The organism is Variovorax sp. GW821-FHT09B01, from assembly GCF_059418345.1.
This window is the reverse complement of the sequence record NZ_JBWKPQ010000007.1, coordinates 224,319-333,307: the sequence shown is the minus strand read 5'-3', so window position 1 is coordinate 333,307 and position 108,989 is coordinate 224,319. Positions and strand designations below refer to the sequence as shown.

The following is a 108,989-nucleotide window of genomic DNA, read 5'->3' as shown; positions in this document are numbered from 1 at the left end:
GCCGCAGCTGTCTGAGCGCAACGAAGTGGAGCGAGTTCTGCGGACCCCCGCTTTCTCCGAGCACCGCAGGTTGCCCGCAGCGAAGCGGAGGGACACAGACAGCGGGGTCGCCTTCTTTTGCTTACTTTTCTTGGCGAGACAAGAAAAGTAAGTCGCCCGCCGGGGCGAGACCCGGCCAACGCCCTCCGCAGGAAGAGCAAAGCCAAGAACAACCCAAACCCAGGAAGTCAACATAGAGCCAGCATCTCCAAACAAGCCCTCCGATGCGCCTCCCCTTGCGAAGGCTTCAACACCCGCCCGCCAACACGAACCCCATAGTCCACCCCCAACCGATCCGCCATCAACACCCAAGCACACAACCGAGAAACCCGTCCCTCACCATCGGCCAACCCCGTAGCCTGCGCATCCAGCCAAAGCTCCTCGCGCTGCGTCTGCTGAGCATCCCGACTAACGAACTCCTCGGACCCCGCAGCCAACGCCTGCGCCGCCTTCTTCCAAACCACCAGCTTCAACGGATCCCCCCGCCGATAAGCCCGCACCCCGTCGTACTCCCCGGCCCCCAGCGATCGCACCACAGAAGAAACAGCAGCAGCCCCAGACAACGGTTCACCGGCAGGCAAGGGCGGCGGATGCACCTCAGGCGCCGGATACACCAGCATCCGAGAAGCCGGCCGCCACACCGTCCACACACGAAAAGTGCCCAGCGGAAACCGCGTCTCCGCCGTCAACGCCGGCACCGGATGCAACCCCCTTCGCTCCGGCAGAAAAGCGATCTCCACCGTCGAACTGCCCTGCGCCGGCACATCGGTCCACGCCCATTGCCCGCTGCCCCGCACCGCCATCCCGATCCCGTAGCGCACCCCGCGCCGCGCGTTGTGCAGCACCACCCGGAACACCGCCGCGCTCCCCGCGTAATGCGCATCGGGCGGCATCAGGTGCATCGCCAGCCCGCGCAAGGTGCCGTGGCACACGTGCATGCCCACCGCCACGCTGCCCGCGAGCAGGAAGGTCAGCAGGTAGCCGAGGTTGAGCTGGTAGTTGATCGACGCCACCAGCAGCACCAGCAGCGTGAGCGCCAGGGTCCAGCCAGCGCGCGTGGGCACGATGTAGACGTTGCGCTGCGTGAGCTCGAGCGTGTCCGACGGCGGCCGGCGCGAGAGGAACCAGCCGTCGATGCGCGAGCGGATGGCGCCGACGGCGTTCACGGCAGCGGCACCGCCGCGATCATCGCCCGCACCTGCTCGACCGCGCCGCGGCCGGCATCGCCGACCGGCGTGAGGCGGTGCGCCACCGTCTGCGGCAGCACGGCCTGCACGTCGTCGGGCGCGACGTAGTGGCGGTTGGCGAGCAGGGCCTGGGCCTTGGCGGCGCGCAGCACGGCGATGCCGGCGCGCGGCGACAGGCCCTGCAGGAACCAGCGGCCCGAGCGGGTGGCGGCGATCAGGTCCTGTACGTAGTTCAAAAGCGGCTCGGCCGCGTGCACCTGCTGCACGCGCTGCTGCAGCGCGGTCAGCTCGCCGGGCGTGAGCAGCGCGGGCAGGGTGGCCAGCATCTCGCGGCGGTCGATGCCGGACAGCAGCTGGCGCTCGGCGGCGCGATCGGGGTAGCCGAGCGAGATGCGCATCAGGAAGCGGTCGAGCTGCGACTCGGGCAGCGCGAAGGTGCCGAGCTGGTCCTGCGGGTTCTGCGTGGCGATCACGAAGAAGGGGGTGGGCAGGGGGCGGGTCTCGCCCTCGATCGTGACCTGCTTCTCCTCCATCGCTTCGAGCAGCGCGCTCTGGGTCTTGGGGCTGGCGCGGTTGATCTCGTCGGCCAGCAGCACCTGCGAGAAGATCGGGCCCGGATGGAACACGAAGGCCTGCTGGCCGCGGTCGTAGATCGCCACGCCCGAGAGGTCGCCCGGCATCAGGTCGGCCGTGAACTGCACGCGCGAGAACTGCAGCCCGAAGGTGTGCGAGAGCGCATGGGCCAGGGTGGTCTTGCCGACCCCGGGCACGTCCTCGATCAACAGGTGGCCGCCGGCCAGCAGGCAGGCCACGCAGTCGCGCACCTGGGCCTCCTTGCCCACGATCACCGTGTTAAGCTGGCTCAGCAAAGTGGCAAGCTTCGCGGCAACGTCCATATTTGTATCCATATGCAAACGATACCGTAAGACCCGGCAGCCCCGCGCCGCGTGAGGTCTAGACGCGACACCGAGACATGGGCAAGACCGGTTACTTCACTCATCGCGACTGCTGGAAGCACGACATGGGCCGGGGTCATCCCGAATGCCCCGAGCGCCTCGATGCCATCGAGGACCGGCTGCTCGCCACCGGCGTCGGCGACGCGCTCGAGCGGCGCGACGTCCCGCTGGCCACGCTGCCGCAGATCACCCGGGCGCACAGCACCGAACACGTCGAATACCTCGAGGCGCTGCACCAGCGGCTGGTGGCCGACGAGCCGGTCGGCGGCCCCGACCATGCGCACATCGACCCCGACACCGCGCTCAACCGCTTCACGCTGCTGGCGGCCCGGCGCGCCGCCGGGGCGGCCATCGCCGCCACCGACGCGGTGATCGCCGGCGAAGTCGAGAACGCCTTCTGCGCCGTGCGGCCGCCCGGCCACCATGCCTGCCGCGAGCAGGCGATGGGCTTCTGCTTCCTCAACAACGTCGCGATCGCGGCGCGCCATGCGCTCGAGGTGCACGGCTTCGACCGCGTGGCCGTGGTCGACTTCGACGTGCACCACGGCAACGGCACCGAGAACATCCTGTCGGACGATCCGCGCGTGCTGATGGTCGGCTTCTTCCAGCACCCGTTCTATCCCTACAGCGGCACCGAGCATCCGGCGTCGAACATGCTCAACCTGCCGATCCCGGCCTACACCAAGGGAATGGACGTGCGCGAGATGATCGAGGCGATCTGGATGCCCCGGCTCGAGGCGTTCCGGCCGCAGATGGTGTTCGTGAGCGCGGGTTTCGATGCGCACCGGGAAGACGATCTCGGGCAGCTCGGTCTCAACGAGAACGACTTCGCCTGGATCACCGACCGCATCCGCGACGTGGCGCGCCGCCATGCGCGCGGACGCATCGTCTCGATGCTCGAGGGCGGCTACAACCTCGACGCGCTCGCGCGTAGCGTGGAAGCGCACATCCGGGTGCTGGCCGACCTCTGATCCGAAGGGCGCGGGCGCACCCCGGTGGTGCGCCGAGCGCGCCGTGTGTGGGCCCGGCCCCTTTTGCTGCAAGAGATGAACTTCAACGACTTCACCCAACGACTCGCGCAGGTCGATGCGCGCGGCATCGCCATCGAGCTGGCCGCGCTCGCCGCCTGCATCGCCCTGGCCTGGGGCATCTGCCGCTGGTTCGGGCGCGACCAGCCCAAGGACTCGATCTGGTTCGGCGAGCGCACCTTCGACGGCGTGCTGTTCCCGCTCATGGCGCTGGTGTTCGCCGAGCTCGCGCGGCGGCTGGTGGCCGAGTACCAGACCATCCTGGTGCTGCGCATCGGCGTCTCGGTGTTCCTGTCGCTGGCCGTCATCCGGCTGTTCGCGCGCGTGCTGCGCGCCGTGTTCCCGGCCTCCAACCTCGTGCGGCTGCTCGAGCGCACCATCTCGTGGCTGGCCTGGCTCGCGGCCGTGCTCTGGATCATCGGCCTGCTGCCGCCGGTGCTGGCCGAGCTCGACGACATCACGCTGGCCTTCGGCAAGACAAAGGTGAGCCTGCAGACCATCATCCAGGGCGCGCTGTCGGCCGGCCTGGTGCTGGTGATCGCGCTGTGGATCGCCTCGACGATCGAGAAGCGCATCCTGCGCGAGGCCGTCACCGACCTGTCGATGCGCAAGGTGGCGTCGAACGCGGTGCGCGCGCTGCTGCTGCTCGTGGGCCTGCTGTTCGCGTTGTCGGCGGTGGGCGTGGACCTCACGGCGCTGTCGGTGCTCGGCGGCGCGCTCGGCGTCGGCCTGGGCTTCGGCCTGCAGAAGCTGGCGGCCAACTACGTCAGCGGCTTCGTGATCCTGCTCGAGCGCTCGATCCGCATCGGCGACAACGTCAAGGTCGACACCTTCGAGGGCCGCATCACCGACATCAAGACCCGCTACACGCTGATCCGCGCCGGCAACGGCCGCGAGGCGATCGTGCCGAACGAGTCGCTGATCACCTCGCGCGTGGAGAACCTCTCGATCGCGGACCGCAAGTTCAACATCACGACCAGCATCGTGGTCGGCTACGAGAGCGACGTGGCGCAGGTGCAGGCGATCCTCTGCGATGCCGCCAAGGCCCAGTCGCGCGTGATGACCGACCCGGCGCCGGTGGCCTTCCTGATGAACTTCGCGCCCGACGGGCTGGAGTTCACGCTGAACTTCTGGGTCGCCGATCCCGACAAGGGCAAGGACAACCTGCGCTCGGCGATCAACGTCGCGATCCTCGACGGCCTGCGCGCCGCGAAGATCGACATTCCCTATCCGCAGCGCGTGCTGCGCGTCGAGTCGCTGCCGCCCGGGATTTCGCCGCCGGCGGACGCTGCTCTATAATCGAGGAAAAGCACGACCGTTCTTTTTTCGCCCCGCGGCGTGAATCGGAATCAGATCAGAGACGGCAAAGGTCGCGTCCTAGAATGACCGGTTGCTCTCGAAGCCCCCTTTTTGCAATCCCAATGGAGTCAAGTCAATGAAGGTTCTTGTGCCTGTCAAACGGGTCGTCGACTACAACGTGAAGGTGCGCGTCAAGAGCGACGGCACGGGCGTGGACATCGCCAACGTCAAGATGAGCATGAACCCCTTCGACGAGATCGCCGTCGAAGAGGCCGTGCGCCTGAAGGAGAAGGGCGTGGTGACCGAGGTCATCGCCGTCTCGTGCGGCGACGCCAAGTCGCAGGAAACCCTGCGCACCGCGATGGCCATCGGCGCCGACCGCGGCATCCTGGTCGAGACCTCGGAAGAACTGCAGCCGCTGGCCGTGGCCAAGCTGCTCAAGGCACTGGTCGACAAGGAACAGCCGCAGCTGATCATCCTCGGCAAGCAGGCCATCGACGACGATGCCAACCAGACCGGCCAGATGCTGGCCGCGCTGGCCGACCTGCCGCAAGCCACCTTCGCCTCGAAGGTCGAAGTCGCCGGTGACAAGGCCAACGTCACGCGTGAAGTCGACGGCGGCCTCGAGACCGTCTCGCTCACGCTGCCGGCCGTCATCACGACCGACCTGCGCCTGAACGAGCCGCGCTACGTGACGCTGCCCAACATCATGAAGGCCAAGAAGAAGCAGCTCGACACCTTCAAGCCCGAGGACCTCGGCGTGGACGTCAAGCCGCGGCTGAAGACGCTGAAGGTCTCGGAACCGCCGAAGCGCGGCGCCGGCATCAAGGTGCCCGACGTGGCGACCCTGGTGGACAAGCTGAAGAACGAAGCCAAAGTGATCTGAGGAAGACAACGAACATGACCGCACTCGTCATTGCCGAACACGACCACGCCAGCATCAAGCCGGCCACCCTCAACACCGTGACCGCCGCGCTCGCCTGCGGTGGCGACGTCCACGTGCTCGTGGCCGGTGCCAATGCGGCCGAAGCCGCCAAGGCCGCTGCCCAGATCGCTGGCGTCACCAAGGTCATCGCGGCCGACAGCCCGAGCCTCGCCGAGAACCTCGCTGAGAACGTCGCCGCCCAGGTGCTGGCCATCGCCGGCAACTACAGCCACATCCTGTTCCCCTCGACGGCCAACGGCAAGAACGTCGCGCCGCGCGTGGCCGCCAAGCTCGACGTCGCGCAGATCAGCGACATCACCAAGGTCGATAGCCCCGACACCTTCGAACGTCCGATCTACGCGGGCAATGCCATCGCCACCGTGCAGAGCAGCGATGCGACCAAGGTCATCACCGTTCGCACCACCGGCTTCGACGCAGCCGCCGCCACCGGTGGCAGCGCAACGGTCGAAACCGCCGAAGGCGTGGCCGACAGCGGCAAGAGCAGCTTCGTGGGCCGCGAGGTCACGAAGAGCGAGCGCCCCGAACTGACGGCCGCCAAGATCATCGTCTCGGGTGGCCGTGCGCTGGGCAGCGCCGAGAAGTTCACCGAAGTGATGGCCCCGCTGGCCGACAAGCTCAACGCGGGCCTGGGCGCCAGCCGCGCCGCCGTCGACGCGGGCTATGCGCCCAACGACTGGCAGGTGGGCCAGACCGGCAAGATCGTCGCGCCGCAGCTGTACATCGCCGCGGGCATCTCGGGCGCCATCCAGCATCTGGCCGGCATGAAGGACTCCAAGGTGATCGTGGCGATCAACAAGGACGAGGAAGCGCCGATCTTCTCGGTGGCCGACTACGGCCTCGTGGCCGACCTGTTCACGGCCGTGCCGGAACTGGTCAAGGCGCTCTGATCGCGCCATTGCATTGAGCCAGAGGGCATCGTTCGCGATGCCCTTTTCACATCCGCAGTATCGGGAGACATGAGATGAGCTACACCGCCCCCCTCAAGGACATGCTGTTCGACATCGAGCACCTGGCCAACATCGGCGAGATCGCCAGGCTGCCCGGCTTCGAGGACGCCGGCCTCGAGACCGCACAGGCCGTGCTCGAGGAATGCGCGCGCTTCAACCAGGACGTGATCGCGCCGCTCAACGTCGCGGGCGACCGCAATCCCTCGTCGTTCAAGGACGGCGAGGTCACGACCACGGCCGGCTTCAAGGAAGCCTTCGCGCAGTACGTGTCGGGCGGCTGGCAGGGCCTGCAGCATCCGGCCGACTTCGGCGGCCAGGGCCTGCCCAAGACCATCGGCGCGGCCTGCGGCGAGATGCTCAATTCGGCCAACATGAGCTTCGCGCTGTGCCCGCTGCTGAGCGACGGCGCCATCGAGGCGCTGCTGACCGCGGGCTCCGACGAACTCAAGGCCACCTACCTCGAGAAACTTGTGAGCGGCCAGTGGACCGGCACGATGAACCTCACCGAGCCGCAGGCCGGCAGCGACCTCGCGCTGGTGCGCAGCCGCGCCGAGCCGCAGCCCGACGGCAGCTACAAGGTCTTCGGCACCAAGATCTTCATCACCTACGGCGAGCACGACATGGCCGAGAACATCGTGCACCTCGTGCTGGCGCGCGTGAGCGGCGCGCCCGAGGGCGTGAAGGGCATCAGCCTGTTCGTGGTGCCGAAGTTCCTGCTGAACGCCGACGGTTCGCCGGGTGCGCGCAACGACGTGCACTGCGTGAGCATCGAGCACAAGATGGGCATCAAGGCCTCGCCGACCGCGGTGCTGCAGTACGGCGACCACGGCGGTGCCGTCGGCTATCTCGTGGGCCAGGAGAACCGCGGCCTCGAGTACATGTTCATCATGATGAACTCGGCCCGCTACGCGGTGGGCATGCAGGGCATCGCGATCGCCGAGCGCGCCTACCAGCATGCCGTGGCCTACGCCAGGGAGCGCGTGCAGAGCCGCCCGGTCGATGGCTCGATCAACGCCAGCGCGGCGATCATCCATCACCCCGACGTGAAGCGCATGCTGATGACCATGCGTGCCTACACCGAAGGCTGCCGCGCGATGGCCAGCGTGGCCGCCGCGGCCTACGACGCCGCGCACCACCATCCCGATGCCGACGCGCGCAAGCAGAACCAGGCCTTCTACGAATTCATGGTGCCGCTGGTCAAGGGCTACAGCACCGAGATGAGCCTCGAGGTGACCTCGCTGGGCGTGCAGGTGCACGGCGGCATGGGCTTCATCGAGGAGACCGGCGCGGCGCAGTACTACCGCGACGCGAAGATCCTCACGATCTACGAAGGCACGACCGCGATCCAGGCCAACGACCTCGTGGGCCGCAAGACCGCGCGCGACGGCGGCCAGACCGCCAAGGCCATCGCCGCGCAGATCGAGAAGACCGAGGCCGAGCTCGCGAAGAACGACAGCGCCGCCGCCAAGGCCGTGCTCAAGCGCCTGAAGGCCGCGCGCGAGGCCTTCGTCGAGGTGGTGGATTTCGTCGCGGGCCAGACCAAGGCCTCGCCCAACGCGGTGTTCGCGGGCAGCGTGCCCTACCTGATGCTCGCGGGCAACCTGGTGGCCGGCTGGCAGCTCGCGCGTTCGCTGATCGTGGCGCAGGACCAGGCCTCGCACAACGTCGACGTCGACTTCATGCAGGCCAAGATCACGACCGCGCGCTTCTATGCCGAGCACATCCTCGCGAAGGCGCCGGGCCTGCGCGACAGCATCGTCGACGGCGCCGAGAGCGTGAACGCATTGGCGCTCGAAGCTTTCTGAAATACGGGCAGCCGAACGCAGAAGTCGCGAAGGTTACGCAGAAGTCGCGCAAGCAAAACCAAAATTTGTCTTCGGCTTCTTCTGCGACTTCCGCGCAGTTTTTGTCTTCCTTCCGCGTTCGGCTGTCCGCTCCCGCATTCCACAACTTCCAGAGACAAGCAACATGTCCAAGCTCCCTCCCGTGCTCGCGAACCTACCGCTGCCGATCATCGGTTCGCCGCTGTTCATCATCAGCAACCCCAAGCTCGTGATCGCGCAATGCAAGGCCGGCGTGGTCGGCTCGATGCCGGCGCTCAACGCGCGGCCCGCGGCGCAGCTCGAGGAGTGGCTGATCGAGATCACCGAGGAGCTCGCGGCCTACAACAAGGCCAACCCCGACAAACCCGCCGCGCCCTTCGCCATCAACCAGATCGTGCACAAGAGCAACGACCGCCTCGAGCACGACATGGAGATGGTCGTGAAGTACAAGGTGCCGATCGTCATCACCTCGCTGGGCGCGCGCACCGACGTCAACGACGCGGTCCACAGCTACGGCGGCGTGACCTTGCACGACGTGATCAACAACAAGTTCGCGCAGAAGGCGATCGAGAAGGGCGCCGACGGCATCGTCGCGGTGGCGGCCGGTGCCGGCGGCCATGCGGGCATCAAGAGCCCGTTCGCGCTGATCCAGGAAATCCGCCAGTGGTTCGACGGCCCGATCGCGCTGTCGGGCGCTATCGCCACCGGCGGCGCGGTGCTCGCGGCGCAGGCCATGGGCGCCGACTTCGCCTACATCGGCACCGCCTTCATCGCCACCGAGGAAGCGCGCGCGAGCGATGCCTACAAGCAGGCCATCGTCGAAGGCACTTCGGACGACATCGTCTACTCGAGCCTGTTCACCGGCGTGCACGGCAACTACCTCGCGCCCAGCATCGTCAACGCCGGCATGGACCCGACGAACCTGCCCGAGGGCGACGTGAAGACCATGAGCTTCTCGGGCGGCGATGGCAGCAAGGCCAAGGCCTGGAAGGACATCTGGGGCTCGGGCCAGGGCATCGGCGCGATCAGCGAGGTGTCGAGCGCCGGCGTCTTCATCGAGAAGCTCAAGCGCGAATACCAGGAGGCTCGCCAGCGGCTCGCGCTTTGAGAACACGTTCCTAGCGTGAACGACCTGCCGGCCCCGGCGGCGAGTGCCGCGCCTGCTCCCGCCGCGCGGCGGGAGCGCATGCCGCTGCTCGACGCGGCCAAGGGGCTCGCCTGCGCGGTGATCGTCGGGCATCACCTGTCGCGCTACGGACCGATGCCCGCGGGCGCGTTGTCGCTCGCGCCCGATTTCCTCGGCTGGCTGGCCAGCGACGGGCGGCTCGCGGTGCAGATCTTCCTGGTGATCGCCGGCTTCCTGGCCGCGGCCAGCCTCGCGCCCGACGGGCTGCTGCGCATCGACCGCCCGCTGGTGCGCATCGTGCAGCGCTACGGCCGGCTGGTGATGCCCTACCTCGCCGCGCTCACCGTCTGCGTGCTGGTGGCGGCCGCGGTGCGGCCCTGGCTCGATGCCGACCTCGTGCCGGCCTCGCCGAGCATCGGCCAGTTGCTCGCGCACGGGCTGCTGCTGCAGGACCTGCTGGGCTACGAGGCTCTGTCCACCGGCGTCTGGTACGTGGCGATCGACTTCCAGCTGTTCGCGCTGGCGCTCACGCTGATCGGCCTGCCGGCGCTGCTTGCGCCCTCGGCCGACCAGGCACGCCGGCCCGGCGAAGCCGCGCGCCGGCGCTGGCTCGCGGTGCTGCTGGTGCTCGGCGTGGCCGTCGCGTCGCTGGCGCTGTTCAACCGCGATGCCGAACTCGACGACACCGCCTTCTATTTCTTCGGCGCCTACGGCCTCGGCATGCTGGTGTTCTGGATCGGCCGCGCCACGCGCGCGAGCACCTGGCAGAGCGCGGTCGCCTTGCTGCTGCTGGTGGGCACGGGCGCGCTGGCGCTCGAATGGCGCAGCCGCATCGCGACCGCGCTGGTCACGGCGCTGCTGATCGCGGTGGCACAGCGGCGGCAGTGGCTGTCGCCGCCGCGCTGGCCGCTGGCGGCGGTCGCGCTGCAGCGGCTGGGGCGCATGTCCTATTCGCTGTTCCTGATCCACTTCCCGGTGCTGCTCGCGGTGAATGCCGCGGTGGTGCGGCTCGGGCCGCATGCGCCCTGGGTCGACGGGCTCGGCATGCTCGCGACCTTCGGCCTGTCGATCGCCGCGGCCGCGCTCTTGTACCGCTGGGTCGAGACCCGGCCGGCCTCGTGGCGCGCCGTCGCCGCGCTGTTCGCGGGGCTGCTGATCAGCGGCATCGTCGTCTCGCACTGAGATCCCGCCGGCCATTGCGGCCGCACGCGTTCCTTCGTTGACTTGCGCCCGCCCGGCGAAGCGGGCAGGCTTCGCCGTGCTCGCTGTCCGGTCAGGTTTTCGGTATCATTGTGGAAATTTCAGTAAATACTGAAAATTCACGAAATCAAAAACAGATGAACCCTTCCGCCCACCGTCGACCCCTGCGTGCCCTGGCCCGGCCGGAGATCGGCGGCGTGGTGCAGGGCGCGGCGGCCTTGTTGTGGCTGCCTCAGGCGGCCTTGCTGGCCTGGGCGGTGCAGGCGCTGGCCGATGGCGGCGGGCTGGCCGCGGTGCTGTGGCCGGCGCTCGGCATCCTCCTGTTCGGCTGGCTGCGTGCCGCCTGCGAAGCCTGGGGCGCGCGGCGCACCTTCGGTCGGGCACGCGCTCGGCTCTCGGACTTGCGCGCCCAGGCCGCGGAAGCACTGGCCGGTGCCTCGCCACTCGACCGCGGCCGTGTGCCCTCGGGCCTGGCCGCGAGCGCGCTGGCCGAGCAGGCCGAGGCGCTGGTGCCGTACCTCGTGCGCTACCAGCCCGCGCGCTGGCGCGCCACCGTGGTACCGCTCGCAATCCTCGCGGCGGTCGCGAGCCAGACCTGGGTGGCGGCGCTGGTGCTGCTGTTCGCGGCGCCGCTGATCCCGCTGTTCATGGCCATCGTCGGCTGGCGCGCCAAGGCGGCCAGCGAGGCGCAGATGGTGCAGATGGGCGGCATGAACGCCTTCCTGCTCGATCGCCTGCGCGGCCTCGCGACCCTGCGCGCGCTCGGCGCGGTCGATGCCACGGCGGCGCGGCTCGCCGACTCGGCGCAGTCGCTGCGCGAACGCACCATGGCCGTGCTGCGCATCGCCTTCCTGTCCTCGGCCGTGCTCGAGCTGTTCTCGGCGCTGGGCGTGGCGATGGTGGCGGTCTACGTCGGCTTCCACCTGCTGGGCACGCTGGGCTTCGGCACCTGGAACGGGCCGCTGAGCCTGGGCCAGGGCCTGTTCGTGCTGCTGCTCGCTCCGGCCTTCTTCGAACCGCTGCGTGAGCTCTCGGCCGTGTGGCACGACCGCGCGGCGGGCGAGGCCGCGCTCGAGGCGCTCGAGGGCCTGCGGCGCGAGGCGCTGCCGCTGCCGGGCGCCCACGCGCCGGACGTGCACGTGGTCTCGATGCAGCCTTCGAACGCCGCGCCCTCGGTGGTCGTGCACGACCTGCACTTCGCCTGGCCCGGCGAATCGCGCCACGTGTTCGAAGGCTGCGAGCTGCGCGTCGCCGCGGGCGAGCACATCGCGCTGGCCGGCGCCAGCGGTGCCGGCAAGACCGCGCTGCTGTCGCTGCTCGCGGGCCTGGTGCCGGCGCAGCAGGGCGAGATCCTGATCGGCGGCGTGCCGATGAACGACCGCACCGCCGCCGCGCTGCGCGCGCGCATCGGCTGGATGGGCCAGAGGCCGCACGTGTTCGCGGGCCCTGTCGCCGCCAATGTCGCACTGGGCCGCGCGCTCGACGCGGGCAGCGTCGAGGCCGCGATGCGCTTCGCGCAGCTCGAGCATGTCGCGCAGGCGCATCCGGGCGCGGCGCTGGGCGAGGGCGGCCTGGGCCTGTCGGGCGGCGAGGCCGTGCGCCTCGCGCTGGCGCGCATCGCGGTCCATCCGCAGGCCGACCTGCTGCTGGTCGACGAGCCCACCGCCCACCTCGACACCGAGACCGCGCGGCGCGTGGCCGATGCGCTGCTCGCGCTCGCGCAGGGCCGCACCATGATCGTCGCCACGCACGATCCCGCGCTGGCCGCGCGCCTGGACCGCGTCGTGCAGCTCGGCGCCGATGCCGCGGAGAAAGCCGCATGAAGCCGAACACGCACCGTCACGCCGGCGAATTGCGCCTGGTGCTGCGCCCCTTCTTCGCGGCCCAGTCGCGCGCCTTGCGCTGGGGCGCGCTGCTGGCCGCCGTGACCGTGCTCACGGGCATGGCGTTGCTCGGGCTCTCGGGCTGGTTCATCACCGCCACCGCGCTCGCGGGCCTGCATGCGGCCACGGCCTTCACCTTCGACGTGTTCGCGCCCTCGGCCGGCATCCGGCTGCTGGCGCTGGGCCGCACCGCCTCGCGCTACGGCGAGCGGCTGGTCACGCACGACGCCACCTTCGGCGCGCTGGCCGCGCTGCGCGTGCGGCTGTTCCGCGGCTGGGCGCGGGCCGAGGCGGCGCGCGCGCTGGCGCTGCGTCCGGCGCGCCTCTTGTTCCGGCTCACGAGCGACATCGATGCGCTCGAATCGCTCTATCTGCGCCTGCTGGTGCCCGCCGCCGCCGCACTCGGCGCCGCGTTGCTGGCCGGCGTGGTGCTCGGCACGATGCAGGCCGCGATGGGCGCGGCGCTCGCGGCCTGGCTCGTGGCCGTGGGCTGGGGCCTGGCCTTCGCGGTGTCGCGTCGCGCGCGGCGTCCGGCCTTGCGGCGCGCGCGCGCCATCGAGACGCTGCGCGAGCGCGCGGCCGACCTGGTGGCCGGCCAGACCGAACTCGCGATGGCGGGCCGACTCGACGCGCAGCGCGAGGCACTGGCCGCGGCCGACCACCGGCTGGCGCGCGCCGACCTCGCGCTCAACCGCCTCGAGAGCACGGCCGGCCTGGCCTATGGCGGCGCGGGCACGCTCACGCTGGTGGCCGTGCTGCTCGCGGTGGCGGCGCTGGTGGGCGAGGGCGCGATCGGCGCACCCGCTGCCGCGCTCGCGCTGCTCGTGGCGCTCACCGCGCTCGAACCCTTCGCGGCCCTGCGCCGCGGCGCGCTCGACGCGGGCCGCACCTGGCTCGCGGTGCGTCGCCTGGCACCCCGCATGGCGCAGGACGATGCGCCCACCACGCCACGGCTTCCGGAAGACGCATCGCTCGCGCTGCGCCTCACGGCCATCGACGCCTTCCATCGCGCCAGTACCGTGCCCGCCCTCGAAGACTTGTCGTTGACCATCGCCGAAGGCGAGCGCGTCGCCATCGTCGGCCCGAGCGGCAGCGGCAAGTCCACGCTGCTCTCGGTGATCGCGGGCGAACTCGCGCCGCGCCGAGGCGAGGTGGCCGCGCTGCCCTGCTGCCTGCTGACCCAGCGCACCGAACTGTTCGAGGACACGCTGCGCGACAACCTGCGGCTGGCCGATCCCGCCGCCGCCGACGACCAGCTGTGGGCCGTGCTGCAGGCCGCGGGCCTGGCCGACGACGTGCGCGACCTGTCGGCCGGCCTGTCCACGCGCCTCGGCGAAGGCGGCCTCGGCCTCTCGGGCGGCCAGTCGCGCCGCCTCGCGCTCGCGCGCTTCTTCCTGCGCCCGGTGCCGCTGTGGCTGCTCGACGAGCCCACCGAGGCGCTCGATGCCGCGGTCGCGCACGACGTGCTGCAGCGCCTCGCGCGCCATGCCGAGGGCCGCACGCTCGTGATCGCCACCCACCTGCGCCGCGAGGCCGCGCTCGCCGACCGGCTGCTGCGCATCGAGGACGGCCGCATCGCCGCCGACCTGCGGCGCGGCAGCGAGGCCTTCGAGCACGCGCTGCGGCAACTGCGCGCCGATTGAACGACACCGAAGCAACGCCAACCACTCCACCACGAAGAACACAGGGAACACAAAGGAAGCCATCATGGATCTCGACATCGTCGCCTTGTCGCGACTTCAATTCGCCGTCACGGCGCTCTACCACTTCCTCTTCGTCCCGTTGACGCTGGGCCTCTCGGTCGTCATCGCGATCATGGAGACCGTCTACGTCATGACTGGCCGCGTGATCTGGCGCGACATGACGAAATTCTGGGGCGTGCTGTTCGGCATCAACTTCGCGATGGGCGTCGCCACCGGCGTGGTGATGGAGTTCCAGTTCGGCATGAACTGGAGCTACTACAGCCACTACGTCGGAGACATCTTCGGCGCGCCGCTGGCCATCGAGGGCCTGATGGCCTTCTTCATGGAGGCGACCTTCGTCGGCCTGTTCTTCTTCGGCTGGGACCGGCTCTCCAAGGTCGGCCACCTCGCCACCACCTGGGCCGTGGCCATCGGTTCCAACTTCTCGGCGCTGTGGATCCTGATCGCCAACGGCTGGATGCAGAACCCGGTGGGCGCGGCCTTCAATCCGCAGACCATGCGCATGGAGGTCACCGATTTCGCCGCCGTGCTGACCAACCCGGTGGCGCAGGCCAAGTTCGTGCACACGGTGTCGGCCGGCTATGTCTGCGCGGCGGTGTTCGTGCTCGGCATCTCGGCCTGGTACCTGCTCAAGGGCCGCCACATCGAACTCGCCAAGCGCTCGATGACGGTGGCCGCCTCCTTCGGCCTCGCGGCCTCGCTGTCGGTGGTGGTGCTGGGCGACGAGAGCGGCTACCTCTCGACCGAGCATCAGAAGATGAAGCTCGCGGCCATCGAGGCCATGTGGGAGACCCAGCCCGCGCCCGCGGCCTTCACCGCCTTCGGCTTCCCCGACCAGGCCGCGCGCGAGACCCACTACGCGATCCACATCCCGGGCGTGATGGGGCTGATCGGCACGCGCTCGCTCACCACCGTGATCCCGGGCATCGACGAGCTCGTGAAGCGCGCCGAGGCGCGCATCCGCGAGGGCATCAAGGCCTACGACGCGCTGCAGAAGATTCGCGAGGCCGGCGGCAAGCCGGTCACGCAGGGCGTGCGCGACGCCTTCGAGAACAACGGCGTCGACATGGGCTATGCGCTGCTGCTCAAGCGCTACGTGGACGATCCGCGCCGGGCCACCGACGAGCAGATCGCCAAGGCGGCCTGGGACACGGTGCCGCAGGTGGCGCCGCTGTTCTGGCTGTTCCGCATCATGGTGGGCATCGGCATGCTGCTGATCCTTCTGACCGGCACCTTCTTCGTGCTGTCCGCGCGCCGCACGCTGGACCGCCACCGCTGGCTGCTCAAGGCCGCGGTGATCGCGATCCCGCTGCCATGGATCGCCGCCGAGGCCGGCTGGCTGGTGGCCGAGTTCGGCCGCCAGCCCTGGGTGATCGAGGGCGTGCTGCCGACCGCGGTGGCGGTCTCGAACATCGGCATCAAGTCGGTGCTGTTCACGCTCGCGGGCTTCGTCGCCATCTACACCGTGCTGCTGGTCATCGAGCTCAAGCTGATGGTCAAGGCGATCCGCAAGGGGCCGGTCGCCGAGCACTCGCCCGACGAGGGCGATGCGCGTTCGCACGTTCCGCCCGCCCACGCCGTTTCGACCACCGGGAGCGCCGCATGATCCTCCACACACTCCTCGACTACGACACCCTGCGCTTCATCTGGTGGGCGCTGATCGGCGTGCTGCTGGTCGGCTTCGCCGTCACCGACGGCTTCGACCTCGGCAGCGGCATGCTGCTGCCGTTCGCGGCGCGCAACGACGTCGAGCGCCGGCTCGTCATCAACAGCGTGGGCCCGGTCTGGGAAGGCAACCAGGTCTGGCTGATCCTCGGCGGCGGCGCCGTGTTCGCGGCCTGGCCGCAGCTCTACGCCGTCTCGTTCTCGGGCTTCTACCTCGCGATGTTCGTCGTGCTCTCGGCGCTGATCCTGCGGCCCGTGGCCTTCAAGTTCCGCAGCAAGCGCGAGTCGCCGCAATGGCGCGCGCGCTGGGACGGCGTGCTGTTCTTCAGCGGCCTGGTGCCCGCGCTGATCTTCGGCGTGGCGGTGGGCAACGTGCTGCAGGGGGTGCCGTTCCGCTTCGCGACCGACATGCACATCCACTACGACGGCAGCTTCCTCGGCCTGCTGAACCCCTTCGCGCTGCTGTGCGGGCTGGTGTCGGTGGCGATGATGGCGATGCACGGCGCGGCCTGGCTGCAGCTGAAGACCGCCGGCCCCGTGGCCGAGCGCTCGCGCCGCTACGGCATGGTCGCGGCCGCCGCCACCATCGTGCTCTATGCGGCGGCGGGCTTCTGGATGGCCTCGGCCGTCGGTGGCTACCGTATCACCAGCGTGGTCGATACCGTGGGGCCGTCGAATCCGCTGCTCAAGTCGGTCGAGCTGCAGGCCGGTGCCTGGTTCGCGAACTACGCGGCCCACCCCTGGACCCTGGCCGCGCCGGTGGCCGGCTTCGCGGGCGCGCTGCTGGCGCTGGGCGGGCTCGCGCTGCGGCGCGAACTGCTCGCGCTGCTGGCCGGCGCGCTCGGCATCGCCGGCATCATCCTGAGCGTGGGCGCCTCGATGTTCCCGTTCATCCTGCCGTCCTCGATCGATCCGCGCGCCAGCCTCACCGTGTGGGACTCGTCCTCGAGCCACCTCACGCTGTTCATCATGCTGGTGGTCACGGCCATCTTCATCCCGCTGATCGTGGCCTACACGACCTGGGTCTACCACGTGCTGTGGGGCAAGGTCGACGAGAAGGCGATCCGCGAGGAACGCGGTCACGCGTACTGATTGCAAGGAAGGAAAAGAACGATGTGGTACTTCGCCTGGATCCTCGGCCTGCCGCTGGCGGCCGCCTTCGCGGTGCTCAATGCGATGTGGTTCGAGCTGATGGCCGACGACGCCGTCCGCAAGGAGAAATTCGAGATGCCTGAAACGCCGGAGGGGCAGGAGCGTCTGTGAGGGGGTGAGGCCGTCCGCATGCGACGGCCTTCGCTCAGGCGTCCGGCTTCTTTCGCTTCGCCGCCCCGCCCGTGATGCGGTCCTTGAGCGTCAGCACCCGCGTCACCGTCGCGCCCATGCCCATGAGCTGCATCGCGGTCTCGGGCGACAACCGCTGCACGTCGTCGAACCACTTCATCAGCCGGTCGATCAGGTCGTGCATCTCGCGCATGCGCTCCTGCGCATGGCGCTCGGCCTCGCTGTGGGGCGATTCGAGCAGGGCGTTGCGCAGCATCGAGAGCGTGGGCTCGATCTCGCGGCGGCGGCGCTCCTCGGCCAGCACGCGGAAGATCTCCCACACGTCCGACGGGGCCTCGAAGTATTCGCGCCGGTCGCCGGGCTGGTGGCGCAGGCGCACCAGGCGCCAGGCCTGCAGCTCCTTGAGGCCCATGCTCACGTTGGAGCGCGAGAACTCCAGCAGCTCGGCGATCTCGTCGGCATTGAGCGGGCGCTCCGAGAGAAAGATCAGCGCGTAGATCTGGCCGACGGTGCGGTTGATGCCCCACTTGCTGCCCATCTCGCCGAAATGGGCGACGAACTGGCGGTTGAGCGGGGGCAGGTCGGAGGTGGGAGGCATGGGGCGATTGTCGCCCGGGCCTTGCGGTGGTTCCGGAACCTTCTGAAAACTCAGGGCGCCGGCAGGGAATCGCCACCGCCCGCCGCGGCCACGCGGCGCCGGTACGAACCCGGCGCGCCGCCGGTCCAGGTCTTGAAGGCGCGCTGGAAGGCCGCGCTGTCGGCAAAGCCCAGCTCCGCGGCCAGCGCCGCCAGCGGCACCGCGCTGGTGGCCAGCCGCACGATCGCCACGTCGCGCCGCAGCTGGTCCTTGAGCGCCTGGAACGAGGTGCTCTCGGTCGCCAGGTGGCGCTGCAGGGTGCTGACCGACATGTGCAGGCAGGCGGCCACGGTCGCGAGGTCGGCCCAGGCCGGGCGCTTCTGCTGCAGGATCTCGCGCACCTTGGCGCTGATGGGCTGCTCGGCCAGCCGCGGCAGGATCACGTTGCCGGGCGAGGCCGCGAGGAAGTCGCGGATCGCATGCGCGTCGCGGTGCATCGGCGTGCGCAGCGCCTCGGCGTCGAACCACACGGCCGAGCAGGGCTGGCCGAAGCGCAAGGTGCCCGGGAACACCTTGGCATAGCCGGCTGCGTACGGCGGCAGCGCGAAGCCGAAGTCGAAGCGCCGCGCCGCCAGCCGCCCGCCGTGCAGCCAGGCCAGCAAGCGCCAGTACACGCGCAGCATCAGCTCGTGCAGGAAGTTCTGGTGGCCGATCGCGGGGTTCTCGATCGCGATGCCGAAGCCCGCGAGCTCGCCCTCGCGCAGCAGCACCAGCCGCAGGTCGTCCTGCAGCAGGCTGAAGGTGTGGGCCACGCGGCGCAGCGCATGGCCGAAATCGGGGGCGCCGAGCGTGGAGCGCGCGATCAGCGCCAGGCTGCCACGGCGCATCCGGCGTGTGAGGAAGCACAGCGACTCGTCGTCGAGCCGGTCCATCAGCAGCGCGAACAGCGCCACGTACTGCTCGGCCGTGACGCGCGCGCCCGGCTCGGCCAGCAGCGGCGGCGGCACGCCGGCGTCTTCCAGCGCCCGGTCGATGTCGATGGGGGCGGCGGCGCCGCGGGCACGGATGCCGGAGAGCATGCCTTCGACGAAGGCGATCGGGATGGTGACGGGCGGTTGCAGCATGGGAGAGGGCGATTCGACCGTACACGGGACGCGGCAGGCCGTCGATTGACGTTTTCTGCAATGCGAACGACGCGAAGCGCAATCGCCGGCCCGGGCCCGGATTTCTACCATGCGCTCACGCCAGAAACAGACCTACAAAGGCGTGACGACAAGACCAACGATTAGGAGACGAGCCACCATGTACCTGACCCAGGCGCTGCACCGCGCGATGCAGCAGAAACCGGACAAGACCGCGGTGCGCTTCGGCAGCCGCAGCAAGAGCTTCCGCGAATTCGGCGAACGCGTGGCCCGGCTGGCCGGCGCGCTGCAGAAGCTCGGCATGAAGAACGGCGACCGGGTCGCGATGCTGTCGCTCAATTCCGACCGCTACCTCGAATACCAGATGGCCGTGCCCTGGGGCGGCGGCGTGCTCAATCCCTGCAACATCCGCTGGTCGCCGGCCGAGATCCTCTATTCGCTCGAGGACTCGGGCTCGCAGATCCTGCTGGTCGACGACGCCTTCCGCGCCGCCGCCGAGCAACTGCGCGGCCAGTCCACCACCTTGCGCGAGCTGGTCTACTGCGGCGACGGCGCGGTGCCCGCCGGCATGCTCGGCTATGAGGCGCTGCTCGACAGCGCGGCGCCCGTGCCCGACGCCTACCGCCATGGCGACGACCTCGCCGGCATCTTCTACACCGGCGGCACCACGGGTTTTCCCAAGGGCGTGATGCTGAGCCACGCCAACCTCTGCGCCTCGGCGCTGGCCGCCCAGGCCGAGGGCATGGCGCCGGTCCAGGGCTGCTACCTGCATGCGGCGCCGATGTTCCACCTGGCCGACATGGGCATCTCGGGGCCGCACTGGTTCCAGGGCAACACGCACGTGGTGATCCCGATGTTCAACCCCGAGGCCGTGCTCGATGCGATCGAGCGCGAGCGCGTGACCCACACGCTGCTGGTGCCCACCATGATCCAGATGCTGGTCGACCATCCCGCCATGCGCGACAGGCCGCGCGAGCTCGGCAGCCTGCGCGGCATCGCCTACGGCGCCTCGCCGATCTCCGAGGCCGTGCTCAACCGCGCGATGGCGGCGCTGCCGGGCGTGGACTTCGTGCAGGCCTACGGCATGACCGAGCTGTCGCCGGTCGCCACCATCAACCCCGCCTGGTACCACACGGTCGAGGGCCGCAAGGCCGGCAAGCTGCGCTCGGCCGGCCGCGCGAGCTTCTGCATGGAAGTGCGCATCGTCGATGCCGAGGGCGCCGAGGTGCCGCGCGGCACGGTGGGCGAGGTGGCGGTGCGCGGGCCGAACGTGATGCTCGGCTACTGGAACAAGCCCGAGCAGACGGCCGCCGCGGTGCGCGAGGGCTGGATGCACACCGGCGACGGCGCCTACATGGACGACGACGGCTTCATCTTCGTGGTCGACCGCATGAAGGACATGATCATCAGCGGCGGCGAGAACATCTACTCGGCCGAGGTCGAGAATGCCATCGCCCAGCATCCGGCGGTCGCGGCCTGCGCGGTCATCGGCATCCCGAGCGAGGAGTGGGGCGAGGCCGTGCATGCGGTGCTGGTCGCCAAGCCGGGGCAGCCGGTCACGGCCGACGAGCTGATCGCGCACTGCAAGACCCTGATCGCGGGCTACAAGTGCCCGCGCAGCGTGGCGCTGGTCGAGGCGCTGCCGCTCTCGGGCGCCGGCAAGGTGCTCAAGACCAAGCTGCGCGAGCCGTTCTGGAAGGACCGCCAGCGCGCGATCGCCTGATCTTTTCGTTTCGCTTCCATTCATTACACAGAGAGGAATTCCCATGACCCAGGATGTGCATGTCGTCGGTGTCGGCATGATCCCCTTCACCAAGCCCGGCGCGAACCTGCCCTATCCGCAGATGGCGGCGCAGGCCCTCAACGCGGCGTTGGCCGATGCCGGCATCGGCTACGAGCAGGTGCAGCAGGCCTACGTGGGCTATGTCTACGGCGACTCCACGGCCGGCCAGCGCGCGCTCTACGAGGTCGGCATGACCGGCATCCCGGTGGTCAACGTCAACAACAACTGCTCGACCGGCTCGACCGCGCTGTTCCTCGCGCGCCAGGCCGTGGCCAGCGGCGCGGCCGATTGCGTGCTCGCGCTCGGCTTCGAGCACATGAGCCCGGGCGCGCTGGGCGCGGTGTTCAACGACCGGCCCAGCCCCTTCGACCGCTTCGAGGCCATCACCGACGAGCTGGTCGGCAACGAGCAGGTGCCGCTCGCGCTGCGCTACTTCGGCGGCGCGGGCCTGGCCCACATGCAGCAGTACGGCACGCAGCTGTCGACCTTCGCGAAGATCCGCGCCAAGGCCAGCCGCCATGCATCGAACAACCCGGTGGCGCTGTTCCGCAGCGTCGTGACCGAGGACGAGGTGCTGGCCACGCCCGTGATGTGGCCCGGCGTGATGACGCGGCTCATGGCCTGTCCGCCGACCTGCGGCGCGGCCGCCGCCATCGTCTGCTCGGCCGAGTTCGCGCAGCGCCACGGCCTGGACCGCAGCGTGCGCATCAAGGCCCAGGCCATGACCACCGACCGCCCGGTGAGCTTCGAGGCGCGCGACATGCGCGAAGTGGTCGGCTTCAGCATGGCGCGCGAGGCGGCACAGAAGGTCTACGAGGCCGCGGGCGTCGGCCCGCAGGACATCGACGTGGTCGAGCTGCACGACTGCTTCGCGCACAACGAACTCATCAGCTACGAGGCGCTGGGCCTGTGCCCGGTGGGCGGGGCCGAGAAGTTCGTGGTCGACGGCGACAACACCTATGGCGGCAAGGTCGTGACCAATCCGTCGGGCGGGCTGCTGTCCAAGGGCCACCCGCTGGGCGCCACCGGGCTCGCGCAATGCACCGAGCTGGTCCAGCAGTTGCGCGGCACGGCCGACAAGCGCCAGGTCGAGGGCGCGCGGCTCGCGCTGCAGCACAACCTGGGCCTGGGCGGCGCCTGCGTGGTCACGCTCTACGAACGAGTCTGAAGAAAGGCCCGGCGATGATCGACAGGAAATGGATCGGCCACGAGCTGCCCGCCTCGGTGCTGCCGCTGGAGCGCACGCGGCTGCAGTTCTTCGCCAAGGCGATCGGCGAGACCGATCCGGTCTACACCGACCCCGCCGCCGCGCGCGATGCCGGCTATGCCGACCTGCCGGCGCCGCCCACCTTTCTGTTCGCGGCCGAGCTCGACTCGGGCGCGTCCAACCAGCTGCTGGCCGACCTGGGCATACCGCTGGCCAAGCTGCTGCACGGCGAGCAGGGCTTCAGCTACCACCGCGCGGCCTGCGCGGGCGACACCGTGACGGTGCGCTCGACCATCACCGACATCTACGACAAGAAGAACGGCGCGCTCGAGTTCGTGGTGAAGAGCTCGCGTGCCACCAACCAGCGCGACGAACTGGTGGCCGAGCTGCGCACCGTGATCGTCTGCCGGCATTGAGCCCGAGGAACCCCATGACCGCACCGAACCACGACACCGTGCAGGTCGGCGACGAACTGCCGCCGCTGCAACTGCCGCCGGTCGACCGCACCACGCTCGCGCTGTTCGCGGGCGCCTCGGGCGACCACAACCCGATCCACATCGACATCGACTTCGCGCGCCGCGCCGGCATGCCCGACGTGTTCGCGCAGGGGATGCTGGGCATGGCCTGGCTCGGCCGGCTGCTCACGCAGTGGGCACCGCAGTCGCAACTGCGCCGCTTCGACGTGCGCTTCCAGGGCCTGACCCACCTGGGCCATGCGGTGCGCTGCACGGGCCGCGTGGTCGAGAAGCTCGAGCGCGATGGCGAGCGCTGCGTGCGCGTCGAAGTCAGCAGCACCAACCAGCACGGCCAGGTGCGCATCGCAGGCGAGGCGCTCGTGGCGCTCGCCTGAAGACCCAACGAAGAAAGACATCCAGACATGACATCCAGACTCGAAGGCAAGGTCGCTCTCATCACCGGCTCGGGCCGCGGCATCGGCCGCTCGATCGCGCTCAAGCTCGCCTCGGAAGGCGCGCGGGTGGTGGTCAACGACCTCGACGCCGGCCCCGCGGACGAGACCGTGCAGGCGATCCGCTCCGCCGGCGGCCAGGCCGTGGCCTGCAACGGCAGCGTGGCCGCGCCCGACTTCGCCGAGCGCTTCGTCGGCACCGCGGTCAGCGAGTTCCAGGGCCTCGACATCATCGTCAACAACGCCGGCTACACCTGGGACAGCGTGGTGCAGAAGATGACCGACGAGCAGTGGTACGCCATGCTCGACGTGCACCTGACCGCGCCGTTCCGCATCCTGCGCGCGGCGCAGCCCGTGATCCGCCAGCTCTCGAAGACCGAGACCGAGGCTGGCCGGCGCAACGTGCGCAAGGTGGTCAACATCTCCTCGGTGGCCGGGCTGTTCGGCAACGCGGGCCAGGCCAACTACGCGACCGCCAAGGCCGGCATCGTCGGCATGACGCAGACGCTGGCCAAGGAATGGGGGCGCATGAACGTCACCGTCAACTGCGTGGCCTTCGGCTTCATCCAGACCCGGCTGACCGCGAGCGCGGCCGATGCCACTACCGCCAACATCGACGGCCGCGAGATCAAGGTCGGCATCAACCCCGGCCTGCTGTCGATGATGGAGCAGACCATTCCGCTGGGCCGCGGCGGCACGCCCGAGGAAGCGGCCGGCGCGGTCTACCTGCTGTGCATTCCCGAGTCGGACTACGTCAGCGGCCAGACGCTGATGTGCACCGGCGGCCTCACGGGCATCTGAGATGCCGCTCGAGCACGGCATCGCCTGGTCGGTGGAGGAGGGCATCGGTCGCATCGTGCTGCGCCGGCCCGAGCGCGCCAACGCGATCGGCGCCGCGAGCAGCCGCGCGCTGGTGCGCGCGATCGACGAGGTGCTGGCGGCCGCGCCGCTCGTGGTGCTGCTGACCGGCGAAGGTCGGGTGTTCTGCGCCGGCGGCGACATCGAGGAGTTCGTCGCGGCCGGGGAAGACCTGCCCGCGCTGGTCGATGAGATCCTCGATGCCTTGCATCCGGCGCTGCTGCGGCTGGTGAACGGCCCGGCGCCGCTCGTGACGGTGCTCAACGGCGCGGTCGGCGGGGCAGGCGTGGGGCTCGCGCTGGCCGGCGACTTCGTGCTCGCGGCCGAGTCGATGAAGCTGCGCACCGGCTACGCGGCCATCGGCCTGTCGCCCGATGCGGGCAGCTCGTGGTTCCTCGCGCGCCGCATCGGGGCGTTGCGCGCGCAGCAGTGGCTGATGCTCAGCGACCCCATCGACAGCCAGCGCTGCCTGGCGGCCGGCGCGGTCGATGCGCTGCATCCCGACGCCGAACTGGCCGCGGCCGGCGAGGCGCTGGCGCGGCGGCTGGCCGAAGGCGCGCCCGGGTCCTTCGCCGCGATCAAGGCGCTGTGCGCCGATGCGCCGGGCCGCACGCTCGAGGCGCACCTGGCGCTCGAGCACCGCCTGCTGCGCGAGCGCGCGGGCAGCGCCGATGCGCGCGAGGGCGTCGCGGCCTTCCTGCAGAAGCGCGCGCCGCGTTTCGGCGCGTCCTGAGGTCTGCCGTCGTCTAACGAACCTTGAAGGCTTCGGGCAGGCCGCGATGGGCCGCCTGCGTGAGCCTGCGCACATGACGAACAGCCGCAAGGCGAGGTGTCACATCGCGAGAACATGCGCGCACGCGCGATAGCGAGCGTGTCGAAATCCGCGAACCGCGCGGATTTCCTGGCGACGTCTGCGACGGAGGCTTTCGCGTGAGCGGCAGTAAGACCGCTGCGAGAGAGTTCACGGCTTCAGATGTGACGCTCGGTTACATTGGCGCCGGGAGGATCAAAAAATGGCGATGAGTGCCGACGCGGCGCAGTTTCAGGCAGCGCACTTTGATGCAACGACCTGCAAGGTTGTCGGGGCGACGAACCGGATCAGCGGGCTACTTGGATTTCCGCTGAATGCCCTGCAAATCATCCAGCTTTGCGGTGCTCCCAGCGGATCAACCATCACGCTGACTGAAAAGCTGGCTTGGACTCATGCGGAGTTGCCCGATGGCGAGCAAGTGCCTCTTGGCCTCTTGATCACCGTATCGAATGACGCCTACCTCGAGGAACCGAACGAGTTCGTGATCTACCTCGATGGCCACATCCACGCAGCGAGCATTTATCTCAAGCTCATCATGTTCAATGATTCTCACAAGGGGATCGCTGGGCATATGGTTTCCCTGATCGCTGCTGCCGCGAACGCGACCTTGCCGGGAGGCGGTACCAGGCTGCGACTGTTCGCAGCAGGAGGGCGAAACTGGGCCGATATGCCTCCTTCCGCGAAGGCTTCAGGTACCGTGCGTCGCTGGGGCGGCTATGTCGCGTGGCCCAAATACGGCTTCGATATGGCTCTTCTCCCCGCGACAGGGGTTATGGCACGCGATTTTCCGTACTATCCGGCCGGCGTGGCCGGTTGCCCCAATGTTTCGGATGTGATAGACCTCAAAGGAGGCCCGGAGTACTGGCGATGTGTCGGGGACGGTGACTACATGAACTTTGATCTCAAGGCGGGGTCCCAGTCTCGGGTCAGGTTGGATGCCTTGATGGCGAATTGGAGGCCGAAATGAGCTTGAAAGATTTGCTTGGACTCGTGGTATCGCGATATGCGCATGCGCACAACGTGTCGAGCGGGTCGACGACTCGAGAGCCGGAAAAGATTCCGCGTGCGCCGGTCTTCGTTGAAAAGGCCGAAGATCGCGAGGAAGCAAACAAGCGGATGCGCGACGCGAACCGTTCGCACGCGAATGTCCACCTGGATATGGATTAGCCATTGCCTGAGCTTTGGAAGCCATGAAACCGCTCACTTCCAGGCTGTGTAAATAGTCTGCGAGTCGCTTGGACTGAAATGCCCCGCACGAGCGGGGCATTTTCATTGGATCAGGCGCATGAGCGGGGGCGCAGCCCGCAGCGGCTGCTGCATCCAGTCCCTCCCCTTCATATTGAGCGCCCGCTTGAGGTGGTGGGCCTGGGATGCTGCTGGTTTCAACGACACCTCGTGAAGACGTGTGCGGATTGCTGGGTCACGGCTCTGCGGCACACTAGCCGGCTGTTTCGAAGTGCAACGCTTTTTTCAGATGACCGACACATCACTCCAGGCCGCCGCAGAACACGTCCGCCATGCGATCCGATCGGCCACCGACGGCCTCGTCGGTCGCGACCAGCTGGCCGAGCTGATCGTGCTCGCGGCCGTGGCCCAGGAACACCTGCTGGTGATCGGCCCGCCCGGCACGGCCAAGAGCGCGGTGGTGCGGCGCGTGGCGCAGGCGCTGGGCGGGCGCTACTTCGAATACCTGCTCGGGCGCTTCACCGAGCCCTCGGAGCTGTTCGGCCCGGTCGACCTCAACAAGCTGCGCGCCGGCACCGTCGAGACCGACGTGAGCGGCATGCTGCCGGAGGCCGACGTCGCCTTTCTCGACGAGGTCTTCCTGGGCTCCACCGCCATCCTCAACACGCTGCTGGGCGTGCTCAACGAGCGCCGCTTCCGGCGCGGCCACACGCAGCTGCATTGCCCGCTGCGCGTGTGCGTGGGCGCGGCCAACGCGCTGCCCGACGACGAGAGCCTCGCGGCCTTCGGCGACCGCTTCCTGCTGCATGCCTTCATCGAGCCGCTGCCCGACCACCAGCTCGAGGCCATGCTCAGCGGCGGCTGGCGCTCCGACCATGCGCCGGCCGCAGGCGGCGGTGCGCTCGCGGACCTCGACGTCCTCTGCCGCCATCTGCAGCAGGTCGACCTCGGCGGCGTGCAGCCGGCGCTGGCCAATGCCATCCGCCAGCTGCGGCAGGCGGGCGTGACGCTGTCGGACCGGCGCATCGTGAAGTCTCAGCGGCTGCTGGCCGCCGCCGCGGTGCTTGCCGGCCGGCTGCAGACCAGCGAGGCCGACCTCTGGCCGCTGCTCTACGTGCTGCCGACCCACGAGGCGCAGCAGAGCGCGCGCGACGTGCTGCGCGACGTCTTCGCCAACGCCGCCCATCCGCACCTGCTGAGCGCGGTCGAGGAGGCGACCTTGCAGCCGCTGTCGCGCGCCGCGCGGCTGGCGGAAGCGGCGCGCGGCTGCCTGGCCGAGGAGGCCGCGCCCGAGCGCCTGCGCATCGAGAGCGTGCTGCGCGAGATCGACGCGAACTTCGGCGGCGAGCACCTGCCCGAGGCGCTGGTCGAATGGCGCGGCCGGCTGGTCGAGCGTCTCGCCGTCGCCGCATGAGCCTGGCCGGTTCGATCGACTGGCGCTGGCGGCCGCGCGGCGAGCCGTTGCCTGCGGGCGCCGCGGTGGCCTGGGGCGCGACGGCGCGCGCGTTGCACCAGCGGCTGCTGAAGCTCGAGCCCGCGCAGTGCCAGGGGCTGTCGGCGACCGCGGGGCGCGACCTGCTGGTCGTGGTCGGCCGGGCCGACGCGCTGCCCTGGGTCGACGGCATCGCCTATGCCGGGCCGAGCGAAGCGGCACCGGGCCTCTGGCTGCCGGTGCTCGAGGCGCCCGACCGCCCGATCGACCTGGTGGCGCGCGCGCTGCAGCGCCGCCATCCGCAGCGCCAGCCGCTGCTGCTGTGGCCGCGGCCCGAGGCCGTGCTGCCGCTCGACCGGCTGCTGCCGCTGTCGGCCGCTTTGCTCGCGCGCATCGAGGGGCATTGGGAGGGCGTGTCCGCATGACCGCCGCGCCGGCCGCCACCGAGCTGCCCGAGGCGCTGCGGCCATGGCACCCATGGCTGGCCTGGTTCGCGCCCGAGCTGACGGGCGAGCTCGGTGCGCTGCTGCAGCGCATGCAGCCGCTGCTCGGCCGTTTCCGCGGCCAGGTGAAGGCCACGGCGCCTGAATTCGACGGCCTCGACGACCTGCGCCGGCGCGGCCGCTACGAGCGCCTGCTGGCGACCGAATGGCTGCTGGCGGACGAGCTGCCCGACGAGTTCCTGCGCCGCGCCGCCTCGAGCGAGCACCTGTTCCTGGCCCCGCGCCCGCGTGCACGGGAGGCCGAGAAGGGCATCGTCGCGCTCTTCGACGCCGGGCCGTTGCAATGGGGCGCGCCGCGGCTGGGCCAGCTCGCGCTCTGGATCCTGCTGGCGCGGCGCGCGGCGCAGACCGGCAGCCTGCTGCAGTGGGGCACGCTGCAGCAGCCCGGCGTGCTGCGCGACGCCCAGGACGCGAAGCAGCTGCGGGCATTGCTGCTGGGCCGCAGCTTCGTGCCCGCCGATGCGGCGCAGGCGGCGGCCTGGCGGCTCGCGCTCGAGAAGCTCGAGCGGGCGCCCGGCGAGTGCTGGCTGATCGGCGAGGCCGCGGTCGATCCGCCCGCCGCCGAGCGCTGGACCAGCCACCGCGTGCGGCTGCGCCGCGCGGTGCAGGGCGATGTGCTCGAGGTCTCGCTGTCCGACGTGGCGGGCGTGCGGCATGCACAGCTGCCGCTGCCCGCGACCAAGGCCGCGGTGCGGCTGTTGAAGGGCGAGTTCGCGCCGTCCCCGCCGAAGGACCTGCACCAGCGCCACCGCGCCCGCGTGTCGCTGCAGCGGCCGCCGGTGATCGGCTGGCAGGGCCGGCACGTGGCGGTGCCGCTGCTCGACCAGCCCGGCGCCGCCGTGTACTTCGTGCCGCAGCAGGGCCAGAAGAAGGCCGGCAAGATCGGCCATCAGCAGTGGCGCGACCAGGCCGCGCCGCTGGCGCTGGCCTTCGGCGGCAAGCGGCTGGGCGGGGTGCTCAACAGCGAGGCGGCGATGTACTTCTGGCAGGTGCCGGGCCTCGCCGCGATCGTCGAGGCACAGGAGGAAGACCGGCTCTCGGCACCGCCCGGCCTCGGCGTGTGGCTGCCGATGGCCTGGCTGCGCCACCGTGGCGTGCAGAAGGTCTGCCTGCTCGACCGTGCCGGCCGGCTGGTGAGCTGGACGGCGCGTGCGGCGAGCCGGCCGAAGCCCGAGGAAGCCAGTCCCGCGCTGGTGGAGCGCAGCGTGCTGTGCATCAGCCAGTGGGCCGACGATGCGCTGGTCTACGTGGCGCGCCGCTCGGGCCAGCTGATGCTGTGCCGCCTCAGCGTCGATACCGGCCCGGCGACCGTGCTGCCGATCGGCACCGCGCCCGAGGACACGCGCGTCTTTCTGGCCGGTGGCAGGCACTGGCGGCTCGGCCTGGGCGCCTGCGCGGTGCGGCTCTCGGCCGACGACGGCGGCGAGGGCCGGGAGCGCTGGCGCATCCATGCGCCCAATCCCGACTACCGGGGACCGTACCGCGAGCATCCGCATGCCTGGCGTGCGTTCGAGATCGGTGCGCACAAGGCGATCGCGCTGATCTTCGATGCGCACCGGGGCCGCTTCGCGATGACGGGCCTGTCGTCCGACCGCAGCGCGCTGGTGCTGCATTCGAGCGCCGGCGCCGAAACCGTCTACCACGCACCCGAGCGCATCGAGAAGATCGCCGTCTGCCCCAACACCGGCCTGGCCGCCATGCTGACCTTGCACCGCAAGCTGATCCTGTTCGACCTGTCGCTGCGCGTGCTGCTGGGCTTCTTCCATGCCGAGGGAGGCGCGAATGGCTGACGCCGGATCGTCGCCGCGCATGCCCGCGGCGCAGGTGCATCGCCCGCTGCTCAAGGGGCGGCAGCCGGTCGCGGGGCTGTGGTTTCCCGCCGACTGGCTGCACGAGGCCGCGCGCGCGCAGCGCATCCTCGATGCCTGGCGGCCCGGCGCGCAACTGAGCCGCTTCGAGGCCGGCGACCTGCTGCGCTTCGCGCAGCCGGTGCTGCTCGATGGCGATGCGGCGGCCGGCTGGCCGCTGCGGCGCGAGGGCACGACGCTGTGCTCCGCGGAACTCGCGAAGGAAGAGCGGGCCCTGCTGCCCGCGGCCGACGTCTGGCTGGTGCAGGGCGGCGAGGTGCGATCACTGCAGTTCGCGCAGGCCGTGGCGGTGGATCCCTCCGAGTGGCTGGCTGGCGGCCCGGCGCTGCTCGACACCTTCGACTGCCGCGAGCTCCTGCCCGAGCCCGTGGTGCTCGACACCGAGGGCCGCACGGTGCGCGAACTGCTCGGCGATGCGATCCCGCCCGCGAGCCAGGCGCAGGTGGAGTTCCTGCAAAAGCTGGCACAGGACGCCAAGGCGCGCCGCGCGCCATCCGCGACAGAGGGGGACGCGGAGGGCAAGCCGCCACGGTACTGGCTCGCCTGGGTCGCCTTCGCGCTGGTGCTGCTGGGCTTTCTCATGTTCAACGCACAGCAGCCAGGCGGTTCCTCGTCCACGACCGCGAGCACCTCGCCGTTCGCCGATGGCTCGGCCGGGGCTTTCCTCGGCGTGATGCTGCTGGTGGCGCTCGCGGTATGGGGGCTGCGCGCCTTCCATCGCCGTGCGTCGAGGCAGCCGCGCCCGCGGGTGCCGCTGGTGCCCACGCCGCCACCGCCCGTGCAACGCGCCGAACGCACGGTGCCGATGGCGGGGCCGGCCGGCCGGCCCTCGCGCCAGGGCTGGGTGTGGGTGCTGGTAGCGTTCGCGCTGCTGGGGCTCTACCTCGCGGGCGAGGACAGCCGCTCGCCCACGCGCGCCACCACACCGCCGGCTGCTGCTGCGTCGCAGGGCGTGGTGGCGCCCGACGGCACGCTGGCCCTGGTGCTGCTCGCCTCTCTGGTCCTGATCGTGCTCGCGTCCTGGGCCCTCTGGCGCAGGCAGGAGCGGGCCCGCGCGCGCCGGGAGATCGACGTCGCCACCCGCGCGGGCGCGCCGGTGCCGGCGCCGGCGCCGGCCACGCTGCCGCCGCGCGGCGAGGGGCAGCCGCAGCGCTCGCGCTGGCGCGACTGGCTGGCGCGCATGGCGGTCGCGTCGCGGCTGTCGAAGCTGATCGGCCGCCAGCAGGCGGCCTACATGCAGCGCATGCTCAAGATGTTCGACGACGGCGACCTGATGGAGGCGCTGCGCCATGCCATTCCGCTCGGCGGCGAGGGCAACGACGCCTTCGATGGCGGCCAGGCCTTCGGCACGCCGGGCCGGCGCGACAGCCTGTCGCTCAGCGGCGCGCTGGGGCCGCGCTCGAGCATCTACCTGGGCCACGACTTCGAGTCGCACCTGCGCCAGCTCTACCGCCGCAGCTTCGAGAAGCTCGACCGCGAGGGACGCATCGACGAGGCCGTGTTCGTGCTGGCCGAGCTGCTGCAGTCGCGCCAGGAGGCGCTCGACTACCTCGAGAAGCACGGGCGCGCGCTGCAGGCCGCCGAACTCGCGCTGGCCTGGGACCGCCCGTCCGTGGTGATCGTGCGGCTGCTGTGCCTGGCCGGCGACTGGCGCCGCGCGGTCGCGGTGGCGCGGCGCGACAACGCCTTCGCGCAGGCCGTGCTGCAGCTGCAGGACAAGTGGCCCGACGCCGCGAACCGGCTGCGCCTGGAGTGGGGCGAAGCGCTGGCGCAGCGCGGCGAATGGCTGCGCGCGGTCGACGCGGTCTGGCCGCTGCCGGCGGCGCGCGAGCAGGCCATCGCCTGGCTGCTGGCCGCGGAAGCGGCCGAGGGGCAGCTGGCGGCACGCGCGCTGGTGCAGCGCGCGGTGCTGCTGCCCGACACGCTCGCGGCCTGCGCGCCGCGATTGCGGGCGCTGCGCGACGACCCGAGGCTGCACCGCGAGCGCGCCGCGCTGGCGACCGAGCTGCTCGCGGTCACGCAGCACAACGACGGCTCGCGTGGCCTCGCGGCCGTGGTGATTCCCGCGCTGGTGGCCGACCACGCGCATGGCGAGGGGCGCCTCGGGGCGAAGGAGATGCAGGGGCTGCTGCGGCTGCATGCCGACCCGCTGTTGCAGGCGGACATGCCCGGCGGGGAGATGCCGGGGTTGCGGGTCGTGCCGCTGCTGAGCCGGCCGTCGGTGCTGGCGCTCGAGGCGCCCGCGGCCGGCGCGCATCCGGTGCACGACGCGACGCTGCTCGAGCCGGGCCGCTACCTGCTCGCGCTCGGCGAGGCGGGCGTGCTGGTCTGCGATGCCGCGGGCCGGACCCTGGCGCGCTTTCCGGTGCCGGCCGACCGGCTCGTCGCGGCGTACAGCGGGCAGGTCGCGCTGGCGCTGGCCCGGCGCGACGGGCTGTGGCGCGTGAGCCGTATCGATCTCGTGCAGCGCCGGGTCGTCGATCTCGGGATGGTCGCCGTCGACGGCTTCGGCACGGAGTTCGACGGCATCGGCTGGACCGTGACCCGGGCCAACCGCATCCAGGTGCTCGATACCGCGCGTTCGTTGCAGGAGGTGCTGTGGCAGGTCGCCGACCTGCCGGGGTCGGTGCTCGATCTGCGCGTGACGCAGGCGCGCGAGCAGTTCGTGGTTGCCGATCCGTCGGGCACGCCGACGCTCTGGCGCTACGGCGCGGGGCAGCGGCGCCTGCAGGGCCGCGAGGCGATCGCGAAGCCCGAGGGCGTGACGTCGATGCGCCTGCTGCATCCGGATTTCGGTGCCTTCCATCTCATTGCCGAGGACGACGCCGAGGATGACGTCGATGGCGAGGCGAAGCTGCGCCTGCACTGGCACATCACGGCGAATCACGCGGGCGAGCTGCGGGTCTCGGGCCGGGAGGCGCGCACGCTGCGCGCGCAGGTCGACATGGCGTGGCTGGTGACGGCGGTGCAGGCGTCCGGGTCGGCGTGCCGGGTGCAGTGGCTGCGGGTGCACGACGGCGGGCTCGCCGCCACGCTGCACTGGCCCGGCGAATTCGGGCCGCGCATGCGGCCGGTCGCGGATGGCTGGCTGCTGTTCGACGGCGAGGGCCGCGTGCTGCACCTCGACACCGAGTGCAGCACGAGCGTGGGTTTCGGCCTGCGCTGAGTGCCCGCGATTCCTACTTCCAGGGCGTAGGCGCCGGAATCTCGCACACCGGCTCCACATCCACGCTCTTGAAGTCGGCCGGCGAGACGATCTCCAGGTACTCCATGTCGGGCGAGTAGTCGAACAGGAAGTGCCGGATGCCGGGGCGCTGGTGCACCACGTCGCCGGCTTCGACCAGGGTTTCCTTGTCCTCGTACATGAAGCGGGCCCAGCCCTTGACCATGATCACGATCTGGAAGTCGGCCTCGTGGCGATGCCAGCCGGTGCCCGCTTCCGGTGCCATGTTGGCCTTGACGAGGTGCGCGATCACCTTGCCGTTGGTGGCGGCGGCCACGCCGAGGTCGCGGTAGAGGAAGAAGTCGCGCAGTCCGCCCGAGACGAATTCGGTGTCGCCCGGTTTGACGTGGGAGAACTGGGTGGCGGTACGGTCCAGCATGGAAGCTCCTTTGCGGCGAGTGGGGATGCTGCGCCGCAGCACGCATAAAGCGTTCCCGCGGCCGACTGCGATATCCCCACGCCTTGACGCTGGCGCGCCGGCTCCAGATACTCAACCGCATGGTTCACTCAGATGCCGCCGCGCCGCCCGCGCCCGTTGCCCTCGATGCCGTGTTCGCCGCGCTCGCAGACTCGACGCGCCGCGCGGTGCTCGAGACCCTGGGCGAGCGCAGCCTCAGCGTGACCGAGCTGGCCGCGCCGCATGCGATGTCGCTCACGGGCTTCATGAAGCACCTGCGCGTGCTCGAGGACGCGGGGCTGATCTCGCGCACGAAGGAAGGCCGTGTCGTGCGCTGCGAGCTCTCGCCGCGGCCGATGCAGGAGGCCGCCGTGTGGCTGTCGCGCTACGAGAAGTTCTGGACCGGGCGCCTCGATGCCTTGGCGCGCTTTCTCTACCACCAGGAGCAAACCGAATGGCGGAACCTGCCAGCCCAGACACCGGGCGTCCCTCCCTCACCCTCCGCCGCCACTACGCCGTCGCGCCCGACAAGGTCTGGCGCGCGTGGACCGACCCGCAAGCGCTGAGGCACTGGTTCGGTCCCGAGGAGATCGTCGCGGTGCCGCATGCCGAGGTCGACCTGCGCGTGGGCGGACGCTTCCGCGTGGCGATGCTCGCGGCCGACGGCGAGACGCACGACGTCAGCGGCACCTACCTCGAGATCGTGCCGCGGCGCCGGCTGGTCTTCAGCTGGGCCTGGCGCAGCACGCCCGAGCGCGAATCGCGCGTGACGGTGCGGCTCGAGCCCGATGCGGCCGGCACCGGCTGCGAGCTCGAGCTGCTGCACGAGCAGTTCTTCGATCAGGCCGCGCGCGAGGGCCACGAACACGGCTGGACCGGCTCGATGGTGCGGCTCGAACGCTGGCTGGGCAGGCCGGAACCCGCCGCATGACGGACCCGGTGCGCGCCACGCTGGAGGCGGTCTACCGCGGCGAATCGCGCCGCATCTTCGCCACGCTGGTGCGCCTGCTCGGCGATTTCGACCGCGCCGAGGAGGCGCTGCACGAGGCCTTCCGCGCCGCGCTCGAACAATGGCCGGCACAGGGCGTGCCCGCGAACCCGCGCGCGTGGCTGGTGTCGGCGGGGCGCTTCAAGGCGATCGACGCCATCCGGCGCCAGGCGCGCTTCTCCCCCTGGGACGAATCGGCCGAGCGCGCCGAGGCGCTGGCCGACCCCGCGCCGGGCTGGGACGCCGACACCGACGAACTCGAGGACGACCGCCTGCGCCTGGTCTTCACCTGCTGCCATCCGGCCCTTTCACCCGATGCCCAGGTGGCGCTCACGCTGCGCGAGGTCTGCGGACTCGCGACCGAGGAGATCGCGCGTGCCTTCATGGTGCCCGCGCCGACCATCGCGCAGCGCATCGTGCGCGCCAAAGCCCGCATCCGCGACGCACGCATTCCCTACCAGGTGCCCACGCGCACCGAGCTGTCCGAACGGCTCGACGCCGTGCTGCGCGTGGTCTACCTGGTCTTCAACGAAGGCTATGCCGCCTCCTCGGGCCAGAGCCTGACGCGCGCCGACCTCTCGGCCGAGGCGATCCGGCTGGGCCGGCTGCTGGTCGAGCTGCTGCCCGGCGCCGAGGCCGCGCCCGAGGCGCTGGGTCTGCTGGCGCTGATGCTGCTGCACGATGCGCGCCGTGCCGCGCGCACCTCGGCGCAGGGCGAGATCGTGCTGCTCGACCAGCAGGACCGCGGCCTCTGGCACCGCGCGCAGATCGAGGAGGGCGCCGCGCTGGTCGAGCGCGCGCTGCGCTCGCGCCGCTTCGGCCCCTATGCGCTGCAGGCCGCGATCGCCGCGGTCCATGCCGAGGCCGAGCGTGCCGAGGCCACCGACTGGCCGCAGATCGTCGGCCTCTACGACGTGCTGCTGCGGCTCGATCCCTCGCCCGTGGCCGAACTCAACCGCGCGGCCGCGATCGCGATGCGCGACGGCCCGGCCGCGGGCCTGGCGCTGGTCGATGCGCTGTTCGCGCGCGGCGAGCTGGCCGACTACCACCTCGCGCATGGCGCGCGGGCCGAGCTGTGCCGCCGCCTCGGCCGGCTCGGCGAGGCGCGCGGCGCCTACGAGCGCGCGCTCGCGCTGGCCCGGCAGCAGCCCGAGCGGCAGTTCCTCGCGCGGCAACTGGCGTCCTTGCCCGGATAGAAAAATAGTTGCAGTTCGTCGCGCCCGCATGTCGATCCGGCGCCTCGCCGATCGACCAGTGGTGTCCTCATTCCATCCGAAAGGAGATTCCGCATGAAATACCTCTGCCTCGTCCACTGCGACCCGGCCCTGTTCGCCACCCTGTCGCCCGACGAGCGGCGCGCGCTCGACGAAGACTCGATGGCCTACGACCGCGAGCTCGAGAAGAACGGCCACTTCATCGCCGCCGACGTGCTGGCGAGCGCCAGGTCCGCCAAGGTCGTGCGCGTGCGCGACGGCAAGGCCTCGCACGTCGACGGGCCGTTCGCGGAGGTGCGCGAGCAGCTCTGCGGCTTCATCCTGATCGAGGCGCGCGACCTCAACGTCGCGATCCAGCTCGCGGGCCACATCCCGATGGCGCGCCACGGCAGCATCGAAGTCCGTCCGATCCAGAGCATGGACGCCGCCGAGGGGAGTGCCGCATGAAGTACCTTTGCCTGATCTACGAAACCGAGGCTCCGCCGCTCGACATGGCGCACTACATCCAGGAACACATCGACTACGACGCGCAATTGCGCGCGCGCGGCCAGCTGGTCGAGGCCGAGGCCCTGCAGCCCGCCGAGACCGCCACCACCGTGCGCATGCGCCGCGGCCGGCTGTCCGTGACCGACGGCCCCTTCGCCGAGACCAGCGAACAGCTCGGCGGCTTCTACCTGGTCGAGGCCGGCAGCGAGGAGGAAGCACTGCGGATCGCGGCCGGCATCCCGTCCGCGCGCAACGGCAGCATCGAGCTGCGGCCGATCCTCTCGTTCGGCCCCGGCCCCGAGGGCCCTCGATGAGCGGCGCCGCGCCGCCGCGCGCCACGGTGCGCGAATGGATCGGCCTGGCCGTCATCGCGCTGCCGTGCATGCTCTATTCGATGGACCTCACGGTGCTGAACCTCGCGATCCCCGCGATCAGCGAGGCGCTCAAGCCCACGGCGGCCCAACTGCTGTGGATCGTCGACATCTACGGCTTCCTGGTCGCGGGCCTGCTGGTCACCATGGGCACGCTGGGCGACCGCATCGGGCGGCGCCGGCTGCTGCTGATCGGTGCCGTGGCCTTCGGCCTGGCCTCGGTGCTGGCGGCCTTCTCGAACAGCGCCAACATGCTGATCGCCACCCGCGCGCTGCTCGGCGTGGCCGGCGCGACGCTGGCGCCGTCCACGCTCTCGCTGATCCGCAACATGTTCCTCGACCCGCGTCAGCGCACGCTGGCCATCGGGGTCTGGATCTCGAGCTTCTCGGCGGGCGCGGTCATCGGCCCCGTGGTCGGCGGCGTGCTGCTCGAGTACTTCTGGTGGGGCTCGGTGTTCCTGGTCGGCGTGCCCGTGATGGTGCTGCTGCTGGTGCTCGGCCCCGTACTGCTGCCCGAGTACCGCGACCCCGAGGCCGCGCGGCTCGACCTCGCGAGCGTGGCGCTGTCGCTGGGCGCGGTGCTGCCGGCCATCTACGGCGTGAAGCAGACGGCCGAGCACGGCGCGAGCGCGCTGTCGCTCGCCGCCATCGCGGTGGGGCTGGCCATCGGCTGGCTGTTCGTGCGGCGCCAGCGCCGGCTGGCCGATCCGATGATCGACCTGCGGCTGTTCCGCGCGCCGGCCTTCAGCGTGGCGCTGGGCGCCTACATGCTGTCGTGCTTCGTGATGTTCGGGCTGTTCCTCTACGAGGCCCAGTACCTGCAGATGGTGCTCGGGCTGTCGCCGCTGCAGGCCGGCCTGTGGAGCGTGCCCAGCGCGGGCGCCTTCATCGTCGGCTCGATGGCGGCGCCCGCGCTCACGCGGCGCGTGCGGCCGGTGCATGCGATGACGGGCGGACTCGTGGTCGCGGCACTGGGCTTCGCGCTGCTGGTCGCGCTGCCGGTGCAGGGCGGCCTGGCGCTGCTGGTGGGCAGCATGGTCGTGTCCTCGCTCGGACTGGCGGTCGTGTTCACGCTGTCGACCGACCTGGTGGTGGGCAGCGCGCCGCCAGAGCGCGCGGGCGTGGCCTCGGCGATTTCGGAAACCAGTTCCGAATTCGGCGGCGCGCTGGGCATCGCCATCCTCGGCAGCGTGGGCGCGGCGGTCTACCGCGCCATGATGGCCGACGCCGTGCCGGCCTCGCTCGGCGATGCCGCCGCGGTCGAGGCCGCGCGCAGCACGCTCGGCGGTGCCGTGGCGCTGGCCGGGCAGCTCGGCGGTGCGGCCGGTGCCGAGCTGCTGGCCGATGCGCGCACGGCGCTGCTGCGCGGCTTGCACCTGATGGCCGGCATCGGCGTGGTGGTGCTGCTGGCCATCGCGGCGCTGCTGGCCGTGGTCATGCGCCGCTCGGGACAAACCCGGCCCGCCGCGGCCGATGCGTTGCCCTGAGGCCGGGCCGGGCCCATACTGGCCGCGTCACCGAACGAACCCCACGGAGAGTCCATGAGCAACGAACTGCGCAAGAAGCTGCACGACCTCGCGGAGCTGGTCGACAACACGCCCGATCCGCAGACCCGCGCGATCGTCGAGGCGATCCGGCTGCAGACCGCGGTGCTCAACGAACGGCTGTTCTCGATCGAGCTGCAGCTCGGCACGCTGGCGCGTCGGCTCGAGGGCGCCACCGAGTAGGCCGCGCGGGCATTGCCCTCGGGCATTCGGGCGCCGCGCCGCCCGGCCCCGCATTGCGGGGGATAATCCCCGCCCATGAGCGGCAACACCTTCGGACATCTCTTCGCGGTCACCAATTTCGGGGAATCCCATGGCCCGGCCATCGGTTGCGTGATCGACGGCTGCCCCCCGGGCATGGCGCTCAGCGAAGCCGACATCCAGGCCGACCTCGACCGCCGCCGTCCCGGCACCAGCCGCCACGTCACCCAGCGCAACGAACCCGACGCGGTGCAGATCCTCTCGGGCGTGTACGAGGGCAAGACCACCGGCACCCCGATCGCGCTGCTGATCCAGAACACCGACCAGCGCAGCAAGGACTACGGCCAGATCGCCCAGCAGTTCCGCCCGGGCCACGCCGACTTCACGTACCACAAGAAGTACGGCATCCGCGACCCGCGCGGCGGCGGACGCTCCTCGGCCCGGCTCACCGCGCCCACGGTCGCGGCCGGCGCGGTCGCCAAGAAGTGGCTGGCAGAAAAGTACGGCATGGTGTTCCGCGGCTGCATGACGCAGATCGGCGAGATCGCGATTCCCTTCGAGAGCTGGGACCACGTGCCGAACAATCCCTTCTTCGCGCCGATCGCCGACGTGAGCGCGCTCGAGGACTACATGGACCGGCTGCGCAAGGCCGGCGACTCCTGCGGCGCGCGCGTGCGCGTGACCGCCACCCGCGTGCCCGTCGGCCTCGGCGAGCCGCTCTACGACAAGCTCGATGCCGACATCGCCTACGCGATGATGGGCCTCAATGCCGTGAAGGCGGTCGAGATCGGCGCCGGCTGGGACAGCGTGACGCAGCGCGGCACCACCCATGGCGACTCGATCACGCCGAACGGCTTCCTCAGCAACAACGCGGGCGGCATCCTCGGCGGCATCAGCTCGGGGCAGGACCTCGAGGTCAGCATCGCGATCAAGCCCACCAGCTCGATCATCAGCCCGCGCCAGTCGATCGATGTGAACAACAACCCGGTCGAGGTGGTCACCAAGGGCCGCCACGACCCCTGCGTGGGCATCCGCGCGACGCCGATCGCCGAGGCGCTGCTCGCGCTGGTCGTGATGGACCATGCGCTGCGCCACCGCGCCCAATGCGGTGACGTGCAGGGCGACAACGAGAAGACCCAGGCCACGTCGCCGCAGGCGTCCTTCCTCTAGTGTCCGCGCCGCCACCCGTGGCCGGGCGCGGCCACCTGTTGGCGTTCGCTGGCCTGTCGGCCAGCTATTTCGCGCACATCGGCTTCTTCAATCCCTACCTGCCGCTGTGGCTCAAGGACCAGGGGCTGCCGATCTTCACCATCAGCCTGCTGGCCTCGGTGCAGTCGGTCACGCGCGTGTTCGCGCCCTATGCCTGGGGCGCGCTCAGCGACCACACGGGCCAGCGCGTGCTGCTGCTGCGCATCAGCGCCGCGATCGCGCTGCTCAGTTCCTTCGGCCTGTGGTGGAGCGGCGGCCCCTGGTGGCTGGCGCTGGTGCTGCTTTTGATGTTCACCCACACCAGCTCGATGATGTCGCTGACCGAGGCGGCCATGGCGCACCTCGTGGCCGGCGACTGGGGCCGCTACGGGCGCATCCGGCTGTGCGGCTCGGCCGGCTTCCTGGTCACGGTGTTCGTCGCGGGCGAGTGGTTCGACCGCTTCGGCATGAAGCACTTCCCGGCCTGGGCCGCCGGCACCCTGGCGCTGGTGCTGTTCGCCACCCTGCGCCTGCCCGACAGCCGCGAGCCCGTGGCCGCGCACGACGCGCCTGGCGAACCCATCGGCCCGGTGCTGCGCAACCGCGTCGTGCAGTGGTTCTTCGCCGCGCTGTTCTTCCAGGTGATGTCGCACTTCTCGGTCTATGCCTTCTTCTCGCTCTACCTCGATTCGCTCGGCTACGGCAAGAGCACCATCGGCCTGCTGTGGGCGCTGTCGGTGGTGGCCGAGATCGTCTGGTTCTTCCTGCAGGGCCGGCTGATCGGCCTGCTGCCGATGCCGCGCTGGATGCTGGTGTGCGGCATCGCGGCCGTCGCGCGGCTGGGCCTGACCGCCGGCCTCGGCGGCTGGATCGCCGCGCTGGTCGTGGCCCAGTGGCTGCACGCGCTGAGCTTCGCGGCCCACCACACCACCTGCATCGCCGTGGTGTCGCGCCGTTTCCCGGGCCGGCTGCGCGGACGCGGCCAGGCGCTGTTCACCGTCATCGGCTACGGCTTTGGCGGCGTGCTCGGCGTGCTGCTGGGCGGCGCGGTGGCGCAGGCCTTCGGCTACCGTACGATGTTCGCGCTGGCGGCGCTGCTCGCGGTGGCGGGGACCTTGTGTGCGTGGAAGGTGATGCGGCTGGAGGCCGCGGCGCGGCGCGAGGCGCCGCCAGCCGGCCTCAGATGAAGCGCACGCCCAGCGCCACCACCGTGGCCGCCAGCAGGTGGCCCGGGCCGGTGGGCAGGCCGGGCTCGGCCAGCGGACGCCGCAACAGCCGCACGGCCAGCGCCAGCAGCAGGGTCGTCAGCAGGAACACGCCGTAGATCGTCGGCAGCGCCGACCAGCCGAACCACGCGCCCGCCACCGCGAAGGCCTTGAAGTCGCCGTGGCCCATCGCCTCCTGCCCGGTCTGCCGCCGTATCAGCAGGGTCGCGAGCCAGGGCACGAGGTAGCCCGCCGCGGCGCCGATGACCTGCGCGGAGGCGTTGCCGGTGTAAGCGTGATACAGCAGGCCGATCCAGAGCAGCCGGTAGACGATCCAGTCGGGCAGCACGCGGTGCCGCAGGTTGATCGCCGTGAGCAGCACCCAGCCCAGCAGCAGGATGCACAGGAAGGTGGTCTGCAGCGACACGCCGCGCGCCAGCGCCAGCCCCAGGCACAGCAGGGCGCCCGATGCGATCAGCGCGATGCGGCTCTTGCGCGGCAGTTCGAGGTCATCGGGCGAAGCGAGCAGCGGCCGGTAGTTCTGGTGGTCGAGGGTCCAGACGCGGTGCAGCTCGAGCGGGATGCGGCGTATCCATGGCAGCAGCAGGCCGGCCGTGGCGGCGCCGCCGGCGATGGCATAGGCAACGAGGAATCCGATGTCGTCTGTGGGCATGGCGAGGCGGTGTTCGAGAAAAAGGGGAGTGGGTCGTCAGGCCATGACGTCGATGCCCGCGGCATGCAGGCCATACACGGCCAGCGCGAGCAGCCAGGAGAACGCCATGCCGAAGAACAGCAGCAGGCCGAGCTGCGTTGCCAGGGGTGGCCAGCGCTTCATCAGCGGCGTGCGCTCCAGCAAGGCCTGCAGCAGGAAGCTGCCGTTGCTGCCCGGAAACGGCAGCAGGTTGACGGCGGCGAACTTGGCGGCGACGAGCGCGAGCAGCGTCGGAAACGGCGAGGCGGTCGTGACATCACTGGCCGACCACAGCAGGCGCTGCGCCTCGCCGAAGGGCTCGAAGCCCCCCGCGATGCATTGCGCGAACCCGCTGGCGAAGGTCGCCAGGCCCTCGGACTGCAGCACCGCCACGGCCAGCACCAGCAGCGCGAACGGGCCGGCCGCGCCGATCGCCAGCCGGGTCGCGAGCGGCTGCAGATCGAGGGCGTCATGCGCCTTGCCCGATTCGACCGGCTCGGTGTTCGTGTCCTTGAGGATCAGTTGGCCGCCGACCGGCAGCGTCCTGATCCGCAGCCGGCCCGCGTGCAGCAGCGTGGGGCCGAGGCCGTAGCTGAACTCGCGGATCGGGATGCCGAAGCGTGTGGCTGCGAGGGCGATGGCGCCTAGATGCAGGGCCACGCAGAGGGCGACGGCGAGAAGGATCCAGGGCATGCGGTCTACCCGATGTGCGCGCGTGGGGCCGAGGCCTTCTCGAGCCAACTGCCGCAATCAGCGGGACGGCGGCAACGCCTCATTGCAGCTTCGGCCGCAGCGCCAACACCATCTGGGTCGGCACCTTGCCCTGGTCGTCGAGCGGCATGCGCGCAGTCCGTTGGATCGCGCGAAGGGCGGCGGCATCCCATTCGGGCACGCCGCTCGCCTTCGACAGCCTGGCGGCGGTGATGGCGCCATCGGGCGCGAGGTCCAGCGTGTATTCGACCAGCGGGTTGCCCGCGACCTCCTTGGCGAACAGGATGTGCGGCCGCACCGCCGCGGTCACCCGCTCGCCGTAGCTGCGTGTCCGCGCAGGCGGTTGCGCGTCCGGTGTCACCGTCGTGGCGGCGGCCGCTTCCCGGGGCTTCGCGCCGTCGTCGAGCCTGAAGTGGAACGGCGCCGTGTACCAGGCTGCTACGGTGCGGCCGTCGGCACGACGAAGCGGAATCGCCTGGGCCAGGCGCACCGCGTCGAGCGCCGCCTTGTCGAGGCGGTCGAAACCCGAGCCGCGCAGCACCGTGGCGTCGGCGATCGCACCGGTCGAGTTGACCATGACCCTCAGCACGACCAGGCCCTGTTCGCCGAGGCGCCGCGACATCGGCGGATAGACGACCTGTGGCGGTACCGTGTAGCGGGCCGCCGGTGGATCGGGCTCGAGCGCGGGACGCGGCGTGCCCGGGATGGCATTCGCGCCGGTGCCTCCGCTGATGGCTGCCTGCAGCGTGCGCGCGCGGGCGGCCGCGTGCTCGGCGCTCGGGTCCTGCGGCAGCGCCGACAGCGAGGGTGTCGGTGCCGGCGCCGAGACCGCGGGCGGGGCGGTGGCCGTGCGTTCGTTGCCCGACTGCACGAGCGCCTTCAGCACCGCGAACACCAGCACGCCCACGAAGAAGATCGCGAACCACACCGTCAGCCGCGATGCGCTGATCGAGCCGCTGTGCGCGCTCGCGGCCGAGGGATGGCTCTGGAGCGTGCCGCGCGAGAGTTTCGCTTCGCGCTCGCGCCAGGCCTCGATGTTCGAGATGTCCATTGTCAGCCGCAGCCAGGTCGGATAGGTGGCGGCCGCATGCATCACCCGCCCCAGGCCCAGCGCCAGCGCCTGCGGTCCGGGATCGGCGGTGCGGCGCAGCAGCTCGAGGTAGTGCCGTTGCGCATCGCGGTCGTCGGGCGCCTGCTGCCCCTGCGCATCCTGCTCGACGATCGCGCGGTCCACCACCTGCCCGGCCTGTCCCAGCCGCAGCAGCCGCGCCGAGTCGGCGCGCCAATCGAAGAAAACGAGCGCGGCCTCGAACAGGTGCTCGTGGCCGGGCCGCCAGCCGCAGGCCAGCAGGTGGGCGATGTTGGCCTCGAACAGGAAGCGCGCGTCCATGTCGAGCAGGCGCGGGTCCTCGAGCGTGTGTTCGAGCAGCGCGGTGGCTTCGGGGACGCTGCGCAGCGGCGCCTGCTGCAGCCGGGTGTCGAGCGCGACGAGGATGTCGCGCACGGGGTCGGGATGCTGTTCGGCGGGGGCCGGGGGCGGCGCCGGTTCGGGGGCGGCCTCGACCACGGCTTCGGGCGGGGAGGGCGGCGGGGGCGGCGCTTGCGCCGCCTCGGCCTCCTGCACGTCCCGCGCCTGCCGCGCCCAGTGCAACGCGGCCTCGTAGGCCTCGCGCAACTGCTGGAACTGCAGCGGCTGCGCCGCCTGGTCGATCTGCTTGAGCTGCACCGCATAGGCGCGCCGCACGGCGCGCTCGTCGGCATCGGCGCGCAGGCCGAGCTCGAGCAGGAAGCCGGGGACCTCGGTCATGGTCGTCGCCCCCGTCTCAATCGGCCAGCGGGCCGTCGCGCTCGATCTGCTCCAACTGCTCCTGGAACTGGCGCTGCATCGCCGCGATCTGCCGCTTGTCCTGCAGCGCCAGCACGCGTTCGAATTCGGCGATACGGATGCCCAGCCACTCGCGCACGTCGCCGCGCAGCTGCTGGTAGATGCGCTCGGCGCGCGCCAGCAGGGTGCGGTTCTCGATGCGGTCGCGCGGATGGATCTTGAGCGCGCTCAGCGCCGCCAGCCGCTCCTTGATCTCGGCCTCGCTCAGCAGGCCCGGGTTGCCCTCGATCAGCAGGCTGAAGGTCTCTTGCGTCTTCTGCACCGTGGCCTCGACCTGCAGCAGACCGTTGACGTCGTAGGTGAAGCGCACCTCGACCGCGGCATCGCCCGGGGATGCTCCCGCGCCCAGGCTCGGCAGCGGCACGTGCAGGGTGCCCAGGTGCACGTTGTCGCGCACCATGCGCGACTCGCCCTGGAACACGTGCAGGTCGACCGAGGTCTGGCTGCCCGAGTTGGGCACGTAGCTCTTCGAGCGGCTCACGGGCACCGTGCTGTTGCGCTCGATGATCGGGTCGAAGTGTCCGTGCGTCACCGTGGTCTCGCTGAGCCAGCGGCTGACCGCCACGCCCAGCGAGTAGGGCGCCACGTCGGTCATCACCACTTCCTTGAGCGCCGCGTCGCGCGCCTTCAGGCCGGCCTGCACCGCCGCGCCGAGTGCCACCACCTCGTCGGGATTGAAGTCGATCGAGGGAAAGCGGCCGAACATGGTGGTGGCCAGGCGCCGCACCACCGGCATGCGGGTGGCGCCGCCGGCCAGCACCACCGCGTCGAGCTCGCCGGCGCGCAGGTTGGCGTCGCGCAGCGCGCGCTCGACGGGCGCGCGCAGCCGCTTGAGCAACGTGGCGCAGGCCTGCTCGAGCGTGCCTTCGTCGAGCGCCAGCCGGTGCTGCGCCGCCTCGTGCGCGACCACGATCTCGGCCGTCGGCTGGGTGCTCAGCGCGCGCTTGGCCGCCTCGGTCTGCGCGGCCAGGCGCTGCATGAAGTGGGCGTCGGCGCGCAGGCTGGCCGGCAGCTTGTTGCGTTCGAAGAAGAGCGCGATCAGCGCCTCGACGAAGTCCTCGCCGCCCAGGAAGTTGTCGCCCGCCGAGGCGCGCACCTCCATCACGCCCTCGAACATCTCGAGGATCGACACGTCGAAGGTGCCGCCGCCGAGGTCGAACACCAGGAAGCGGGTTTCGGCACGCATGTCGTGCATGCCGTAGGCCAGCGCGGCGGCCGTCGGCTCGTTGAGCAGCCGCTCGACCTTCAGGCCCGCGAGCTCGCCCGCGGCGCGCGTGGCCTTGCGCTGGGCATCGGAGAAGTAGGCCGGCACGGTGATCACCGCCTCGGTGACCGGCTCGCCGAGCATCGCCTCGGCATCGGCCTTGAGCGAGCGCAGCACCAGCGCCGACAGTTCCTCGGGCCGGAACTCGCGCTTGCCCAGCCGCATCGTCTTGTTGCTGCCCATGTAGCGCTTGAACACCGCGGCCGTGCGCTCGGGATGCGTCTGCAGCCGCTCGCGCGCCGCCTTGCCGACCAGCACCGAATCGTCCTCGTCGATGCTGACGCACGACGGCGTCAGGTACTCGCCGAGCCCGTTGGGCACCAGCACGGAAGCGCCATCCCGCCACACCGCCGCCAGGCTGTTGGTGGTGCCCAGGTCAATTCCAACGATCATTCTTCTCGCCCCTTCGCGGGTCCCTCTTTTGTTGCCCTCCATCGTATGCGAAGGGCGTGTGGACCGGATGTCCGCGAAGGGGCGCGGGCCGCGCGGGCGGCCCGCCGGGGGGCTACTTCTTCTTGCCGCCCTTGGCCGCCTTCTGCGGCTTGACCACCACCGCCGACACCGCCGGATCGCTGCTGCGCCTGGCCTTGCCCGACTGCTTCTCGAAGCGCGCGAAGTACTCCGACGCCAGCTTGCGCAGCGAGCGCCCGATGTTGGCGTAGTCGTACTCGTTGAGGTTGGCCAGCGAGACCCGGCCCGAGGCGTGTTTGCCGCCGAAGCCGCGGCCCGGCAGCAGCACGATGCCGGTCTCCTCGGCGATGCGGAACAGCGCCTCGTTGGGCTGCAGCTGGGTCACGATCCAGTCGCCGAAGCGCTCGCCGTGCATCTGGGTGGCGATCTCCTGCAGGTCGAGCAGGTGGTAGTAGCTGACCGAGTTCGGGTCGGCCGACAGCGGCAGCCCGAGTTCGCGGTAGAGCGCTTCCTTGCGCCGCTTCACGATGCGCTTCATCGCGTGCTTGTAGGCCTCGGGTTCGTCCATCAGGCAGAACAGCGAGAACATCACCATCTGCGCCTGCACCGGCGTCGACAGGCCGGCCGTGTGGTTGAGCGCCACGGTACGGCTGTCGGCCACCAGCCGGTCGATGAACTTGAGCCGGCGCGGCTCGGTGGTGATCGAGCTGTAGCGCGCGTCGAGTTCCTTCAGCGCCGCCTCGGGCAGGGCCGCGATCTGGTGGTCGAGCACGTTGTCCTCGTGCGTGGCCACCACGCCCATGCGCCAGCCGGTGGCACCGAAGTACTTCGAGAACGAATACACGAGGATGGTGTTGCGCGGGCAGATCGCGAACAGCGAGCGGAAGTCGTCGGCGAAGGTGCCGTAGACGTCGTCGGTGAGGATGATCAGGTCGGGCCGCTGCTTGACGATGTCGGCGATGTAGCCGAGCACCTCGTCGCTGATCTTCACCGAGGGCGGGTTGCTCGGGTTGCACAGGAAGAAGGCCTTGACCTTCGGGTCGAGCAGCTTCTGCAGCTCCTTCTTCGTGTACTGCCAGCCGTTCTCGGACGGCGCGTCGATCAGCGCCTCGATCAGCTGGTAGTCGTTGAGGTGCGGGATCTCGATGTAGGGCGTGAAGATCGGCATGCCCAGCGCGATGGTGTCGCCGGGCTTGAGCAGGTTGTTCTCGCGCAGGCTGTTGAACAGGTAGGTCATGGCGGCGGTGCCGCCTTCCACCGCGTACATGTCGAACCTGCCGACGAAGGGATGGGTGCCGATCATCTCCTTGTGGATGTACTGGCCCACGATGATTTCGCTCAGCCGCAGCATGCGGTCGGGCACCGGGTAGTTGCAGCCCAGGATCGCCTCGCACATCTCGTAGATGAAGTCGCCGGCCGACAGGCCGAGCTGGTCGCGCACGTACGACACCGCCGCCTCGATGAAGCGCACGCCGGGCCGGCCCGCGTTGGCCTTGGTGAAGATCTCGAAGCGCGCCTCGATGCCCTCGCGCTGCGGGAAGCCGCCCACGCCCTCCATGTAGACGAAGGAGCGCTCGCTCTCGGTCATGGCGAATTCGCCGAACGCGAAGAAGCCGTGGCGCGGCGTGGTCGCGAGGAAGTTCGGATTGCCGCGCCCCGCGTTGAGCATCAGGCGGTCGCCCTGGCTGGCCACTTGGATCAGCGCATCCTTGAGTTCGAAGGGGCTCAGGCCGCTGAGTTTTTTCACGTCGCCGAAATCCATGGAAAGGCTCCTTGGTTGTGAGGAAGGCAGGAAAGGAAGAAGAGGGAGGGCGTGCTCAGACCAGCGCGACGATCAGCGGCCCGAGCAGCGTGAGGAACACGTTGGCCAGCGCGTAGGTGATCGCGAAGGGCACGGTGGGAATGGCGTTCTCGGCCTTGTCGAGCACCTCGCCGAAGGCCGGGTTGGCGCTGCGCGAGCCGCTGAGCGCGCCCGCGAAGATCGCGGTGTTGGCATAGCGCAGCACGTAGCGGCCGAACAGCATCGTGAGGATCATCGGCACGATGGTCACGACCACGCCCACGCCGAAGATCGTGAGCCCGTGCTGCTTGACGGTCTGCACCGCCTGCAAGCCCGACGACAGCCCCACCACCACCACGAAGCCGGCCAGGCCCAGGTCCTTGAGCAGTTGCACCGCGCTGGGCGGCAGCGCGCCGAAGGTCTGGCGCCGCGCGCGGTACCAGCCGAACAGCAGGCCCGAGAGCAGGGCGCCGCCGCCGGCACCGAGCGTGAGCGGAATGCTGCCGATCTTCGCGCTCAGCAGGCCCACCAGCAGGCCGACCACCAGGCCCGCGCCGAGGTAGACGAAGTCGGTCTTGGCGCTCGGCACGATCACGTCGCCCACGATCGCGGCCACGCGCTTGACGTCCTGCTCGGCGCCGAAGATCGTGACCACGTCGCCGGCCTGCACCACGGTGTCGGGCTGCATCGGCAGCACTTGGCCCATGCGGCTCAACTGCACCACGAAGATGCCGTGGCGCACGCCGCCCGCGGTGGCCTCGCGGATCTGCGCCACGGTCTTGCGCTCGAAGTCCTTGTTGGTCAGCACGATGTCGCGCTTGTGCATGGTGAGTTCCATGCCCTCGACCGCGTAGACCTCCTTGCCCAGCAGCGGCGCGCTCGCCACCACCGCGTCGCGCCGGCCCACGGCCAGCACGATGTCGCCGCGGCGCAGCGCGAGCGTGGGGCTGACCTCGACGAAGCGGCCGTCGCGCTTCACGCGCTCGATGGTGATGGTGGTGGCCGGGTCGGCGTTCTCGATGTCGGCCACGGTGCGCTGCGGATCGGCCGTGAGCTCGTAGATGCGGCCCACCAGCGAGGGCGCGGCTTCCTCCTGGTCGGCGCCCAGCACCTTCACGCCGGCCTGCATCGCGGTCTCGGCCGCGATCGCGTCGTCGCGGATGGTGCGGCCCATGAACTTGGGCAGCAGGTTGACGCAGACGATGATCGCGCCGAAGGAGCCGAAGACGTAGGTCACGGCATAGCCGATCGCCACGTTGGCCTGCAGCCGCGCGGTCTCGGCCGCGTCGAGGCCGAGCTTGGCGATCGCGTCGCCGGCCGTGCCGATGATGGCCGATTGCGTGAGGCCGCCGGCCGCCACGCCGGCCGCCAGGCCCTTGTCGAGTCCGAACCACTTGGCCATGACCACCACCGTGGCCAGGCCGGTGGCCGCCATCACCGCGGCCAGGATGATCTCCTTGATCGATTGCCGCCCCAGCGAGCTGAAGAACTGCGGCCCGCTCTCGAAGCCCACCGCGTAGATGAAGAGCGCGAACAGCACGGCCTTCACGCCGGCGTCGACCTGCACGCCGACCTGGCTCACGATCACCGCCACCAGCAGCGAGCCGGCCACGCCGCCGAGCTGGAACTTGCCGAACTTGATCTTGCCGATCCAGTAGCCGACCGCCAGCGAGAGAAAGAGCGCCATCTCGGGCGACTTCTTGAATGTTTCGTGCAGCCATTCCATGCGTCAGCTCCTTCCAGGTTTCAGATTCATTTCGCCGCGTGCTGCACCAGCCCGGCCAGCGCGACGATCAGCGGTCCCATCAGCGGCAGCACCACGTTCGAGATCGCATAGGTGATGGTGTAGCCCAGCAGCGGCGTGGCATTGCCGGCCGCGTTCTGCACCGCGCTGAGGGCCGGCGTGCTGCACTGCTGGCCCGCGATCGCGCCCAGCAGCACCGGTGCCTCGAGCTTGAGCAGCCGGTGGCCGATGAACAGCGACAGGCTCGCCGGCACCACCGCCACGGCCACGCCGACCAGCGGCAGCGCCACGCCGAATTTCTTGATCAGCGCCAGCGCCTGCGGTCCCGAGGCCAGGCCGACGCAGGCGATGAAGGTGGCCAGGCCCAGGTCCTTCATCAGCGCCAGCGCATCGGGCGGCACGCTGAGCCGGTGCGGGTTCTTCGCCTGGTACCAGCCGAAGGCCAGGCCGGTGAGCAGCGCGCCGCCGCCGGTGCCGAGCGAGAACGGGATGCCGCCGAGCTTGACGCTGAAGCCGCCGATGAAGACGCCCAGCAGGATGCCCGCGGCGGCGAAGCCGATGTTGCTGCGCGTCGAGGCCAGCACCCGGTCGCCGGCCAGCGGCAGCGCGCGCGCCACCTCGTCGACCGGGCCGTAGAACTGGAGCACGTCGCCGCGCGCGAGCCGCAGGTCGCCCAGCAGCGGCATCGCATGGCGGTCGCGCGCCAGGCCCGTGACCTGCACCGAGGGCGGCAGCGCCGCGGCCAGTTCGCGCAGCTCGCGGCCGAACCACTCGCGCCGGTTCAGCACCGCCTCGGTGGTCTCGACCACTGCGTCGAAGGCCGTGGTGTCGGCGAACTCGCGGCCCAGCAGCTCGGCCACGTTGACCAGCGCCGCGCGGCGGCCGATGGCCAGCACCCGGTCGTGGGCGCGCAGCCGCAGCGCGGGCTCCACCGCCAGGCTCTGGCCGGCGCGCAGCACGCGCTCGATGTGGGCCTGGCCGCCGAGGATCGTGGCCAGCTCGCCGATCGAGCGGCCGCGTCCCGTCGTCACCTCGAACACGCGGCCGACCATCTCGGGCACGGCGCTCGCGGCGCCGGGATCGTCGCTGCCGCCGCCCATGGTCTTCCACAGGCGGTCGGCCTCGGCACGCAGATCCACGCGCAGCAGCAGCGGAAACACCTGGCTCGTGAAGACCACGATCGCGATCAGCCCGAACACGTAGGTGATGGAGTAGGCCGTGACCACGTTGGCCTGCAGCTGCTGCATGTCCGCCGCGGGCAGGCCGAGCTTGGAGATCGCGTCGGTGGCCGTGCCCACCACCGCCGACTCGGTGGCCGCGCCGGCCATCAGCCCGGCGGCCGTGCCCTGGTCGAGCGACAGCAGCACGGTGGCGCCCAGCACCAGCGCGAGCACCGCCACCACCTCGACCAGGCACAGGAGGCCCAGGCGCAGGCCCTTGGCGTCGAGGTTGGCGAAGAACTGCGGGCCGCCCGCATAGCCGAGCGCGAAGATGAAGAGCATGAAGAACACGTTCTTCACGCTGTCGTCGACCCGGATGCCGAGCTGGCCGACCACCAGCGCGGCGATCAGGGTGCCGCAGATGCCGCCGAGCTGGATCGGTCCGAAGCGGATGGCGCCGACGGCATGGCCGATGGCGAGCACGAGGAACAGCGCGATTTCGGGCTGGGTTCTCAGCAGTTCGACGACCTCGCCACTCACGCGTGCTTGACCTCCAGATGCTGAGTCATTCTGTCGGTAATGCGAGTAAATGCAAGTAACTGTTTCGTTTGACAGGCGTCCAAATCCTGGGCGGCGAGCCGAATCCTTGACGTTTCCTGTGCGGGTTTTCGATAACTAAATCATCTTGATTTAGTCCTTTCCTTCGCCGATAGTCCGCTGGCGCCCGGCCCGGCGACGCCCTCCGCATGGCGAGCCGGCCGGATTCCGAGAACCAACAGGGCGGTCCGATCCAGCCGCCCGCCCAAGGAGAGACAACCCATGCCCCGCATCCGCTGCATCCTGGCCCTGGCGGCCGCGTCCGTCGCCGCATCCACCGCCTTCGCCGCCGGCGAACCCGTGATCGGCCTCGTCACCAAGACCGAGACCAACCCCTTCTTCGTGAAGATGAAGGAAGGCGCGCAGGAAGAGGCCAAGAAGCTCGGCGCCAAGCTGCTGTCGGGCGCGGGCAAGGCCGACGGCGACAACGCGGGCCAGATCACGGCGATGGAGAACATGATCGCGGCCGGCGCCAAGACCATCCTGATCACGCCGAGCGACGCCAAGGCCATCGTGCCGGCGATCAAGAAGGCGCGCGACAAGGGGATCATGGTGATCGCGCTCGACAGCCCGGCCGATCCGCCCGAGGCCACCGACGCGCTGTTCGCCACCAACAACTACACGGCCGGCGTGCTGATCGGCGAATACGCCAAGGCCGCGATGGCCGGCAAGACGCCGAAGATCGTCGCGCTCGACCTGCTGCCGGGCCACCCGGTGGGCGCGCAGCGCCACAACGGCTTCATGAAGGGCTTCGGGCTGCCAGCCAACGACGCCAAGTCGAACGAGCTCTCGAAGGCGCCCGAGATCGTTTGCATGGCCGACAGCTTCGGCGACCAGGCCAAGGCCCAGACCGTGATGGAGAACTGCCTGCAGAAGGCGCCCGACGTGAACCTGGTCTACACCATCAACGAGCCCGCCGCGGCCGGTGCCTACAACGCGCTCAAGCGCGCGGGCAAGGAGAAGGGCGTGCTGATCGTCTCGGTCGACGGCGGCTGCCAGGGCATCAAGGACACCAACGCCGGCATCATCGCCGCGACCTCGCAGCAGTACCCGCTGAAGATGGCCGCGATGGGCGTGGCCGCGGGCGTGGAGTTCGCGAAGACCGGCAAGAAGGCCTCGGGCTACGTCGACACCGGCGTGACCCTGATCGCGGGCAAGAGCGTGGCCGGCGTCGAGAGCAAGGACACCAAGACCGGCGCCGAGCTGTGCTGGGGCAAGAAGTAAGCAGACAGCCCCAGGGAGGCACATCGATGGCGAAATCCGCAACGCACCACATCCCGTGGGGCGCCCTCGGGCCGTGGCTGGCCCTGCTGGGTGCCTGCATCTTCTTCGCGACCCAGTCCGACCGCTTTCTCACCGGCGGCAACCTCTCGCTGATCCTGCAGCAGGTGATGGTGGTCGGCGTGATCGCGATCGGCCAGACGCTGATCATCCTCACGGCCGGCATCGACCTGTCGTGCGGCATGGTGATGGCGCTGGGCGGCATCATCATGACCAAGTTCGCCACCGAGCTCGGCCTGCCGGTGCCGGTGGCCATCCTCTGCGGCATCGGCGTGACCACGCTGTTCGGCCTGCTCAACGGCCTGCTGGTCACGCGCATCAAGCTGCCGCCCTTCATCGTGACGCTGGGCACGCTGAACATCGCGTTCGCGATCACGCAGCTGTATTCGTCCTCGCAGACCATCACCGACCTGCCGGCCGGCCTCACGGGCCTGGGCACCACCTTCACCATCGGCAGCGCCGAGGTGGCGTGGGGCTCGGTGCTGATGGTGGCGCTCTACGGCCTCGCCTGGTTCGTGCTGCGCGAGACCGGCGCCGGCCGCCACATCTACGCGGTGGGCAACAACGCCGAGGCCACGCGGCTGGTCGGCATCCCGACGCAGCGCGTGCTGCTGGGCGTGTACGTGGCCGCGGGCGTGCTCTACGGCATCGCCTCGCTGCTGTCGGTGGCGCGCACCGGCGTGGGCGACCCGAACGCGGGCCAGACCGAGAACCTCGATGCCATCACGGCCGTGGTGCTGGGCGGCACCAGCCTGTTCGGCGGGCGCGGCATCGTGCTCGGCTCGCTGATCGGCGTGCTGATCGTGGGCGTGTTCCGCAACGGGCTCACGCTGATGGGCGTGTCGTCGATCTACCAGGTGCTGGTGACGGGCGTGCTCGTGATCCTCGCGGTGGCGGCCGACCAGCTCTCGCGCAAGGGGGCCCGCTGATGAACGCCGTGACGAACCCGAAGGTGGTGATGCAGGCCCAGGGCCTGGTGAAGCGCTACGGCCAGGTCACCGCGCTCGACGGTGTCGACTTCGAGCTGCGCGAGGGCGAGATCCTCGCGGTGATCGGCGACAACGGCGCGGGCAAGTCCTCGCTGATCAAGGCGCTGTCGGGCGCGATCGTGCCCGACGAGGGCCAGATCCTGCTCGACGGCCAGCCGGTGCAGTTCCGCAATCCGCTCGATGCGCGGCGGGCCGGCATCGAGACCGTCTACCAGGACCTGGCCGTCGCGCCCGCGATGACCATCTACGAGAACCTGTTCCTCGGCCGCGAGCTGCGCCGCTCCGGCTTCCTCGGCAACGTGCTGCGCATGCTCGACAAGAAGAAGATGCTGCTGGAGAGCGCGGCCCGCATGGCGGACCTCAAGGTCGGCATCCAGTCGATGACGCAGGCGGTCGAGACCCTCTCGGGCGGCCAGCGCCAGTGCGTGGCGGTGGCGCGCAGCGCGGCCTTCGCGCGCCACGTGGTCATCATGGACGAGCCCACCGCCGCGCTCGGCGTGAAGGAGGGCAACATGGTGCTCGAGCTGATCCGCCGCGTGCGCGACCGCGGCCTGCCCGTGGTGCTGATCAGCCACAACATGCCGCACGTGTTCGAGGTCGCCGACCGCATCCACGTCGCGCGCCTGGGCAAGCGCGCCGCCGTGCTCGATCCGAAGAAGATCAGCATGAGCGACACCGTGGCCGTGATGACCGGCGCCATGCTGCCGAGCGCCTTGCCCGCGGAGGCGCATGCCTGATGCCGCGCCCGCCGCGCGCATGCCCGACCTGCTGCGCCCGCGCGGCTCCAACCAGGTCGGCATGCGCCAGTTCAACGAGCGCACCGTGCTGCAGGCGCTGCGCGTGCACGGCAGCCTGCCCAAGGCCGACCTCGCGCGCCTCACCGGCCTGAGCGCGCAGACCATCGGGCTGATCACCGCGCGGCTCGAGGAGGACGGCCTCATCGTCAAGCAGAGCCGCGTGCGCGGCCGCATCGGCCAGCCCTCGGTGCCGCTCGCGCTCAACCCCGACGGCGCCTTCGCGATCGGCGTCAAGGTCGGCCGGCGCGGCGCCGAATGGCTGCTGATCGACTTCACGGCCCAGGTGCGCGAGCGCCATGCGATGGCCTACGACTTTCCCGATGCCGAAGCGCTGCTGCCCGCGATCGCGCAGCACACCCACCGGTTGCGCGATGGCCTCGGACCCTTGGCCGCGCGCACCGTCGGCGTGGGGCTCGCCGCGCCCTTCCTGCTCGGCGGCTGGCACCGCACGCTCGGGCTGTCGAAGGCGCAGTCCGACCTGTGGAACGGCATGGACCTGGGCGCCGAGGTGCGCCAGCGCACCGACCTGCCGGTGATCTTCGCGCGCGACACCGTCGCGGCCTGCGTGGCCGAGCTGGTGAGCGGGCGCGGCCACGACCTCAAGAGCTTTCTCTACGTGTTCGTCGACACCTTCGTCGGCGGCGGCCTGGTGCTCAACTCGCACCTGCACGGCGGCGCGCACGGCAATGCCGGCGCGCTCGCCTCGCTGCCGATGCAGCGCGTGCGCGGCGCCCAGCGTGATGGCGATGGCGATGCCGACGCGGCGCCGCCGCAGCTGATCGCCGAGGCCTCGCTGTGGGAGCTCGAGCAGCGGCTGCAGCGCGAGGGCGTCGACCCCGACGCGGCCTACGACGAGCGCGCGCTGCAGCCGCCGTTCGCCGACGCCACCGCGGCCTGGCTCGCCTCGGCCGCCGAGGCGCTGGCCCATGCGATCGCGAGCGGCACCGCGATGCTCGACCTGGCCGACGTGGTGATGGACGGCTCGATGTCGCGCCCGCTGCAGCAGGCGCTGCTCGAGGCCACGCGCGCCGCGCTCGACGGCTGCAACTGGGAGGGCCTGTGGCGCCCGCAGCTGCATGGCGGCCGCGTCGGCGCGCAGGCCTGTGCGCTGGGCGGCGCGATGCTGCCGCTGCACGCCAACTTCGCGCCCGATCACGACGTGTTCCTCAAGGCCGGTTGAAGACCGGCCGGCATGCGGGCATGCCCGAGAATCGGCGCATGCCCCACGCCGTCTCCCTGCTGCGCGCCGAACGCCTCGCGCGCAGCGTCAAACCCTTCCTGGCCCGTGGCGGCTTCAAGCGCGAACGCTGCGCCGGCTGCCGGCTCGCGCCCAGCCATTGCCTGTGCGCGCTGCGGCCCTCGATGGCCACGCGCGCGGGCGTCTGCCTGATCATGGGCGACATCGAGGCGCTCAAGCCCAGCAACACCGGCTGGCTGATCGCCGACGTGGTCGAGGACACCTTCGCCTTCGGCTGGTCGCGCACCGAGGCCGATCCCGCGCTGCTGGCCCTGCTGGCCGATCCGCAATGGCAGCCGTACGTGGTGTTTCCGGGGCAGTACGCCGTGCCGGGGCGGGTAGTGGAGACCGTCGCGCCGCCCGAGGCCTCGCAGGGCCGCCCCGCGAAGCGCCCGCTGTTCGTGCTGCTCGACGGCACCTGGGCCGAGGGGCGCAAGATGTTCCGGCGCAGCGCCTACCTCGCGCAACTGCCGGTGCTGAGCCCGGTGCTCGCGCGCAGCACGCAGTACCGGCTGCGCCAGTCGGGCCGCGACGACCACCTCTGCACCAGCGAGGTCGCGAGCCTGTGCATGGAACTGGCCGGCGACGCGCTGGCCGCGCAGATCCTCGACGCCTACCTCGCGGTCTTCACCCACCACTACCTGCAGGCGAAGAACCAGTCGCCGATCGATGCGCAGGGCGAGGCGCATCGGCGCCTGCGGGCGTTGTCGGCCTTGCGGGCCTGAGGCCGGCCTGCAGCGCCATCCCGATCCCGAGCACCGCGACCAGCGTCACCGCCAGCAGCATGAAGGCCAGCGCCGCGCCGAAGGGCCAGTTGTTGAGCCCCACGAACTGCTGGTAGATCTCGGGCGTCATCATGCGAAAGCGCGGCCCGCCGATCAGCACCGGCGTGGCATAGGCGTTCATGCAGAGGATGAACACCAGCGACATGCCCGCGATCACGCCCGGCATGGCCTGCGGCAGCACCACGCGGCGAAAGGCGGTGAAGGGGCGCGCGCCGAGGTTGGCCGCGGCCTCCTCGACGTTGCGCGGAATGCCCTCGATCACGCTGGCCAGCGTCATCACCATCAGCGGCAGCACGATCGTGACCATCACGCCCACCACCGCGGGCTGGTGGAACATCAGCTGCAGCGGCTCGCGCGCCAATCCGCTCCATTGCGCCAGCGCATTGAACAGCCCGCTGTTGCCCAGCAGCGCCATCCAGCCGGCCGAGCGCACCACGTTGCCCACCATCAGCGGCAGGATGGTGGCGAGCGTGAGCCACATCTTCCAGCGCCGCGGCATGCGCGCCAGCGTGTAGCCCGCGGGCAGGCCGAGCAGCAGGGCGATGCCCGTGGTCAGCGCGGCCACCTTCAGCGTCACCCCCAGCACCTCGCGAAAGTACGGGTCGGCGAACAGCTGCACGTAGTTGCGCGCCGTGAAGGCCTCGACCATCAGCTCGGTCGGCGTGTAGAGGTTGAGCGAATAGCGCAGCAGCATCGCCATCGGCGCCACCATCAGCGCCAGCACGATCGCGATGGCGGGCAGGGTCAAAAGGCGCATCGCTCAGGCTGCCTTGAAGTCGCGCGACCAGTACTGCTGCAGCGCCGGCATGGCCTGCGCGAAGTAGCCGAAATCGGGCACCTTGAAGCGCGACTGCTCCTCGGGCGTGAAGGCGATCTGCGCGGCCAGCTCGGGCGGCAGCTTCGCATTGGTGACGGTGGGCACGTAGCCCATGCGCTCGGCGAAGGCCGACTGCGCGCCGGCATCGAGCATGGCGTTCAGGTAGGCGAAGGCGTTGTCCTTCTGCTGGCTGTTCTTGGGCACCGAGGCGGTGAAGGTGGTCGGCACGATGCCCTCGGCCGGCACGGCCGCCGCCACGCTCACGCCGGCGCGCCGCCACTGGTGGACGCGGGCGCGCCAGGCCAGGGTGATCCAGATGTCCTCGGCCTTGAGCGCCTGCGCCACCGCCTCGTTGGTGGCGAAGATCTTGGGCGCCAGCGCCTTCATCTCGCCGAGCTTGGCCATGCCGGGCGCGAGGTCGCCCAGCGTGCCGCCGGCCGCGAGCGAGGCCGCGGCGATGTTGTAGGGGAACAGGATGTCGGCGAAGCCGACGCGGCCCTTGTACTTCGGGTCCCAGAGATCGGCGAGCGACTTCGGCGCCGCCTTGATCTTCGCGGGGTTGTAGGCGATGACCAGGCCCGAGTAGATGTGCGGCAGGGCCTGCGGCTGGCGCAGCGCGGCGATGGCGTTCTTCGCGTTCGGCACGTTGGCCTCGGTCAGCGTCTCGAACAGGCCCAGCTGCGCGAGGCCGCTGGCCTCGAAGTCGACCATCGACACCACGTCGAGGCTGCCGCGGCGGCCGTTGCGCTCGGCCAGCAGCTTGGCCTTGCGCGGCGGACCGTCGTCCACGCTCTGCACCGCCTCGATGCCCAGCGGCTTGAGCAGCGGCTGCTCGACATGCTTGCCGAGCAGGTCGCCATAGTCGCCGCCCCAGGTGGCGACGACGACGCGGCCGCCGACGGCGGCCAGGGCGGGGCGGGCCGTGGCCAGCGGCAGCGAGGCTGCGGCCAGCAGCAGGGAACGGCGTGTGGAATGCATGGACATGATCGGAGTGGAGAGAGAGGGAAAGGGAAGCTCAGGAAGCCGTGGCATCCGCGGGCAGGGGCAGCGCGTGTTCCGCCGACCACTGCAGGCTCACGCGCTCGCCGATCGTGGGAGCGCCCCGTGCCGGCACGCTGGGCTGCGCGACCGAGACCGGGCCGACCTCGGTCTCGAAGTGCCATTCGGTCGTGCCGCCCAGGTAGGTGCCGAGCTTCACGCGCGCGGGCAGGCCGGGCGCGCCGGCCTCGGCGATGCGGATGCGGTCGGGCCGCACCATCAGCGCGAGCTCGCCGGTCGCGCGCGGCGGCGTCGCCGCGGCGGCGCAGGGCAGCAGCTGCGCGCCCGCGCGGAAAGCACCGGGCGCCTCGAGCCGTCCCGGTACCAGGTTGCAGCGCCCGATGAAGTTGGCGACGAACTGGTCGACCGGCTGCTCGTACACCTGCTGCGGCGTGCCGACCTGCCGCACCCGGCCATGGTCCATCACGGCCAGCCGGTCGGCGGTGGTGAGCGCCTCTTCCTGGTCGTGCGTCACCAGCAGCGTGGTGAGGCCCAGGCGCTGCTGCAGCGCGCGGATCTCGAGCCGCACCTCGGTGCGCAGCCGCGCGTCGAGGTTCGACATCGGCTCGTCGAGCAGGAACACCGCGGGCCGCACCACCAGTGCGCGCGCCAGCGCCACGCGCTGCTGCTGGCCGCCCGAGAGCGCGGCGGGCCGGCGCTCGGCCAGGTGCTCGAGCTGCACCAGCCGCAGCGCTTCCTTCACGCGCGCGGCCTGCTCGGCGCGCGGCACCTTGCGCATCTGCAGCCCGAAGGCCACGTTCTCGGCCACGCTCATGTGCATGAACAGCGCATAGCCCTGGAACACCATGCCGGTGTCGCGCGCATGCGGCGGCGCATGCGTCACGTCGCGGTCGCCGAACAGGATCCGGCCCGCGCTCGGCGGCACGAAGCCGGCCACCATGCGCAGCGTGGTGCTCTTGCCGCAGCCCGAGGGGCCGAGCAGCGCGAGCAGTTCGCCCTGGGCCACGCGCAGGTCGAGATGGCGCACCGCGACCGTGCGGTCGTAGGTGCACTGGAGGTTGTCGAGATGGAGATGGCTCAAGAGGTCACCCGGGACAGACTGACGAAACGATCGGCGACCAGCAGCAGCACGGCGATCAGCACGGTCTGCACCGTGCCGACCGCGGCCAGCGTCGGGTCCATGTTGAAGTTGAGGTAGCTCAGCATTTCCACTGGCAGGGTGGCGTACCCGGGGCCCGTGAGCATCATCGTCATCTCGAGGTTCTCGAAGCTGGCGATGAAGCTGAACACCGCCGCGGCCACGATGCCGGCGCGCATCGAAGGCAGCGTGACGCGCAGGAACACCGTGAGCGGGCGCGCGCCCAGGTTGGCCGCGGCTTCCTCGGGCGCGCGGCCCAGGCCCTGCAGGCTGGCCGAGACCAGGCGCACGGTCCACGGAATCGCCAGCAGCGCATGCGCGGCGATCAGGCCCGGCAGCGTGGCGACGATCTGCAGGTCGATGGCGTTGTCCACGCGCACGAAGAACACGTAGATGCCGGTGCCCAGCACCACGCCCGGAAAGGCCAGCGGCGACAGCAGCAGCGCCGACAGCGCGCGCCGGCCGCGGAACCGGCCGCGCTCGATCGCATAGGCCGCCGCCGTGCCGGTGCCCACGCCGAGCAGCGCCGAGATCGCCGCCAGCTGCAGCGACAGCACGAAGCTGCTCGCGAACTGCGGCTTGCTCCAGGCATTGGCGTACCAGTGCAGCGAATAGCCCTCGGGCGGGAAGCTCATGATCGGCTGCGCGAACACGCTGAGCCAGGCCACGGTGACCAGCGGCAGCAGCATCGCGGCATAGGTGGCGCCCACCAGCAGCCGGCGCGCGACGGTGGTGGGCCTCATGCGCAGCTTTCCTCGAGCACGGCCGACAGCGGCCGGCCGATCGCATTCGGCCGCGTGGCCGCATGCACGGTCAGCGGCAGCGAGGGCAGCAGCTCGCGCAGTTCGTCGAGTCGCATGCCGCGCACGATCACGACCAGGAAGGAACCGTTCGCCGTGCCGGCGAACGGCAGTAGCGGGGCGAACAGCGTGCCCACGCACTGCACCAGCAGCGGCAGCCGCTCGCCGCGCACCGCGACCACGCCCTTGACGCGCAGCAGCCGCTCGCCGCACAGGCCCGCGAGGTTGTCGAGCCATTCGGCGAGCGCGTCGCGTGCCACCGGCGCGGCGAAGCGGCACAGCGCGGTGCGGATGTCGCTGTGCGCGGGCACGTCGTCCGACACGGCCAGTTCGGGCATCGGCGAGCGCGCGGCCGGCGCTGCGAGCGCGGCCAGTGCGCGCGCTCCCGCCGTCGGCTCGGCCACCAGTTCGGCCAGCGGATTGACCCGCGCGAGCAGCGCGCGCGCCGCCTCGGTCGCGCCCGCGGGCGCAAGGTCCTGCCGTGTCAGCACGATGCGCTGCGCGCCCGCGATCTGCGCGGCCGCCTCGGGCAGCGCCAGCAGGGACTCGCCGCGCACGCAGTCGAAGGTGGCGACCACCTGCGCGCGCAGGTGCGCGGCCAGCGGACCGAGGCTGCGCAGCACGGGGCCGGGCCGCGCGAGGCCGGTGGTCTCGAGCACGATGCGCGCGAGCGGCGGCAGGCCGCGCGTCTCGCGCTCCTCGATCAGCGCCGCGATGGTGCCCGGCAGGTCGCCGCCCATCGCGCAGCACACGCAGCCGTTGCTCAGCAAGGCCATCGGCACCTTGGCGGCGGTGGCGGCGAGCACCGCGCCGTCGAGGTCGACCTCGCCGATCTCGTTGACGATCACGGCCGTGTCGGCCGCCTGCGGCAGCCGCAGGTAGCTCGACAGCAGCGTGGTCTTGCCGCTGCCGAGGAAGCCGGTGAGCACGCTCAGTTCGATCGGCACCGGGAGGAAGTCGCTCGCCGGATTCATGCCGTGGCCGCCTCGGCGCGGTTGGCCGCGACCATCGCGCGCACGTCGGCCAGCAGCTCGGCCGTGTCGTAGCAGATGCCGCCCGCGATGGTGCGGCTCAGGCCGCGCTGCCACTCCACGCGCCGGCTGTCGTCGTTCAGGCGCATCGCGCCGGTGCCGTAGAGCAGCTTGAAGTCCTCGAGCGGATTCTGGTCGTGCACCAGCAGGTCGGCGCGCTTGCCGACCTCGAGGCTGCCGCAGTCGGCCTCGATGCCCAGCAGGTGCGCGCCCTCGAGCGAGGCGGCGCGGATCACCTCGAGCGGATGGAAGCCGGCCTCCTGCAGCATCTCGAGCTCGCGCACGAAGCCGAAGCCGAACAGCTGGAAGATGAAGCCCGAGTCGCTGCCCGCGCAGACGCGGCCGCCGCGGTTCTTGTACTCGTTGATGAAGCGCATCCAGAGCCGGTAGTTCTCCTTCCACTCGATCTCGTTCTTCGTCGACCAGCGGTACCAGTACGAGCCGTGGCCGCCGCGGTAGGGCTGGAAGTTGTCCCAGTAGGCCTGCCAGGTGTAGTCGTCGTGCCAGTCGGCGCGGCGCGTGCGCATCAGGTCGCGGTTGGCGTCGTAGATGCCGAAGGTGGGCACGAAGGCGAAGCCGAGCTCGAGGAAACGGTCCATCGCGTTGCGCCAGGTGGCGCTGCCGGGCTGCGCGGCCTGGCCGAAGGTCTGGCCCGCGACCGAGAAGCGGAAGTACTCGTCGCCGTAGTCGTAGTCGGCCGGGTAGTTCTGCACCACGCGCTCCTCGAACAGCGCCTCGGGCAGGCCGTAGTAGTGCTCGGCGCTGGTCAGGCCCCACTGCGCGGTGGTCAGCGCGTTCATGCGCGTCACGGCCATCTGCGCATGGTGGCAGCCGCTGCGCAGGCCCAGGCTCGCGCACTCGGCCAGCGCGGCCTGCATGAGGGCCGGCGGCGCGCCGAAGAACTTCACGCCGTCGGCGCCGCGCGCCTTGAGCCGGCCCAGCCAGTCGCGCGCCTGCGCCGGCGTGTGCAGGGTCTTGAGGATGTCGTTGACGGCCGGGAAGTAGGCGTGCGCGAGGATGCGCGGCGCCGCGATGGTGCCGGCGGCCGCGCGCTCGCGCTGGTCCAGGGTCCAGCCCAGGCCGTTGAAGCAGCCCATCTCGCGCACCGTGGTCACGCCATGCGCCAGCCACAGCTTGTAGACGTAGTCGGCCGGCGGCGCATCGCGGCTCACGAAGGGCGAGCCGATGTGGGCATGGGCATCGACGAAGCCCGGCGTGACGAACTTGCCGTGGCAGTCGATCTCGTGTTGGCCCGCGGCCGGCCGCCCGGCCGGATCGATGGCGAGGCGCGGCGCACCCACGCTGCGCATCTCGACGATGCGGTCGCGCTCGATCACGATGTCCACTGGCCCCCAGGGCGGCGCGCCGGTGCCGTCGATCACGGTGGCGCCGCGCAGCACCAGGCGCTCGAACGGTCCTTCGCCGCGGTCGCGCCGCGTGGCGCGCGCCTTCTCGGTGCCGCCGCGCAGCCGGAGTCCGGCCGCGATCTCGTCGCCGGCCTCGACGCCCGGCATGCTGTCCTGCATCGCAGTTGCTGCTGTCACTCGAATCTCCTCGAACATCACCCGGAGAAGCCGGATGGCGAGGGCGATTCTTTCGAGCGAGGGGGCAGGCCGTCTCGGTCAATCCTGCGCGGCGGACAGCATGTTCTTGCTGCCGGGCCGGCGGGAGTGCGCGGTGGCGCGGTCCGCTACTGGCGCCGGGCCTGCCGGTAGACCTGCGGCGTCATGCCCTCGGTGCGGCGGAACAGCCGCGCGAGATGGCTGGAGTCGGAGAAGCCGCAGTCCATGGCGATCTGCAGGATGTTCTTGTCCGAGAAGGCCAGGTCGGCCTTGGCCAGCCGCAGCCGCGCCGCCACCAGGTGCGCGTGCGGCGTGAGCCCGTAGCGCTGCTTGAAGCGGCGCGCGAAATGGAATTCGCTCATCTCGGCCAGGCGCGCGAGCCGCGCCACGCTCAGCGGCTCGTGCGGATGGCGCTCCACGTGGTCGAAGGCCGCCTGCAGGCCTTCGTGCGCCGGCGGCGCCTCGGCATGGACCACGCGCCCGTAGCTGCGCAGCAGGTGCGCCACCAGCGACTGCGCGATGCCATCGGCATACATGCGCCCGGCCGCGCCGTCGGCATCGAGCGCCGCCACGAGTTGCGCGCCGAGCAGGCGGCCCACGCGGTCGTCGCGGTACAGCGGGCCGTCGCGCGGCTCGAAGTCCTCGAAGTCGATGCCGAAGCGGCGCGCGGTCGCGCGCAATTCGCCGAGCGAGAAATGGATGTGCAGCAGGTCGAAGGGGCTGGGCGATTCGAAGCCCGTGCGCTCGATGGTGCGCGAGTCGATCAGCCGCACGCTGCCGCCTTCGATCGGGCCGTCCCAGATCACCGTGTCGTCCACGCGCGAGCAGGCGTCCATCGGCAGCAGCACCATCGAGAACATCATGAAGTCCTGCGAGGTCTCGATGTCGAACTGGAAGGGCCCGGCCGTCTTGCGCGTCCAGCGCAGCACCGACACCCCGGTGGACGGCAGGTTCATCAGCGCACCGGCGCTGCGCAGGCCCCACAGGTCTTCCATGTCGTTGAGGTCGCGCAGGGGCAGCATGAGGTGCGTTCGGGAAGGGGGCGGCGAGCGCCGAGGCAGTCGAAAGTGCGCGAATTCTCATGCATTTTCCGGGCCAGTCACCGGGGGGTAATCCCGGTCCGGCCGCTGCCCGCGGCGTTTCCTTCCGCCTCCCGCGCAGCGCGCGCGGCTACTGCGCCTGCAGCCCGAGCTCCCTCGTCATCGCCTGGTAGGTGGGCCAGGTGCGCTGGATGAAGCGCTGCAGCTCGGCGCCCGTCAGCGGCGCTTCCTCCACGCCGAGCTGCGCCAGCACGTTCTTGACGGCCTCCGACCTGGACGCCGATTCGCGGCAGGCATCGGCGACACGGCGCACCACGTCGGCCGGAAGACCCGCGGGGCCCAGGATCATGTTGCACTCGGTGAGGTTCTCGAACGCGGCTCCGGTGAAGCCTTCGTCGGCCCAGGTCGGAATGCCGGGCAGCAGCTTCTCCGAGCGCCCGCCCGAGATCACCAGCACCGGCCGGAAGCTGCCTTTCTGGATCCCGGGGCCCAGGCCCGCCAGCGAGCCCGCGCCGATGTCGATGTTGCCCGCCATCAGGTCGAACACCATCGGGCCCGTGCCCTTGTAGTTCACGATGTCGAACCTGGCGCCGGTCTGCTTGGCGAGCTGGGTCATCATGATCTGCCAGCCCGAGCCGATGCCGTAGTTGCCCACCGACACCGGCCGCTGGCGCGCGAGCGCGAGCAGTTCCTTGAAGTTCTTCACCGCCAGGTCCTTCTTCACCACCATCGGCGACACGCCGGTGCTGAAGGCCGCGATCGGCACCAGGTCCTTCGAGGTGTCGAGCGGCACCTTCTTGAGCATCACCGGTGCCTGCGCGAGCTGGCTGTGCAGCGTGATGAGCAGGGTGTAGCCGTCCGCGGGGGAGCGCGCCACGTTGTCCGCCGCGATCATGCCGATGCCGCCGGGCTTGTTCTCCACCACCACCGCCTGGCCCAGGCTCGAGGTCATGTATTCGGCCACCGCGCGCGCGGTGGCGTCGTTGGACGAGCCGGGCGCCTGCGCGGCCACCAGCCGCACCGGCTTGGTGGGCCAGTCCTGCGCGAAGGCCAGCCGCGGCAGTGCGCCGGTGCCCAGCGCCAGGCCGGCCGCGAGCAGTTGCCGTCGGCGGGCGGCATCCAGGGGCAGGGACGGTTCGATCTTGTCTCGTTGCATTGCTTTGTCTCCTTCGGGTCGCTTCAGGTGACGCGGCTGCCGGCGGCAGCGCGTCCACGGGCACGCGCGCCTACATGCCGATGCGGTCGGCCCGCTCGACCAGGTTGCGCACGATGCGCACCGACGCGATGTCGATCATCTTTCCGTCGTACTGCACGGCGCCGAGGCCCTGCGCGAGGGCCTGGTCGTAGGCCTGGATCATGTCGCGCGCGCGCGCCACGTCGGCGGCCGGCGGCGAGAAGGCTTCCTGCGCGAGCGCGACCTGCGAGGGATGGATGGCCCACTTGCCGACCATGCCGAGGATCATCGAGCGCCGGCATTCCTCGCGGAAGGCGTCGGGGTCCCTGAAGTCGGCGAAGGGGCCGTCGACGGCATCGATGCGGTGCGCGCGCGCGGCAATGGTCAGCTTGTGGCGCTGGTAGTGCCAGATGTCGCCGGGGTAGCCGCTGGCGCCGCCGATGTCGCGCAGCGAGATGCCCTGGCTCGCCGAGTAGTCGCCCATGCCGAAGATCAGGCATTCGAGCCGCGGCGTGGAGGCCGCGATCTCCTCGACCCGCATCATGGCCTCGACCTCCTCGATCAGCACGTCGATGCCGATGCGCTTCTTCAAGCCCAGCTTCTTCTCCATCATCGACAGCAGCTTGTCGACGAACTGCACGTCGGCCGCGCTCATCGCCTTGGGCAGCATGATCACGTCGAGGTTATCGCGCGCGCCCTCGACCACCTCGATGATGTCCTCGTAGGCGTACTCGGTCGTCAGGTCGTTGATGCGCACGCAGCGCGTGGTGCGGCCCCAGTCGAGGCCGTTGAGCGCGTGCACGATCTTCGCGCGCGCGGGGCGTTTCTCCGACGGCGCGACCGCATCCTCGAGATCGAGGAAGACGAAGTCGACGCCCATTCCCGCGGCTTTCTGCATCATCTTCTCGCTCGAGCCGGGCACGGACAGCTGGCAGCGGCGCAGTCTCTGGGGTCGTTCTTGCATGGAACTCGTTTCCTTCAGGCAGTGGTTTCAGTGGATGACGTGGTCGGCGCGCAGCGCCGCGATCTCGGCCGGCGCGAAGCCGAAGCCCTGGAGCACCGCGTCGCTGTGCTCGCCGGTGAGCGGCGCGCGCCGGTGCACGCCGCCGGGCGTGTCGCTCATGTGGACGGGCGTGCCGGCCACGGTCAGCGCGCGCGCGGCGCCCGGCTGCTCGGTCTCCACCAGCATCCCGCGCGCGCGGAAATGCGCGTCCTCGAAGATGTCCTGCGCATCGAACACCGGGCCGAACGGAATCTCCGCGCCGAGCAGCGACGACAGCTCGGCCTTGGTGTGGCGCGCGGTCCATTCGCCGACCAGGGCCTCGACCTCGGCGCGGTGCGCCATGCGCGCCTCGTTGCTCGCGTAGCGCGGATCGCTCGCGAGCTCGGGCCGGCCCATGCGCTGCACCAGCGGCACCCAGAAGCGGTCGTTGGGCACGCCGAGGCTCACGTGGCCGTCTTTCGCGGGGAACAGTCCGAAGGGACACAGCAGCGGGTGACCGTTGCCCTCGGGGCCCGGCGACTCGTGCGAGGCGCTGTACTGGTAGACCAGCCGCTCGCAGATCGCCAGCACCGCATCGACCATCGACACGTCGACGAACTGGCCGCGCCCGGTGCGCTGCGCGCGCCAGCACGCCGAGGCGATGCCGAAGGCGAGGAAGGTCGCGGGCACCAGGTCGCCGACGCCCGGGCCGATCTTGGTCGGCGCACCCGCGGGCACCGGGCCGGTGATGCCCATGATGCCGCCCATCGCCTGCGCGACCGGGTCGTAGGCCGGCCAGTCGGCGTAGGGGCTCCGGCCGCTGCGCGGGTCGCCGAAGCCGCGCATCGCGGCATACACCAGGCGCGGGTTCTCGGCGATCAGCGCCTCGTAGCCCAGGCCCAGCCGTTCCATCACGCCGCAGCGGTAGTTCTCGACCAGCACGTCGGCGCCGCGCACCATGCGCAGCAGCGCGGCCTTGCCGGCGGGCTGCTTGAGGTCGAGCGCGAGCGACTGCTTGTTGCGGTTGATCGAGGCGAAGTAGCCACCGAAGCCGCCTTCGGCGATGGTCAGCGCGCCGGGCAGGTGCGGGCCGGTCCGGCGCGTGGGGTCGCCGCCGGGCGGCTCGATCTTCACCACGCGCGCGCCCTGGTCGGCCAGCATCATGGTGGCGTAGGGGCCGGCCAGCATGCGCGTGAGGTCGAGCACGACCAGGCCGTCGAGCGCGCCGGTGGCGGCGGGGGCAGCCTGCGTCACCGGCCCGCCCAATGGCTCTTGCGCTTGAGCAGCACGGTGCGCTCGGCCTCGACGCAGAGCTTGTCGTCCTGGTTCAGGCCGTAGTGCCGGAAGCGCACGATGCCGGCGTCGTCGCGGTCGGCCGCGCGCGCTTCCAGCACCTCGCTGTAGGCATAGAGCGTGTCGCCATGGAACACCGGGTGCGACAGGCGGATCCTGTCGAGCGCCAGTTCCTGCAGGCATTGCTCGGCCGTGTCCTGGGCCGCGAGCCCGAGCACCATCGACAGGTTGATGCCGCCGAACACCACGCGCTGCGCGAAGATGCCGCGCGCATCCTGCTTCTTCATCGCGTCCTCGTTGAAATGGCCCTCGGCGGTGTTCATCACCAGGTTGGTGAGCAGCACGTTGTCCATCTCGGTCACGGTCTTGCCGCGGTGGTGGCGCAGCAGCAGGCCGACCTCGAAGTCCTCGAAGTAGTTGTCGGCGCTGGTGAGTTCGGCGCTTCTCATGCCGCGCCGCCTTTCTGCGCCACGGCCGCGAAGGCGCGCCCGGCGATCATGGCCTCGACCTCCGACTTGCCCAGCAGGCTGGTCGCGATGATGCGCTGCTGGATCTCCGAGGTGCCCTCGAAGATCTTCGTGAGCCGCGCGTCGCGCCAGTAGCGTTCGACCGGGAACAGCCTGGTGTAGCCCGCGCCGCCGAAGATCTGCATCGCCTCGGAGGTCACGCGCTCGGCCATCTCGGAGGCGAAGTACTTCGCCATCGAGGCTTCCTTGTCGCAGCGCCGGCCGCTGTCGATCTCGCTGCAGACGAAGTGCATGAGCTGGCGCGCCGCCTCGATCTCGGTCGCCATGGTGGCGATCTTGAAGCGGATCGCCTGGTACTCGGCGATCGGCATGCCGAACTGCTTGCGTTCGCCGGCATAGGCGATGGCGTCCTCGAGCGCACCCTGGGCCAGCCCGATGGCACGCGCGGCCGTGTGGGCGCGCGCGCCTTCCAGGCCCTTGGTCATCAGGTGGAAGGCCTTGCCTTCCTCGCCGATCAGGCAGTCCGCCGGCACGCGCAGGCCGTCGAGCGCGAGCTCGAAGGTCTTCCAGCCGAAGTAGCCGATCTTGGGGATCGGCGCGCCGGTCATGCCCTTCGGAAAGCTGCCGCGCTCCTTCTCGATCAGGAAGCAGGAGATGCCGAGCCAGCGCTTGTCGGCGTTGGGCGGCGGCGCGGTGCGCGCAAACAGCGTGATGTAGTCGGCGCCGTCCGCGAAGGTGCACCAGTACTTGTTGCCGGTGATCACCCACTCGTCGCCGTCGCGCACCGCGCGGCACGAGATCGAGGCCAGGTCGGAGCCGGTGTCGGGCTCGGACAGCGCGCTGGCGTTGAGGAACTCGCCGCGCACCACGCGCGGCAAGTACCTGGCGCGCATCTCCTCGGGCATGGCGGCCTTGATCCAGCCGCCCTGGGCGCGCGCGACGATCGAGGCGACCGACATCCAGCCGCGCGCCAGTTCCTCGCAGATCAGGCAGTACTCGAAATAGCCGAGACCGAGGCCTCCGTACTGCTCGGGAATCATGATCCCGAAGTAGCCCATGTCGGCGATCTTCTGGCGCAGTTCCATCGGGATCTCGCCCTCCGGGCCGTCGAGCCTGTTGGCGACCGGCAGCACCTCCTTCATCGTGAATTCGCGCGCCGCGTCGCGGATCATGCGACGCTCTTGCGTCATGTAGCCCAGACCATCTTCCGACATCGTTTCAGTTCCTCGTTTTGACCAGGTTCGTGCGCTTGAAGGCGATGACCTCCTCGCCGCGTTGGTTGCTGCCGCGCGTGTGCCAGGTGACGATGCCGTAGCCCGGGCGGTTGCTCGCCAGGCGCGCGGCCACCACTTCGGAGCGGGCCTCGAGCGTGTCGCCCGGATAGACGGGCCGCAGGTAGCTGAGCTCGTCCACGCCGAGGAAGGGACCGCCGCCCTCGGACAGGTCTTCCACCGACAGGCCGAACACCGTGTTGAACACCAGCAGCGGATTGACCGGCGTGGTCGGGTGGCCATGGGCCTGGGCGAAGGCCTCGTTGGTGTAGTGCGGGTTGTAGTGCAGCGTCAGCGTGGAAAACAGCGTGTTGTCCGCGGCCGTGACCGTGCGGCCCCAGTGGTGCGCGAAGCGGCGGCCGATGTCGAAATCCTCGTACCGGTTGCCGCGTGTCCTGGGCCTGGCCTCGGCCTTCAGGCGTTGGACCGTGATGTCGTTGGGCGTCATTGAATCGCTTCGATCAGGGAGTGGAGATGGGGGGAGGTGGGGAGCGCCGCGACCGCCTGCGCCAGCCGCTCGAAGCGCGTGGCGCCGATCACCGGCTCGGCGATCGCGCGCGCCTTGGCATGCAGGCGTTGCCATTGCGCATCGAGGTCGGTGGCGGGAATGGCGACATTGGCCTGCGCGCTCAGCACCCGGCCATCGCGCGTGCGCAGGGTGGCGGTCGCGGTGTCGCGCTGCTGCGTGTCGGCGACCTCGAGCGTCACGCGCTCGCGCGCCCGGCGCCAGCGCGGATCGCTTGCCGTCTCGTCGGTGTAGAGACCGAGCGCGGCGGTGTCGGCGCCGTCCAGCGCCAGCGCGGCCAGGTGGCGGATCGAGAACTTGAGCTCGAGCCCGGTCGCCGGGGCCTCGATGTCGCAGACGCCGCGGTGGTTGCCTTCGCCCGAAACCGTCAGCGTCATCGTTTCCAGGTCGTCGAGGCCGACGCCGTGGCGCGCGCGCAGTTCGCGGATGGCCTCGATCGACGAGTGCGTGAGGTAGCAGGCGGCGTGGTACTTGAACAGCGTGCGCTCGATCGCGAAGCCGGACGTGGTGTCGATGGTGGCGGGGAAGGGGTTGAGCTCCGGTGCCAGCGTGCGCGCGAAACCCTGCGCGCCCTCGATCGCCTGTTCGTTGGCGGTGAAGCCGCGCGCCGCGAGCTGCGCGGCCATCAGCCCGTTCATCGCGGCCTTGCCCGCGTGCAGCGGCTTGGCCATGGTGCCGAACATCGACTTGAGCCCGGCGGCCTGCGTGGCCGCGAGGCCCAGTGCATGCGCGGTCCGCGACGGGTCGAGCCCTTGCAGGTGGGCACAGGCCGCCGCGGCGCCCAGCGTGCCGACGGTGCCGGTCGCATGGAAGCCGTGGCGGTAGTGGCTCGGGCCCACCATCTCGCCGACGCGGCTCTCGATCTCGTGGCCGACCACCACGGCGCGCAGCAGCGCGAGGCCGGAAGCGCCGCGCGCCTGTGCCAGCGCCAGCGCCGCGGGCACCACCGGCACGCTGGGATGGCCGAACATGCGCGAGGCCACGTCGTCGAAGTCAAGGGCATGGCCGGCGGCGCCGTTGATCAGTGCCGCATCGACCGGCCGTGCACGGCGGCCGCTCGCGATCAGCGAGGAGGCTTCGCCGCCGCTGCCGCCGTATTCCTCCGCGAGTATCCGCACCAGCGGTTCGCTGCTGCCGGCGATGGTCACGGCGAGCCAGTCGAGCATCACATGCCGCGCCCATTCGAGCGCCAGCGGCGTGATCGCCTGCTGCGCGCCGCCGCCGATCCATTCGGCCAGCAGCCGCGTGGCCTCCACGTCCTTCGTCACGCCGGTGTGCGCTTCGCTCATCTTTTTCCTGCCGTCTGGTTGTCTCGTTCGCTGAAGTATCCGGGCGAGCGTCGGCGAAAAGCATCATGGATGTGATGGTTGAAGATTCGCGAGAACCATCACATATGCGATGGAGGGCACGCGAGCGAAGCGGCAGACTGCACGCCCATGAATGCACTTCAGCACCCACCGCGCCGCTCGGCGCTCTACGTTCCGGCCTCCAATCCACGCGCCCTCACCAAGGTCGGCGGCCTCGATGCCGATGCCGTCGTCTTCGACCTCGAAGATGCCGTCGCTCCCGAGATGAAGGAGGCGGCGCGCAGCCACCTGCTGCAGGTCCTCGAGGCCGGACGGCCCGGGCCGTACTACAGGGTGGTGCGCATCAACGCCATCGGCAGCGCGGATTTCGATGCCGACATGCGCACCGTGGCGCGCTGCCGCCCCGATGCGTTGCTGGTGCCCAAGATCGGCAGAGCGAACGACGTGCGTTTCCTGTCGGAGGCCGCGCTGCGCCATGGCCTGGGCGCTGAACTACGGCTATGGCTGATGGTCGAGACGGCCGACGCGCTCGCGGCGCTCGACGACATCGTGCGCGCCGGCCTGGGCGCGCGGCCGCGGCTCGAGGCCCTCGTGGTCGGCACCAACGACCTCGCGAAGGAAACCGGCGTGTTCGCGGGCGACGGCCGTCGCTACCTGATGCCCTGGCTCATGGGTGTCGTATTGAGCGCGAAGCGGCATGGCGTCTGCGTGCTCGACGGCGTCTGGAACGACTTCGCCGACACCGAGGGCTTCGATGCGGAGGCGTTGCAGTCGTCGCGCATGGCCTTCGACGGCAAGACGCTGATCCACCCGTCGCAGATCGCGCCGGCGAACGCGGCCTTCTCTCCCTCGGCGGCGGCGCTCGAGGAGGCGCGAGCGATCGTCGCGGCCTTCGAACTGCCCCGCCATGCGGGCGCGGGCGTCATCAACCTCGAAGGCCGGATGGTCGAGCGGCTGCACCTCGCGCAGGCGCAGCGCCTGCTGGCGATGCAGGCGGCGATCGAATTGCGCGGCGAGGGTCGCTGAGCGCCGCGCTCAACAGTTGCCGGCGGCGGCCAGCAGCGCGGGCAGCAGTTGCTTGCGCCGCTGGTGCAGCCGATCGACCGGCGCACCGATCCCGATCGCCAGCCGCTGGCTGCGGATCTTGGTGGGGATCAGGGTGGCGATCACGCCCGCGCCCGAGGTCGCGAGATTGGCCGATTCGTACCAGCCCTGTTCGCGCGCCTGCTCGACCGCGCGCAGGGTCTGCGCGATCCGTGCGATCGGGCCGCTCTTGCCGCGCTCGGCGTTGTAGCGCCGCAGCAGCAGCTCGATCTGCTCGTCCTTCATCTCGCTCAGCAGCATGATGCCGATGGCGGCGTGGTGCATGGGCCGCTTCACGCCCGGCGAGGGCGAGAAGCGCAGCGCGTGCTGCGACTGGATCACCGAGATGTACTGCATCGAGAGGCCGCTCTTGCGCCCGAGCAGCACCGACTCGCCGGTCTCGCTGGCCAGGCGGCGCAGCGTGTCGTGGATCGTCTCGCGCTGGCCCGGCATGCGCGTGGCCCATTCGCAGAGGAACGCGACCCGCACCGACGGGCAGTAGCTGCGCGTCGCGCGCTCGTACTCCATGTAGCCCTGGCTGGCCAGGGTCTTGAGCAGCATCGAGACGCTCGATTGCGGCGCGCCCAGCTTCTGCACGATCTCCGCCACGCGCAGCGGCCGCTGCTCGGCCTCGAACAGCTCGAGCAGTTCGAAGACCCGCACCGCGGATTTCACGAGGGTGTTCTGCATGGCCGTTGCTACGCGGTCGGTTCGGGCGGCGGGCGCAGCGCCACGAATTCGCCCGTCAGCCGCCCCACGACCTGCCCGCCGTATTCGAGCTGCGACGACACCGAGATGCGGGCCTTGCCCTTGCGCGCCAGCATGCGCGCGAACGGCAGCCACTGCGCGGGTTCGTCGAAGGCCGAGCGCGCGATGAAGTCGCCCTCGATCGGCAGCTCGTAGGCCATCGTGTTGCGCTGGATCACGAGCCGGCTGGCCAGGCCCTCGGCCGTCAGCCGCGTGTTGAGCAGCGACCAGGCCGCGAGGATCGCGACCGCCGAGGCGCTGCCGCCGAACACGGTGTCGCGGTGGTTGATATTGGGCGCGAGCGGTGCGCGCAGCACCACTGCATGCGGTGCCACCGAGGCGACGGACACGGCCATGGCCTTCGAGAGCGGGATGTGGTCGTGGAGGTAGTGCTCCAGGTCTGCGGGGTTCAATGCGGTGGTCTCTTCGGGATGTGTGTTTTGTGCTACTTCGGCCGGTGCGTGTGCATGAGGTCCCACGCCAGGCCCGCGGCCCAGCCGATGCCCACGAGCCAGGCGCCGAGCTGTACGGTGTCGATGTCGGCCGGTGCGAACCAGTGGACCGCGAGGCCGACGAGCAGGCCTGCCGCTGCGCCGACGCAGGAGGTGGGGGAGACCAGGGCTTCGAGCATGTGCGGATTCTGTCGGGTGATGCATCAGCGGCCGTCGGGCAAGGAAGTCCGCAGCGCTTGTTGAAAAGAAAGGTCCTCTTCCTCTGCGATCTTGCGCGGCACGAACAGGGGCTCCCCATTCTTGGGGCCATAGCCCACGGCGCCGCTGTCGACGATGGCGCCGATGATTGCTCCGCTCATGGCGCCGGCCACCGTGGCTTGGCCGACGGAGAGCGAGCGGGTCTGCTCCTGGAGCATGACGAGCGTCGCGTCGTCGGCCGGCACACGCTGCCCTGGAAAGTTCGGCAGATAGAAAAGACGCATCGTCGATTCAGTCTCCTTGTGCTTCGCGAGCCAGAACCCGCCGATGGCGAGCGGCTCTTCCGGCGCTCCCTGATCGGTCGCGTGGCCGCCTAGAACGAGCAACGGACCTTCGCCGATGTAGTAAGTGCCGCCCAGGTCTTCCATGAATGCCTTGTAACGGCCGGGCCTGAGTGCGTGGTAGTACCTCGGACCTGACGGGGCGCCCGATATTGCGGTGAAGACCTGTTTTTCCCGAAGAACGAGAGAAGGCCCATCGATGCGTTTGAGATGGGGATCGTGCGAAGCACAGCCGGTGAGCGCGGCGAGCAGCAGGGAAACAAGGGCCATCCACTTCATTCGTCTTCTCCTGTCACCGGTGTCTAGCCGGATGTTCATTTGCGCGCCCGCACCCGCCCCCGCTTGAAGCGCAGGAACACCCCGATCGCCAGCGCCGCCAGGATCCCGCCGAGGATGAATTGCCCCAGCGCCGCGGCCACCGCGGCGCCGGACACCAGGCCGAAGCCGATGAGCGTTTCGAGCAGCTGCAAGGCCGCGTCGAGCTTCGAATGAAGGTAGCGTTTCATCTCGTGTCGCCGTTGCCGTTTGTGATCCGTCTCAAGGATTCCACCGCCGCAGCCCCAGTGCTTCCGCTTGCTGCCGATACGCCTGGATGCGTTCCCGCACATAGGCATCGAGCGCGGCCCCCGTGAGCGCGAAGGGATAGAGCCCATGCCGCTCGCGCAGCGCAGCATAGCCGGGCGCGGCCATGGCTTCCTCGAAGGCGGTGGTCCAGGCGCGCAGCGCGGCGTCGGGCACGTCGGCGCTGATGTAGAGGCCGCGCACGGTGGGCCACACGAGGTCCACGCCCTGTTCGCGCGCGGTCGGCACGCCCGCGAGCGCGCCGCCGAGCCGCGCTTCCGACAACACCGCGAGCAGGCGCACGGCGGTGCCGCCGGCCATGGCCTGCAGCGCCTCGGCGGCGTCGCCCGCGAACACGTCGACATGCCGGCCCTGCAGCGCGCCGAGCGCATCGCCGCCGCCTTCGAAGGAGACGAAGCGCATCGCGCGGTGGTCGCCGCCGGCGGCGCGCACCAGCAGCGCGGCCTTCACCCAGTCCTGGCTGCCGACGGTGCCGCCGGCGCCGAACACGATGCGCGACGGCGACTGGCGCAGCGCGGCCATCAGCTCGCGCAGGCTGCGGTAGGGCGAATCGCGGTGCACCACGACCACGCCGTAGTCGGTGCCGAGCGCGGCGACCCAGCGCACGGCGCTGGTCGGATGCGGGCCGAAGCGACCCTGCGCGAGGTTGAGCAGCGAGCCGCTCGAGAACGCGACCAGCGTGCCCGGGCCGCCGAGGCGGCCGGTGGCGATGCGGTCGAAGGCGACGGCGCCGATGCCGCCCGGCAGGAAGCGCTGCGCGAGCGGCGCGCGTGCGGGCCGCACGGCCTGCAGCGCGTCGCGCGCGAGCGCGCAGGTGAGGGCGAAGCCGCCGCCGGCCTTGGCCGGGATGATGCATTCGGCCGCGGCCTGCGACGGATCGGCCGGATCGAGCTGCGGCGCCGCGAAGGCGCGCATCGCGCCGCCGGGCAGCAGCAGCGCCGAGAGCGCGCGCAGCGCGTGGCGTCGAGGGTGATCGATGCGGATCGGCATGGCGGGGATTCTTGCCGCGAAACGAGGCGCGAAGGCGCTCAGGCCGTGCCCGGCTTCGGCCACCAGATGATGGCATGCAGCCCGCTGCCGCCCTCGCGTGCCTCGAGCCGCAGTTCGCCGCCATGGCGCTGCGCGATCGAGCGCGCGATGGCCAGGCCGAGCCCGAAGCCGCCCTTGCCGGCGCGCGCGCCGCGTCGGAAGCGCTGGCCGAGCTGGGCGCGTTCCTCCTCGCCGAGGCCGGGGCCGTCGTCCTCGACATTGAGGCTCCAGCCGGCCGCGTCGCCGGCCGCGAACACGGTGATGGTGCCCTCGGCCGGCGTGTAGGCGATGGCATTGGCGACGAGGTTGGTGAGCGCCTCGCGCAGCAGCGCGCGGTCGGCCACCGCAACGAGTTCGACATGCGCATGCCCCGCGGCATCGTCGGGCGCCTGGATGCCGAGGTCGATGCGCTTGGCGCGCGCCTGCGGCAGCAGGTCGACGGCCACCTCGCGCAGCAGGCCGGAGAGCTCGAACGCGGCCGGCGCCACGGCCACGGTGTCGCTGCGGCCCAGCGCCAGCAGCTGCTGCGCGCTGCGCGTGGCGCGGCCGATCTCGGTGCCGAGCGCGTCGAGCGCGGCGCGCACCTGCAGCGGATCGTGCTGGCGCTGCGCGTAGTCGGCCTGCATCTGCAAGGTGGTGAGGTGGGTGCGCAGCTGGTGCGAGGCATCGTCGAGGAACTGCCGCTGCTGCGCCACCAGGTCCTGCGTGCGCGACATCTGGCGGTTGACCGCGGCCACCAGCGGCCGCACGTCGGCGGGCAGGTCGGTGTCGGCGATGCGCGTGAGGTCGTCGGGCTTGCGCGCCTCGACCTCGCGCGCGAGGCGCGACAGCGGCCGCAGCGCCGCCGCCAGCGCGGCACCGGTGCCGAACACCAGCAGCGCGAGCACCAGCGCGTCGCGCAGGGCCGCGCTGCGCACGAAGCGGGTGCTGAATTCCTGGCGCGAGCGCGTGCTCTCGCCGACCTGGATCAGCACGCTGCGTCCGGCGCTTCCCGCGGGCGCGCGGTCGAGCTCGCGCCGGTAGGCCGCGAGCCGCACGGCCTCGCCGAAGTACTCGGCGTCGTAGAAGGCCGGCACGCCGAGCGCGAGCGAGGCAGGCGGCGCGGGCAGGTCGGCGCTGCCGAGTTCCACTAGCCCGTCGGAGGTGGCCACGCGAAAGAACACCTGGCCGCTGGCCGTGAGCTCGAAGAACTCGAACATGGTGTAGGGCAGCTCGACCGAGAGCCCGCCCGAGGCGGTCGAGATGTTGGCGTCGATGGATTTGAGCGCGCCGAGCAGCGAGCGGTCGTAGGCCGCGTTGGCCGACGCGAGCGCATCGTGCCGCGTGCGCCACAGCTCGATGCCGGTGACGGCGATCAGCGCGGGCAGCAGCAGCAGCGCGAGCCGCTGCCAGAGGCTGGCGCGGCGCAGCCAGGCGACCGAGGAACGCACCATGCCGTCTTCAGTCCGCCTCGAGCACGTAGCCCAGGCCGCGCAGCGTGACGATGCGCACGCCGCTGCCGTCCAGGCGCTTGCGCAGCCGGTAGACCAGCACCTCGACGGCCTCGGGATGCACCTCCTCGTCGTCGGAGAACACGCGCTCGAGGATCTGCTGCTTCGACAGCGGCTCGCCGCTGCGCTGCACCAGCACGCGCAGCACCGCGAGCTCGCGCGGCGACAGCGCGAGCGCCTCGCCGGCCAGCGTGAACTGGCGCCGCGCGCCGTCGTACACCAGCGGCCCGCAGGCCAGCCGCGGATGCTCGACGCCGCGCGCGCGGCGCACCAGCGCATGCAGCCGGGCCTCGAGCTCGGCCAGCGCGAAGGGCTTGGCGAGGAAGTCGTCGGCGCCGGCATTGAGCGCGCTCACGCGCTCGTCGAGCGAGTCGCGCGCCGTGAGGATCAGCGCCGGCAGCCGCTGGTCGCGTTCGCGCAGCCGCTGCAGCACCGCGTGGCCGTCGAGCCCGGGCAGGCCGAGGTCGAGCACCAGCGCATCGTGGTCGCGCTGCTGCAGCGCGCGGTCGGCCAGCCGGCCGTCGTCCACCCATTCGACCTGGATGCCCGCATGCTCGAGCGCCTTGCTGAGCCAGGTGCCCAGGGTGTGTTCGTCTTCGGCCAGCAGGATGCGCATGGGGCGACTGTAGGGCGCGGCGGTGCCGCCGCCCAGGCGGCTTTCCCGCAGGGCCGTGCTCAATCGGGCTTGATGCCCGCCCGCGCGATCACCTTCTGCCAGCGCGCCTGCTCGCTCGCGATGAACTGCGCGAACTGCTCGGGCGTGCCGCCCACGGCCTCGGCCGCGTCGCCGGTCAGGCGGCGCATCGACTCGGGCGACTTCACGGCGCTCATGGTCTCGGTCGAGAGCTTGGCGAGCTGGGCCGGCGTGATGTTGGCCGGCGCGAGCATGCCGTACCACTGCGTCATCTCGAAGCCCGGGAAGCCCTGCTCGGCCACGGTCGGCACGTCGGGCAGCTGGGCCAGGCGCTTGGCCGAACCGGTGGCGATGCAGCGCACCTTGCCGGCCTTGATGAAGGGGATGACCGCCGCCGCGCCGATGGCCGAGGCGTCGAGCCGGCCCGAGAGCAGGTCGGTCACCATCGGGCCGGTGCCGCGGTAGGGCACGTGCAGCATGAAGACCTCGGAGGTCATCTTCAGGTATTCGAAGGCGAGGTGGCCCGCGCTGCCGTTGCCGGCCGAGCCGTAGCTGAGCTTGCCGGGCTTGCTCTTGGCATAGGCGATGAACTCCTTGAGGTTCTTCGCGGGCACGTCGGGGTGCACCACGTAGAGGCTGGGCACCTTGGCCAGCAGGCTCACGGGCTTGAAGTCCTTGTTCGCGTCGTAGGGCAGTTTGGCGAAGATGTAGGGGTTGACCGCCAGCGTGCCGATGTGGCCCAGGATCAGCGTGTGCTGGTCGGTGCTGCGCGCCACCTCGCTCATCGCGATGTTGCCGGCCGCGCCGGGCTTGTTGTCGACGAACACGCTCTGGCCCAAGGTGCGCGACAGCTCGACCGCGGTCGAGCGCGCCACGATCTCCGAGCTGCCGCCCGGCGCGAAGGGCACGACGAAGCGCACCGACTTGTTGGGCCAGGTGTCGTCGGCGCGCGCGAGGCCGGCGAAGCCCGGCAGCAGGCCGCCGAGGGCGAGGGCGCCGCCCGATTGCAGTCCGGATCGCAACCATTGGCGGCGGGTGGGCGAGCCCAGGTCATGGGGAAGGTCGAGGCGCATCGGTCTTGTCTCCGTGGTTTTTCGGGAAGGCCGCATGGTGCCTGGGGCTGGCTGTCGGAATGCTGTCAGTCCCGCCGGCGGCCGCGCAGCAGGTTCATTCACACCTTCTCAACCCTTCGCGCGCTGCAGGTGCGTGGTGATGAAGAAGCGTTCGCCCGGGTGCGTGGCGACCGAACTCACGAGCACCTCGCCCTCGGCATCGAGATAGCGCCGCAGGATCTGCAGCGTCGCGCTGCCTGGCTCGATGCGCAGCTTGCGCGCCATCGCCGCCGAGGCGTCGACCGCGCGCACCTGCTGCACGATCTCGGCCACGCGCAGGCCGTAGTGCTGCTCGAGCAGCGCGCTGACCAGCGTGTCGGGCGCGGCGCGCACCAGCGCCTCGAGCGCCGCGTACTGGGTGTCGACGTAGATGTCGGTCCAGCCCAGCGGCAGGCCCTGCGGGCCTTCCTCCATGCGCAGGCTCGAGATGCGCAGCCAGCGCGTGCCTTCCTCGCAACCGAGCAGCCGCGACAGCGCGGCATTGCTCGCGATGGTGTCGATCTCGGGCGCCAGGCGCAGGTGGGCGGCGCCGTACTGCATCAGGTCCTCCACCGAGGCCAGCGACTGCTGGAAACCCATGCGCGCCACCGTCGACTCGACGCGCGTGCCCACGTTCTTGCGCCGCGACACCAGGCCCGCGTCCTGCAGTTCCTGCAGCGCCATGCGCACCGTGTGGCGGCTGATCCCGTAGTGGTCGCGCAGCTCGAGTTCGGTCGGCAGCAGCGAGCCCAGCGGGAAGCGGCCCGAGGCGATGCCTTCCTTCAGTTCCTGGGCAATGTCGGTGAAGCGCGGCTTGTTCATGGTGGCTCGATTTTGACCTAAGGGTAAACCCTATTCATGCATATGTCCGAACATATTAAATTAAATATGTCCGAACATATCAAGGCCCGTCCATGTCTTCCGCCTCCCTCCCGATGGCCAGCACCGTCGTCGATTCGATCCTTTTCCGCGACGCCTTCGGCACCGCGCCGATGCGCGCGCTGTTCTCCGACGTGGCGCTGATCCAGCGCTACATCGACGCCGAGATCGCGCTGGCGCGCGCCGAAGCCAAGGTGGGCGTGATCCCGGCCGACGCGGCCGAGGTCATCGCGCGCGAGTCGCGCATCGAGCGCATCGACTTCGACCACATGCGCCACGAGACGGACATCGTGGGCTACCCGATCCTGCCGCTGGTGCACCAGCTGGTCGCCATGTGCGGCGAGGCGGGCCGCTACGTGCACTGGGGCGCGACCACGCAGGACATCATGGACACGGCCGTCGCGCTGCAGGTGCGCGATGCGCTCGACCTGGTCGACGCCGAGATCCGCGAGCTGCGCGCCATCCTGGCCGACCTCGCGCGCAAGCACCGCGACACGCCGATGGCCGGGCGCACGCACCTGCAGCAGGCGCTGCCCGTGACCTTCGGCTACAAGGTCGCGATCTGGCTCGCCATGTTCGACCGCCACCAGCAGCGCCTGGCCGAGCTGCGCCCGCGCGTGGCCGTGGTCGAGTTCGCGGGCGCGGCCGGCACGCTGGCCTCGCTGGGCGACAAGGGCTTCGAGGTGCAGGCGGCGATGGCCGAGGAACTGAAGCTCGGCGTGCCCGCGACCACCTGGCACGTGGCGCGCGACGGCTTCGCCGAGGCGGTGAACCTGCTGGCGCTCATCACCGGTTCGCTCGGCAAGATCGCGCTCGACATCATGATCATGGCCTCGACCGAGTTCGCCGAGGTCTACGAGCCCTTCGTCAAGGGACGCGGCGCGAGCAGCACCATGCCGCAGAAGCGCAACCCGATCTCCAGCGAGCTGATGCTCGCGGCCTCGAAGGCGGTGCGCCAGCATGCGGGCCTGATGGTCGACGCAATGGTGCAGGACTTCGAACGCGCCACCGGCCCCTGGCATGCCGAGTGGATCGCGATTCCCGAGAGCTTCATCCTCACGGCCGGTGCGTTGCACCAGGCCAAGTTCGCGCTCGGCGGGCTGATCGTCGACGAGGCGCGCATGAAGCACAACCTCGGCATCAGCCGCGGCCTGATCGTGGCCGAGGCCGTGATGATGGGCATGGCGCCGCACATCGGCCGCCAGCAGGCGCACGACGTGGTCTACGACGCCTGCCGCATCGTCAACGAGAAGGGCGGCACGCTGGCCGAAGCGCTGGCGGCATTGCCCGAGGTCACGGCGCATTTCGACCGCGCGGCGATCGATCGCCTGACCGACCCCGCCAACTACCTGGGCCTCGCGCCCCGGATGGTGGACCGCGCGCTGGCGCTGTCCGCCCAGGCCCGGGGCTGAGCCCGGGCACCCAAGGAGACAACCATGCTCAACGATTCCACCCTGGTCGCGCCGCCGAAGAAGCTGCCCTGGTACCGCAAGCTCGGCATGCAGGTGCTGGTCGCGCTGCTGCTGGGCATCGCGGTCGGCTTCGTCTTTCCGAAGTTCGCGGGCCAGCTCAAGCTGCTCGGCGACATGTTCCTGTCGCTCATCAAGGCGGGCGTGGCGCCGCTGGTGTTCCTCACCATCGTGCACGGCATCGCCTCGGCCGGCGACGTGCGCAGCGCGGGGCGCGTGGGCTGGCGCTCGCTGGTGTACTTCGAGGTGATCTCGACCATCGCGCTGGTCATCGGCCTGCTGGCGGGCAACCTGCTGCAGACCGGCAAGGGCATGGCCTCGGTGGCCGGCGCGGCCGCGGCACCTGCGGTGAAGGCCGCCGCGCCGCAGGGCTTCCTCGAGTTCATGGCGCACATCGTGCCCGACAACTTCGTCGGCGCCTTCGCCAAGGGCGAGCTGCTGCAGGTGGTGGTGCTGGCGGTGATGGTGGGCATCGGCATCCTCGCGATCCCCGAGAGCCGGCGCGAGAAGATCAACGGCGGCCTCGACATCATCTCGGAGGTGCTGTTCTCGTTCATCAACCTGGTGATGAAGCTCGCGCCCATCGGCACCTTCGGCGCTGTGGCCTATTCGGTGGGCAGCAACGGCTCCGCGGTGCTGGTGGCGCTGGCGCAGCTGGTGCTGAGCTTCTATGCGGTGATCGTGCTGTTCATCGCGGTGGTGCTGGGGCTGGTCGCGAAGTTCGCGGGCTTCAGCCTGTGGCGCTTCCTGCGCTACATCAAGGACGAGATCCTGATCGTGCTGGGCACCGCCTCCTCGGAGAGCGCGCTGCCGCGCCTGCTCGTGAAGCTCGAGCGCCTGGGCTGCGCCAAGCAGACCGTGGGCCTGGTGCTGCCCACGGGCTATGCCTTCAACCTCGACGGCACCTCGATCTTCATGGCCATGGGCGTGATGTTCATCGCGCATGCCTACGGCGTGCCGCTCACACTCGACCACCAGATCGGCATCCTGCTGCTGATGCTGCTGACCTCGAAGGGCGCGGCCACGGTCTCGGGCGGCTCGTTCGTGGTGTTCGCGGCCACCGTCACCTCGACCGGGCTGCTGCCGGTCGAGGGCCTGGCGGTGATCTTCGGCGTCTACCGCTTCCTGTCGATGGCCATCTCGACCTGCAACGTGATCGGCAACAGCGTGGCCACGGTGGTGGTCGCCAAGTGGTCGGGCACCTTCGACGCGCAGCAGGCCGAGCGCCACCTCTACCCCGAGCGTTACCCCGACACCGCACGGGCCGACCAGGACCTCGACGACGGCGTGGCGCCCGTCGACGCCCATGCCGCGCGGGCTTGACGCCATGACTGCCATGACCGCCATGACCGCCATGCGCATCGAACACGACGCCTTCGGCCCCGTCGAGATTCCGGCCGACCGCTACTGGGGCGCGCAGACCCAGCGCGCGCTGGGGGTCTTCGAGATCGGCGAGGAGCGTTTTCCCGCGGGCCTGATCCACGCCTTCGGCCTGCAGAAGATGGCCGCGGCGCGCGCCAACCTGCGCTGCGGCGCGCTCGACGCGGCCAAGGTGGCGCCGATCCTCGAGGCCGCTGCCGAGCTGCGCGACGGCCGCTTCGACGACCACTTTCCGCTCACCGTGTGGCAGACGGGCTCGGGCACGCAGACCAACATGAACGCGAACGAGGTCATCGCCAACCGCGCGAACGAACTGCTGGGGCAGCCGCGCGGTACCAAGTCGCCGGTGCATCCCAACGACCACGTCAACGCCTCCCAGTCGTCGAACGACAGCTTCCCGACCGTGATGCACATCGCGACCGCGCTCGAACTGCGCCAGCGCCTGCGGCCCGCGCTGCAGTTGCTGCAGCAGCGCCTGCACGAGCGCAGCGAAGCCTTCGCGGACGTGCTAAAGATCGCGCGCACCCACCTGATGGACGCGGTGCCGATGACGCTGGGGCAGAGCTTCGACGCCTTCGCGCGCCAGGTCGGCCACGGCATCGACCGCATCGACGCCACCTTCGCGCGGCTGCAGCTGCTGGCCCAGGGCGGCACCGCTGCAGGCACCGGGCTCAATGCGCCGCCGGGCTTCGATGCCGCCTTCTGCGAGGAACTGGGCGCGCTCAGCGGCATCGCCTTCGCGCCCAACCCCAGCAAGTTCGAAGGCATGGCCTCGCACGACGCGCTGGTGGAGGTGTCGGGCGCGCTCAACGTGCTCGCGACCTCGCTCGTGAAGATGGCCAACGACCTGCGGCTGCTGGGCTCGGGCCCGCGCTGCGGCCTGGGCGAGCTGCGCATTCCGGACGACGGGCTCACGAGCTCGATCATGCCGGGCAAGCGCAACCCGACCATCGCCGAGGTGGTGGTGCAGGCCGGGCTGCAGGCCATGGGCAACCACCTCACCATCACCATGGCGGGTGCCTCGGGCAACTTCGAGCTCAACGTGGCCAAGCCGCTGATCATCCAGAACCTGCTGCAGTCGATCCGCGTGCTGGCCGATGCCTCGCGCGTGTTCGCCGAGCGGCTGGTGAAGGACATCGAGCCCGAGCGCGCGCGGCTCGCGGCGAACGTCGACAACGCCTTGCTGGCGGTGACGGCGCTGAACCCGGTGCTGGGCTACGACCGCGTGGCGCGCATCACGCGCGAGGCGCTCGCGCGCGGCATCACGCCGCGGGCGGCGGCCATCGCCTTGCAGCTCATCGACGGCGACGCGTACGACCGGCTCGTCGATCCGGCGGCGATGGCCAGGCCCGCGGGCACCGCTGCGGCCTGAGGGACCCGGGCGCCGGGCCGAGGGTCCGCGAAACAGCAGGGTGAAAGAAAAAGTAAGGTGCAAACTCCGCAGCCGCGCCCCAGAATCCGGGGCGAAACGGCGGCGGAGTCCGCGCGGCGATGGCGCCCGGCCTCCACCCATCCCGAGGGCGGCGAGCAGGCGCCACGGATGCCGGTAGTTCCAGAACCCCTGACGGACGAGCACACCCATTCCCGCGAAGCCCCGCATGAATTCGAGGACCCGGACGGCCACTTCATTCATGGCGCCATGCCGGACGATGTTCGGGTTGCGGTGCGCCGCGATCCGCGCGGCGCTGGGACTCGCCTGGTTGCTGCTCGCGTGCCTGGCGCTGCCGAGCCATGCGCAGCCGGGGCCGCTGCGGCTCGATGCCGGCCTGAGCATGTTCGAGCGCAACCTCGACGGGCGTTCGCAGGCCTACTACGACGCCACCGGCCAGCTGACGCGCGAGCAGGTGGCGTCGTCGCCCTACCAGGAGCGATTCGAGACGCTGCCGGGCGCCCTCAACGGCGGCTACGCCCGGGGCGCGTGGTGGGTGCGCTTCCAGGTCCAGGCTTCGCCCGCGGAGGTCGAGCGCCCGCTCGAGAGCGGCTGGTGGTTGCGGCTCAATGCACCGTATGTCGACTACCTCGACGTCTGGTGGCCCGATGCCGGCGCCGGCGCGAGCGGTGGCTTCGCGCACCGCGCGCTGGGCGGGATGCGCGCCAGCGCCCAGCGCGAGATGCCCTGGTCGATCTCGGCCGTGCGCCTGCCCGCGCAGCCCGATACCGAGCCGCGCTGGGTCTGGGTGCGCCTGGCGGGCGACCGCACCCTGAGCCTCGCCGGCGGTGTCTCGCCGCTGCGGGAACTGGCCACGGTGCAGCAGCGGCTCAACTACGCCGACGCGGCGGTCGTCGGCATGGCCCTGTTGATGGCGGTGGTCAGCCTGATGATGGGCATCGCGCTGCCGGACCGCCGCTTCATCGCCTACGCCGGCTACCTGGTCACGCTCGGCCTGCTGTTCGGGAGTTCGGAGGGCATGCCGGCATTCCTGTGGCTGCAGAACAGCCCCGTGGCCGCCGTGCGGCTGCACAACTTCTCGGTCTGCCTGCACACGGCGGCGGCGTTCGGCTTCGCCCGCGTGCTGCTCGACATGGAGCGGCAGTTCCCGCGCATGAACCGCGTGTTCCAGGTCATGACGCTGGTCTGCCTCGCGGCGTGCGCGGTGGCCATCGCCGGCGGCTACGGGCATGTCGCGCGGCCGCTGAACCTGGCGTGGGTGGTCTTCGCGGCCTGCGTGGTGCCGATGTGCGTCATGGCGCTGCGCCGGAACATCCAGGCCTGGCCGGGGCTGATCGGCTATGCGATCTACTTCCTGATGGGCTCGGTGCACTTCGCGAAGAACCTGCAGTGGCTGCCCTACACGCAGCTCACGCAGTACAGCTACGTGTTCGGCAGCATCCTGCACATCATGGCCTTCTTCTTCGCGCTGGGCTGGCGCGTGCGCCATCGCGAGCGGCGGGCGCTGTCGCTGTCGCTGCGGCATCGCGCGCGGCTCGCGCGGCGCGTGAACGAGCGCACGCGCGACCTGCGCCAGGAGATCGCCGAGCACCATCGCACGCACGACCAGCTGGCGCTGGCGTTGCGCGAGCAGCGCGGCCTGCTGGCCATGGTGTCGCACGAGTTCCGCACGCCGCTCGGCACCATCGGCGGCTCGGCGCAGATCCTCTCGGACGACCGGCTCGGGCTGGCGCGCGAGGAGGTCAAGAAGGAGGCCGAGAAGATCAGCCGCACGGTCTTTCGCATGCGCGACCTGGTCGACACCCTGCTGGCCGACGAATGGCTCGATGCCTCGAGCAACAACCTGAGCCTGGCGCCGATCGAGCTCGCGGTGTTCCTGCGCGAGAAGATCGAGGAGCACAACGAAGGCGTCGCCGGCGGGCGCATCTCGCTGCAGCTCGACGCCCGCGAGCTGCCGGTGCTGGCGGACGAGACGCTGATGCACATCGCGATGGACAACCTGCTGACCAACGCCATCAAGTACGCGCCGCCGCATTCGCCGGTGCGCGTGCGCGCCGGCATCCGGCGCTGCCGTTCCGATGATTTTCCCGAGGGCGACGCGATACCGGGCGTCTGCATCCAGGTGTGCGACGAAGGCCCGGGCTTCATGCCGCAGGACCTGACGCACGTGTTCGAGCGCTTCTATCGCGCGGCCGGCGTGCGGCGCATTCCGGGCATCGGGCTGGGCCTGCACATGGTGCACCGCATCGCCACGGTTCACGGTGGCAGCGTGGTCGCGTCCAACGGGCCCGGCGAGGGCGCCGTGCTGACGCTGACGCTGCCGCTGCTGGGCAGCGCCGAGCCGCCGGAAACCCGTCGTGCGACCGCGATGTCGATGGCCGACCCCGGAGGCGGCCGATGACCGCCGCCACCCGCGTGCTGGTCATCGAGGACGACGAGGACCTGCGCGACACGGTGCTGCGCTACCTGCGCGGCGTGGGCATGCTGGCCCATGGCGTGGACAGCGCCGAGAAGCTCGACGCGGAACTGGAGCGGCAGGATTTCGATGCCGTGGTGTGCGACGTCAACCTGCCGGGCGAGGACGGATTCAGCGTGCTGGCGCGGCTGCGATCGCGCAGCGCCATGCGCATCGTGATGCTGACCGCGCGCGGCATGCTGAACGACCGCCTGCATGGACTGGGACTGGGCGCCGACTACTACCTGGTCAAGCCGGTGAACCTGCGCGAGCTCGAGATGGTGCTCAACAACCTGCTGCAGCGCAGCCAGGAAACGCCGGGGCAGGGGACGCGCGAGCCCGGTGTCGCGGAGGCCGGCGAACTCGCCGTGCACGCGCCCTGGCGCTATCACTACACCACCTGGCTGCTGCTGTCGCCCACCGGCCAGCGCGTGCAGTTGTCGAACGCGGAAGCGCGGCTGCTGCAATGCCTGATCGAGCAGCCGCGCGAAGTGGTGGACCGCGGCACGCTGCTCGCGGCGATGGGGCGGCCCGGCCTCGAAGCCTACGAGCGCAACCTCGATGTCACGGTCTCGCGCCTGCGGCGCAAGGCCGAGCAGGCCAGCGGCGAGAAGCTGCCGATCGTCGCGGTGCGCGGCGAGGGCTACAGCTTCCAGGGGGATGCGCGCATCGAGCCTTGAGCCAGGCGAGTACCAAGGCATTCCTTTGTCGGCGAGGCCACGGTTTTCCGGAGGGATTTGCGGGCGCATTGCAAGAAAAAGTAAGGTGCAAATCGAATAGCGGAACTTGAGAATTTCGCTCGAAGCGGCAGCGCAGTGATGCCGCACATGCCATGCGCCTCCTCGCGACTGCATGGCAGGAGGAGACCCCATGAACAGCCATTCGACAGCCATCGCCCACGCGGCATCGGCTGCATTCGCTTCTGTCCGAAGCGCCTTCCGCACGCCGACCACGGAAGCGAGCCGTTCATGAACAGCGCCTACAAGACGATCTGGAATGCCGCCATCGGCGCCTGGGTGGCCGTCTCGGAAACCACGCGCGCGCGCGGCAAGCGCAGCACCAGCCAGCGTGCGGGCCGCGCGACACGTCTCGTGGGGCTGACCAGGATCGGCATGCTTCCGGCACTCGGGGTGTTCGGTGCGCTGCAGCTCGCGGGCGGTGCGGCCTGGGCCGCCTGCACGCCGGCCGCGCCGGGAGACGGCGCCTTCGTCAGCTGCACCGGCGCGCCGATCCTGCTGCCGCCCAATCCCAACAGCTTCCTGAGCAACGCGAACGGTCTCAACGTCACGGTGCAGGCCGGCACGGTCATGAGCACGCTGCCCGGCGGCACGGCGTTGAACTTGGGCGGCACCGGCATCACGCTCACCAACCTGGGTGCGATCGATGCCAATGCGGCGGGCTCGCTGGTGCTGGCGCGCGCGCTGTCGATCGGCAACCTGATCGCGCCCGGCAGCGGCGCGCTGGCGGTGAACAACCAGGGCAGCATCGAAGGCACCTACAACGGTACCTTCGGGCTGTCGGGCATCGCCATGCTGATCGCCAACGCCGGCCAGAGCACGATCACCAACGCGGGCACGATCGGACTCGCCGCGCAGGGAGCCTTCGACCCGATCAATGGCATCGCGGTCGGCATCTACGGCGGCGGCAACGTCAACTTCACGAACACCGGCACCATCACGGGCCGGGTCGCGTTCCAGAGCCCGACCGCCGGCGGCAACCGCTTCGTCAATGCGGGCACCATCAATGGCAGCGTCGCGCTCGGCAGCGGCGAACGCGACGACACCTTCATCGCGGTCACCGGTTCGAGCATCAACGGGGGGCTGGGGCCGCTGCCCGGCGTCACGGTCCCGACGGCGGCGAACAGCTTGCTGGCCTACGCGGCCGCCGGCACGGTCGATGCGGGCGTGGGCGGCACCGACACGCTGGTGCTGCAGAACACCGTCAGCAGCCCGGGCTCGGGCAGCGGGGGCAGCGGCACGATCTCGTCGACCCAGTACCTCAACTTCGAGAACCTCCTGGTCAACAGCGGAACCTGGACCCTGCAGGGCCCGGTCGTCAGCGGCAGCGCCGTGCTCAACGGCGGTATCGCGATCTTCGACAGCGCGCTGTCCTTCGGCACCGGCACGCTGACCGGCAGCGGCGGCGCGATGCAGGCCTCGGTGGATGGCCTCGCGTTGGCGCAGAACGTGAACCTCACCAGCGGCCTGATCGTGCAGGGCGCCAACAGCTTCACGCTGGGCGGCACCGTCAGCGGCGGCGCCGGCCTCATCAAGAACGGCACCGGCACGCTCACGCTGAACGGCGTCAACACCTTCAGCGGCGGTTTCGCACTCAACGGCGGCGGCCTGACGCTGGGCAACGCGAGTGCGCTCGGCTCGGGCCTGTTCCTGGTGGGCGGCAATGTCGCTCTCAACACCTTCTTCACCGGCACGCTCAACAACCAGGTGCAGCTCAGCGGCGCGCTGACGCTCGACGGGACGGGCACGCTGACCTTCGGCGCACCCATCTCGGGGGCCGGCAGCCTGAGGTCGAACGGCAACCTTGCACTGGCCGCCAGCAACACCTATGGCGGCGGCACGACGATGGGCGGCGGCAGGCTGGACGTGGGCAGCAATACGGCGCTCGGCACCGGCGACCTCACCATCGACGGCGCCTCCGTGCTGACCGGCGCGGCCGGCGTGACGCTCGCCAACAACGTGGTGCTCAACAACACGCTGAACTTCGGCGCGGCCGGCAGCGGCGGCGCGCTCACGCTCAATGGCACGATCAGCGGCGCCGGCGGCATCAGCCTGGCCGGCGCGCCGGGCGTCACGCTCAACGGCGCCAACACCTTCACCGGTGGCTTCAACCTCGGCGCCGGCACGCTCACCGTGGGCAACGACACGGCGCTGGGCCAGGCCGGCGTCACGGTCAGCGGCCCGAGCTCGCTCGAGGCGAACAAGGCGGTGAGCCTCGCCAACGACTTCCGCCTCAATGCGGCGCTCACCGTCGGCGGTGCCAACGACCTCGCGCTCAACGGTGCGATCACCGGCCTGCGCGCATTGACGAAGAACGGCACGGGCCGCCTCACGCTGGGCGGCGCGAACAACTTCTCGGGCGGCGTGAACCTGCAGTCCGGCGCGCTGCGCGTGGGCACCGACACCGCGCTGGGCGGCGGCGACCTGACGGTGAGCGGCACCGCCGCGCTCGACGCGAGCGCGGCCGTGAACCTCGCGAACGACGTGGTGCTCAATGCGAACCTGAACGTCGATGGCGCGAACGACATCGCGCTCGGCGGCCAGATCACGGGCACCGGCGGCATCATCTACAGCGGCACCGGCACCTTGACGCTCGGCAAGGCCAACGGCTTCACCGGCGGCACCACGCTCAACAGCGGCACGCTGAGCCTCGGCGACGGCCTCGCGCTGGGGGGCGGCAAGCTCTCGGTGGCCGGCAACGCGAACCTGCGCAGCGGCGTGGCGAACATCGGGGTGAACAACGGCGTGACGCTGGGTGCCGGCGCCACGCTCGGCGTGGACGGCAGCAACCCGCTGACGCTGACCGGCACCATCGACGGCGACGGCGCGCTCGCGTTGTCCGGCACGGGCGCGGTGGGGCTGACCGGTGCCAACACCTACGGCGGCGGCACGACCGTCACGGGCACCACGCTGATCGTCGCCAACACCAGCGGCAGCGCCACCGGCAGCGGCGCGGTGCAGGTGCAGGGCGGCGGCACGCTCGGCGGCAGCGGCAGCATCGCGGGCACGGTGAACGTCGGCGAAGGCATCCTGTCGCCCGGTGCCGGCGGCGCGGGCACGCTGACCGTCGGCGGCCTGAACCTCGCGGCCGGCTCGACGCTGAACTACGAGCTCGGCCAGGCCGGCGTGGCGGGCGGGGCATTCAACGACCTGATCAGCGTCAACGGCAACCTGCAGCTCGACGGCACGCTCAACGTGACGCAGTCGCAAGGCGGCAAGTTCGGCGCCGGTCTCTACCGGCTCATCGACTACACCGGCTCGCTGACCGACAACGGCCTGGAGATCGGCACCGCGCCGACCGACGCGAAGAACCTGCAGGTGCAGACCAGCGTCGCGAACCAGGTCAACCTGGTCAACAGCGACGGCGTGACGCTCACGTTGTGGGACGGCGCCGATCCGGCGAATTTCAACGACGGCAAGATCGCGGGCGGCAGCGGCACCTGGCGCGCGGGTGGCTCGACCTCGAGCTGGACCGGCGTCGACGGCGCGCTCAACGCCGGCTGGCAGCAGGATGGCGTGGCCATCTTCAGCGGCCAGGCCGGCATCGTCACGGTCGACACTCAGGGCGGGGCGAAGCCGGTGGGCATCGGCGGCGCGCAGTTCGCGGTCGACGGCTACACGGTCAACGGCGATGCGCTCACGATCACCGCACCGCAGACGGTGGTGCGCGTGGGCGACGGCACCGCGGCGGGTGCGGGCATGACCGCGACCATCGCTTCCGAGATCGCCGGCGCGGGCGGCCTGGTCAAGGACGACCTGGGCACGCTGGTGCTGGACGGCAGCAACAGCTACAGCGGCGGCACCACCGTCAAGGGCGGCATCCTGCAGATCGCATCGGACGCCAACCTCGGCGCGGTCGGGGGCGGCCTCGCGCTCGAAGGCGCCACCTTGCACGTGACGGGCGACACGGCCAGCAAGCGCGCCGTGAGCCTGGGCACGGGGGTCAACAGCTTCGACATCGACCAGACCGTCGCGCTGGACGGTACGGTCAGCGGCGCGGGCAGCCTGCGCAAGATCGGCACGGGCACCTTGCAGCTCGGTGCGGCCAATGCATACGTCGGCGGCACCGACGTCGCCGCGGGCGCGGTCGAGGCGCTGGTCACGGGCGCACTGGGCAGCGGCCCGGTGTCCGTGGCGGACAACGCCTCGCTGGCCTTCACCAACACGGCCGAGGCGGGCGCGCTCGCGATCACCGTGGCCGCGCGCGGTGGCGCGCCGGGCGACAACGGCGGCTTCGTCGCGTTCCGCGACAGCAGCTCGGCCGGCGATGCGAGCATCACGACGAACCAGGGCGCCTCGGTCGAGTTCCGCGACGCCTCGAGCGCGGGCAATGCGGTGATCGAGAACCGCGGCGGCTCGACCACGCTGTGGTTCAACGCGAATGGCGGCAAGGCGCAGATCACGAACTTCGCCGGCGGGCTGGTCAACCTGCTCGACGACGCGAGCGCCGGGCAGGCGCGCCTGGTCAATGGGAACGGCGGTGTGATCGACATCGCCGACCGTGCGAGCGCGGACCAGGCCACGGTGGTGAACGACGCGGGGGCGCTGCTGCGCATCAGCAAGCTCACTACGGCGGGTGTGGGCATCGGCTCGCTCGAGGGCGCGGGTGACGTGCAGCTGGGGGCCAAGGCGTTGACCACCGGCGGGTTGAACACGAGCACCACGCTGTCGGGCACGATCAGCGGCAACGGCGGGTCGGTCGTGAAGGTCGGCGGCGGCACGCTCGGCCTGAACGGTGCCAACACCTACACCGGCGGCACGACGGTGGCCGGCGGCACGCTCGCCGCGAACAACACGAGCGGCAGCGCCACCGGCATCGGCGGCGTGCAGGTGCAGTCGGGCGCCACGCTCGCGGGCACCGGCAGCATCGCGGGCGCGGTCACGGTCGCCGACGGCGGCGTGCTGTCGGCCGGCAATGGCGGTGTCGGCACACTCACGCTCGGTGGCCTGAACCTCGCGGCCGGCTCCGTGCTGAACTACGACCTGGGCCAGGCCGGCGTGGCCGGCGGCGCGCTCAACGACCTGATCAGCGTCAACGGCAACCTGCAGCTCGACGGCACGCTCAACGTCGCGCAGTCCGCGGGCGGCAAGTTCGGCGCCGGCCTCTACCGCCTCATCGACTACACCGGCACGCTGACCGACAACGGCCTGGAGATCGGCACGGCGCCGACCGACGCGAAGAACCTGCAGGTGCAGACCGCGGTGGCGAACCAGGTCAACCTGGTCAACAGCGAAGGCGTGACGCTCACCTTGTGGGATGGCAGCACGCCCGCGAACTTCAACGACGGCAAGGTCGCGGGCGGCAGCGGCACCTGGCGCGCGGGCGGCTCCAGCTCGAGCTGGACCGGCATCGACGGCAAGCTCAACGGCGGCTGGCAGCAGGACGGCGTGGCCGTCTTCAGCGGCCAGGCCGGCACGGTCACGGTCGACACCCAGGTCGGTGCGAATCCGGTGCGCCTGGGCGGCGCGCAGTTCGCGGTGAGCGGCTACACGATCAACGGCGATGCGCTCACGATCACCGCACCCCAGACGGTGGTGCGCGTGGGCGACGGCACCAACGCGGGCGCGGGCATGACGGCGACCATCGCGTCCGCGCTGACCGGCACCGGCGGCCTGGTGAAGGAAGACCTCGGCACGCTGGTGCTCGACAGCGTCAACAGCTACAGCGGCGGCACCACCATCAAGGGCGGCGTGCTGCAGATCGCTTCCGACGGCAACCTCGGCGCGGAGACGGGCGGCCTCGCGCTCGAGGACGGCGCCACGCTGCACGTGACCGGCGGCGCTTCGGGCACGCGGGCCGTGAGCCTGGGCGCGGGTGTGGCCACCTTCGAGGTGGTCCCGGTCGAGACCCTGAGCCTCGGGGGCAAGGTCAGCGGCGCGGGCCGCCTGCGCAAGACCGGCGCGGGGCTGCTGCAGCTCATCGCGGCCAACGACTACACGGGTGGCACCGAGATCGCGCAGGGCAGGATCAATGCGACGGGGACGGGCGCGCTCGGCAGCGGGCCGGTGTCGGTGGCGGGCAATGCCATGCTGGTCTTCGCCAACACGGCCGAGGCGGGCAAGCTCGCGATCACCGCGGCCGCGAGTGGTGGCGCGCCGGCCGACAAGGGCGGCTTCGTGCAGTTCATCAACGGCAGCTCGGCCGGCGAAGCGACCCTGGTGGCGAACCAGGGCGCCTCGATCGAATTTCGCAACACCTCGAGCGCGGGCAAGGCCGTGATCGAGAACCGCGGTGGCTCGACCGACTTCCGGCTCAATGCCAGCGCGGGCCAGGCGCAGATCACCAACCTCGCGGGTGGCCGCATCCGCCTGTTCGACGACGCGAGCGCGGGGCAGGCACGGCTGGTCAACGAAAGCGGCGGGCTGATCGACTTCTTCGACCGCGCGAGCGCCGACCAGGCCACGGTGGTCAACAACGCGGGCGCGAAGCTCGACATCGGCAGCCTCGTCAATGCGGGCACCAGCGTCGGTGCGCTCGACGGCGCGGGCGACGTGCTGCTGGGCGGGAAGGCGCTGACCACGGGTGGGCTCAACACCAGCACCACCCTGTCGGGCACGATCAGCGGAACCGGTGGCTCGGTCGTCAAGGTGGGCAGCGGAACGCTGGCGCTCACCGGGGCCAACAGCTACACCGGTGGCACCACGGTGGCGGCCGGCACGCTGGCCGCGAACAACGCGAGCGGCAGCGCGACCGGCACGGGCGCCGTGCAGGTGCAGGGCGGTGCGACGCTCGCGGGCACCGGCAGCATCGCGGGCGCGGTCACGGTGGCCAAGGGCGGCACCCTGTCGGCGGGCAATGGCGGCGTCGGCACCCTGAGCGTCGGCGCGCTTAGCCTGGATGCCGGCTCGACGTTGAACTACGAGCTGGGCCAGGCCGGCGTGGCCGGTGGCACGCTCAACGACCTGATCAACGTCAACGGCAACCTGCAGCTCGATGGCACGCTCAACGTGGCCGAGAGCGCGGGCGGCAAGTTCGGCGCGGGGCTGTACCGCCTCATCAACTACACGGGCACGCTGACCGACAACGGGCTGGACATCGGCACGGCACCGACGGGCAAGCTCTCGGTGCAGACCTCGGTGGCGAACCAGGTCAACCTGCTCAACAGCGACGGCCTCGTGCTGAACCTCTGGGACGGCGGCAACAGCGCCAACTTCAACGACGGCAAGATCGCGGGCGGGGCGGGCACCTGGCGCGCGGGCGCGCCCGGCGACAACTGGACCGACGCCAACGGGCTGGCCAACGGCACCTGGGTGCAGGACGGCTTCGCGATCTTCGGCGGCCAGGCCGGCACCGTCACGGTGGACAACAAGGGCGCGGGCGGTGCGGTGCGCCTGGGCGGCGCGCAGTTCGCGGTCGACGGCTACACGATCAACGGCGACCCGCTCACCATCACCGCCCCCCAGACGGTGGTGCGCGTGGGCGACGGCTCCAGCGCGAGCGCGGGCATGACCGCGACCATCGCGGCGTCGATCGGCGGCGCGGGCGGCCTCGTGAAGGACGACGGCGGCACGCTGGTGCTGACCGGCAACAACAGCTATGCGGGTGGCACCACGGTCAAGGGCGGCATCCTGCAGATCTCGGCCGACAACAACCTCGGTGCGTTCGGCAAGGGCCTGGCGCTCGACGGCGGCACCTTGCGCATCGCGACCGGCTCCGCGCCGTTTTTCGCCTCGCGCGCGCTCGCGCTGGGCGCGGGTGGCGGCACCATCGACCTGGGCAACAGCGTCTTCGGCGTGGGCGGCCTCATCAGCGGCAACGGGCTGCTCACCGTGACCGGCAAGGGCGGCACCCTGGGCCTGGTGACGGCCAACAGCTACAGCGGCGGCACGCTGCTGCAGGACGGCGCGAGCATCACCACCACCGCCAGCAGTGTGCTCGGCAGCGGCGCGGTGCGCCAGCAGGGCAACGGCACCACGCTGCTCTACACCGACAAGGCGAGCGCGGGCGGCAACGACTACACCGTGGGCCGCGCCGCGAGCGCGGACAGCGGCAACATGCTGGCCTTCGCGCAGAACGCCACGGCCGCGAGCTCGAAGATCACGCTCAACGGCGCGGGCTGGCAGACAGCGGGCGTGAATTCGGTGCAGTTCAGCGGCAACACCAGCGCGGGCACGTCGACCATCGCCAACGCGGGCGGGTCGGTCTACTTCTTCCAGGATGCCAGCGCCGGCAGCGCGACCATCGCCAACGGCGGCAAGAGCCAGCTGAGCTTCGGCGGCAACGCCACGGCCGGCGGCGCGCAGATCGGCAATGCATCGGGCGGGCTGGTGCGCTTCGCCGACAACAGCTCGGGCACGGGTGCCACGGTCGCCAATGCCGCGGGCGGCGTGGTCGATGTCTCGGGCTCGACCGCCAAGACCGGTGTCGAACTCGGTTCGCTCTCGGGCGCGGGCGCTGTCGTTCTCGGCGCCACGCGGCTCACCGTGGGCGGGCTGAACACCAGCGACACGCTCTCAGGTACGGTCAGCGACAAGGGCAGCGTGTTCGCGCAGCCGGGGTCGGGCACGGGCGGTTCGATCGTCAAGGTCGGCGCGGGCACGCTCACGCTCAGTGGTGCCAACAGCTACACCGGCGGCACCACCGTCGCCGCGGGCACGCTCGCAGTGAACAACGCGAGTGGCAGCGCGACCGGCACGGGTGCGGTGCAGATCCTCGGCGGCGCGGTGCTGTCGGGCAGCGGCAGCATCGCGGGCGCGGTGAGCATCGCCAAGGGCGGCGCGCTGTCGGCGGGCAATGGGGGCCCCGGCACCTTGACGCTCGGCAGCCTGAGCCTGGCCGATGGCGCGGCGCTGAACTACCAGCTCGGCCAGGCCAACACCGTCGGCGGTCCGCTCAACGACCTCGTCAACGTCAACGGCAACCTGCAGCTCGACGGCACGCTCAACGTGGCGCAGTCCGCGGGCGGCAGCTTCGGCGCGGGCCTGTACCGGCTCATCAGCTACACGGGCAGCCTGACCGACAACGGCCTGGACATCGGCACCGCACCCGGCGCCAAGACCGACCTGCAGGTGCAGACCTCGGTGGCGCAGCAGGTCAACCTGATCAACCGCGCGGGCCTGTCGCTGAACTTCTGGGATGGCGGCGACGCGAGCAAGTACAACGACGGCCTGGTGGCCGGCGGCTCGGGCACCTGGCGTGTCGGGATTCCGGGCGATGGCTGGACCGGTGTCGACGGCAAGATCAATGCGGCCTGGGCACAAGGCCAGTTCGCGGTGTTCGGCGGCACTGCTGGCACTGTCACGGTCAATGACGCGGGCGGCACGGTGCGCATCACCGGCGCGCAGTTCGCCACCGACGGCTACCGCGTGCAGGGCGATGCGATCGAGCTCGGCAACGCGGCGACCACCGTGCGCGTGGGCGACGGCACCGCAGCCGGCGCAGGCATGACCGCGACCATCGCGTCCTCGCTGACCGGCACGGGCGGCCTGGTCAAGGAAGATCAGGGCACCCTGGTGCTCGATGGCAGCAACAGCTACAGCGGCGGGACCACCGTCAAGGGCGGCATCCTGCAGATCGCTTCGGACGCCAACCTCGGCGCGGCCACGGGCGGCCTCGCGCTCGAGGGCACCACCCTGCACGTGACCGGCGACACCACCGGGACGCGCGCCGTGAGCCTGGGGGCGGGTGTCAACAGCTTCGACATCGACCGGACCGTCGCGCTCAACGGCATCGTGAGCGGCGCGGGCAGCCTGCGCAAGATCGGCGCGGGCATCTTGCAGCTCGGTGCGGCCAATGCATACGTCGGCGGCACCGACGTCGCCGCGGGCGCGGTCGAGGCGCTGGTCACGGGCGCGCTCGGCAGCGGCCCGGTGTCCGTGGCGGACAACGCCTCGCTGGCCTTCGCCAACACGGCCGAAGCGGGCGCGCTCGCGATCACCGTGGCCGCGCGCGGTGGCGCGCCGGGCGACAACGGCGGCTTCGTCGCATTCCGCGACAGCAGTTCGGCCGGCGACGCGAGCATCACGACGAACCAGGGCGCCTCGGTCGAGTTCCGCGACAGCTCGAGCGCGGGCAATGCGGTGATCGAGAACCGCGGCGGCTCGACCACGCTGTGGTTCAACGCGAATGGCGGCAAGGCGCAGATCACGAACTTCGCCGGCGGGCTGGTCAACCTGCTCGACGACGCGAGCGCGGGGCAGGCGCGCCTGGTCAATGGGAACGGCGGTGTGATCGACATCGCCGACCGCGCGAGCGCGGACCAGGCGACGGTGGTGAACAACGCGGGGGCGCTGCTGCGCATCAGCAAGCTCACCACGGCGGGTGTGGGCATCGGCTCGCTCGAGGGCGCGGGTGATGTGCAACTGGGCGCGAAGGCGCTGACCACGGGTGGTTTGAACACGAGCACCACGCTGTCGGGCACGATCAGCGGCAACGGCGGGTCGGTCGTGAAGGTCGGCAGCGGCACGCTCGGCTTGAGCGGTGCCAATACCTACACCGGTGGCACCACGGTGGCGGGCGGCACGCTGGCCGTGAACAACACGAGTGGCAGCGCGACGGGTACGGGCGCCGTGCAAGTGCAGGGCGGCGCGACGCTCGCGGGCAATGGCAGCGTGGCGGGTGCTGTGAGCATCGCCAAGGGTGGTGTGCTGTCGGCAGGCAATGCAGGCGTCGGCACGCTGACGCTCGGCGGCCTGAACCTCGCCGATGGTGCGGTGCTCAACTACGACCTCGGTCAAGCGAACACCGTGGGCGGTGTGCTCAACGACCGCGTGCAAGTCAACGGCAACCTGCAGCTCGACGGCACACTCAACGTGGCGCAATCGAAGGGCGGTGTGTTCGGCGCGGGCATCTACCGCCTGATCGACTACACCGGCAGCCTGACCGACAACGGCCTGGACATCGGCAGCGCGCCGATCGCGGCCAAGGACCTGCAGGTGCAGACCTCGGTGGCGCAGCAGGTCAATCTGGTAAACCGCACGGGTCTGTCGCTCAACTTCTGGGATGGCGGCGACAACACGAAGTACAACGACGGCAAGATCGCCGGCGGCTCGGGCACCTGGCGTGTGGGCGTGCCCGGCGACGGCTGGACCGGTGCCGACGGCAAGATCAATGCAGCCTGGGCACAGGACCAGTTCGCGGTCTTCGGCGGAACGGGCGGCACGGTCACGGTCAGCAATGCGGGCGGTACGGTGCGCATCAATGGCGCGCAGTTCGCGGCCGACGGCTATGTGCTGCAGGGCGATGCGATCGAACTCGGCGCTTCCGGCACGGTGGTGCGCGTGGGCGATGGCTCGGGCACGGACGTCGATCGCACGGCCACGGTGAATGTCGCGCTGACTGGCGCGGGTGGTCTGGTCAAGGACGACGTGGGCCGCCTGGTCCTTGGTGGTACCAACACCTACACCGGTGGCACCACGGTCAAGGCCGGTGTGCTGCAAGGCAATACGGCGAGCCTGCAAGGTGGCATCGTCAACGACGCCGAGGTCGTGTTCGACCAGGCCAAGACCGGCAGCTACGCGGGCACGATGAGCGGCACGGGCAAGCTGCGCAAGATCGGCACGGGCACGCTGACCTTGACCAGCGCCAACAGCTACGCAGGCGGCACCTTCGTCGACGCAGGCACGCTGGCCACCGACATCACGGGCGCCCTCGGCAGCGGCGCAGCCAGCGTGGCCTCGGGCGGCACGCTGCAACTGGGTGGCAGTTTCGATGCAGGCACCACGGCCATCGGCAACCAGGGAACGGTGCGCTTCCAGGGCAAGGCGAACGCGGGCACGTCGACCATCACCAACGCCGCGGGCGGCGTGCTGGCCTTCGCGGACGATGCTTCGGCCGACAAGGCCACGGTGCTCAACCAGGCCGGCGCGCAGGTGCGCATCGACCAGGCGACGACCGGCGTGAGCTTCGGCTCGATCGGCGGTGCCGGCGACCTCGTGCTCGGTGCCAAGGCACTGACGCTGGGCGCCAGCGGCGACAACGCCACGCTGTCGGGCACGATCAGCGGCACGGGTGGTTCGGTGGTCAAGGTAGGCAGCGGCACGCTGACGCTCACGGGCGCGAACACCTACACCGGCGGCACCACCGTGGGCGCGGGCACGCTGAGCGTGAACAACAAGAGCGGCAGTGCCACGGGCACGGGTGCGGTTCAGATCCAGAGCGGCGCGACGCTCGCGGGCAGCGGCAGCATCGCGGGCGCGGTCACGGTCGACAAGGGCGGCATCCTGGCTGCGGGCAACAGCCCCGGCACGCTGACCTTGGGCGCGCTCACGCTTGCGGGCGGCTCCACGCTGAACTACGAACTCGGCCAGGCGGGTGTGCCAGGCGGCCCGCTCAACGACCTGATCAACGTGACGGGGAACCTGAACCTCGACGGCACGCTGAACATCGCGCAGTCCGCAGGCGGCAGCTTCGGCCCCGGCCTGTATCGCTTGATGAGCTACGGCGGCAGCTTCACCGACAACGGCCTGGACATCGGCACCGTGCCGGGCTCGGCCAAGACGGTCGACCTGCAGGTGCAGACCTCGGTGGCGAACCAGGTCAACCTGGTGAACCGCGCGGGCCTGTCGCTGAACTTCTGGGATGGCGGCGACAGCACCAAGTACAACGACGGCCAGGTGGCCGGCGGCAGCGGCACCTGGCGCGTGGGCAACCCGCAGCCGTCGATGGACGGCTGGACCGACATGGACGGCAAGCTCAACGCCAATTGGGCACAGAACCAGTTCGCGGTGTTCGGCGGCAAGGCCGGCACCGTGACCGTGGATGCTGTTGGCGGTGCTGTGCGCATCGCCGGTGCGCAGTTCGCCACCGACGGCTACGTGGTGCAGGGCGATGGCATCGTGGTGGACAACGCGAACTCGGTGATACGCGTGGGCGATGGGACGGCCGCGGGCGCGGCGATGGCGGCCACGCTCAATGTCGCGCTGAGCGGCACGGGCGGGATCTCGAAGGAGGATGCGGGCCGGTTGATCCTCGGTGGCACCAACACCTATACCGGTGGCACCACCGTCAAGGGTGGTGTGCTGCAGGGCAGCGCGACGAGCCTGCAGGGCAATATCGTCAACAACGCCGAGGTGGCATTCGACCAGGGCAAGACAGCGGGCACCTATGCGGGCGCGATGAGCGGCACGGGCAAGTTGCGCAAGATCGGCGCGGGCACGCTGACCTTGAGCAGCGCCAACAGCTACAGCGGTGGCACGCTGGTGGATGCGGGCACGTTGACGACTGACACCACGGGTGCGTTGGGAACTGGTCCTGCCAGCATCGCTTCGGGTGCCACGCTGCAGTTCGGCGGCAAGGCCGATGCGGGCAAGCTCGCGATCGCCAATGCCGGCACGCTGCGTCTGCAGGACACCGCGAGTGCCGCAGGCGCCACGGTGACCAATGCAGCGGGCGGCCAGGTGCGCATCGACCTCACGACCACCGGCACGAGCATCGGCTCGCTCAGTGGCGCGGGCGATGTGGTGCTCGGCGCGAAGACGCTGACCACCGGCGCCATCGGCGGCGACAACACGATCTCGGGCGCCATCACCGGCACCACAGGTTCGCTCGTGAAGGTGGGGACAGGCACGCTCACGCTGTCAGGCACTGCAACGTACGCAGGCGAGACGCGCGTGACCGGCGGCACCCTGAAGGCTGGCGCCACCAACGCCTTCAGCGCAGTCTCGAGCGCTGTGGTCGCCAGCGGCGCCACGCTCGACCTCGGCGGCTTCAGCCAGAAGATGGCCGGCCTCACCAACGCCGGCACCGTCTCCCTGCTGGGCACGGTCCCCGGCACCACGCTCACCTTGACCGGCCCCTACGTCGGCAACAACGGCGTGCTGCGCCTGGGCGCGAAGCTCGACAACCCAGGCATCGCCGACCGCCTGGTGCTCGACGGTGCCTCGGCCAGCGCGAGCGGCAAGACCACGGTGCAGGTGACCAACCTCGGCGGCCTGGGCGCACGCACCAGCGGCGCGGGCATCGAGCTGATCAGCGCCAAGAACGGCGCGACCACCACCGCGCAGAGCAGCAAGGACGCCTTCGTGCTCTCGGGCGGCCGTGTCGATGCCGGCGCCTACGAGTACCGCCTGTACGCAGGCGATGCCGGCGGCGAGGGCGAGAACTGGTACCTGCGCACCGAGGCCGAACCGGGCGCCTCGCTGCCGACCTACCGCGCCGAAGCCTCGCTCTTCGCTGCGCTGCCGAACCAGCTGCGCCAGAGCAACCTGGGCATGCTCGCGAGCCTGAGCCAGCGCATCGGCGACGACGACGTGCGCGGCAGCGGCGGCGCGAGCACGAGCATCGACGGCGGCAACCGCCGCGCCTGGGGCCGTTTGATCTCCACCGACATGGACATCCGCCAGGGCGGCACCGTCTCGCCACATGCCGAGGGCCGCGTGAGCGGGCTGCAGGCCGGCACCGACCTGTGGGCCAATGCGAACTGGCGCGCGGGCATCTATGTCGGTCAACTCGAAGGCGACACGCGTGTCAGCGGCTTCAGCAGCGGCCTCCTGAACGGCGCCGCAGGCCGCAACGACCTGCGCAGCCAGTACCTGGGCCTGTACGGCACGTTCACGAGCGACGACGGCTTCTATGCCGACGCGGTGCTGCAGGCCGGCCGCCATCGCTACACGGTGCAGCCGCAACTGAGCGCTGGTGTCACGGGCAAGGGCAACAGCTTCCTGGCCTCGATCGAGGTCGGCAAGGCCTTCGCGCTGGGCTCGGGTGGCTGGTCGGTGGAGCCGCAACTGCAGCTGATCCATCAGCGCCTGCGGCTGGACGACGTGGCGATCCCGGGTGCGCTGGTGCAGCAGGACGCCGACAGCAGCTGGACCGCGCGCGCGGGCGTGCGCATCAAGGGCAGCTTCGCGACGGGAGCGGGCACGCTGCAGCCCTATGCGCGCCTGAACGTCTACCGCAGCTCGAAGGGCAACGACGTCGCGCGCTTCGTGAACCCGGCGGCGATCACGCCGGTGGGTGCACCGATCGGCGGCACGAGCACCGAGCTGGCAGCGGGCTTCACGCTGGCGCTGAGCCAGCGCACGAGCCTGTATGGCGAGCTCGGCAAGCAGTGGGCTTCGGGTGGCGCGGCACGCGTGGGCAGCTCGGTCAATGCGGGGGTGGGCGTTCGCGTGAAGTGGTGAGGTTTCAGTCCGAAGGCTTCCCGCCCTGGGCCTCGGCCCGCGCGGGAATCGCCTCGGTCCACACCGCGATGTCCTCGGGCGTCATCGTGCTCGCGGGCGTGAGGCGTCCATCGACATAGCCGAGCCGCTCGATGTCGTGCAGGAACTGCTCGCGCGAGAGCAGGGTGCCGGCGCACACGTTGTCCCCCGGGGCCTCGGTCGTGCGCAGCTCGCCGGCGAGGCGGCCCATCAGCATCGTCATCACCCAGCCGGGCACATGGTCGCGCTCGGCGGGATAGATGTAGCCGAACAGCGTCAGGTGCGCCAGCAGCACGCGCCAGTGCGCGCCGAAGCGCTCCAGCAGCCCGGGCCAGTCGAGCCGCAGCGCGTTGACCTGCAGCAGGTGCGCGATGTCGCCGCCGTCGTAGCGCTCGCGTTCCATGATGAAGGCCTTCGACACCAGGCAGTCCTCCACGTTGGCGACGCAGACGGAAACGCCGAGCACGTCGGCGCGGCAGTTGCCGTGGAACCAGCGCGCGTCCACCGGCATGAGGCCGTTGCCCGAATTGAAGATCAGATCGATGAACTCCTGGCCGTCGTAGACCTTGCCGAGCCAGTGCGGAAAGGTCATCTCGGTGCGCCAGCCATGCCGAAGCGCGACCTGCGCGATGCGCTCGTAGTCCTCGCGGCGGATGAAGAGGTCGAGGTCCTTGGTCGAGCGGCGGATGCCGGTGTAGCAGGCCTGCGCGAACGCGCCGCCGACGAGGAACGGAATGCCGGCCTCGTCGAGCGCGCGCAGCGCGCGCCGGTAGAAATCGGCCACCCGCGGCTCGACTTCGTCTTCGAGCGAGGGCGCGAGGATGGTGGAGGGCGTCATGCACGCAGTGAATGCCGCCGCGCTGGAGGCAGGGCAGGGGCAAAGGGCCCCATCGAATGTCAGACGGGCGCCTACAAGCGCAGCGGGAGGAGGCCGATGACGGCGCGCGGCGGTGGGGTGCACGGTGGGTTGCATGCCTACTCCCAAATCATCCACCCACGTCCGCTTCGCCGCCGTCGGCGACATCCATGTGCAGAAGGACTCCGCGGGTTCGCTGCGCGACTTCTTCGCGCAGGCCGCCGACGAGGCCGACGCGCTGCTGCTGTGCGGCGACCTGACCGACTACGGCACGGCGGAGGAGGCGCGGGTGCTGGCCGAGGAGCTCGGCGGCCTCTCGATCCCGATCGTCGCCGTGCTGGGCAACCACGACTTCGAGTCGGGCACGCCCGAGGTGGTGAACGAGGCGTTGACGCGGATCGGCGTGCGCATGCTCGACGGCTCGGCCTGCGAGATCGAGGGCGTGGGCATCGCGGGCGTCAAGGGCTTCGCGGGCGGTTTCGGCCGCGCCTCGCTCGGCGCCTGGGGCGAGCCCGCGATCAAGATGTTCGTGCAGGAGGCGCTCAACGAGGCGATGAAGCTCGAGTCGGCGCTCGCCAAGCTGCGCACCCGGCGCCGCATCGCGATGCTGCATTACGCGCCGATCGTGGGCACGGTGCAGGGCGAGCCGAGCGAGATCTTCGCCTTCCTCGGCAGCAGCAGGCTCGAGGAGCCACTGCTGCGCTACCCGATCGATGCCGTGTTCCACGGCCATGCGCACCGCGGCACGCTCGAGGGTCGCACCATCAACGGCACGCCGGTCTACAACGTCGCCAAGCCGCTGCTGCAGCGCAGCCGGCCCGACGTGCCGCCGTTCCATCTCTACGAAGTGCCGCGCGAGTCCGCTTCGGAACCCGAGCTGGCCGCGCACTGAGCCGCGGACGGCGGCCGCTCGACCCTTCAGGCGCGTCGTGATGAAGAAGCGCCGGCCCGGGTGCGGGGCGACCGAACGCGCGAGCACCTCGCCCTAGGCATCACGCCGCCTTCGGAATCGTCAGCCCCGCGATCACAGCGGGCCGTGCCACGAAGCGCTCGAGCACGCGCGCCACGTTCGGGAAGCTGTCGAAGCCGACCAGGTCGCGCGCCTCGTAGAAGCCGATCAGGTTGCGGATCCACGGGAAGCTCGCGATGTCGGCGATGCTGTAGTCGTCGCCCATGATCCATTCGCGGCCGGCCAGGTGCTTGTCGAGCACGCCGAGCAGGCGCTTCGATTCGGCCACGTAGCGGTCGCGCGGGCGCTTGTCCTCGAACTCCTTGCCGGCGAACTTGTGGAAGAAACCGAGCTGGCCGAACATCGGGCCGATGCCGCCCATCTGGAACATCACCCACTGCAGGGTTTCGTAGCGCTTCGCTGGGTCGGCGCTCAGCAGCTTGCCGGTCTTCTCGGCCAGGTAGAACAGGATCGCGCCCGACTCGAACAGCGGCAGCGGCTTTCCGCCCGGGCCATCGGGATCGATGATCGCGGGGATCTTGTTGTTGGGGTTCAGCGAGAGAAAGGCCTCCGACATCTGGTCGTTGCTGCCGAAGCTCACGAGGTGCGGCTCGTAGGGCAGGCCGATCTCCTCCAGCATGATCGAGACCTTCACGCCGTTGGGCGTGGGCAGCGAGTAGAGCTGCAGCCGCTCGGGGTGCTGGGCGGGCCACTTCTGGGTGATCGGGAAGTCGGCGAGGGAGGTCATGGCGTGAGCCTTTCTTTCTTGGAATGACGGAAGAGGGCGCTTCGGCCCGGCGGCCGGCCCCCGGGGCGAGCCGGCGATATTGCCCGATCCGCGCATCCGCTGCCGGGCACCAGGAATGCTTTGGTGTAGCACCGACGTCATATTCGGGCGCGAGGATGGCGGGCTTCCAGAATGGCGCACCCACCTTGCCGGCTCGATTCGTCTCCTCGCAGGGTGCGCCCGCTCGCCGCCCGTGGGCAGCGCCATGCCCTGGCGCTGTCGCTGCTGTGCGGGCTCTGGATGCCCGCGTGGGCCACGGCCGCCGATGGCGACGCGGCGCGCTTGGATGACGCGGCCGCCCTGCCCGAGGCCGCCGCGCCCGGCGTCGATTTCGACATCGCGGCGCAGCCCCTGGCCGCCGCGCTGCAGCGCTATGCACTGCAGTCGGGCCGCCCGGCGCTGTTCGACAGCGCGGCCGTGAGCGGCCGCACCTCGGCCGCCGTGCGCGGCCACCACGCCCCCGAAACCGCGCTGCGCCTGCTGCTCGAGGGCACGGGCCTGGCCGCCGAAAGCATGCGCGACGGGCCGGCCGATGCCTTCGTGCTGAAGCCGGTCGACGCGCGCGCGCTGGCGGCGCGAACGGCCACGGATGGCGTGGACACCGACTACGGCGCCTGGGTGCAGGCGCGCGTCTGGCAGGCCCTGTGCGCCGATGCGCGCACCGCGCCTGGCGGCTACCGCACCCTGCTGCGCTTCGAGGTCGATGCCACCGGTGCGCTGCAGAAGCCGCGCCTGCTGACCTCGACCGGCAATGCGCGCCGCGACGCCGCGGTGCGCGAGGCCCTGCAGCGCGTGCGCGTGGACCGCGCGCCGCCGCCCGCGATGGCGCAGCCGCTGACCCTGGTGCTGCTGCCGCGCGATGCGGCCGACCCCGACGCGCCGCGCTGCGAGAACCGGCCATGACCGAGGACGCGCGCCCGATCCTGTCGGACTACCTGTCGCGGCACTACGCCAGCCTCAAGCGGCGCGTGACGCGGCTGCTGGGCAACAGCGACCTGGCCGGCGACGCGCTGCAGGACACCTGGCTGCGCCTGCAGAGCCGCGAGGAGGAGGACGCGATCCAGAGCCCGGGCAGCTACCTGGTGCGCGTGGCCGTCAACATCGCGATGGACATCCAGCGCCGCCAGAGCCGCTCGCTGTCGATCGACGAGGTGCAGTCGCTGATGGAGCTGTCGGACCCGGCGCCCGGGCCCGCGCGCACCGCCGAGCTGCGCTCCGAGGTGACGAGCCTGCTGAAGTTCATCGACCGCATGCCCGAGCGCCGCCGCACGATCCTGATGCTGGTGCGCTGGGAGGGGCTGCAACAGAAGGACGTGGCGGCGCGGCTGGGCCTCTCCCTACGCGTGGTCGAGCACGAACTCAAGCGCGCCCACGACTACCTCGACGCGCAGATGAACCATGACAAAAAATAGTTGGGGGTTTTGCGGGGTGCCGTTCGTCTGGGTGGGTGAAGCACTTTTCCATCGTTTCCTCGGCGCACCGGGGCTGTCCGGCATGAAGCCATGACGGCATCGGTCGACGACCGCGACGCACCGGGCGACGCGCTGCCGGCGCAGGCGCGCGTCTGGCTGCGCCTGCTCGCTTCGGGCGAGGTCAAGGCCTCGGACGCCGAGGCCTTCCAGCGCTGGCTCCACACCAGTGAGGCGCACCGCGCGGCCTTCCACGAGGTCAAGCAGCGCTGGGCGGCGCTGCGGCCCGTGAGCGGCGAGTACCTGCGCACCCGCCCCGCGGCGGCCGCGGCGCACGAGCGCGCGCTGCAGGGCCGGAACTTCGGGCGCCGCGCCTTCCTGGGCGCGGCCGTGAGCGCCGCCGCGGTGGCCGGCGTGGCGGTGGTGGCCTACCCACAGGGCGGACTCTGGCCCGCGGCGGGCGAGGGCACGGCCGACGACCGCACGGCCGTCGGCGAGCAGCGCACGCTGGCGCTGGCCTCGCGCGTGCAGGTGACGCTCAACACCCAGACCCGGATCCGCCGCGAGCGCGCGGCCGGCCAGCTCACGGGCATCGACCTGCTGTCGGGCGAGGCCGCGATCGACCTGCTGGCCGAGGGCGGCCCGTTCGGCGTGGTGGCCGGCGCCGGCCGCAGCCTCGCGCACGCGGGGCGCTTCGAGGTGCGGCACCTCGACGGCAAGGTCTGCGTGACCTGCGTCGAGGGCGCGCTGCGCATCGAGCATCCGGCCGGCGTGCGCGCGCTGCAGGCCGGCCAGCAGGCGGTGTACGACGCGCAGTCGCTCAGCGGCATCGCGCGCGTCGCGCTCGAGAACGTGTCGGCCTGGCGGCGCGGCGAACTCGTGTTCGACCAGACGCGGCTGGCCGAGGTGCTGGCCGAGATCAACCGCTACCGCGCGGGCCGCGTGCTGCTGGTGAACGGCGCCGCGGGCGAGAAGCGGGTCAGCGGCCGCTTCCGGCTGGCTTCGCTCGATTCGGCGCTGGCGCAGCTCGAGCACACCTTCGGGCTGCGTGCGCGATCGCTGCCCGGCGGGCTGCTGCTCTTGAGCTGAGACAGCGGCTCAAAAAAAGTTGGGGGTTTGCGCACGGCCCGTTCGTCTTAGCGCACCGGAAATTCAGCGCACCACCCACGGTGCTCGGAACTCCACGACCTTCACTTTCGGGCAAGCACTTCTCATGAGCACACGCGGATCCCTGGGCACTCCCCACCCATCGACCAACCAGCCGGCCCGGCGGCGCTTCCGCATGGCACCGATCGCGCGCGCCATCGCCGTGACGCTGGTCGCCAACGGCGCGCTCGTCGACGCGCAGGCGCAGCGTGCCTTCAGCGGCGCCTGGTTCGCCAACAAGACCACGGTGCAGGGCGCGGCCGCGGCCACGGGCCGGCTGCCCAACGGCATGCCCGCGTCGATGCTGACGAACCCGGCCGGGCAGCAGCGCGCCAGCGACGAGCTGCGGCGCTCGATCGGCAACCTCGACATGGCGGCGCGCACCATCGCCGCCCAGCAGGCGGCGCAGGCGGCCGCGCGCCAGGCGGCGCAGAACGACGGCAGCGACATCCCCGACGGCCTCGCGCCCGGCGGGCTCGCGGTCGACACCAACAGCCTGACCGCGGGCTGGCTCAACGCCAATGCACCGGTGCAGACGGCCGCGGGCGGACGCACGCAGGTCAATATCCAGCAGACCGCGGACAAGGCGATCCTCAACTGGGAGAGCTTCAACGTGGGCCGCAACACCACGGTGCAGTTCGACCAGAAGGGCGGGGCGAAGCCCGACGGCACCAATGCATGGATCGCGTTGAACCGCATCAACGATCCGAGCGGCCGGCCGAGCCAGATCGCGGGCCAGATCAAGGCCGACGGCTCGGTCTACCTGATCAACCGCAACGGCATCGTCTTCAACGGCACCAGCCAGGTCAACACGCGCTCGCTGATCGCCTCGAGCCTCGCGCTGTCGGACAAGCAGTTCAACCTCGGCATCAACAACCAGCAGAAGTTCGACGGCCAGGGCAACGACTTCGCGATTCCGCAGTTCGGCCTGTTCACGTCGATCAAGCCCGAGGTCTTCGGCCCGTCGGGCTTCGTGCCCGGCGAGGGCGGCGCGCCCGACCGCATGGGCGGCGTGGACCGCTTCGATCCCGGCGCGGCGCCGGGCGAGGTGCGCGTGGACGCCGGCGCGCGGCTGGCGGTCGAGTCGGGCGGCAAGGTCATGCTGTTCGCGCCCAAGGTGCGCAACGCGGGCCACATCACGGCGCCCGACGGCCAGGTGATCCTCGCGGCCGGCGAGAACGTCTACCTGAAGACGCCCTCGACCCAGGACCCGAACGCGCCGCGCGGCCTCGACGTGGCGGTGTCGGCCGTGCCGGGCTGGGCCTTCACCGGCGGGCAGGTGCAGGGCGCGCTGAAGCTGGTGCCGGTGTATGGCGACGCGAACTTCGTCAACAGCCTGCGCGACGTGGTGATGCCCGAGATGGCGGCGCGCGCCAAGTCGGTGGGCTACGAGGTGGTGAACACCGGCACCGTGCAGTCCGATCGCGGCAACATCACGCTGCAGGCGCAGGACGTGCGGCAATCGGGCGTGCTGGCCTCGACCACCGCGCTCAACAACCGCAACGGCTCGATCCTGCTGCGCGCCTGGGGGCTGGGCACGCACATGTACTCGGACGGCGTCAACGACCTGATCAACTGGTCGGCCGGCACGCTCACGCTGGGCGAGGGCAGCATCACCCAGGTGCTGCCCGATGCGGGCGACCGCAGCGAGATCGAGGCCTCGGCGCTGGTCACGCGCTACCAGCCGGGCCGCGTGGCCCTGTACGGCCAGCTGATCGACGTGCGGCCGAAGGCGGGCGTGCTGGTGCCCGCGGGCACCATCGTGGCCGAGTCGGCGGTCAACCCGCTGTTCACGCAGCTGCCGTACTTCAAGCCCGGCAGCCTCGGCGACGCCAGCCGCATCTACATCGACAGCGAGGCCTTCCTGAGCGTGGCCGGGTTGCAGGGCATGCAGGTCGACATGTCGCGCAACTTCGTCGAGGCCGAGCTGCGCATCAACGAGCTGCGCGATTCGCCGCTGCTGCTCGACTCCTGGCTGCGCGGCAAGAAGGTGATCGTCGACCGGCGCGCCAACGGCCTGTTCGATGCCGGCCCGATGTCGGGCGTGCAGTGGGTGACCGGGCCCGACGGCAAGACGCTGGTGCCGGGCGCCTGGGTCGGCACGCCGCTGGCCGACGTGTCGGGCTGGGTCGGTGTCGGCAAGACCGACCTCGCCGAGCTGTCGGCCAGCGCGGGCAGCATCAACCTGCGCGCGGGCGGCGCGGTGATCACGCGCGCGGGCTCGGTGCTCGACGTGTCGGGCGGCTCGGTGCGCTATTCCGACGGCATGAACACCGCGACCAAGCTCATGGGCGCCGACGGCCGCGTGCACACCATGGACAAGGCGCTGCCCGACATCACCTACACCGGCATCGCGGGCGAGTTCGCGAGCGAGCATGCGCGCTGGGGCGTGAAGGAGAACTGGCGCTCGCCGCTGATCGGCGCCAACTACAAGGAAGCGGGCTACACCGAGGGCCGCAAGGCCGGCGACCTGCGCATCTACGCGGGCGACGCGATGGTGCTCGAGGGCGACATGCTCGGCGGCGTGGTGGCGGGCGACCGGCCGCAGGCCAAGGCCGCGGCCAGCCTCGGCGGCCGGGTCGAGCTCGGCGAGAACACGCCCGACGGCCGGCCCTGGTCGCCGGGCACGATCATCGTGAGCCACGACCCGAAGCGGCTGGCCAAGGACTTCGGCGCGCTCACCACGCTCGGCGACGATTTCTACGTGCAACTCAAGCCCGACGAACAGGGCTCGCGCAAGCTGAGCTTCCTGTCGGACGACATGCTCGGCAATTCGGGCATGGGCAGCATCGTGCTGAACACCATCAACGGCGACTTCGAGCTCGCGGCCGGCGCGAAGCTGCAGCTGTCGCCGGGCGCCTCGCTGACGGTGGCGGGCACCGAGGGCTCGAC

The 108,989-nt window shown here is 70.6% G+C and carries 88 protein-coding genes (1 of these 88 only partly in view); 50 read left to right on the top strand and 38 right to left on the bottom strand.

Annotated features, from left to right (window positions below):
- Positions 1 to 227: 227 nt before the first annotated feature.
- Together AC07RV_RS22090 and AC07RV_RS22085 are read right to left on the bottom strand one after the other, a co-directional pair.
- The gene (locus tag AC07RV_RS22090) at positions 228 to 1,205 is read right to left on the bottom strand and encodes a DUF58 domain-containing protein (protein ID WP_296776777.1); all 978 of its coding nucleotides are present in this window, start codon (positions 1,203 to 1,205) and stop codon (positions 228 to 230) included.
- Positions 1,202 to 2,122: an AAA family ATPase gene (locus AC07RV_RS22085; RefSeq protein WP_093356147.1), complete on the bottom strand. Its 921-nt coding sequence runs from the start codon at positions 2,120 to 2,122 to the stop codon at positions 1,202 to 1,204. Before AC07RV_RS22085 ends, AC07RV_RS22090 begins: the two co-directional genes overlap by 4 nt.
- A 77-nt stretch (positions 2,123 to 2,199) precedes the next feature.
- Between AC07RV_RS22085 and AC07RV_RS22080 the strand changes: the two genes are divergently transcribed.
- The 12 genes from AC07RV_RS22080 (at position 2,200) to cydX (ending at position 17,065) form a co-directional block, all read left to right on the top strand.
- Entirely contained in the window at positions 2,200 to 3,153 is a 954-nt protein-coding gene (locus AC07RV_RS22080) for a histone deacetylase family protein (protein WP_296776780.1), read from the top strand.
- 75 nt (positions 3,154 to 3,228) lie between these two features.
- Positions 3,229 to 4,509 (top strand): mechanosensitive ion channel family protein, encoded by a 1,281-nt coding sequence (locus AC07RV_RS22075; RefSeq protein ID WP_296776783.1) that lies wholly within the window; start codon positions 3,229 to 3,231, stop codon positions 4,507 to 4,509.
- Between the two features lie 136 nt (positions 4,510 to 4,645).
- Complete coding sequence (locus AC07RV_RS22070) at positions 4,646 to 5,395, top strand: electron transfer flavoprotein subunit beta/FixA family protein (RefSeq protein ID WP_203201717.1); 750 nt, start codon at positions 4,646 to 4,648, stop codon at positions 5,393 to 5,395.
- Between the two features lie 14 nt (positions 5,396 to 5,409).
- A complete protein-coding gene (locus AC07RV_RS22065) occupies positions 5,410 to 6,342 on the top strand; it encodes an electron transfer flavoprotein subunit alpha/FixB family protein (protein ID WP_444853031.1) in 933 nt (310 codons plus the stop codon).
- 74 nt (positions 6,343 to 6,416) lie between these two features.
- Positions 6,417 to 8,207 carry an acyl-CoA dehydrogenase gene (locus tag AC07RV_RS22060; RefSeq protein WP_093355775.1) on the top strand — a complete coding sequence of 597 codons (1,791 nt, stop codon included), beginning with the start codon at positions 6,417 to 6,419 and terminating at the stop codon, positions 8,205 to 8,207.
- Between the two features lie 163 nt (positions 8,208 to 8,370).
- On the top strand, positions 8,371 to 9,333 hold the full coding sequence (locus AC07RV_RS22055) for an NAD(P)H-dependent flavin oxidoreductase (protein ID WP_296789312.1): 963 nt from the start codon (positions 8,371 to 8,373) through the stop codon (positions 9,331 to 9,333).
- Between the two features lie 78 nt (positions 9,334 to 9,411).
- Entirely contained in the window at positions 9,412 to 10,533 is a 1,122-nt protein-coding gene (locus AC07RV_RS22050) for an acyltransferase family protein (protein ID WP_296789385.1), read from the top strand.
- 155 nt (positions 10,534 to 10,688) lie between these two features.
- A complete protein-coding gene (gene cydD / locus AC07RV_RS22045; RefSeq protein WP_296789314.1) occupies positions 10,689 to 12,374 on the top strand; it encodes a thiol reductant ABC exporter subunit CydD in 1,686 nt (561 codons plus the stop codon).
- Positions 12,371 to 14,077 carry an amino acid ABC transporter ATP-binding/permease protein gene (locus AC07RV_RS22040; protein ID WP_296789316.1) on the top strand — a complete coding sequence of 569 codons (1,707 nt, stop codon included), beginning with the start codon at positions 12,371 to 12,373 and terminating at the stop codon, positions 14,075 to 14,077. The genes cydD and AC07RV_RS22040 overlap by 4 nt, the downstream gene beginning before the upstream one ends.
- A gap of 64 nt (positions 14,078 to 14,141) precedes the next feature.
- The gene (locus AC07RV_RS22035) at positions 14,142 to 15,743 is read left to right on the top strand and encodes a cytochrome ubiquinol oxidase subunit I (RefSeq protein ID WP_296789317.1); all 1,602 of its coding nucleotides are present in this window, start codon (positions 14,142 to 14,144) and stop codon (positions 15,741 to 15,743) included.
- Entirely contained in the window at positions 15,740 to 16,894 is a 1,155-nt protein-coding gene (gene cydB / locus AC07RV_RS22030) for a cytochrome d ubiquinol oxidase subunit II (protein ID WP_296789318.1), read from the top strand. The genes AC07RV_RS22035 and cydB overlap by 4 nt, the downstream gene beginning before the upstream one ends.
- 21 nt (positions 16,895 to 16,915) lie before the next feature.
- Positions 16,916 to 17,065, top strand: coding sequence for a cytochrome bd-I oxidase subunit CydX (gene cydX / locus AC07RV_RS22025; RefSeq protein ID WP_093355792.1), 150 nt, complete (start codon positions 16,916 to 16,918; stop codon positions 17,063 to 17,065).
- A gap of 34 nt (positions 17,066 to 17,099) precedes the next feature.
- Here cydX and AC07RV_RS22020 read toward each other — a convergent pair whose 3' ends face one another.
- Both AC07RV_RS22020 and AC07RV_RS22015 read right to left on the bottom strand, forming a co-directional pair.
- Positions 17,100 to 17,681: a GbsR/MarR family transcriptional regulator gene (locus tag AC07RV_RS22020; RefSeq protein WP_093355795.1), complete on the bottom strand. Its 582-nt coding sequence runs from the start codon at positions 17,679 to 17,681 to the stop codon at positions 17,100 to 17,102.
- A gap of 50 nt (positions 17,682 to 17,731) precedes the next feature.
- Positions 17,732 to 18,784 (bottom strand): AraC family transcriptional regulator, encoded by a 1,053-nt coding sequence (locus tag AC07RV_RS22015; protein ID WP_296789319.1) that lies wholly within the window; start codon positions 18,782 to 18,784, stop codon positions 17,732 to 17,734.
- Between the two features lie 178 nt (positions 18,785 to 18,962).
- Between AC07RV_RS22015 and AC07RV_RS22010 the strand changes: the two genes are divergently transcribed.
- The 12 genes from AC07RV_RS22010 to AC07RV_RS21955 all read left to right on the top strand — a co-directional run bounded on the left by AC07RV_RS22010 (position 18,963) and on the right by AC07RV_RS21955 (position 32,522).
- Positions 18,963 to 20,525: a long-chain-fatty-acid--CoA ligase gene (locus tag AC07RV_RS22010; RefSeq protein WP_296789320.1), complete on the top strand. Its 1,563-nt coding sequence runs from the start codon at positions 18,963 to 18,965 to the stop codon at positions 20,523 to 20,525.
- Positions 20,526 to 20,568: 43 nt separating this feature from the next.
- Positions 20,569 to 21,753 carry a lipid-transfer protein gene (locus AC07RV_RS22005; protein ID WP_296789321.1) on the top strand — a complete coding sequence of 395 codons (1,185 nt, stop codon included), beginning with the start codon at positions 20,569 to 20,571 and terminating at the stop codon, positions 21,751 to 21,753.
- A gap of 14 nt (positions 21,754 to 21,767) precedes the next feature.
- Positions 21,768 to 22,208 (top strand): MaoC family dehydratase N-terminal domain-containing protein, encoded by a 441-nt coding sequence (locus tag AC07RV_RS22000; RefSeq protein WP_093355806.1) that lies wholly within the window; start codon positions 21,768 to 21,770, stop codon positions 22,206 to 22,208.
- Positions 22,209 to 22,222: 14 nt separating this feature from the next.
- Positions 22,223 to 22,642: a MaoC family dehydratase gene (locus AC07RV_RS21995; RefSeq protein WP_203201704.1), complete on the top strand. Its 420-nt coding sequence runs from the start codon at positions 22,223 to 22,225 to the stop codon at positions 22,640 to 22,642.
- 27 nt (positions 22,643 to 22,669) lie between these two features.
- The gene (locus tag AC07RV_RS21990) at positions 22,670 to 23,500 is read left to right on the top strand and encodes an SDR family NAD(P)-dependent oxidoreductase (protein ID WP_296789323.1); all 831 of its coding nucleotides are present in this window, start codon (positions 22,670 to 22,672) and stop codon (positions 23,498 to 23,500) included.
- A 1-nt stretch (position 23,501) separates the two neighbouring features.
- A complete protein-coding gene (locus tag AC07RV_RS21985; RefSeq protein ID WP_296789324.1) occupies positions 23,502 to 24,290 on the top strand; it encodes an enoyl-CoA hydratase-related protein in 789 nt (262 codons plus the stop codon).
- Positions 24,291 to 24,576: 286 nt separating this feature from the next.
- Entirely contained in the window at positions 24,577 to 25,335 is a 759-nt protein-coding gene (locus AC07RV_RS21980) for a hypothetical protein (RefSeq protein ID WP_296789325.1), read from the top strand.
- Entirely contained in the window at positions 25,332 to 25,535 is a 204-nt protein-coding gene (locus tag AC07RV_RS21975; protein WP_143129343.1) for a hypothetical protein, read from the top strand. Before AC07RV_RS21980 ends, AC07RV_RS21975 begins: the two co-directional genes overlap by 4 nt.
- A 307-nt stretch (positions 25,536 to 25,842) precedes the next feature.
- Positions 25,843 to 26,967 carry an AAA family ATPase gene (locus tag AC07RV_RS21970; RefSeq protein WP_296789326.1) on the top strand — a complete coding sequence of 375 codons (1,125 nt, stop codon included), beginning with the start codon at positions 25,843 to 25,845 and terminating at the stop codon, positions 26,965 to 26,967.
- A complete protein-coding gene (locus AC07RV_RS21965; protein ID WP_296789327.1) occupies positions 26,964 to 27,410 on the top strand; it encodes a bpX5 domain-containing protein in 447 nt (148 codons plus the stop codon). The genes AC07RV_RS21970 and AC07RV_RS21965 overlap by 4 nt, the downstream gene beginning before the upstream one ends.
- Complete coding sequence (locus AC07RV_RS21960; protein ID WP_296789329.1) at positions 27,407 to 29,278, top strand: hypothetical protein; 1,872 nt, start codon at positions 27,407 to 27,409, stop codon at positions 29,276 to 29,278. Before AC07RV_RS21965 ends, AC07RV_RS21960 begins: the two co-directional genes overlap by 4 nt.
- On the top strand, positions 29,271 to 32,522 hold the full coding sequence (locus AC07RV_RS21955) for a bpX6 domain-containing protein (protein ID WP_296789330.1): 3,252 nt from the start codon (positions 29,271 to 29,273) through the stop codon (positions 32,520 to 32,522). Before AC07RV_RS21960 ends, AC07RV_RS21955 begins: the two co-directional genes overlap by 8 nt.
- 13 nt (positions 32,523 to 32,535) lie before the next feature.
- On the opposite strand, the gene AC07RV_RS21950 is transcribed toward AC07RV_RS21955, so the two are convergent.
- Complete coding sequence (locus tag AC07RV_RS21950; protein WP_093355827.1) at positions 32,536 to 32,958, bottom strand: cupin domain-containing protein; 423 nt, start codon at positions 32,956 to 32,958, stop codon at positions 32,536 to 32,538.
- Positions 32,959 to 33,077: 119 nt separating this feature from the next.
- On the opposite strand from AC07RV_RS21950, the gene AC07RV_RS21945 reads away from it, so the two are divergent.
- From AC07RV_RS21945 to AC07RV_RS21905, 9 genes are all read left to right on the top strand, one after another.
- Complete coding sequence (locus AC07RV_RS21945; RefSeq protein ID WP_208511283.1) at positions 33,078 to 33,542, top strand: ArsR/SmtB family transcription factor; 465 nt, start codon at positions 33,078 to 33,080, stop codon at positions 33,540 to 33,542.
- Positions 33,431 to 33,907, top strand: coding sequence for an SRPBCC family protein (locus AC07RV_RS21940; RefSeq protein WP_208511282.1), 477 nt, complete (start codon positions 33,431 to 33,433; stop codon positions 33,905 to 33,907). The genes AC07RV_RS21945 and AC07RV_RS21940 overlap by 112 nt, the downstream gene beginning before the upstream one ends.
- Positions 33,904 to 35,160, top strand: coding sequence for an RNA polymerase sigma factor (locus AC07RV_RS21935; RefSeq protein WP_296789331.1), 1,257 nt, complete (start codon positions 33,904 to 33,906; stop codon positions 35,158 to 35,160). The genes AC07RV_RS21940 and AC07RV_RS21935 overlap by 4 nt, the downstream gene beginning before the upstream one ends.
- A gap of 93 nt (positions 35,161 to 35,253) precedes the next feature.
- Entirely contained in the window at positions 35,254 to 35,625 is a 372-nt protein-coding gene (locus AC07RV_RS21930) for a YciI family protein (RefSeq protein WP_296789332.1), read from the top strand.
- A complete protein-coding gene (locus AC07RV_RS21925) occupies positions 35,622 to 35,978 on the top strand; it encodes a YciI family protein (protein WP_261216487.1) in 357 nt (118 codons plus the stop codon). The genes AC07RV_RS21930 and AC07RV_RS21925 overlap by 4 nt, the downstream gene beginning before the upstream one ends.
- Complete coding sequence (locus AC07RV_RS21920; RefSeq protein ID WP_296789335.1) at positions 35,975 to 37,522, top strand: MFS transporter; 1,548 nt, start codon at positions 35,975 to 35,977, stop codon at positions 37,520 to 37,522. The genes AC07RV_RS21925 and AC07RV_RS21920 overlap by 4 nt, the downstream gene beginning before the upstream one ends.
- A gap of 54 nt (positions 37,523 to 37,576) precedes the next feature.
- Positions 37,577 to 37,762 carry a hypothetical protein gene (locus AC07RV_RS21915; RefSeq protein ID WP_296789337.1) on the top strand — a complete coding sequence of 62 codons (186 nt, stop codon included), beginning with the start codon at positions 37,577 to 37,579 and terminating at the stop codon, positions 37,760 to 37,762.
- A 75-nt stretch (positions 37,763 to 37,837) separates the two neighbouring features.
- A complete protein-coding gene (aroC, locus tag AC07RV_RS21910) occupies positions 37,838 to 38,950 on the top strand; it encodes a chorismate synthase (protein ID WP_296789338.1) in 1,113 nt (370 codons plus the stop codon).
- On the top strand, positions 38,950 to 40,155 hold the full coding sequence (locus AC07RV_RS21905) for an MFS transporter (RefSeq protein ID WP_296789339.1): 1,206 nt from the start codon (positions 38,950 to 38,952) through the stop codon (positions 40,153 to 40,155). Before aroC ends, AC07RV_RS21905 begins: the two co-directional genes overlap by 1 nt.
- Here the strand turns inward: AC07RV_RS21905 and AC07RV_RS21900 are convergent.
- From AC07RV_RS21900 to aspT (AC07RV_RS21870), 7 genes are all read right to left on the bottom strand, one after another.
- Positions 40,148 to 40,846, bottom strand: a complete 699-nt coding sequence (locus AC07RV_RS21900) for a prepilin peptidase (protein WP_296789340.1) — start codon at positions 40,844 to 40,846, stop codon at positions 40,148 to 40,150. The genes AC07RV_RS21905 and AC07RV_RS21900 overlap by 8 nt on opposite strands.
- Before the next feature lie 36 nt (positions 40,847 to 40,882).
- The gene (locus tag AC07RV_RS21895) at positions 40,883 to 41,557 is read right to left on the bottom strand and encodes a site-2 protease family protein (RefSeq protein WP_296789341.1); all 675 of its coding nucleotides are present in this window, start codon (positions 41,555 to 41,557) and stop codon (positions 40,883 to 40,885) included.
- Between the two features lie 79 nt (positions 41,558 to 41,636).
- Positions 41,637 to 43,382 (bottom strand): TonB family protein, encoded by a 1,746-nt coding sequence (locus AC07RV_RS21890; RefSeq protein ID WP_296789342.1) that lies wholly within the window; start codon positions 43,380 to 43,382, stop codon positions 41,637 to 41,639.
- A 16-nt stretch (positions 43,383 to 43,398) separates the two neighbouring features.
- Entirely contained in the window at positions 43,399 to 45,117 is a 1,719-nt protein-coding gene (locus AC07RV_RS21885; protein ID WP_296789344.1) for an Hsp70 family protein, read from the bottom strand.
- Between the two features lie 112 nt (positions 45,118 to 45,229).
- Positions 45,230 to 46,897, bottom strand: a complete 1,668-nt coding sequence (locus AC07RV_RS21880) for a bifunctional aspartate transaminase/aspartate 4-decarboxylase (RefSeq protein WP_296789345.1) — start codon at positions 46,895 to 46,897, stop codon at positions 45,230 to 45,232.
- A 55-nt stretch (positions 46,898 to 46,952) separates the two neighbouring features.
- Positions 46,953 to 48,641: an aspartate-alanine antiporter gene (gene aspT, locus AC07RV_RS21875; protein ID WP_208508562.1), complete on the bottom strand. Its 1,689-nt coding sequence runs from the start codon at positions 48,639 to 48,641 to the stop codon at positions 46,953 to 46,955.
- 26 nt (positions 48,642 to 48,667) lie between these two features.
- A complete protein-coding gene (aspT, locus tag AC07RV_RS21870) occupies positions 48,668 to 50,359 on the bottom strand; it encodes an aspartate-alanine antiporter (RefSeq protein ID WP_296789346.1) in 1,692 nt (563 codons plus the stop codon).
- Positions 50,360 to 50,638: 279 nt separating this feature from the next.
- Between aspT (AC07RV_RS21870) and AC07RV_RS21865 the strand changes: the two genes are divergently transcribed.
- From AC07RV_RS21865 to AC07RV_RS21845, 5 genes are read left to right on the top strand one after another with little or no spacing between them, the layout of a single operon-like run.
- Positions 50,639 to 51,640, top strand: coding sequence for a sugar ABC transporter substrate-binding protein (locus AC07RV_RS21865; protein ID WP_057593595.1), 1,002 nt, complete (start codon positions 50,639 to 50,641; stop codon positions 51,638 to 51,640).
- A gap of 26 nt (positions 51,641 to 51,666) precedes the next feature.
- Positions 51,667 to 52,626 carry an ABC transporter permease gene (locus AC07RV_RS21860; protein WP_208508560.1) on the top strand — a complete coding sequence of 320 codons (960 nt, stop codon included), beginning with the start codon at positions 51,667 to 51,669 and terminating at the stop codon, positions 52,624 to 52,626.
- Positions 52,626 to 53,423 carry an ATP-binding cassette domain-containing protein gene (locus AC07RV_RS21855; protein WP_093355873.1) on the top strand — a complete coding sequence of 266 codons (798 nt, stop codon included), beginning with the start codon at positions 52,626 to 52,628 and terminating at the stop codon, positions 53,421 to 53,423. Before AC07RV_RS21860 ends, AC07RV_RS21855 begins: the two co-directional genes overlap by 1 nt.
- A complete protein-coding gene (locus AC07RV_RS21850) occupies positions 53,416 to 54,663 on the top strand; it encodes an ROK family transcriptional regulator (RefSeq protein ID WP_296789347.1) in 1,248 nt (415 codons plus the stop codon). The genes AC07RV_RS21855 and AC07RV_RS21850 overlap by 8 nt, the downstream gene beginning before the upstream one ends.
- 38 nt (positions 54,664 to 54,701) lie before the next feature.
- Complete coding sequence (locus AC07RV_RS21845) at positions 54,702 to 55,445, top strand: tRNA-uridine aminocarboxypropyltransferase (RefSeq protein WP_296789348.1); 744 nt, start codon at positions 54,702 to 54,704, stop codon at positions 55,443 to 55,445.
- Here the strand turns inward: AC07RV_RS21845 and AC07RV_RS21840 are convergent.
- From AC07RV_RS21840 to AC07RV_RS21775, 14 genes are all read right to left on the bottom strand, one after another.
- The gene (locus AC07RV_RS21840; protein ID WP_296789350.1) at positions 55,348 to 56,262 is read right to left on the bottom strand and encodes an ABC transporter permease; all 915 of its coding nucleotides are present in this window, start codon (positions 56,260 to 56,262) and stop codon (positions 55,348 to 55,350) included. The genes AC07RV_RS21845 and AC07RV_RS21840 overlap by 98 nt on opposite strands.
- A 3-nt stretch (positions 56,263 to 56,265) precedes the next feature.
- Positions 56,266 to 57,300: an extracellular solute-binding protein gene (locus tag AC07RV_RS21835; protein WP_296789351.1), complete on the bottom strand. Its 1,035-nt coding sequence runs from the start codon at positions 57,298 to 57,300 to the stop codon at positions 56,266 to 56,268.
- Positions 57,301 to 57,337: 37 nt separating this feature from the next.
- Complete coding sequence (locus AC07RV_RS21830; RefSeq protein WP_296789352.1) at positions 57,338 to 58,402, bottom strand: ABC transporter ATP-binding protein; 1,065 nt, start codon at positions 58,400 to 58,402, stop codon at positions 57,338 to 57,340.
- The gene (locus tag AC07RV_RS21825) at positions 58,399 to 59,202 is read right to left on the bottom strand and encodes an ABC transporter permease (protein ID WP_057593600.1); all 804 of its coding nucleotides are present in this window, start codon (positions 59,200 to 59,202) and stop codon (positions 58,399 to 58,401) included. The genes AC07RV_RS21830 and AC07RV_RS21825 overlap by 4 nt, the downstream gene beginning before the upstream one ends.
- Positions 59,199 to 60,233, bottom strand: a complete 1,035-nt coding sequence (locus AC07RV_RS21820; protein WP_296789353.1) for a CobW family GTP-binding protein — start codon at positions 60,231 to 60,233, stop codon at positions 59,199 to 59,201. Before AC07RV_RS21820 ends, AC07RV_RS21825 begins: the two co-directional genes overlap by 4 nt.
- On the bottom strand, positions 60,230 to 61,834 hold the full coding sequence (locus AC07RV_RS21815; RefSeq protein WP_366929037.1) for an amidohydrolase family protein: 1,605 nt from the start codon (positions 61,832 to 61,834) through the stop codon (positions 60,230 to 60,232). The genes AC07RV_RS21820 and AC07RV_RS21815 overlap by 4 nt, the downstream gene beginning before the upstream one ends.
- 146 nt (positions 61,835 to 61,980) lie before the next feature.
- On the bottom strand, positions 61,981 to 62,874 hold the full coding sequence (locus AC07RV_RS21810; protein WP_177239591.1) for a helix-turn-helix domain-containing protein: 894 nt from the start codon (positions 62,872 to 62,874) through the stop codon (positions 61,981 to 61,983).
- A gap of 148 nt (positions 62,875 to 63,022) precedes the next feature.
- Positions 63,023 to 64,048, bottom strand: a complete 1,026-nt coding sequence (locus AC07RV_RS21805) for a Bug family tripartite tricarboxylate transporter substrate binding protein (RefSeq protein WP_296789354.1) — start codon at positions 64,046 to 64,048, stop codon at positions 63,023 to 63,025.
- A gap of 70 nt (positions 64,049 to 64,118) precedes the next feature.
- Positions 64,119 to 65,030, bottom strand: coding sequence for an HpcH/HpaI aldolase/citrate lyase family protein (locus tag AC07RV_RS21800; RefSeq protein WP_296789356.1), 912 nt, complete (start codon positions 65,028 to 65,030; stop codon positions 64,119 to 64,121).
- Positions 65,031 to 65,057: 27 nt separating this feature from the next.
- Positions 65,058 to 66,302, bottom strand: coding sequence for a CaiB/BaiF CoA transferase family protein (locus AC07RV_RS21795; RefSeq protein ID WP_093356086.1), 1,245 nt, complete (start codon positions 66,300 to 66,302; stop codon positions 65,058 to 65,060).
- Positions 66,299 to 66,790, bottom strand: a complete 492-nt coding sequence (locus AC07RV_RS21790; protein ID WP_203201675.1) for a MaoC family dehydratase — start codon at positions 66,788 to 66,790, stop codon at positions 66,299 to 66,301. Before AC07RV_RS21790 ends, AC07RV_RS21795 begins: the two co-directional genes overlap by 4 nt.
- On the bottom strand, positions 66,787 to 68,022 hold the full coding sequence (locus AC07RV_RS21785) for an acyl-CoA dehydrogenase family protein (RefSeq protein WP_296789359.1): 1,236 nt from the start codon (positions 68,020 to 68,022) through the stop codon (positions 66,787 to 66,789). The genes AC07RV_RS21790 and AC07RV_RS21785 overlap by 4 nt, the downstream gene beginning before the upstream one ends.
- 4 nt (positions 68,023 to 68,026) lie before the next feature.
- Positions 68,027 to 68,527 (bottom strand): MaoC family dehydratase, encoded by a 501-nt coding sequence (locus AC07RV_RS21780; protein ID WP_057593609.1) that lies wholly within the window; start codon positions 68,525 to 68,527, stop codon positions 68,027 to 68,029.
- Positions 68,524 to 69,894, bottom strand: coding sequence for an MmgE/PrpD family protein (locus tag AC07RV_RS21775; RefSeq protein ID WP_296789360.1), 1,371 nt, complete (start codon positions 69,892 to 69,894; stop codon positions 68,524 to 68,526). Before AC07RV_RS21775 ends, AC07RV_RS21780 begins: the two co-directional genes overlap by 4 nt.
- A gap of 147 nt (positions 69,895 to 70,041) precedes the next feature.
- Here AC07RV_RS21775 and AC07RV_RS21770 point away from each other — a divergent pair, with 147 nt between their 5' ends.
- A complete protein-coding gene (locus tag AC07RV_RS21770) occupies positions 70,042 to 70,938 on the top strand; it encodes an HpcH/HpaI aldolase/citrate lyase family protein (RefSeq protein ID WP_296789361.1) in 897 nt (298 codons plus the stop codon).
- Between the two features lie 9 nt (positions 70,939 to 70,947).
- Here the strand turns inward: AC07RV_RS21770 and AC07RV_RS21765 are convergent, their stop codons facing one another.
- The 10 genes from AC07RV_RS21765 to AC07RV_RS21720 all read right to left on the bottom strand — a co-directional run bounded on the left by AC07RV_RS21765 (position 70,948) and on the right by AC07RV_RS21720 (position 78,381).
- Positions 70,948 to 71,685 carry an IclR family transcriptional regulator gene (locus AC07RV_RS21765; RefSeq protein WP_296789362.1) on the bottom strand — a complete coding sequence of 246 codons (738 nt, stop codon included), beginning with the start codon at positions 71,683 to 71,685 and terminating at the stop codon, positions 70,948 to 70,950.
- 8 nt (positions 71,686 to 71,693) lie between these two features.
- Positions 71,694 to 72,155 carry a YiiD C-terminal domain-containing protein gene (locus tag AC07RV_RS21760; RefSeq protein ID WP_296789363.1) on the bottom strand — a complete coding sequence of 154 codons (462 nt, stop codon included), beginning with the start codon at positions 72,153 to 72,155 and terminating at the stop codon, positions 71,694 to 71,696.
- Between the two features lie 32 nt (positions 72,156 to 72,187).
- Positions 72,188 to 72,373 (bottom strand): hypothetical protein, encoded by a 186-nt coding sequence (locus tag AC07RV_RS21755; protein ID WP_296789364.1) that lies wholly within the window; start codon positions 72,371 to 72,373, stop codon positions 72,188 to 72,190.
- A 24-nt stretch (positions 72,374 to 72,397) separates the two neighbouring features.
- Positions 72,398 to 73,012, bottom strand: a complete 615-nt coding sequence (locus tag AC07RV_RS21750; protein ID WP_296789365.1) for a hypothetical protein — start codon at positions 73,010 to 73,012, stop codon at positions 72,398 to 72,400.
- A 35-nt stretch (positions 73,013 to 73,047) separates the two neighbouring features.
- Positions 73,048 to 73,239, bottom strand: a complete 192-nt coding sequence (locus AC07RV_RS21745; RefSeq protein ID WP_296789367.1) for a hypothetical protein — start codon at positions 73,237 to 73,239, stop codon at positions 73,048 to 73,050.
- Positions 73,240 to 73,270: 31 nt separating this feature from the next.
- On the bottom strand, positions 73,271 to 74,305 hold the full coding sequence (locus AC07RV_RS21740; protein ID WP_296789369.1) for a tripartite tricarboxylate transporter substrate binding protein: 1,035 nt from the start codon (positions 74,303 to 74,305) through the stop codon (positions 73,271 to 73,273).
- 38 nt (positions 74,306 to 74,343) lie between these two features.
- Positions 74,344 to 75,777, bottom strand: coding sequence for a sensor histidine kinase (locus AC07RV_RS21735; RefSeq protein WP_296789370.1), 1,434 nt, complete (start codon positions 75,775 to 75,777; stop codon positions 74,344 to 74,346).
- Between the two features lie 7 nt (positions 75,778 to 75,784).
- Positions 75,785 to 76,450 carry a response regulator gene (locus AC07RV_RS21730; RefSeq protein WP_296739584.1) on the bottom strand — a complete coding sequence of 222 codons (666 nt, stop codon included), beginning with the start codon at positions 76,448 to 76,450 and terminating at the stop codon, positions 75,785 to 75,787.
- 59 nt (positions 76,451 to 76,509) lie between these two features.
- Positions 76,510 to 77,541 (bottom strand): Bug family tripartite tricarboxylate transporter substrate binding protein, encoded by a 1,032-nt coding sequence (locus tag AC07RV_RS21725; protein ID WP_208508058.1) that lies wholly within the window; start codon positions 77,539 to 77,541, stop codon positions 76,510 to 76,512.
- A 108-nt stretch (positions 77,542 to 77,649) separates the two neighbouring features.
- Positions 77,650 to 78,381 (bottom strand): GntR family transcriptional regulator, encoded by a 732-nt coding sequence (locus AC07RV_RS21720; RefSeq protein WP_296789372.1) that lies wholly within the window; start codon positions 78,379 to 78,381, stop codon positions 77,650 to 77,652.
- Between the two features lie 92 nt (positions 78,382 to 78,473).
- Between AC07RV_RS21720 and pcaB the strand changes: the two genes are divergently transcribed.
- The 6 genes from pcaB (at position 78,474) to AC07RV_RS21690 (ending at position 100,932) form a co-directional block, all read left to right on the top strand.
- Positions 78,474 to 79,850 (top strand): 3-carboxy-cis,cis-muconate cycloisomerase, encoded by a 1,377-nt coding sequence (pcaB, locus tag AC07RV_RS21715; protein ID WP_296789373.1) that lies wholly within the window; start codon positions 78,474 to 78,476, stop codon positions 79,848 to 79,850.
- Positions 79,851 to 79,874: 24 nt separating this feature from the next.
- Positions 79,875 to 81,230, top strand: coding sequence for a cation:dicarboxylate symporter family transporter (locus AC07RV_RS21710; protein WP_296789374.1), 1,356 nt, complete (start codon positions 79,875 to 79,877; stop codon positions 81,228 to 81,230).
- 22 nt (positions 81,231 to 81,252) lie between these two features.
- Entirely contained in the window at positions 81,253 to 82,659 is a 1,407-nt protein-coding gene (locus AC07RV_RS21705; protein ID WP_296789387.1) for a class II fumarate hydratase, read from the top strand.
- 277 nt (positions 82,660 to 82,936) lie between these two features.
- Positions 82,937 to 85,078 carry a sensor histidine kinase gene (locus AC07RV_RS21700; RefSeq protein WP_296789377.1) on the top strand — a complete coding sequence of 714 codons (2,142 nt, stop codon included), beginning with the start codon at positions 82,937 to 82,939 and terminating at the stop codon, positions 85,076 to 85,078.
- Positions 85,075 to 85,812, top strand: coding sequence for a response regulator transcription factor (locus tag AC07RV_RS21695; protein ID WP_208510620.1), 738 nt, complete (start codon positions 85,075 to 85,077; stop codon positions 85,810 to 85,812). The genes AC07RV_RS21700 and AC07RV_RS21695 overlap by 4 nt, the downstream gene beginning before the upstream one ends.
- A gap of 288 nt (positions 85,813 to 86,100) precedes the next feature.
- Positions 86,101 to 100,932, top strand: coding sequence for an autotransporter-associated beta strand repeat-containing protein (locus AC07RV_RS21690; protein WP_492715059.1), 14,832 nt, complete (start codon positions 86,101 to 86,103; stop codon positions 100,930 to 100,932).
- Positions 100,933 to 100,936: 4 nt separating this feature from the next.
- Here AC07RV_RS21690 and AC07RV_RS21685 read toward each other — a convergent pair whose 3' ends face one another.
- Positions 100,937 to 101,788 carry a nucleotidyltransferase gene (locus tag AC07RV_RS21685; protein WP_296782145.1) on the bottom strand — a complete coding sequence of 284 codons (852 nt, stop codon included), beginning with the start codon at positions 101,786 to 101,788 and terminating at the stop codon, positions 100,937 to 100,939.
- Positions 101,789 to 101,921: 133 nt separating this feature from the next.
- Here AC07RV_RS21685 and AC07RV_RS21680 point away from each other — a divergent pair, with 133 nt between their 5' ends.
- Positions 101,922 to 102,698 carry a metallophosphoesterase family protein gene (locus tag AC07RV_RS21680; RefSeq protein WP_093344992.1) on the top strand — a complete coding sequence of 259 codons (777 nt, stop codon included), beginning with the start codon at positions 101,922 to 101,924 and terminating at the stop codon, positions 102,696 to 102,698.
- A gap of 100 nt (positions 102,699 to 102,798) precedes the next feature.
- On the opposite strand, the gene AC07RV_RS21675 is transcribed toward AC07RV_RS21680, so the two are convergent.
- Positions 102,799 to 103,503 (bottom strand): glutathione binding-like protein, encoded by a 705-nt coding sequence (locus AC07RV_RS21675; RefSeq protein ID WP_296782144.1) that lies wholly within the window; start codon positions 103,501 to 103,503, stop codon positions 102,799 to 102,801.
- 213 nt (positions 103,504 to 103,716) lie between these two features.
- Here AC07RV_RS21675 and AC07RV_RS21670 point away from each other — a divergent pair, with 213 nt between their 5' ends.
- The 4 genes from AC07RV_RS21670 to AC07RV_RS21655 form a co-directional block, all read left to right on the top strand.
- Positions 103,717 to 104,445, top strand: a complete 729-nt coding sequence (locus tag AC07RV_RS21670) for a secretin and TonB N-terminal domain-containing protein (protein WP_296782143.1) — start codon at positions 103,717 to 103,719, stop codon at positions 104,443 to 104,445.
- Positions 104,442 to 104,954, top strand: coding sequence for an RNA polymerase sigma factor (locus tag AC07RV_RS21665; protein WP_296782142.1), 513 nt, complete (start codon positions 104,442 to 104,444; stop codon positions 104,952 to 104,954). The genes AC07RV_RS21670 and AC07RV_RS21665 overlap by 4 nt, the downstream gene beginning before the upstream one ends.
- Positions 104,955 to 105,044: 90 nt before the next feature.
- Entirely contained in the window at positions 105,045 to 106,040 is a 996-nt protein-coding gene (locus AC07RV_RS21660) for a FecR family protein (RefSeq protein WP_296782141.1), read from the top strand.
- A gap of 124 nt (positions 106,041 to 106,164) precedes the next feature.
- Positions 106,165 to 108,989: the start of a filamentous hemagglutinin family protein gene (locus AC07RV_RS21655; protein ID WP_296782140.1), read on the top strand. The gene runs 8,557 nt beyond the window's last position; the window shows 2,825 of its 11,382 coding nt (coding positions 1-2,825); it begins with the start codon at positions 106,165 to 106,167; its stop codon lies off the right edge, out of view.

What these genes read in the sequence shown, in the direction of transcription:
- AC07RV_RS22085 (WP_093356147.1), bottom strand. Translation starts at nt 2,122, where the DNA reads ATGGACGTTGCCGCGAAGCTTGCCACTTTGCTGAGCCAGCTTAACACG.
- AC07RV_RS22080 (WP_296776780.1), top strand. Translation starts at nt 2,200, where the DNA reads ATGGGCAAGACCGGTTACTTCACTCATCGCGACTGCTGGAAGCACGAC.
- AC07RV_RS22075 (WP_296776783.1), top strand. Translation starts at nt 3,229, where the DNA reads ATGAACTTCAACGACTTCACCCAACGACTCGCGCAGGTCGATGCGCGC.
- AC07RV_RS22070 (WP_203201717.1), top strand. Translation starts at nt 4,646, where the DNA reads ATGAAGGTTCTTGTGCCTGTCAAACGGGTCGTCGACTACAACGTGAAG.
- AC07RV_RS22065 (WP_444853031.1), top strand. Translation starts at nt 5,410, where the DNA reads ATGACCGCACTCGTCATTGCCGAACACGACCACGCCAGCATCAAGCCG.
- AC07RV_RS22060 (WP_093355775.1), top strand. Translation starts at nt 6,417, where the DNA reads ATGAGCTACACCGCCCCCCTCAAGGACATGCTGTTCGACATCGAGCAC.
- AC07RV_RS22055 (WP_296789312.1), top strand. Translation starts at nt 8,371, where the DNA reads ATGTCCAAGCTCCCTCCCGTGCTCGCGAACCTACCGCTGCCGATCATC.
- AC07RV_RS22050 (WP_296789385.1), top strand. Translation starts at nt 9,412, where the DNA reads ATGCCGCTGCTCGACGCGGCCAAGGGGCTCGCCTGCGCGGTGATCGTC.
- cydD (WP_296789314.1), top strand. Translation starts at nt 10,689, where the DNA reads ATGAACCCTTCCGCCCACCGTCGACCCCTGCGTGCCCTGGCCCGGCCG.
- AC07RV_RS22040 (WP_296789316.1), top strand. Translation starts at nt 12,371, where the DNA reads ATGAAGCCGAACACGCACCGTCACGCCGGCGAATTGCGCCTGGTGCTG.
- AC07RV_RS22035 (WP_296789317.1), top strand. Translation starts at nt 14,142, where the DNA reads ATGGATCTCGACATCGTCGCCTTGTCGCGACTTCAATTCGCCGTCACG.
- cydB (WP_296789318.1), top strand. Translation starts at nt 15,740, where the DNA reads ATGATCCTCCACACACTCCTCGACTACGACACCCTGCGCTTCATCTGG.
- cydX (WP_093355792.1), top strand. Translation starts at nt 16,916, where the DNA reads ATGTGGTACTTCGCCTGGATCCTCGGCCTGCCGCTGGCGGCCGCCTTC.
- AC07RV_RS22020 (WP_093355795.1), bottom strand. Translation starts at nt 17,681, where the DNA reads ATGCCTCCCACCTCCGACCTGCCCCCGCTCAACCGCCAGTTCGTCGCC.
- AC07RV_RS22015 (WP_296789319.1), bottom strand. Translation starts at nt 18,784, where the DNA reads ATGCTGCAACCGCCCGTCACCATCCCGATCGCCTTCGTCGAAGGCATG.
- AC07RV_RS22010 (WP_296789320.1), top strand. Translation starts at nt 18,963, where the DNA reads ATGTACCTGACCCAGGCGCTGCACCGCGCGATGCAGCAGAAACCGGAC.
- AC07RV_RS22005 (WP_296789321.1), top strand. Translation starts at nt 20,569, where the DNA reads ATGACCCAGGATGTGCATGTCGTCGGTGTCGGCATGATCCCCTTCACC.
- AC07RV_RS22000 (WP_093355806.1), top strand. Translation starts at nt 21,768, where the DNA reads ATGATCGACAGGAAATGGATCGGCCACGAGCTGCCCGCCTCGGTGCTG.
- AC07RV_RS21995 (WP_203201704.1), top strand. Translation starts at nt 22,223, where the DNA reads ATGACCGCACCGAACCACGACACCGTGCAGGTCGGCGACGAACTGCCG.
- AC07RV_RS21990 (WP_296789323.1), top strand. Translation starts at nt 22,670, where the DNA reads ATGACATCCAGACTCGAAGGCAAGGTCGCTCTCATCACCGGCTCGGGC.
- AC07RV_RS21985 (WP_296789324.1), top strand. Translation starts at nt 23,502, where the DNA reads ATGCCGCTCGAGCACGGCATCGCCTGGTCGGTGGAGGAGGGCATCGGT.
- AC07RV_RS21980 (WP_296789325.1), top strand. Translation starts at nt 24,577, where the DNA reads ATGAGTGCCGACGCGGCGCAGTTTCAGGCAGCGCACTTTGATGCAACG.
- AC07RV_RS21975 (WP_143129343.1), top strand. Translation starts at nt 25,332, where the DNA reads ATGAGCTTGAAAGATTTGCTTGGACTCGTGGTATCGCGATATGCGCAT.
- AC07RV_RS21970 (WP_296789326.1), top strand. Translation starts at nt 25,843, where the DNA reads ATGACCGACACATCACTCCAGGCCGCCGCAGAACACGTCCGCCATGCG.
- AC07RV_RS21965 (WP_296789327.1), top strand. Translation starts at nt 26,964, where the DNA reads ATGAGCCTGGCCGGTTCGATCGACTGGCGCTGGCGGCCGCGCGGCGAG.
- AC07RV_RS21960 (WP_296789329.1), top strand. Translation starts at nt 27,407, where the DNA reads ATGACCGCCGCGCCGGCCGCCACCGAGCTGCCCGAGGCGCTGCGGCCA.
- AC07RV_RS21955 (WP_296789330.1), top strand. Translation starts at nt 29,271, where the DNA reads ATGGCTGACGCCGGATCGTCGCCGCGCATGCCCGCGGCGCAGGTGCAT.
- AC07RV_RS21950 (WP_093355827.1), bottom strand. Translation starts at nt 32,958, where the DNA reads ATGCTGGACCGTACCGCCACCCAGTTCTCCCACGTCAAACCGGGCGAC.
- AC07RV_RS21945 (WP_208511283.1), top strand. Translation starts at nt 33,078, where the DNA reads ATGGTTCACTCAGATGCCGCCGCGCCGCCCGCGCCCGTTGCCCTCGAT.
- AC07RV_RS21940 (WP_208511282.1), top strand. Translation starts at nt 33,431, where the DNA reads ATGGCGGAACCTGCCAGCCCAGACACCGGGCGTCCCTCCCTCACCCTC.
- AC07RV_RS21935 (WP_296789331.1), top strand. Translation starts at nt 33,904, where the DNA reads ATGACGGACCCGGTGCGCGCCACGCTGGAGGCGGTCTACCGCGGCGAA.
- AC07RV_RS21930 (WP_296789332.1), top strand. Translation starts at nt 35,254, where the DNA reads ATGAAATACCTCTGCCTCGTCCACTGCGACCCGGCCCTGTTCGCCACC.
- AC07RV_RS21925 (WP_261216487.1), top strand. Translation starts at nt 35,622, where the DNA reads ATGAAGTACCTTTGCCTGATCTACGAAACCGAGGCTCCGCCGCTCGAC.
- AC07RV_RS21920 (WP_296789335.1), top strand. Translation starts at nt 35,975, where the DNA reads ATGAGCGGCGCCGCGCCGCCGCGCGCCACGGTGCGCGAATGGATCGGC.
- AC07RV_RS21915 (WP_296789337.1), top strand. Translation starts at nt 37,577, where the DNA reads ATGAGCAACGAACTGCGCAAGAAGCTGCACGACCTCGCGGAGCTGGTC.
- aroC (WP_296789338.1), top strand. Translation starts at nt 37,838, where the DNA reads ATGAGCGGCAACACCTTCGGACATCTCTTCGCGGTCACCAATTTCGGG.
- AC07RV_RS21900 (WP_296789340.1), bottom strand. Translation starts at nt 40,846, where the DNA reads ATGCCCACAGACGACATCGGATTCCTCGTTGCCTATGCCATCGCCGGC.
- AC07RV_RS21895 (WP_296789341.1), bottom strand. Translation starts at nt 41,557, where the DNA reads ATGCCCTGGATCCTTCTCGCCGTCGCCCTCTGCGTGGCCCTGCATCTA.
- AC07RV_RS21890 (WP_296789342.1), bottom strand. Translation starts at nt 43,382, where the DNA reads ATGACCGAGGTCCCCGGCTTCCTGCTCGAGCTCGGCCTGCGCGCCGAT.
- AC07RV_RS21885 (WP_296789344.1), bottom strand. Translation starts at nt 45,117, where the DNA reads ATGATCGTTGGAATTGACCTGGGCACCACCAACAGCCTGGCGGCGGTG.
- AC07RV_RS21880 (WP_296789345.1), bottom strand. Translation starts at nt 46,897, where the DNA reads ATGGATTTCGGCGACGTGAAAAAACTCAGCGGCCTGAGCCCCTTCGAA.
- aspT (WP_208508562.1), bottom strand. Translation starts at nt 48,641, where the DNA reads ATGGAATGGCTGCACGAAACATTCAAGAAGTCGCCCGAGATGGCGCTC.
- AC07RV_RS21865 (WP_057593595.1), top strand. Translation starts at nt 50,639, where the DNA reads ATGCCCCGCATCCGCTGCATCCTGGCCCTGGCGGCCGCGTCCGTCGCC.
- AC07RV_RS21860 (WP_208508560.1), top strand. Translation starts at nt 51,667, where the DNA reads ATGGCGAAATCCGCAACGCACCACATCCCGTGGGGCGCCCTCGGGCCG.
- AC07RV_RS21855 (WP_093355873.1), top strand. Translation starts at nt 52,626, where the DNA reads ATGAACGCCGTGACGAACCCGAAGGTGGTGATGCAGGCCCAGGGCCTG.
- AC07RV_RS21850 (WP_296789347.1), top strand. Translation starts at nt 53,416, where the DNA reads ATGCCTGATGCCGCGCCCGCCGCGCGCATGCCCGACCTGCTGCGCCCG.
- AC07RV_RS21845 (WP_296789348.1), top strand. Translation starts at nt 54,702, where the DNA reads ATGCCCCACGCCGTCTCCCTGCTGCGCGCCGAACGCCTCGCGCGCAGC.
- AC07RV_RS21840 (WP_296789350.1), bottom strand. Translation starts at nt 56,262, where the DNA reads ATGCGCCTTTTGACCCTGCCCGCCATCGCGATCGTGCTGGCGCTGATG.
- AC07RV_RS21835 (WP_296789351.1), bottom strand. Translation starts at nt 57,300, where the DNA reads ATGCATTCCACACGCCGTTCCCTGCTGCTGGCCGCAGCCTCGCTGCCG.
- AC07RV_RS21825 (WP_057593600.1), bottom strand. Translation starts at nt 59,202, where the DNA reads ATGAGGCCCACCACCGTCGCGCGCCGGCTGCTGGTGGGCGCCACCTAT.
- AC07RV_RS21820 (WP_296789353.1), bottom strand. Translation starts at nt 60,233, where the DNA reads ATGAATCCGGCGAGCGACTTCCTCCCGGTGCCGATCGAACTGAGCGTG.
- AC07RV_RS21810 (WP_177239591.1), bottom strand. Translation starts at nt 62,874, where the DNA reads ATGCTGCCCCTGCGCGACCTCAACGACATGGAAGACCTGTGGGGCCTG.
- AC07RV_RS21805 (WP_296789354.1), bottom strand. Translation starts at nt 64,048, where the DNA reads ATGCAACGAGACAAGATCGAACCGTCCCTGCCCCTGGATGCCGCCCGC.
- AC07RV_RS21800 (WP_296789356.1), bottom strand. Translation starts at nt 65,030, where the DNA reads ATGCAAGAACGACCCCAGAGACTGCGCCGCTGCCAGCTGTCCGTGCCC.
- AC07RV_RS21790 (WP_203201675.1), bottom strand. Translation starts at nt 66,790, where the DNA reads ATGAGAAGCGCCGAACTCACCAGCGCCGACAACTACTTCGAGGACTTC.
- AC07RV_RS21785 (WP_296789359.1), bottom strand. Translation starts at nt 68,022, where the DNA reads ATGTCGGAAGATGGTCTGGGCTACATGACGCAAGAGCGTCGCATGATC.
- AC07RV_RS21780 (WP_057593609.1), bottom strand. Translation starts at nt 68,527, where the DNA reads ATGACGCCCAACGACATCACGGTCCAACGCCTGAAGGCCGAGGCCAGG.
- AC07RV_RS21775 (WP_296789360.1), bottom strand. Translation starts at nt 69,894, where the DNA reads ATGAGCGAAGCGCACACCGGCGTGACGAAGGACGTGGAGGCCACGCGG.
- AC07RV_RS21770 (WP_296789361.1), top strand. Translation starts at nt 70,042, where the DNA reads ATGAATGCACTTCAGCACCCACCGCGCCGCTCGGCGCTCTACGTTCCG.
- AC07RV_RS21765 (WP_296789362.1), bottom strand. Translation starts at nt 71,685, where the DNA reads ATGCAGAACACCCTCGTGAAATCCGCGGTGCGGGTCTTCGAACTGCTC.
- AC07RV_RS21755 (WP_296789364.1), bottom strand. Translation starts at nt 72,373, where the DNA reads ATGCTCGAAGCCCTGGTCTCCCCCACCTCCTGCGTCGGCGCAGCGGCA.
- AC07RV_RS21750 (WP_296789365.1), bottom strand. Translation starts at nt 73,012, where the DNA reads ATGAAGTGGATGGCCCTTGTTTCCCTGCTGCTCGCCGCGCTCACCGGC.
- AC07RV_RS21745 (WP_296789367.1), bottom strand. Translation starts at nt 73,239, where the DNA reads ATGAAACGCTACCTTCATTCGAAGCTCGACGCGGCCTTGCAGCTGCTC.
- AC07RV_RS21740 (WP_296789369.1), bottom strand. Translation starts at nt 74,305, where the DNA reads ATGCCGATCCGCATCGATCACCCTCGACGCCACGCGCTGCGCGCGCTC.
- AC07RV_RS21735 (WP_296789370.1), bottom strand. Translation starts at nt 75,777, where the DNA reads ATGGTGCGTTCCTCGGTCGCCTGGCTGCGCCGCGCCAGCCTCTGGCAG.
- AC07RV_RS21730 (WP_296739584.1), bottom strand. Translation starts at nt 76,450, where the DNA reads ATGCGCATCCTGCTGGCCGAAGACGAACACACCCTGGGCACCTGGCTC.
- AC07RV_RS21725 (WP_208508058.1), bottom strand. Translation starts at nt 77,541, where the DNA reads ATGCGCCTCGACCTTCCCCATGACCTGGGCTCGCCCACCCGCCGCCAA.
- AC07RV_RS21720 (WP_296789372.1), bottom strand. Translation starts at nt 78,381, where the DNA reads ATGAACAAGCCGCGCTTCACCGACATTGCCCAGGAACTGAAGGAAGGC.
- pcaB (WP_296789373.1), top strand. Translation starts at nt 78,474, where the DNA reads ATGTCTTCCGCCTCCCTCCCGATGGCCAGCACCGTCGTCGATTCGATC.
- AC07RV_RS21710 (WP_296789374.1), top strand. Translation starts at nt 79,875, where the DNA reads ATGCTCAACGATTCCACCCTGGTCGCGCCGCCGAAGAAGCTGCCCTGG.
- AC07RV_RS21705 (WP_296789387.1), top strand. Translation starts at nt 81,253, where the DNA reads ATGACCGCCATGCGCATCGAACACGACGCCTTCGGCCCCGTCGAGATT.
- AC07RV_RS21700 (WP_296789377.1), top strand. Translation starts at nt 82,937, where the DNA reads ATGTTCGGGTTGCGGTGCGCCGCGATCCGCGCGGCGCTGGGACTCGCC.
- AC07RV_RS21695 (WP_208510620.1), top strand. Translation starts at nt 85,075, where the DNA reads ATGACCGCCGCCACCCGCGTGCTGGTCATCGAGGACGACGAGGACCTG.
- AC07RV_RS21690 (WP_492715059.1), top strand. Translation starts at nt 86,101, where the DNA reads ATGAACAGCGCCTACAAGACGATCTGGAATGCCGCCATCGGCGCCTGG.
- AC07RV_RS21685 (WP_296782145.1), bottom strand. Translation starts at nt 101,788, where the DNA reads ATGACGCCCTCCACCATCCTCGCGCCCTCGCTCGAAGACGAAGTCGAG.
- AC07RV_RS21680 (WP_093344992.1), top strand. Translation starts at nt 101,922, where the DNA reads ATGCCTACTCCCAAATCATCCACCCACGTCCGCTTCGCCGCCGTCGGC.
- AC07RV_RS21675 (WP_296782144.1), bottom strand. Translation starts at nt 103,503, where the DNA reads ATGACCTCCCTCGCCGACTTCCCGATCACCCAGAAGTGGCCCGCCCAG.
- AC07RV_RS21665 (WP_296782142.1), top strand. Translation starts at nt 104,442, where the DNA reads ATGACCGAGGACGCGCGCCCGATCCTGTCGGACTACCTGTCGCGGCAC.
- AC07RV_RS21660 (WP_296782141.1), top strand. Translation starts at nt 105,045, where the DNA reads ATGACGGCATCGGTCGACGACCGCGACGCACCGGGCGACGCGCTGCCG.